The 115,343-nt window shown below is 42.0% G+C and carries 90 protein-coding genes, 1 tRNA gene and 1 pseudogene (2 of these 92 only partly in view); 66 read left to right on the top strand and 26 right to left on the bottom strand.

The annotated features are described in order from the left end of the window. The 5 genes from Q9G97_RS11645 to hisC all read left to right on the top strand — a co-directional run. Positions 1 to 201, top strand: partial view of a BolA family protein gene (locus Q9G97_RS11645; RefSeq protein WP_305898948.1) — the 3' portion only. Its footprint begins 51 nt before the window's first position; only the last 201 of its 252 coding nucleotides appear in the window; the start codon falls outside the window, past its left edge; the stop codon is at positions 199 to 201. Positions 202 to 338: 137 nt separating this feature from the next. Then, complete coding sequence (gene murA / locus Q9G97_RS11640) at positions 339 to 1,607, top strand: UDP-N-acetylglucosamine 1-carboxyvinyltransferase (protein WP_305898947.1); 1,269 nt, start codon at positions 339 to 341, stop codon at positions 1,605 to 1,607. Positions 1,608 to 1,721: 114 nt separating this feature from the next. Continuing rightward, positions 1,722 to 2,429, top strand: coding sequence for an ATP phosphoribosyltransferase (gene hisG / locus Q9G97_RS11635; protein ID WP_305898946.1), 708 nt, complete (start codon positions 1,722 to 1,724; stop codon positions 2,427 to 2,429). Positions 2,430 to 2,620: 191 nt separating this feature from the next. Next, entirely contained in the window at positions 2,621 to 3,916 is a 1,296-nt protein-coding gene (gene hisD / locus Q9G97_RS11630) for a histidinol dehydrogenase (RefSeq protein WP_305898945.1), read from the top strand. A gap of 195 nt (positions 3,917 to 4,111) precedes the next feature. After that, entirely contained in the window at positions 4,112 to 5,233 is a 1,122-nt protein-coding gene (gene hisC / locus Q9G97_RS11625) for a histidinol-phosphate transaminase (RefSeq protein WP_305898944.1), read from the top strand. Between the two features lie 142 nt (positions 5,234 to 5,375). Here the strand turns inward: hisC and Q9G97_RS11620 are convergent, their stop codons facing one another. The 3 genes from Q9G97_RS11620 to Q9G97_RS11610 form a co-directional block, all read right to left on the bottom strand. Next, positions 5,376 to 5,828, bottom strand: a complete 453-nt coding sequence (locus Q9G97_RS11620) for a hypothetical protein (protein WP_305898943.1) — start codon at positions 5,826 to 5,828, stop codon at positions 5,376 to 5,378. 166 nt (positions 5,829 to 5,994) lie between these two features. After that, positions 5,995 to 7,644, bottom strand: coding sequence for an anthranilate synthase component I family protein (locus Q9G97_RS11615; RefSeq protein ID WP_305898942.1), 1,650 nt, complete (start codon positions 7,642 to 7,644; stop codon positions 5,995 to 5,997). Positions 7,645 to 7,647: 3 nt separating this feature from the next. Beyond that, positions 7,648 to 8,907, bottom strand: coding sequence for a beta-ketoacyl-ACP synthase II (locus Q9G97_RS11610; protein WP_305898941.1), 1,260 nt, complete (start codon positions 8,905 to 8,907; stop codon positions 7,648 to 7,650). Between the two features lie 484 nt (positions 8,908 to 9,391). Here Q9G97_RS11610 and Q9G97_RS11605 point away from each other — a divergent pair, with 484 nt between their 5' ends. The 8 genes from Q9G97_RS11605 to Q9G97_RS11570 all read left to right on the top strand — a co-directional run bounded on the left by Q9G97_RS11605 (position 9,392) and on the right by Q9G97_RS11570 (position 25,333). Then, positions 9,392 to 10,600 (top strand): EcsC family protein, encoded by a 1,209-nt coding sequence (locus Q9G97_RS11605; protein WP_305898940.1) that lies wholly within the window; start codon positions 9,392 to 9,394, stop codon positions 10,598 to 10,600. 345 nt (positions 10,601 to 10,945) lie between these two features. Then, positions 10,946 to 11,320: a 30S ribosomal protein S12 gene (gene rpsL / locus Q9G97_RS11600; RefSeq protein WP_201570224.1), complete on the top strand. Its 375-nt coding sequence runs from the start codon at positions 10,946 to 10,948 to the stop codon at positions 11,318 to 11,320. A gap of 237 nt (positions 11,321 to 11,557) precedes the next feature. After that, entirely contained in the window at positions 11,558 to 12,031 is a 474-nt protein-coding gene (rpsG, locus tag Q9G97_RS11595; RefSeq protein WP_201570223.1) for a 30S ribosomal protein S7, read from the top strand. A gap of 374 nt (positions 12,032 to 12,405) precedes the next feature. Beyond that, on the top strand, positions 12,406 to 14,532 hold the full coding sequence (gene fusA / locus Q9G97_RS11590) for an elongation factor G (protein ID WP_305898939.1): 2,127 nt from the start codon (positions 12,406 to 12,408) through the stop codon (positions 14,530 to 14,532). A 246-nt stretch (positions 14,533 to 14,778) separates the two neighbouring features. Beyond that, positions 14,779 to 15,969 (top strand): elongation factor Tu, encoded by a 1,191-nt coding sequence (gene tuf, locus Q9G97_RS11585; RefSeq protein ID WP_201570221.1) that lies wholly within the window; start codon positions 14,779 to 14,781, stop codon positions 15,967 to 15,969. A gap of 338 nt (positions 15,970 to 16,307) precedes the next feature. Next, entirely contained in the window at positions 16,308 to 18,068 is a 1,761-nt protein-coding gene (locus tag Q9G97_RS11580) for a ShlB/FhaC/HecB family hemolysin secretion/activation protein (RefSeq protein WP_305898938.1), read from the top strand. A 327-nt stretch (positions 18,069 to 18,395) separates the two neighbouring features. Continuing rightward, a complete protein-coding gene (locus Q9G97_RS11575) occupies positions 18,396 to 24,830 on the top strand; it encodes a DUF637 domain-containing protein (RefSeq protein ID WP_305898937.1) in 6,435 nt (2,144 codons plus the stop codon). 35 nt (positions 24,831 to 24,865) lie between these two features. Beyond that, on the top strand, positions 24,866 to 25,333 hold the full coding sequence (locus Q9G97_RS11570) for a hypothetical protein (protein WP_305898936.1): 468 nt from the start codon (positions 24,866 to 24,868) through the stop codon (positions 25,331 to 25,333). A 113-nt stretch (positions 25,334 to 25,446) separates the two neighbouring features. Here Q9G97_RS11570 and Q9G97_RS11565 read toward each other — a convergent pair whose 3' ends face one another. Next, a complete protein-coding gene (locus Q9G97_RS11565; protein WP_305898935.1) occupies positions 25,447 to 25,941 on the bottom strand; it encodes a transposase in 495 nt (164 codons plus the stop codon). A 272-nt stretch (positions 25,942 to 26,213) separates the two neighbouring features. Between Q9G97_RS11565 and Q9G97_RS11560 the strand changes: the two genes are divergently transcribed. Beyond that, positions 26,214 to 26,672, top strand: a complete 459-nt coding sequence (locus Q9G97_RS11560; protein ID WP_305898934.1) for a hypothetical protein — start codon at positions 26,214 to 26,216, stop codon at positions 26,670 to 26,672. A gap of 226 nt (positions 26,673 to 26,898) precedes the next feature. Here the strand turns inward: Q9G97_RS11560 and Q9G97_RS11555 are convergent, their stop codons facing one another. Both Q9G97_RS11555 and Q9G97_RS11550 read right to left on the bottom strand, forming a co-directional pair. Further along, complete coding sequence (locus tag Q9G97_RS11555) at positions 26,899 to 27,876, bottom strand: IS110 family transposase (protein WP_305898307.1); 978 nt, start codon at positions 27,874 to 27,876, stop codon at positions 26,899 to 26,901. 299 nt (positions 27,877 to 28,175) lie between these two features. Further along, entirely contained in the window at positions 28,176 to 28,607 is a 432-nt protein-coding gene (locus Q9G97_RS11550; protein WP_305898932.1) for a transposase, read from the bottom strand. A 259-nt stretch (positions 28,608 to 28,866) separates the two neighbouring features. Between Q9G97_RS11550 and Q9G97_RS11545 the strand changes: the two genes are divergently transcribed. Further along, positions 28,867 to 29,844 carry an IS110 family transposase gene (locus Q9G97_RS11545; protein WP_305898307.1) on the top strand — a complete coding sequence of 326 codons (978 nt, stop codon included), beginning with the start codon at positions 28,867 to 28,869 and terminating at the stop codon, positions 29,842 to 29,844. A gap of 89 nt (positions 29,845 to 29,933) precedes the next feature. Next, positions 29,934 to 30,734, top strand: coding sequence for a hypothetical protein (locus tag Q9G97_RS11540; protein WP_305898933.1), 801 nt, complete (start codon positions 29,934 to 29,936; stop codon positions 30,732 to 30,734). Positions 30,735 to 31,445: 711 nt separating this feature from the next. Here the strand turns inward: Q9G97_RS11540 and Q9G97_RS11535 are convergent. Next, a complete protein-coding gene (locus Q9G97_RS11535) occupies positions 31,446 to 31,877 on the bottom strand; it encodes a transposase (protein ID WP_305898932.1) in 432 nt (143 codons plus the stop codon). A 259-nt stretch (positions 31,878 to 32,136) separates the two neighbouring features. On the opposite strand from Q9G97_RS11535, the gene Q9G97_RS11530 reads away from it, so the two are divergent. The 3 genes from Q9G97_RS11530 (at position 32,137) to Q9G97_RS11520 (ending at position 33,822) form a co-directional block, all read left to right on the top strand. Next, entirely contained in the window at positions 32,137 to 33,114 is a 978-nt protein-coding gene (locus Q9G97_RS11530) for an IS110 family transposase (RefSeq protein ID WP_305898307.1), read from the top strand. Between the two features lie 125 nt (positions 33,115 to 33,239). Then, complete coding sequence (locus tag Q9G97_RS11525; protein WP_305898931.1) at positions 33,240 to 33,515, top strand: hemagglutinin; 276 nt, start codon at positions 33,240 to 33,242, stop codon at positions 33,513 to 33,515. A 1-nt stretch (position 33,516) separates the two neighbouring features. Next, the gene (locus Q9G97_RS11520; RefSeq protein WP_305898930.1) at positions 33,517 to 33,822 is read left to right on the top strand and encodes a hypothetical protein; all 306 of its coding nucleotides are present in this window, start codon (positions 33,517 to 33,519) and stop codon (positions 33,820 to 33,822) included. 184 nt (positions 33,823 to 34,006) lie between these two features. Here the strand turns inward: Q9G97_RS11520 and Q9G97_RS11515 are convergent, their stop codons facing one another. Next, positions 34,007 to 34,537, bottom strand: a complete 531-nt coding sequence (locus tag Q9G97_RS11515; RefSeq protein WP_305898929.1) for a hypothetical protein — start codon at positions 34,535 to 34,537, stop codon at positions 34,007 to 34,009. Between the two features lie 446 nt (positions 34,538 to 34,983). On the opposite strand from Q9G97_RS11515, the gene Q9G97_RS11510 reads away from it, so the two are divergent. The 10 genes from Q9G97_RS11510 (at position 34,984) to Q9G97_RS11465 (ending at position 48,822) form a co-directional block, all read left to right on the top strand. Next, a tRNA-Trp gene (locus Q9G97_RS11510) sits at positions 34,984 to 35,059 on the top strand. 48 nt (positions 35,060 to 35,107) lie between these two features. Beyond that, positions 35,108 to 35,593, top strand: coding sequence for a preprotein translocase subunit SecE (secE, locus tag Q9G97_RS11505; protein WP_305898928.1), 486 nt, complete (start codon positions 35,108 to 35,110; stop codon positions 35,591 to 35,593). 76 nt (positions 35,594 to 35,669) lie between these two features. Next, a complete protein-coding gene (nusG, locus tag Q9G97_RS11500) occupies positions 35,670 to 36,200 on the top strand; it encodes a transcription termination/antitermination protein NusG (RefSeq protein ID WP_201570218.1) in 531 nt (176 codons plus the stop codon). Positions 36,201 to 36,352: 152 nt separating this feature from the next. Beyond that, positions 36,353 to 36,784: a 50S ribosomal protein L11 gene (gene rplK / locus Q9G97_RS11495; RefSeq protein WP_201570217.1), complete on the top strand. Its 432-nt coding sequence runs from the start codon at positions 36,353 to 36,355 to the stop codon at positions 36,782 to 36,784. Further along, a complete protein-coding gene (rplA, locus tag Q9G97_RS11490; RefSeq protein WP_305898927.1) occupies positions 36,785 to 37,486 on the top strand; it encodes a 50S ribosomal protein L1 in 702 nt (233 codons plus the stop codon). A gap of 424 nt (positions 37,487 to 37,910) precedes the next feature. Next, positions 37,911 to 38,438 (top strand): 50S ribosomal protein L10, encoded by a 528-nt coding sequence (rplJ, locus tag Q9G97_RS11485; RefSeq protein WP_305898926.1) that lies wholly within the window; start codon positions 37,911 to 37,913, stop codon positions 38,436 to 38,438. 123 nt (positions 38,439 to 38,561) lie between these two features. After that, positions 38,562 to 38,933 (top strand): 50S ribosomal protein L7/L12, encoded by a 372-nt coding sequence (gene rplL / locus Q9G97_RS11480; RefSeq protein ID WP_305898925.1) that lies wholly within the window; start codon positions 38,562 to 38,564, stop codon positions 38,931 to 38,933. A gap of 650 nt (positions 38,934 to 39,583) precedes the next feature. Beyond that, a complete protein-coding gene (gene rpoB / locus Q9G97_RS11475) occupies positions 39,584 to 43,702 on the top strand; it encodes a DNA-directed RNA polymerase subunit beta (RefSeq protein ID WP_305898924.1) in 4,119 nt (1,372 codons plus the stop codon). Between the two features lie 178 nt (positions 43,703 to 43,880). Continuing rightward, positions 43,881 to 48,116: a DNA-directed RNA polymerase subunit beta' gene (gene rpoC / locus Q9G97_RS11470; RefSeq protein ID WP_201570211.1), complete on the top strand. Its 4,236-nt coding sequence runs from the start codon at positions 43,881 to 43,883 to the stop codon at positions 48,114 to 48,116. A gap of 178 nt (positions 48,117 to 48,294) precedes the next feature. Next, on the top strand, positions 48,295 to 48,822 hold the full coding sequence (locus Q9G97_RS11465) for a DUF6586 family protein (RefSeq protein ID WP_201570210.1): 528 nt from the start codon (positions 48,295 to 48,297) through the stop codon (positions 48,820 to 48,822). A 104-nt stretch (positions 48,823 to 48,926) separates the two neighbouring features. Here Q9G97_RS11465 and Q9G97_RS11460 read toward each other — a convergent pair whose 3' ends face one another. Next, positions 48,927 to 51,590, bottom strand: a complete 2,664-nt coding sequence (locus tag Q9G97_RS11460; protein WP_305898923.1) for a penicillin-binding protein 1A — start codon at positions 51,588 to 51,590, stop codon at positions 48,927 to 48,929. A 192-nt stretch (positions 51,591 to 51,782) separates the two neighbouring features. Here Q9G97_RS11460 and Q9G97_RS11455 point away from each other — a divergent pair, with 192 nt between their 5' ends. From Q9G97_RS11455 to Q9G97_RS11405, 11 genes and pseudogenes are all read left to right on the top strand, one after another. Next, positions 51,783 to 52,838, top strand: a complete 1,056-nt coding sequence (locus tag Q9G97_RS11455; RefSeq protein WP_305898922.1) for a pilus assembly protein PilM — start codon at positions 51,783 to 51,785, stop codon at positions 52,836 to 52,838. After that, positions 52,838 to 53,500: a PilN domain-containing protein gene (locus tag Q9G97_RS11450; protein ID WP_201570207.1), complete on the top strand. Its 663-nt coding sequence runs from the start codon at positions 52,838 to 52,840 to the stop codon at positions 53,498 to 53,500. Before Q9G97_RS11455 ends, Q9G97_RS11450 begins: the two co-directional genes overlap by 1 nt. Next, positions 53,497 to 54,210, top strand: coding sequence for a type 4a pilus biogenesis protein PilO (locus Q9G97_RS11445; protein ID WP_305898921.1), 714 nt, complete (start codon positions 53,497 to 53,499; stop codon positions 54,208 to 54,210). The genes Q9G97_RS11450 and Q9G97_RS11445 overlap by 4 nt, the downstream gene beginning before the upstream one ends. Then, positions 54,210 to 54,779: a pilus assembly protein PilP gene (locus Q9G97_RS11440; RefSeq protein ID WP_305898920.1), complete on the top strand. Its 570-nt coding sequence runs from the start codon at positions 54,210 to 54,212 to the stop codon at positions 54,777 to 54,779. The genes Q9G97_RS11445 and Q9G97_RS11440 overlap by 1 nt, the downstream gene beginning before the upstream one ends. Before the next feature lie 27 nt (positions 54,780 to 54,806). Further along, complete coding sequence (gene pilQ, locus Q9G97_RS11435) at positions 54,807 to 57,242, top strand: type IV pilus secretin PilQ (protein WP_305898919.1); 2,436 nt, start codon at positions 54,807 to 54,809, stop codon at positions 57,240 to 57,242. A gap of 212 nt (positions 57,243 to 57,454) precedes the next feature. After that, a pseudogene (aroK, locus tag Q9G97_RS11430) lies at positions 57,455 to 57,973 on the top strand (shikimate kinase AroK); the annotation flags it as partial. Positions 57,974 to 58,141: 168 nt separating this feature from the next. After that, entirely contained in the window at positions 58,142 to 59,248 is a 1,107-nt protein-coding gene (aroB, locus tag Q9G97_RS11425) for a 3-dehydroquinate synthase (protein WP_305898918.1), read from the top strand. 64 nt (positions 59,249 to 59,312) lie between these two features. Continuing rightward, positions 59,313 to 60,356, top strand: a complete 1,044-nt coding sequence (locus Q9G97_RS11420) for a hypothetical protein (protein ID WP_305898917.1) — start codon at positions 59,313 to 59,315, stop codon at positions 60,354 to 60,356. Positions 60,357 to 61,211: 855 nt separating this feature from the next. After that, the gene (gltB, locus tag Q9G97_RS11415) at positions 61,212 to 65,675 is read left to right on the top strand and encodes a glutamate synthase large subunit (protein WP_305898916.1); all 4,464 of its coding nucleotides are present in this window, start codon (positions 61,212 to 61,214) and stop codon (positions 65,673 to 65,675) included. A 37-nt stretch (positions 65,676 to 65,712) separates the two neighbouring features. Beyond that, a complete protein-coding gene (locus tag Q9G97_RS11410) occupies positions 65,713 to 67,134 on the top strand; it encodes a glutamate synthase subunit beta (protein ID WP_305898915.1) in 1,422 nt (473 codons plus the stop codon). 172 nt (positions 67,135 to 67,306) lie between these two features. Continuing rightward, the gene (locus tag Q9G97_RS11405) at positions 67,307 to 68,518 is read left to right on the top strand and encodes an FUSC family protein (protein ID WP_305898914.1); all 1,212 of its coding nucleotides are present in this window, start codon (positions 67,307 to 67,309) and stop codon (positions 68,516 to 68,518) included. A 98-nt stretch (positions 68,519 to 68,616) separates the two neighbouring features. Here the strand turns inward: Q9G97_RS11405 and Q9G97_RS11400 are convergent, their stop codons facing one another. Further along, positions 68,617 to 69,726: a PotD/PotF family extracellular solute-binding protein gene (locus tag Q9G97_RS11400; protein ID WP_305898913.1), complete on the bottom strand. Its 1,110-nt coding sequence runs from the start codon at positions 69,724 to 69,726 to the stop codon at positions 68,617 to 68,619. A gap of 196 nt (positions 69,727 to 69,922) precedes the next feature. Between Q9G97_RS11400 and Q9G97_RS11395 the strand changes: the two genes are divergently transcribed. The 3 genes from Q9G97_RS11395 to Q9G97_RS11385 all read left to right on the top strand — a co-directional run bounded on the left by Q9G97_RS11395 (position 69,923) and on the right by Q9G97_RS11385 (position 72,938). Then, a complete protein-coding gene (locus Q9G97_RS11395) occupies positions 69,923 to 70,720 on the top strand; it encodes a 3-oxoacyl-ACP reductase (protein WP_305898912.1) in 798 nt (265 codons plus the stop codon). 48 nt (positions 70,721 to 70,768) lie between these two features. Beyond that, positions 70,769 to 70,966 carry a hypothetical protein gene (locus Q9G97_RS11390; RefSeq protein ID WP_227680268.1) on the top strand — a complete coding sequence of 66 codons (198 nt, stop codon included), beginning with the start codon at positions 70,769 to 70,771 and terminating at the stop codon, positions 70,964 to 70,966. 352 nt (positions 70,967 to 71,318) lie between these two features. Next, positions 71,319 to 72,938 (top strand): AbgT family transporter, encoded by a 1,620-nt coding sequence (locus Q9G97_RS11385; protein WP_305898911.1) that lies wholly within the window; start codon positions 71,319 to 71,321, stop codon positions 72,936 to 72,938. Between the two features lie 87 nt (positions 72,939 to 73,025). Here the strand turns inward: Q9G97_RS11385 and Q9G97_RS11380 are convergent, their stop codons facing one another. Further along, positions 73,026 to 73,874 carry a Cof-type HAD-IIB family hydrolase gene (locus Q9G97_RS11380; protein ID WP_305898910.1) on the bottom strand — a complete coding sequence of 283 codons (849 nt, stop codon included), beginning with the start codon at positions 73,872 to 73,874 and terminating at the stop codon, positions 73,026 to 73,028. A 264-nt stretch (positions 73,875 to 74,138) separates the two neighbouring features. Further along, positions 74,139 to 75,662: a cryptochrome/photolyase family protein gene (locus tag Q9G97_RS11375; RefSeq protein ID WP_305898909.1), complete on the bottom strand. Its 1,524-nt coding sequence runs from the start codon at positions 75,660 to 75,662 to the stop codon at positions 74,139 to 74,141. Between the two features lie 188 nt (positions 75,663 to 75,850). Between Q9G97_RS11375 and Q9G97_RS11370 the strand changes: the two genes are divergently transcribed. Together Q9G97_RS11370 and Q9G97_RS11365 are read left to right on the top strand one after the other, a co-directional pair. Further along, a complete protein-coding gene (locus Q9G97_RS11370) occupies positions 75,851 to 76,357 on the top strand; it encodes a hypothetical protein (RefSeq protein WP_305898908.1) in 507 nt (168 codons plus the stop codon). Positions 76,358 to 76,744: 387 nt separating this feature from the next. Beyond that, on the top strand, positions 76,745 to 77,224 hold the full coding sequence (locus tag Q9G97_RS11365; protein WP_305898907.1) for a BLUF domain-containing protein: 480 nt from the start codon (positions 76,745 to 76,747) through the stop codon (positions 77,222 to 77,224). A 292-nt stretch (positions 77,225 to 77,516) separates the two neighbouring features. Here the strand turns inward: Q9G97_RS11365 and Q9G97_RS11360 are convergent, their stop codons facing one another. Both Q9G97_RS11360 and parC read right to left on the bottom strand, forming a co-directional pair. Next, complete coding sequence (locus Q9G97_RS11360; protein WP_305898906.1) at positions 77,517 to 78,044, bottom strand: SMI1/KNR4 family protein; 528 nt, start codon at positions 78,042 to 78,044, stop codon at positions 77,517 to 77,519. An 87-nt stretch (positions 78,045 to 78,131) separates the two neighbouring features. After that, positions 78,132 to 80,411, bottom strand: a complete 2,280-nt coding sequence (parC, locus tag Q9G97_RS11355; protein ID WP_305898905.1) for a DNA topoisomerase IV subunit A — start codon at positions 80,409 to 80,411, stop codon at positions 78,132 to 78,134. 329 nt (positions 80,412 to 80,740) lie between these two features. On the opposite strand from parC, the gene Q9G97_RS11350 reads away from it, so the two are divergent. The 6 genes from Q9G97_RS11350 (at position 80,741) to Q9G97_RS11325 (ending at position 89,117) form a co-directional block, all read left to right on the top strand. After that, positions 80,741 to 82,474: a von Willebrand factor type A domain-containing protein gene (locus Q9G97_RS11350; protein ID WP_305898904.1), complete on the top strand. Its 1,734-nt coding sequence runs from the start codon at positions 80,741 to 80,743 to the stop codon at positions 82,472 to 82,474. A gap of 273 nt (positions 82,475 to 82,747) precedes the next feature. Then, positions 82,748 to 84,472 carry an AMP-binding protein gene (locus Q9G97_RS11345; RefSeq protein WP_305898903.1) on the top strand — a complete coding sequence of 575 codons (1,725 nt, stop codon included), beginning with the start codon at positions 82,748 to 82,750 and terminating at the stop codon, positions 84,470 to 84,472. Between the two features lie 372 nt (positions 84,473 to 84,844). Next, entirely contained in the window at positions 84,845 to 86,569 is a 1,725-nt protein-coding gene (locus Q9G97_RS11340) for an AMP-binding protein (RefSeq protein WP_371747885.1), read from the top strand. Positions 86,570 to 86,871: 302 nt separating this feature from the next. After that, positions 86,872 to 87,588, top strand: coding sequence for a ribonuclease PH (gene rph, locus Q9G97_RS11335; protein ID WP_201570175.1), 717 nt, complete (start codon positions 86,872 to 86,874; stop codon positions 87,586 to 87,588). Positions 87,589 to 87,678: 90 nt separating this feature from the next. Continuing rightward, the gene (locus Q9G97_RS11330; protein ID WP_305898902.1) at positions 87,679 to 88,170 is read left to right on the top strand and encodes a hypothetical protein; all 492 of its coding nucleotides are present in this window, start codon (positions 87,679 to 87,681) and stop codon (positions 88,168 to 88,170) included. A gap of 188 nt (positions 88,171 to 88,358) precedes the next feature. Further along, complete coding sequence (locus Q9G97_RS11325) at positions 88,359 to 89,117, top strand: hypothetical protein (RefSeq protein ID WP_305898901.1); 759 nt, start codon at positions 88,359 to 88,361, stop codon at positions 89,115 to 89,117. An 80-nt stretch (positions 89,118 to 89,197) separates the two neighbouring features. Here the strand turns inward: Q9G97_RS11325 and Q9G97_RS11320 are convergent, their stop codons facing one another. The 6 genes from Q9G97_RS11320 to serB form a co-directional block, all read right to left on the bottom strand. Then, on the bottom strand, positions 89,198 to 89,632 hold the full coding sequence (locus Q9G97_RS11320; protein ID WP_201570171.1) for a CopD family protein: 435 nt from the start codon (positions 89,630 to 89,632) through the stop codon (positions 89,198 to 89,200). A 122-nt stretch (positions 89,633 to 89,754) separates the two neighbouring features. After that, positions 89,755 to 90,894 (bottom strand): biotin synthase BioB, encoded by a 1,140-nt coding sequence (gene bioB / locus Q9G97_RS11315; protein ID WP_305898900.1) that lies wholly within the window; start codon positions 90,892 to 90,894, stop codon positions 89,755 to 89,757. 169 nt (positions 90,895 to 91,063) lie between these two features. Further along, positions 91,064 to 91,570, bottom strand: coding sequence for an SCP2 sterol-binding domain-containing protein (locus Q9G97_RS11310; RefSeq protein ID WP_305898899.1), 507 nt, complete (start codon positions 91,568 to 91,570; stop codon positions 91,064 to 91,066). Between the two features lie 238 nt (positions 91,571 to 91,808). Continuing rightward, a complete protein-coding gene (gene aciT, locus Q9G97_RS11305) occupies positions 91,809 to 92,216 on the bottom strand; it encodes an AciT family ciprofloxacin tolerance protein (protein ID WP_227680266.1) in 408 nt (135 codons plus the stop codon). Between the two features lie 199 nt (positions 92,217 to 92,415). After that, positions 92,416 to 93,432 (bottom strand): DUF368 domain-containing protein, encoded by a 1,017-nt coding sequence (locus tag Q9G97_RS11300; RefSeq protein WP_305898898.1) that lies wholly within the window; start codon positions 93,430 to 93,432, stop codon positions 92,416 to 92,418. Positions 93,433 to 93,567: 135 nt separating this feature from the next. Further along, a complete protein-coding gene (gene serB / locus Q9G97_RS11295; protein ID WP_201570164.1) occupies positions 93,568 to 94,854 on the bottom strand; it encodes a phosphoserine phosphatase SerB in 1,287 nt (428 codons plus the stop codon). Between the two features lie 399 nt (positions 94,855 to 95,253). On the opposite strand from serB, the gene Q9G97_RS11290 reads away from it, so the two are divergent. The 5 genes from Q9G97_RS11290 to Q9G97_RS11270 all read left to right on the top strand — a co-directional run bounded on the left by Q9G97_RS11290 (position 95,254) and on the right by Q9G97_RS11270 (position 98,867). Continuing rightward, a complete protein-coding gene (locus tag Q9G97_RS11290; RefSeq protein ID WP_305898897.1) occupies positions 95,254 to 96,714 on the top strand; it encodes a hypothetical protein in 1,461 nt (486 codons plus the stop codon). A gap of 94 nt (positions 96,715 to 96,808) precedes the next feature. Further along, the gene (locus Q9G97_RS11285; protein ID WP_305898896.1) at positions 96,809 to 97,054 is read left to right on the top strand and encodes a PA3496 family putative envelope integrity protein; all 246 of its coding nucleotides are present in this window, start codon (positions 96,809 to 96,811) and stop codon (positions 97,052 to 97,054) included. 261 nt (positions 97,055 to 97,315) lie between these two features. Continuing rightward, positions 97,316 to 97,873, top strand: coding sequence for a UPF0149 family protein (locus Q9G97_RS11280; protein WP_305898895.1), 558 nt, complete (start codon positions 97,316 to 97,318; stop codon positions 97,871 to 97,873). A 32-nt stretch (positions 97,874 to 97,905) separates the two neighbouring features. Continuing rightward, positions 97,906 to 98,361 (top strand): YbjQ family protein, encoded by a 456-nt coding sequence (locus tag Q9G97_RS11275; protein WP_201570156.1) that lies wholly within the window; start codon positions 97,906 to 97,908, stop codon positions 98,359 to 98,361. A 38-nt stretch (positions 98,362 to 98,399) separates the two neighbouring features. Then, a complete protein-coding gene (locus Q9G97_RS11270; RefSeq protein ID WP_305898894.1) occupies positions 98,400 to 98,867 on the top strand; it encodes a YbjQ family protein in 468 nt (155 codons plus the stop codon). A 237-nt stretch (positions 98,868 to 99,104) separates the two neighbouring features. On the opposite strand, the gene Q9G97_RS11265 is transcribed toward Q9G97_RS11270, so the two are convergent. Continuing rightward, positions 99,105 to 100,106 (bottom strand): formate/nitrite transporter family protein, encoded by a 1,002-nt coding sequence (locus Q9G97_RS11265; RefSeq protein ID WP_305898893.1) that lies wholly within the window; start codon positions 100,104 to 100,106, stop codon positions 99,105 to 99,107. Positions 100,107 to 100,361: 255 nt separating this feature from the next. On the opposite strand from Q9G97_RS11265, the gene Q9G97_RS11260 reads away from it, so the two are divergent. The 3 genes from Q9G97_RS11260 (at position 100,362) to Q9G97_RS11250 (ending at position 105,526) form a co-directional block, all read left to right on the top strand. Beyond that, complete coding sequence (locus Q9G97_RS11260) at positions 100,362 to 103,319, top strand: valine--tRNA ligase (RefSeq protein WP_305898892.1); 2,958 nt, start codon at positions 100,362 to 100,364, stop codon at positions 103,317 to 103,319. Between the two features lie 204 nt (positions 103,320 to 103,523). Continuing rightward, positions 103,524 to 105,308, top strand: coding sequence for a hypothetical protein (locus Q9G97_RS11255; RefSeq protein ID WP_305898891.1), 1,785 nt, complete (start codon positions 103,524 to 103,526; stop codon positions 105,306 to 105,308). Positions 105,309 to 105,316: 8 nt separating this feature from the next. Then, positions 105,317 to 105,526 (top strand): TerD family protein, encoded by a 210-nt coding sequence (locus Q9G97_RS11250; RefSeq protein ID WP_305898890.1) that lies wholly within the window; start codon positions 105,317 to 105,319, stop codon positions 105,524 to 105,526. Between the two features lie 9 nt (positions 105,527 to 105,535). Here Q9G97_RS11250 and Q9G97_RS11245 read toward each other — a convergent pair whose 3' ends face one another. Next, positions 105,536 to 106,666 (bottom strand): sterol desaturase family protein, encoded by a 1,131-nt coding sequence (locus Q9G97_RS11245; protein ID WP_305898889.1) that lies wholly within the window; start codon positions 106,664 to 106,666, stop codon positions 105,536 to 105,538. Between the two features lie 252 nt (positions 106,667 to 106,918). Here Q9G97_RS11245 and Q9G97_RS11240 point away from each other — a divergent pair, with 252 nt between their 5' ends. The 3 genes from Q9G97_RS11240 (at position 106,919) to Q9G97_RS11230 (ending at position 108,767) form a co-directional block, all read left to right on the top strand. Continuing rightward, entirely contained in the window at positions 106,919 to 107,389 is a 471-nt protein-coding gene (locus Q9G97_RS11240; RefSeq protein WP_305898888.1) for a hypothetical protein, read from the top strand. 145 nt (positions 107,390 to 107,534) lie between these two features. Next, complete coding sequence (locus Q9G97_RS11235) at positions 107,535 to 108,032, top strand: hypothetical protein (RefSeq protein WP_305898887.1); 498 nt, start codon at positions 107,535 to 107,537, stop codon at positions 108,030 to 108,032. Between the two features lie 354 nt (positions 108,033 to 108,386). Continuing rightward, positions 108,387 to 108,767, top strand: coding sequence for a hypothetical protein (locus Q9G97_RS11230; RefSeq protein WP_305898886.1), 381 nt, complete (start codon positions 108,387 to 108,389; stop codon positions 108,765 to 108,767). 103 nt (positions 108,768 to 108,870) lie between these two features. On the opposite strand, the gene Q9G97_RS11225 is transcribed toward Q9G97_RS11230, so the two are convergent. After that, complete coding sequence (locus tag Q9G97_RS11225; protein WP_305898885.1) at positions 108,871 to 109,716, bottom strand: hypothetical protein; 846 nt, start codon at positions 109,714 to 109,716, stop codon at positions 108,871 to 108,873. Positions 109,717 to 110,040: 324 nt separating this feature from the next. On the opposite strand from Q9G97_RS11225, the gene Q9G97_RS11220 reads away from it, so the two are divergent. Both Q9G97_RS11220 and Q9G97_RS11215 read left to right on the top strand, forming a co-directional pair. Next, a complete protein-coding gene (locus tag Q9G97_RS11220) occupies positions 110,041 to 110,463 on the top strand; it encodes a YbaN family protein (protein ID WP_305898884.1) in 423 nt (140 codons plus the stop codon). Between the two features lie 242 nt (positions 110,464 to 110,705). Beyond that, the gene (locus tag Q9G97_RS11215) at positions 110,706 to 110,915 is read left to right on the top strand and encodes a cold-shock protein (RefSeq protein WP_192524164.1); all 210 of its coding nucleotides are present in this window, start codon (positions 110,706 to 110,708) and stop codon (positions 110,913 to 110,915) included. A 143-nt stretch (positions 110,916 to 111,058) separates the two neighbouring features. On the opposite strand, the gene Q9G97_RS11210 is transcribed toward Q9G97_RS11215, so the two are convergent. Continuing rightward, on the bottom strand, positions 111,059 to 112,141 hold the full coding sequence (locus Q9G97_RS11210; protein ID WP_305898883.1) for a YeiH family protein: 1,083 nt from the start codon (positions 112,139 to 112,141) through the stop codon (positions 111,059 to 111,061). A gap of 215 nt (positions 112,142 to 112,356) precedes the next feature. On the opposite strand from Q9G97_RS11210, the gene Q9G97_RS11205 reads away from it, so the two are divergent. Next, positions 112,357 to 113,292 carry a LysR substrate-binding domain-containing protein gene (locus tag Q9G97_RS11205; protein ID WP_305898882.1) on the top strand — a complete coding sequence of 312 codons (936 nt, stop codon included), beginning with the start codon at positions 112,357 to 112,359 and terminating at the stop codon, positions 113,290 to 113,292. A gap of 94 nt (positions 113,293 to 113,386) precedes the next feature. Here the strand turns inward: Q9G97_RS11205 and Q9G97_RS11200 are convergent, their stop codons facing one another. Together Q9G97_RS11200 and Q9G97_RS11195 are read right to left on the bottom strand one after the other, a co-directional pair. Further along, the gene (locus tag Q9G97_RS11200; RefSeq protein WP_201570136.1) at positions 113,387 to 113,842 is read right to left on the bottom strand and encodes a universal stress protein; all 456 of its coding nucleotides are present in this window, start codon (positions 113,840 to 113,842) and stop codon (positions 113,387 to 113,389) included. Between the two features lie 116 nt (positions 113,843 to 113,958). Beyond that, on the bottom strand, positions 113,959 to 114,420 hold the full coding sequence (locus Q9G97_RS11195) for a universal stress protein (protein ID WP_305898881.1): 462 nt from the start codon (positions 114,418 to 114,420) through the stop codon (positions 113,959 to 113,961). Between the two features lie 332 nt (positions 114,421 to 114,752). Here Q9G97_RS11195 and Q9G97_RS11190 point away from each other — a divergent pair, with 332 nt between their 5' ends. Then, positions 114,753 to 115,343, top strand: the 5' portion of a protein-coding gene (locus tag Q9G97_RS11190; protein WP_305898880.1) for an insulinase family protein. 2,478 nt of this gene lie beyond the right edge of the window; only the first 591 of its 3,069 coding nucleotides appear in the window; the start codon lies at positions 114,753 to 114,755; the stop codon falls past the right edge of the window.

The raw sequence follows: 115,343 nt of genomic DNA, 5'->3' as shown, positions 1-115,343 counted from the left end.
GACGCTTTTATTCAAGCGGCCAATCAAGGCACTAAGTTCGACGTGCGCGTTGTCGATGCGAGTTTTGAGGGCAAACGTGCCGTACAACGTCAGCAAGCGGTTTATGCGCTGGTCAACGACAAAATCGCCAGTGGTGATATTCATGCGCTTAATATTCAAGCGCTGACCCCTAGCGAATGGGAAACTCAACAGCAAAGCTAATTTCAGGTAGTCGGATTAGTTTTCTAAGTAGTCGCTCATAGGACTGCTTTTAGTCTTTTTCTAGCGTAAGTTACTCTTATATTCTGTATGTTTACGCTTCTTACTCACATTAAATGTCACATTCAAGTTGGTATCTTATGGATCAGTTTTTAATCACCGGTAGTAGTCGTATCGCAGGCGAAGTCAAAATTTCAGGCGCCAAAAATGCAGCTTTGCCTTTACTTGCCGCTATGATATTGGCCGAAACCCCAACGACTCTACACAATGTGCCGTCATTACAAGATGTACGTACCTTGATTAAGCTGATTGGTGGCATGGGTATCAAGATTCAAAAGCAAGAATCTACCGTCACCTGCGATACTAAAGCTATCGATAACTTTTATGCGCCATATGATCTAGTCAAAACCATGCGTGCCTCTATCTTAGTACTGGGTCCGCTATTGGCACGTTTCGGTGAAGCGGAAGTGTCCTTGCCAGGTGGCTGTGCAATTGGCTCGCGTCCTGTTGATCAGCATCTAAAAGCTTTTGAAGCGATGGGCGCTACCATCAGTGTCGAGAACGGCTATGTAAAAGCGCAGGCTCCTAAAGGGGGCAAGCTTATCGGCTGTAACTTCTCATTCGATATGGTCACCGTTGGCGGTACTGAAAACGTCATTATGGCAGCAGCATTAGCCAAAGGTACTACAGTGCTAGGCAACTGTGCACGCGAGCCTGAAGTCGTTGATTTGGCTAATATGCTGGTGGCGATGGGCGCGAAAATAAGCGGCATTGGTACTGCAACCATGACCATTGAAGGCGTTGAGCGCTTACATGGCTGTGAGTATTCAGTCGTCCCTGATCGTATTGAGACAGGCTCATACCTTGCGGGCGCGCTAATGACTCGCGGTGATGTTCTAGCCACCAACACCTCGTCTTTATTATTGATTCCCGTGCTTGAGAAGTTTGAGTCAATGGGCGCGACGGTGACGACTGGCGATGATTGGATTCGCGCTAAGATAACTGGGCGTCCGTTACCTGTCGATATTCGTACTCAGCCGCATCCTGGATTTCCAACCGATATGCAAGCACAGCTGATGGCGATTGCTTGTCTTGCTGATGGCACGAGTACCTTTATTGAGAATATTTTTGAAAACCGTTATATGCACGTGCCAGAGCTCAATCGCTTAGGCGCATCCATTCAAGTCGATGGTCATACTGCAGTGGTCAAAGGGGTTGAGTGCTTTACAGCAGCGCCTGTTATGGCAACCGATCTGCGTGCTTCAATGTCATTAGTCATGGCAGCAGCAGCGGCTGAAGGTGAGAGCCTAATCGATCGTATCTATCATATTGATCGCGGTTATGAGGATGTCGAAAATAAACTACGTGCTTTAGGCGTCACTATCGAGCGCATTAATAGCAACGACTGATAACACGCCATAATAATTATTAAAAGAGTCTTCTTTACGCTGCTATCTGCACTATTATCTATAGCAAGATAGCAGCGCAAAAAGATGATAACTGTACATGGATATTTAGCGGCTATGACTAAAAAAACTAATACTGAGCAGACAGCTTTGCAAAACGATATTTTACTAAATGAAGTAGATAGTGAGTTTAATGGGTTAACCTTGGCTTTGTCTAAAGGGCGCATACTAGAAGAAACAATGCCTTTATTGAAAGCTGCTGGGATTGAGTTATTAGAAGATCCTGCTGCTTCGCGTAAGCTTATTTTCCCCACGACTAATCCAAATGTACGTGTACTCATATTGCGCGCAAGCGATGTACCGACCTATGTCGAACATGCTGCTGCTGACTTTGGGGTAGCAGGTAAGGACGTCTTGCTTGAGCACGGTGCCAATCATGTTTATGAGCTATTAGACTTACAGATTGCTCAATGCAAGCTGATGACAGCAGGGGTAAAAGGGGTCGTTTTACCCAAGCGTCGTTTGCGTATCGCGACCAAATACGTCAATGTCGCTCGCGCTTATTTTGCTAGTCAAGGGCAGCAGGTCGATGTCATCAAGCTTTATGGCTCGATGGAGCTAGCGCCCTTAGTTGGCTTAGGCGATTTAATTGTCGATGTAGTTGACACAGGTAATACGTTAATCGCTAATGGTCTTGAGCCGCGTGATCATATTTGTGATGTGTCCTCCCGTCTCATTGTCAATCAAGTCAGTTACAAGCGTAAATTCGAATTGCTTGAGCCTATCCTTGAGAGCTTTAAGGCTAGTATTGCGAGTAATAATTAAGCCGTACTACATTAGTAATATCAATGTTAAGAATACAAAACTTAAAACCAGTTTATCGCTATAAGATATATCTAGCATGGTAAACTGGTTTTGTTGTTTCAGTTATTTAATAATAAATTTAACTCAGCTGATTTGTAAGCTGTTTGCTTTATTGATCTGATGAATTTTTGATATTAGTATAGGATGGTTTTATGCGTCAATTGAGTACCCAAGATAGTGACTTTGAACAGCAAATAGATGCCTTGTTAGCTTTTGAAACCGTCAATGATGCGCAGTTGTTGACTACGGTTGATGATATTATCATGCAAGTTCGTCAACAGGGAGATCAAGCGGTATTGGCCTTGACCCAACAATTTGATCAGCATCCAGCGACAGCGATGAGCGAGCTGGAGTTGACCCAAGAGTCTTTAGCGACTGCCTTTGCTGAGCTTGACGCCGAGGTTAAACAGGCATTGACCACTGCTGCTACGCGAGTACAGAGCTTTCATGAGCGCCAAGTACAAGACAGCTGGGACTATACCGATGCGCTAGGTAATCGTTTGGGCCAAAAAGTCACGCCTTTGGATCGAGTAGGCATCTATGTACCAGGCGGCTTAGCTTCCTACCCTTCATCAGTACTAATGAATGCTATCCCTGCCAAAGTCGCTGGTGTCACTGAAGTGATTATGGTGGTACCTGCGCCAAAAGGCGTGCTTAACCCATTGGTACTAGCCGCCGCACATCTAGCAAAAGTCGATAGAGTATTTACTATTGGCGGTGCACAAGCCGTCGCCGCATTGGCTTATGGCACTGATACTATTCCAGGGGTGGATAAAATCACAGGGCCTGGGAATAAATACGTTGCCGCAGCCAAACGCGCAGTCTTTGGGCAAGTCGGTATCGATATGATAGCAGGGCCATCTGAGGTGCTAGTCTATGCTGAGGGCGAAGCGGCGGATCGTGCTGATTGGCTCGCGATGGATTTATTGTCGCAAGCTGAGCATGATCGCATCGCTCAAGCTATCTTTGTGACGACCAGTCGTGAGCAGTTAGCAGAAGTCGCTATAGAGATTGAGAAAGCATTGAGCGAGTTGCCAAAAGCAGATATCGCTCGTGATGCTCTGCAAAATCGTGGCGCGCTTATTTTAGTGCAGAATCGAGAAGAGGGCATGGCATTGATCAATCGTATCGCACCTGAGCACTTAGAGTTATCTGTCGATGACCCTGATGCTCTGCTAAATGATATTCGTCACGCGGGCGCGATATTTATGGGTCGTCATACGCCAGAGGCCATCGGTGACTACTGTGCAGGGCCCAATCATGTATTGCCAACTTCTGGAACAGCAAGATTCTCTTCACCACTTGGCGTGTATGACTTCCAAAAGAAATCATCGATTATCTATTGTAGCGAGTCTGGCAGTAAGCCTTTAGCCCAAACCGCAGACATTCTAGCGCAGCGTGAGGATTTGGATGCTCATGCGCGCTCAGCTCGCTACCGTTATCAATAAATAGCTCGATGATGAGACAAACGCTAGTGTTTCCCATAAGCTAGTGTTTACTATAAACATAGATGCACTAGCAGATATAAAATACATCGAACGAATAGTAACCAGTCATAATAATAAATATTGAATAAGGTTTTGTATTTAAGATCTTATAGTCATTAATCAACGCCGCGTATAGTGTGCAGAGTAGGATGGTTTATGAGTGAGCAAAAAATCGATAATAGACTTTGGTCAGCCAAAGCTCGCAATTTGTCACCTTATGTCCCTGGTGAGCAGCCACAGCATGATAATTTATGTAAATTAAACACTAATGAGAATCCGTTTCCTCCCTCGCCAGCAGTAGCTGCGGCAATCGCTAAGCTCTTAGCCGAGCAAGCTTGTGAGCTGCGTCTATATCCAGCGCCTGAGTCTGATGATCTGCGTAGCGCACTGGCAGGTTTACATAATCTTGATAGCAACCAAGTGTTTGTTGGTAACGGTTCGGATGAAGTGTTAGCCCTGATATTTGCCAGCTTTTTTATGAAAGAGCGTCCTATATTAGCACCCGATATCAGCTATAGTTTTTATCCTGTATACGCGCAGACCTTTGGTGTTGAGTTGGTCAAGATTGCCTTAGAAAATGATTTTAGTATCGATCCGGATGCTTATCGCCAACCTTGTAGCGGTATTATTATTGCTAACCCGAATGCACCGACTGGTCTGCTGTTAGGGCTTGATGATATTCGCAAATTGGCTGATGAACATTCTAATGCGGTGATTGTTATCGATGAGGCTTATATTGACTTTGCATCAACGGATGAGGGTCAGTCCGTTTCAGCGATAAGTCTTATTAACGAATTTGATAACTTACTAGTCACTCAAACCTTTTCAAAATCGCGCTCATTAGCGGGTTTAAGGGTGGGCATGGCCTTTAGTAATCCCTCTTTGATCGAAGCGTTAACGCGAATGAAAAATAGCTTTAATAGCTATCCGTTAGATAAGTTGGCGCAGGCAGGCGCAAGAGCCAGCGTATTAGATCATGATTATTTTGAGCAAACCTGCCAAAAAGTCATTGATTTACGTGAGTCATTAACCTCTAAGCTGACTGATCTTGGCTATCAAGTATTGCCATCACATGCCAACTTTGTTTTTGCCCGTCCACAAGACGGCAATGCCAGTGACGTCGCTGATGCATTACGCGAGCAGGGCATTATCGTTCGCCATTTTGACAAAGCTCGAATCAGTGAGTACTTGCGTATTACGATAGGCACGGCAGCGCAGCATGAGCGGTTGATTGAAGCCTTGACGGCGATACATGCTACTGATGCTACTGCAAATTGAGGACGAGATACAACACAATAGAGTAAAGGCGACGGGAGAACAGCTTTTGTAGGGTGACATCCATCGCACCTATAATGACGCTATCATTAATCATCGGTGCATAAAATGCACCCTACGCCTGCTTTATCTTTTATGAATGTTATTACTTAGAAGGGTTTGGATGTTTTTTAATGAATGTTTCTATAATCTCATTCTCATCTTCTCGGTTGAAATCAGCAATTGTTTCGCCATGATCTTTTAGTAGCATAGACATATAGTACAATTCATCATGAGCGTATAGCTTCTTTAAGATACCAAAATGTATAGCGTTAACTACTCTAGTATGTTTATAACCTTCGTTTGAATTTAATCGTTCTAAATCTTCTTCGATATAGCGTTTTTCTTGTATGGCATGCTCAAGCTTTATTTCAGTATTATCTCTTTCTGTTCCTAACTTCTTGTAATCAGTTTCAAGGTTATAAATCTTGTTCTTTAGAGACTGAATTGTTTCTACATATTCTTTAACTGATTTTAATGATGCGTAAATCATTAATATTGCAAAAGCAGGTAAGCCGATTACTATAAGCGCCCCACATATCCAAAAAAACATTTCCATACCTACCTCTAATTTTGTAGATAAAAAGCTACGACCGTAATACCAAAGCCCGCTTTGTAAGCTACGGCTTTAGCCCAGTAAACCGTTTTGCAAAATAATGACCTATATAATAATAGGTAGGCTATAAAAGTAACAATCAGCTAATTAGTATGAATCGATATAACCATTATTTAACGCTATTACTTTGCGCCAACACCCCAAGCAAATTGCCTACTTTATCCAAACACTCCTGATATTCGCTTACACAGTTGGATGCAATAGTAATACCACCACCTGCCCATAGGCTGACTTGTTTTTTATTATCAGCGTCCGTACCTGCCTGCAAAGTGCGAATCAACACGTTCCATTGACCACTACCATCGAAGTTCATATAGCCCATAGTGCCACAATACGCCCCTCGTGCAGCACCTTCTAGTTCGGCTATGATTTCGACCGCGCGTTTTTTGGGTGTACCCGTGATAGAGCCAGCAGGCAGACTACCGAATAATACAGCTAGGGGATGAGCCTGCTCTTTTAGCTCAGCGGTAATCGTGCTGACCATGTGATGGACATTGCTAAAACTTTCAATCGCAAATAGCTTTGGTACTTTGACGCTACCTGTCTTGGCATATCTGCCCAAATCATTACGCAATAAATCGACGATCATTACATTTTCGCTGCGGTCTTTGTCGCTAGTTATTAGCTGTTGTTTTAGAGCATTATCTTGCTCAGAGCTTTCGCCGCGTGGCATAGTGCCTTTGATAGGTTTGGTAATGATATGACGAGTATTGGTTGTTTGATCGGTAGTAAAGGTAAAGAACAGCTCAGGTGAACAGCTTAATAACTCAAAGTTTATATTTTCCAAATAGCCTGCAAATGGTGCGTTAGTATTAGCATGTAAGCTAGGGAGATAATCGAGCAGTTTCGGTGCTCTGTTATTGTTAGATTCTTTTAGATACCCTTGCCATGCTTGGGTGAGGTTAATCTGATAACAGTCGCCTTGTTGTAGATAGTCTTGAGTTTCTGCAAAAGCTTGCTCGTAATCATTTTTTTGCCATTTCGCTTTGAGCATCAGCGGGGCAAGTGGTACTTTATTTTTTAGTGCAATATTATTAGAGTTTTTGATCAACTCATCATTCAACGCATCATCTAAATGCTGTAGATAGTTTTTAAGTTCATCAATGATAGCTTGATCAGCAGCAGTATCTAAAGGGTTAGACAGTGGCGTAGTCAACTGCCAGCTGGTTTGAGTATTGTCTTTGACTGGCGATAAATAAATATCGTAATGACCCAGCACTGCACAAGGCTGCGTGGCTTGAGGAATATCTGCTACAGGACTTAGCTCATGAGCTGCCATATCATAACCAATAAAACCAATAAGACCGTGCTGATAGCTGGGTTTTTGATTGATTATATTTTTTTCATCTAGTAGAGCTGAATGAGTAGCGACTGCCTCGTAAGCCTTACTATAAGTGATTAGCTCCTCTTGCCACTCTAGATAACTGCAATAGGATGCTATTATCGATGACTTATCACGACACATCTCGACAACTTTGTAATAGCTGGTTTTATTTTTAGGGTTTTCTATTGATACGGAACAAGGCTTATTAGCATTAAAATAAACGGACCAGCTCACCTTAGGTAGCAAGCCTATAACAGGCTGACCATCATTATTGAGCCAAACCAGTTGCCAGTTTGCCGTAGGGTTTTGTGCTGTCAGATGACGCTGTAAACGCGGTAACAGATCTGCTGCTGACAAGCCAGCAAAACGCCATCGATTGAGAACCGATGGCGTATTTTTAAAGTCAGATTGTTGATTGTTGTCTGTTACTATCATAGATTAAGCAGTAAACTTTTTGATAATTAAAGTTGCGTTAGTACCACCAAAGCCAAAGCTATTGGTCATTAATGTGTCAAGCTGTACATCGCGTTTTTCGGTAACAATATCGAAGCCTTCAATAGCAGGATCTAAGTTTTCAACATTGATGCTAGGAGCAATAAATTGCTCTTGTAACATGAGTAAGCAGTAGATAAGCTCTTGTGCGCCAACTGCTCCTAAACTATGACCGGTCATAGATTTGGTTGAGCTAATAGGGGGTATAGAAGCGCGGCTCTCAGTATTAGCATCAGTACCAGAGTTGCCAAACACTTTTTCAATAGCGCCAAGCTCAGTGATATCACCAAGTGGCGTGCTAGTACCATGACTATTAATATAATCAACGGTTTTTAATCCAGCCTGATCTAGAGCTTGTTGCATACAGCGCACCGCACCTTCACCACTTGGCGCGACCATTTCAGCGCCGTCGGAGGTTGCGCCATAACCGACGATTTCGGCTAAGATATTGGCACCGCGAGCTTGGGCATGCTCTAAGCTTTCAACCACGACCATCGCGCCACCTGCGGCAATCACAAAGCCATCACGGTCTTTGTCATAAGCACGTGAGGACTGCTTTGGCGTGTCATTATATTGAGTACTCATCGCACCCATGGCATCAAACATGCAAGACTGTGTCCAGTGCTCAGCTTCGCTACCACCTGCTAATACCACGTCCGCTTTACCTAATTGAATCAGCTCCATAGCATGCCCAATGCAATGCATTGAGGTGGCGCAAGCTGAGCTGATAGAGTAGGAGGGACCATGAATTTTTAGTCCTGTGGCAAGCGCCGCTGATATCGAGCTACTCATCGTTTTAGGTACTGCCATCGCACCGACACCGCGCAAGCCTTTTTCACGCATAGCATCTACTGCAACAGAAACACCTTCTGTTGAGGCACCACCTGAGCCTGCTACGACGCCAACTCTTGGGTTTTGACTAATAGTGTCAAGAGACAACCCAGACTGTTTAATAGCATCTAAAGCACAGACATAAGCATAAAGACTGGCATCGCTAAAAAAGCGTTTAAGCTTACGATCAATAGTAGAAGTATCGAGCTGTGATTTATCGATACTACCACTGACCTGCGACTTAAAGCCATGCTCAGCATAAGACTCGTTAAAAGTAATGCCTGACTGTCCTTGCTGCAAAGATTCAGTAACGGACGCCAAATCATATCCGATGCAAGAGACAATCCCTGCTCCTGTAATAACCACTCTACGCATAGTCTGTTCCTTATGATATTGAGTGCTTATCACAGCTTAAATACATGATAAGCAATAACTTTTGTGTTTGCTTGAGCCTTAATTTTATAATAAAACCCTTAAATTTATGACGAAACATAATTTCAGTGTACAAGCATACCTTATTTGTAGCTATGATAGCGTATCAGCTCTATAAAATATCTATCTAATAGTAAATTAGTTATCAAAAGCAGAAATTATTTTGTGCTGATAAGCAATGTAAGAGACTATCGATATTTAACAAGAAGATTAAATACTATATCTATAAATAAATCATTTATATTTTTAGATACAAACTTTGCTATCCTAATAACATTGTTAACACTGACACTGAGTCGAAAGTTTAGCTACTATAAAACCCTAAATCTAATCTAGATGCCGTTGCTGTTAGCGCGCCTAGACATTATTATTAGCGAGCAATACAAAAACTAAAATATTTCATTACCATTAATTTAAGGATATAACTATGGCAAAGCGTGACATTCTCTCAAAAGGCATTAGTACTGTTGGACATTTTACCCGTGACAATCTTGAACGCGTCGGCTCACTATTAGATAGTGCCAATGCTAAGACAGGTCAGCCTCGACACTTTAAAGCTGTCAATTTAGGTGATGAGGACTATCAGCAAGATTTATTTCGTGAGCAAACCCTAAAAGCCACGCAGCAGTTATTGGGTAATCGTTTTGCAACTTATGGTAAATATGCCAAAAAGATAGTACCTGATAGTTTTTTCCAATCGACAGTCGATGGTGCATTTGCTCAAGTGGCAAAACTGGCGTCAACTTGGAGTCAGATTGATTTACCCAGTGAGCATCGCTTTGCTGATATCTCAAGCCTAGATGATGAGCAGCGTTATGCGCTTGCCACCGATATTGCCAATCAGAATAGAGCATTAGCGACTTTAGGTGGCTTAACGGGCTTAGCAGGCTTGCCAGGATTATTAGCCGACACCTTGTGGTTGTTGCTAGTATCTTTACGTACAGTATATCAGTTGGCCGCCGTTTATGATCAACCCCTGACAGGTAAGCAAGGCGTTAAGATGGCGTATGAGTTACTCGCTAACGCTGATTTAAGCAAGATGCAAGAGAAGCAAGCACTGCTAGCAGGTCTTGGAGTAGGTAAAGGCTTACTTGATAACGCTCAAGGCAATGGTCTACATAGCGAGCTAAAGAACTTGGGTCTCAAAAACAAAAACGTTAACTACTATGCAGAGCAAGTCGATAGTATCGCCAGTCAAGTAGGGATTGATTTGGATCAGATCAACCTATCTTGGATTCGTCGCTTTTTACCAGCCACTGCGGTTATCGTAGGTATGCGTTATAACAGTCGTCTGATTGAAGAGGTCATTGGAGTAGCGAGAGCGACTTTTGCCCCAGAAGCAAAACTTGCCAATCGGGCGATTACCGATGATAGCAGCAGTGAAGCTGAGGTCAAAAAAGACGCTAACACTGACGCTGATAAAAAAGAGTCTGGTAAAACAGAAGACAAATCAGATAGCAAAACTGACATCACTAAGTCTGATACTAAAAACAGTGCCAAACAAGAAAGTGCTGGTACAGATACCGATGACAACAGCAAGATAGAAAAGGGTGCTGATAAGGCTAAAAACAACAAAACTGCTGATAAAGCTGAAAGTAAAAGCGAAACTAAGCAACCAGCAGAAGCCAAAAAATAAGTGCAGCTGAGGGTTTATCCGTAAATTATGGCGACAATGTAAAATAGTTTTATGACAAGCTACTTTAAATACGGTACTTGAAAAACAGTACATTATCGCCATTTACAGATAATTCAACACATCTATTAACGTTTCACCTTTTACCCTATACCTTTCATAATTGGCTTTATACACATCTTTTGAATGTTGTAAAGGGTATCTAGTGATAAATAGTTGAAATAGTAGCAATATATCTTTATAATACATTGTCCTAAAAATGGGTAGCCTAAAAACCTTAGACAAACGTCAAATGGTTGGGCGTTGACCCATTTTTTTGTTTTATACCCAACGGGAGAAGGATGCCTTATGGCAACAACTAACCAATTAATTCGTAAGGGTCGCAAAACCATCAAGGAAAAGTCAAAAGTTCCTGCGTTGCAAGCGTGCCCACAACGTCGCGGTGTATGTACTCGTGTATATACTACTACCCCTAAAAAACCTAACTCTGCCATGCGTAAAGTATGTCGTGTTCGCTTAACTTCAGGTTATGAAGTAGCAAGCTACATCGGCGGCGAAGGTCATAACTTACAAGAGCATAGTGTTGTGCTTATCCGTGGTGGTCGTGTTAAAGATCTACCAGGTGTACGTTATCACACTGTTCGTGGTGCACTCGATTGCGCTGGTGTAAAAGACCGTAGACAAGGTCGCTCTAAATATGGTGCTAAGAAGCCTAAAGCTTAATACTTAATACTTATATATTTAAGACTAATATAACAGTATTGTTTTAGCTTGATTAGTACACCCCATTAACTGTGCATGGGTTCGATGTTGTTTTAAGTTTTATGCTAGGTCTTACTAGTATTAGAGCTTAGATGACATAACACCATGCAGTAAGGCTGACTGACAACTCGCTGCTACGTAAATTAAACAGTACGAGATTGTGAATGTTAGACACTCCTGAAGACAAGGAAATTTATTATGCCAAGACGTCGCGTCGTAGCTACCCGTGAGATCCTACCGGATCCTAAGTTTGGTAGCCAAACCATCGCAAAATTCATCAACCACGTGATGAGCCATGGTAAAAAATCTACTGCTGAGCGTATCGTTTACGGTGCTCTTGAGACTGTAGCGCAAAAGCGTAACATCGAAGATCCAGTATCGTTCTTTGAAGAAGTGCTAGAAAATGTGCGCCCAATGGTCGAAGTAAAAGCTCGCCGCGTTGGTGGTGCTACCTATCAAGTACCAATGGAAGTACGCCCCTCCCGTCGTACTGCATTGGCTATGCGTTGGATAGCTGAAGCTGCTGCAAAGCGTTCTGAAAAATCTATGGCTTTACGCCTAGCTGGTGAGTTGTCTGATGCCTCTGAAGGCAAAGGCAATGCTATGAAGAAACGTGACGAAGTTCACCGTATGGCAGATGCTAACAAAGCATTCTCTCATTATCGTTTCTAAATTTATTTAGAGATATAAGCATCTTTTATAGTCAATCATTATTAATGCTAATAATGGTCATTGATTATTTAATTGCTAAGCGTGGCTAACTGAATAATCAATTAGCCACGTTATTGTTTATTGATTCTCGCCATTCTCAATTGCAGTACTTAATGACTTTAGTATGTAATTGACAGCAATGGCGAACATCTATTATCACGATTTTGTATGTTTGTTTTGTTCCACATTCAATGCCACTTTATCCTTACTATTGAATACTTTTTTAACCGTATTAGGTTTATGAAGTTATTAATAAAAGACTAGAGCTAAATGCTTTTGCCAAGGTTAAGCGGTAGCGACACAAATATATACACTAATTTCCTTAGGAAAATATTATGGCTCGTACAACTCCCCTAAAGCGCTATCGCAATATTGGTATCTCAGCGCACATTGATGCTGGTAAAACGACTACTACTGAGCGTGTTTTGTTTTACACTGGTGTTAGCCACAAACTTGGCGAAGTACATGATGGCGCAGCCACCATGGATTGGATGGAGCAGGAACAAGAACGTGGTATTACTATCACGTCAGCTGCAACCACTTGCTTTTGGTCAGGTATGGCTAAGCAGTTTGATGAGCATCGTATCAACATCATTGACACCCCAGGTCACGTTGATTTCACGATTGAAGTTGAACGTTCTATGCGTGTTCTTGATGGCGCGTGCATGGTTTATTGTGCAGTAGGTGGCGTACAGCCACAGTCTGAAACGGTATGGCGTCAGGCTAATAAATACAAAGTACCACGTCTTGCGTTCATTAATAAAATGGATCGTGTTGGTGCTGATTTTTATCGCGTTGTTGAACAGATTAAAACTCGCTTAGGTGGTAAGCCAGTACCTCTAGTTGTTCCAATTGGTAAAGAAGACAACTTCGAAGGTGTGGTTGATCTTGTGACTATGAAAGCTATTTATTGGGATGAAGCGTCTCAAGGTATGGAATACGAAGAACGTGAAATTCCAGCAGAGCTTCAAGAAAAAGCAGAAGAGTATCGTGAGTATCTAGTAGAAAGCGCTGCTGAAGCTACTGAAGAGCTGATGAACGAGTATCTCGAAAACGGTGAATTGACTGTAGATCAAATCAATAGCGCTATTCGTCAATTGACTATTGAAAACGAAATCATTCCATTGCTTTGTGGTACTGCCTTTAAAAACAAAGGTGTTCAAAAGATGTTGGATGCGGTTATTCAGTATCTTCCAGCACCTATGGACGTCCCTGCTATTAAAGGTATCCTTGATGACAAAGAAGAGTCTGAAGGCACCCGTGAAGCGTCAGATGAAGCACCGTTCTCAGCACTTGCATTCAAAATCATGAATGACAAGTTCGTTGGTAACTTAACCTTCGTTCGTGTTTACTCAGGTGTTCTTAAGCAGGGTAGCAGCGTTTATAACCCAGTTAAGATGAAGCGTGAGCGAGTTGGCCGTATCGTACAGATGATGGCAGATGCTCAACAAGAGCTTCAAGAGATTCGTACTGGTGATATCGCAGCCTTAGTTGGTATGAAAGACGTCACTACTGGTGATACGCTTTGTGACGAGCAAAATGTTATTACGCTTGAGCGTATGGAATTCCCAGATCCAGTTATCAGTCTAGCAGTTGAGCCTAAGACTAAAGCGGATCAGGAAAGAATGTCAATTGCTCTAGGTCGTCTTGCAAAAGAAGATCCATCGTTCCGCGTACATACTGACGAAGAGTCTGGTCAGACTATCATCAGTGGTATGGGTGAGCTGCATCTTGAGATTCTAGTCGATCGCATGAAGCGTGAGTTTAGTGTTGAAGCCAACATCGGTGCGCCGCAGGTTGCTTACCGCGAAACGATTCGTGAAACAGTTGAGCAAGAAGGCAAATTCGTACGTCAGACTGGTGGTCGTGGTAAATTCGGTCATGTTTGGTTACGTCTTGAGCCACTTGATCCATCGGGCGATGTTGAATATGAATTCGCTGAAGAAGTTGTTGGTGGTACGGTACCAAAAGAGTTCCATGGTGCGGTTGATAAAGGTATCCAAGAGCGCATGAAAAATGGTGTCCTTGCTGGTTACCCAATCGTCAACGTAAAAGCGACTTTATATGATGGTTCTTACCATGATGTCGATTCTGATGAATTGTCATTCAAAATGGCAGGTTCTATGGCTTTCCGTAAAGGTTTCTTAGCGGCAAATCCTGCGCTACTTGAGCCAATCATGAAAGTTGAAGTTGAAACTCCAGAAGACTACATGGGCGATATCATGGGCGATCTTAACCGTCGTCGTGGTATGGTTCAGGGTATGGAAGATCTACCTGGTGGCACTAAGCAGATCCGCGCTGAAGTACCATTAGCAGAGATGTTCGGTTATGCAACGCAAATGCGCTCTATGTCGCAGGGTCGTGCTACTTACTCTATGGAATTCCAAAAGTACGCTGAGATTCCAAAGTCAGTATCTGCTGAAATCATCGCTAAGTTCAACTCAAAAGATGAAGACGAGTAAATATTGTTAAAGCAAGTACTGTCAATAAGTACTGCTAGATAGGGCAAAATAAAGCTTATCTTTAGTTTGTCCGCGACAATTACGCCAATAATCGGTTAAAAGACTTGTTATTGGCGCTAATTTTCTTATAATATCTGCACATCGAATGTGCATACTTTTAACACTTATCTTAATGCGGTCAGTATTGTTCTAGCTAGTGTATAAACACGGCTAAAGTACTGAGCCCCAATAAAAGAGGAAACACCCATGGCAAAGGCCAAGTTTGAACGCAAAAAGCCACACGTCAACGTAGGAACTATCGGACACGTTGATCACGGCAAAACCACATTGACAGCAGCTATCGCAACAGTTGCTGCTATTACCTCAGGTGGCGAAGCCAAAGACTACGCGTCTATTGACTCAGCCCCAGAAGAAAAAGCACGTGGCATCACCATCAACACCTCACACGTAGAGTATGACACTGACGCTCGTCATTACGCTCATGTTGATTGCCCAGGTCACGCCGATTATGTCAAAAACATGATCACCGGTGCTGCACAGATGGATGGCGCTATCTTAGTCGTATCAGCGACTGATGGCCCAATGCCACAGACTCGTGAACACATCTTGTTATCACGTCAGGTTGGCGTACCGTACATCGTCGTATTCATGAACAAATGTGACGTAGTAGATGACGAAGAACTACTTGAGCTAGTCGAAATGGAAGTACGTGAATTACTTTCTGATTACGACTTCCCAGGTGATGACACCCCAATCATCCATGGTTCTGCGACTGAAGCCCTAAAAGGCTCACAAGAAAAATATGGCCAACCAGCCGTAGTTGAACTACTAAACATTCTTGACACCTACATCCCAGAGCCTGAGCGTGACATCGACAAAGCATTCCTAATGCCAATCGAAGACGTCTTCTCAATCTCAGGTCGTGGTACCGTAGTAACCGGCCGTGTTGAATCTGGTATCGTAAAAGTTGGTGACGAGATCGAAATCGTCGGTATCCGTGACACTCAAAAAACCACCTGTACCGGTGTTGAGATGTTCCGTAAACTGCTTGACGAAGGTCGTGCAGGCGAAAACTGTGGCGTACTACTACGTGGTACTAAGCGTGAAGACGTTCAACGTGGCCAAGTACTAGCTAAGCCAGGTTCAATCACTCCTCACACCAAGTTTGACGCTGAAGTATACGTACTATCAAAAGAAGAGGGTGGTCGTCACACACCATTCCTAAACGGCTATCGTCCACAGTTCTACTTCCGTACTACTGACGTCACTGGCGCAATCCAATTACAAGACGGTACTGAAATGGTTATGCCTGGTGATAACGTTGAGATGGGCGTAGAGCTTATCCACCCAATCGCTATGGACAAAGGTCTTCGCTTCGCTATTCGTGAAGGTGGCCGTACTGTAGGCGCTGGTGTTGTTGCTAACGTTAACGTTTAAGTTCTAGCCATTAGGTTAAACTTACTCAGTTAGTCAAAAGCCGCTCTCTTAGTTGAGGGTGGCTTTTTTGTGGGTGAGGGTTTTGTTTATAGATAATGATAGAATTTGAGGTGGACTTAGGGTGTATTTCATACACCGATGGTTGGTAGCAGTGTCATTATCAGTGCGCTGGAAATCACCCTGCACAATATAAACTAGTTAGGTACTATCAATCATACTTTTTTGGTTTGGTATTACTACATTAATCTTAAAAACAGCTTTAAAAATAATATGAATAAAATAGTAAAGTTTATATTTTAATGATATACAATTATTCCATTTTGCTCGTAGGTAAAAATATGTTGATAGTTAATCGCCTGAAATTCTTACTTATTCCAACTGTCCAATTGTGTGTCTTAGGCATCATTAGCTTTAGCGTATACGCTGAGACTGATATCAACCAAATTGAGCAACAGCAGTTTAACCAGTATCAGCAGCGTATTGAGAATATAGAAGATAGAATTGCTCAACCTTTTGTCAGCTTAGACAAATCCACGCAAACTGATGATTTACTACGTGTGCCTCTGAACGAAACCCCTTGCTTTAACATCTATAAAGTTGAATTAGTGCTGCCTGATAAATCTTCTCTCAAGCGGCAGTTTGCTACTATATTAGGGCCGATCAAGTATGGGCGTGGATCCATCTTAGGCAAATGTATCGGTCAGCAAGGCTTAAACTACGCCGTACGTAATGTCCAAAATGAGCTAATCAAACAAGGTTTTATCACTAGTCAAGCGAGTCTATTAGCTCAAGATTTAACCACTGGGACATTAGAGATTACCATCATTCCTGGTCGACTTGATAAAGTATGGCGAGGTAAAGACGGTCATCCCAATGTCAATGTTAGCAACGCCCTCGTTTTAGATAAAGGCGACATTATCAATTTAAGAGATATTGAAACCAGTTTAGAGAACTTTAGGTTGCCGCAGTCGCATCTCACTACGATTGATATCGTCCCTAGTATCAATGCTACAGACAATGAGCAATACGGTAGTAGTGATCTAGTTGTGACTCAAAAACGCGCTAATCGCATACAGTGGCAGCTCGGTATTGATGATTCTGGAAACAAAGATACCGGTCAGTATCAAGGCACTATTAGCGCTACCATTGATAGACCACTAGCATCGAATGATGTTCTAAACCTCTCTTATACGCATACTATTGATCCTTGGAACAATGTAGACAGCTCCTCTAATAACGAAAGCATCTATGCTAACTATCGTTATCCTTATAAGAACTGGCAATTGCAATTGACTTATAGTGACTACGGTTTCGATCAAACCTTAGCAGGACTTAATGACGATATTATCTACAGAGGCAGATCTGATAACAGCGCTGTTGATTTGCAAAGAATCATACATAGAGATAGTGAGTCCAAAACAATTGCTACTGTAGGCGGTTATCATGGCAATTCAAAGAACTTCTTTGATGACATAGAGATTGAAGTACAACGTCGTCGCTTTGCTGGTTGGAAAGCTGGTATTAATCATCAGCGTCAGACAGCTCTAGGAGAGTTTAACGCCAGCTTACAATATCAGAGAGGCACAGGCGCTTTTTCAGCGATTCAAGCTCCAGAGAGTTTTATCAGCGAAGCGGAATCACAGCCAAGTGTTTGGGAGGCGCAATTTAATCTTAGAAGTCCATTCTATATTTCTAACGCCTCTTATCAGTATAATTTGCAATGGCGCGGTCAATATAGTCCAGATATTTTGATTCCTCAAGATAGATTCAGTATTGGTGGACGCTATACGCTCAAAGGTTCAAGTGAAGAACAAAGTCTGTCAGGAGAAAAGGGAATGTTACTGCAGCAAGAGATTGCTCGCATACTACCTCTACCTAATCAAATGACTCTTATGCCTTATTTCACTTTAGATCAAGGCTGGGTCGATGGCGATAGTACCCAATTCTTAGCAGGTAAATATCTAGTGAGTACAAGTTTTGGCGCTAGGCTCTATTCGAGCAACATCAGCATAGATGGTTTTATCGGTAAAAGTCTGCAAGCGCCTAGCTCATTTGATAAGGATACTGTTGGTGGATTTAGAGTGACGGTTTATAACTAGAGATGACATATATTAACCTAGTAAGATATTATCTCAATTTTGCTAGTTCAGTCTTAATACTCTCAAGTATCACGCCTTGACTGTGTAGAATAAAAATTAATTGTATAAAAATAGCCTACAGCCATGTGGGCTTTTTTTATAACTTTAAAGTAGGTTACAGTACCCATAAGTCTTTGAAATGCCTGTTTATATAGGGTTGTCCACCCCGCTACAAAATAAATAGAAATAGACGAAAATAAAGCTAGTATTTACAATAGTTCAGGATTACAATCTGAAAAAATTAGTAACATTTACTAACATCATTAACATACCAGAGTGATTATAAACATGAATAAACACTGTTACCGAGTAGTATTTAACAAAGCCCGTGGCATGATGATGGTTGTTAGTGAGGCTGCCAAAAGTAACAGTAAAACGGCTGGAGATGGTAGTCGTAATAATGTGTCAAACACAAAGATAGCTACTAGTAATTCAAGTTCTTTATCTCGTTTAGTGGTCGCTATATTGTGCTGTCAAAGTATGGTATATACCCAAGTACAAGCCGCTACTAGTCAGATCCAAAATACTGCTAGTAACATCCCTACTAGTCAGCGTGCTGCTCTGCTCAAAGCAGCTAATGGCACGCCCATTGTCAATATCCGTACCCCTAACAGTAATGGCTTATCACACAACACTTATAACCAGTTCGATATCGGCTCCAATGGTGCCATTCTTAATAACAGTATGGGTGGTGCGAATACGCAGCTAGCAGGCACTATCGCAGGTAATCAGTACCTAGGTAAAAACGTCGCCAATACCATCTTAAATGAAGTCCGCAGTAATGCGCCTGCCAAATTCCAAGGTAACTTGGAAGTGGCAGGCCAACGAGCTGATATTGTCATTGCTAGTCCATCGGGCTTGCAGATACAAGGTGGCGGTTTTATTAATGCCAATCGCGCCACCTTGACTACAGGGACGCCAAAGATTGACAGCGCAGGCAATTTAACCGGCTTCGATGTAAAGCAAGGTACAGTTCAGTTTGATAATGCGGCAACTGGTAGCGCACTTGGTGGCGTCCTTTATGACGGCAAAAACAAAAACCAAGCTAATTACGTCGACGTATTAGCTAGAGCCGTCGTTATCAATGGTCAGATCCATGCTACTCAAGATGTTGATATAGTCGTCGGTAGCAACACCGTAGATTACGACACGGGCGCAGCGACTAAAACGACAGGTACAGGCATTGCTCCAACCTTAGCGGTAGATGTCAGTACGCTTGGTGGTATCTATGCCAATTCTATCAACCTAATCGGAAACGAGAGCGGCTTAGGTGTCAGAAACGCGGGTAATATAAAAGCGACTCAGCAAGTGGTATTGACCGCCTCAGGTAAGATTGAGAACACAGGCGCTATAGAGACCACTAAAGCGCAAACCAGTTTAGTCAGTGTCAATGCGACAGGCACCACAGGTAGTATTGAGCATAGCGGTATTATTAGTAGCTATGGCATGATCGACGTGCAGGCCGATAAAGACATTACTCTCAATAAAGGCATTATCAAAAAGAATAATGCAGGCACAGCAGTACAACTGATGCCTGACATCATACGTATCGATGCAGGTGGCAGTCTCAAAGTATCTAATAGCTCCGATGTGCGTAACTTAACGGTTGATGATCAAACTAATATCTATACCCATTCAACTTTAGATACGACGGTCGATAGTAAAAGCGCTATCGCATCAAACGGCGGTATCTCAATAGAGGCAGACCGCTATGCGCAACTCAAAGATACTAGTAGCATTTCTGCTGGAAGTGCGGCATTGAGCATTAGCTCAAAGAGTGGCACGACGGTTGACAATGCAACAGTTACTGGGCGCGGTGATGTCTATATCGCCTCTGCCACTGCTGATACGACTATCAGTAATAATAGTCAGCTTAGCGCACAAAAATCATTAGCTATCAGTGGTGGTCGTGATGCTATTATTAAGTCAGGTAGCCGCGTAGTTAATGCAAATGAGCTCAAAGTACAGGCTATTCGTGATGCACTAATTGAAAATACGGGTGGTATAAAGGTCACTGCTAATGCCACTCTACAAGCAGGAGAGCATGCGCAGCTAAATAATAATAGCAAACCGATCACAGCAGGCAAGCAGCTCACCGTTGAAGGCAAACGAGCAACGGTCTCAAACAGTATCGCTAACGCTACTGACGGTATTTATATCATAAGCCAAGGACAACATATTACAGTTGGTAATAGTACTTTGGACAGTGAAAAAGGCGCGGTTACTGCTATAGCAAACCAGTCTGCGCTATATGTCTATGGTCTTAAAGCCAATGCTAACAGCACTATATTAGCTGCTACAAACAACATTAATATTTTTAATAGTACGCTTAATGCAGACAACATTGTTATTGAGTCAGGAGATGATACGAATATTGATCAGTTGACCACGACAGCTAAAAATATTAATCAAACAGGAGGTACAAGTGTAACTTCTAAATCAAACACAAACATCGTAGATACTAGTTTGAGTAGCGCAGGTAATATTACTGTGCGTAGTGACTTAAGTTTGAGGCTGAACAATAATGATATTCAAGCCCAAGGCATTGTGCTAAAAACAAGTAATGATAAAACGCCTAAAGATGCTGGAGGCCTCAATAATCGTAATGGTGACATCAGTCTCAGAAACACTAAGCTGACAGCGACTAACAGTGCAGATATTGGACTAATTGTTGATGCTGCTAATTATCTTGAAGTATTAAATAGTAATGTTACTTCTACAACCAATAGTACTTTAAAGTCTGGCAATGTGCTGATGCTTAATAACAGTCAAATTAGTGCAGGCAAGAATCTTGCGATAGATAGTAGCGATCGACTAACAACCAACGGTGATCTTCTTTCTGGATATACTGATTCAAAGACTAATAATATATTTCATGGATTTAATCAAGGCATTACAACTTTGCAGGCAGATGAAATATTATCCATTAATAGTAACTCAACACAAAGCTATCGTAATGCGAATATTACAGGCGGCGCTGTTTTGATTAATTCAGATGCTAACATAAATTTTGACGACAGCATGTATGTTCAAAATAAGATGCGCATTAATGCTACGGGTAATACAAAACTTGCTGCTAGTAAAGAGAAACTTATAGATGGTAAGGCCGTCAATACGCTGGACGGTGACTTAGCGATCACTAGTAGTACAGGTAATCTAACTATTGATCCAAAGAACATTACTTTAAACGCAACAGGAGATCTAAGCTTAGCGGCTCGTGGAGGTCAGTTATATCTAAAAGGTTATAAAGGAACGCAAGGATTGGGTTCTGAGCAAGTAGTCAAATTAAACACTGCTGGTAATATCAATCTAAGTGGTAAAAGTGTATTGATTGAAGGCAGTGATCTAATATCTGGTAACATAGTTCCAATACGCGTAGTATCAAGTGGTCCGACAGTAACTCATCAAAATGGTACGGTTTCTTCTAGTGTTACAATAGGTTATCAAGATAAAATAACACCTACGGGCGGTATCAATATCACTGCTACTGATGGCAGCGTGGAGTTAAAAGGGGTTAAAAATAGTTTTAGTAATTATGTTTCACCTTATAAAATTAGTACTATAAATTCTGAGATAGCCAACGCTCAGGCAGAGCTAAATCAACCTTTTTCCGATACTAAATGGGTTGAAGAATTTAATAAACAAAAAGCAGACTGGACACAATTTGTGTATGTTGATTGCATAAAATCACCTTTTCGTAGTTCTAGTGAATGTAGACAAAAACGTATTAATGACATGGGAATTGCAGAAAGAAGTCGACCAAACTATTTTAAAATGACTAAAAGTGCTAATTATGAAGAGTATACATCATATTTATCAAGGCAAGAGACGTTAAGAGGTACATTAAGCGATCTTAATCAAGTACTTGCAACCTCACAAAAAGCATCGACAGGCTATGAGCACAAAGCTTCGTCTATTGTAGCGGGTAAAGATATTAATATCACAGCTAAACAGGGCGTGTTGATTGAAGGCGCCGATATATCTAGCAGTTTAGGTGGTATTAATATCTTAGCAGAGGGTAATCTTGCTCCTATAGAAGTCAAGGATGCTGATGATAAGACAGTCGGTCTCAATTATGACAGCATTCGCATCACAGGCTTGGCTGATATTTATCAACAAGGTAATATAAATAGTAAAGGCGAGGTCACCGGAAACAATTACTCGTATCATCAATTGATCAATCAGCCTAAACTCACCGCAGATAAAAATATTATAATATCGGCTAAAGGCGCGCGTCCTGTCAATCAAGCTTCCATAGTTTTTATTGATAACAATGCCGTCGTGTTAAACAGTGCCGATATCAAATCGTATAATGGCGATGTTCGTATTGACGCCGCGCTTGGTGATATCAATCTTGAAGCCTCACAAGTGGCATTTATGGATGGCTCGCAAACAACGACGACAAAACGTAAATGGTATGGTAAAAAGAAAACCACAACGACCACTAAAACCTCTTTTAACACCAATGCGGTAACTACAGATATTGCAGCAAAGAATATCAAGCTGACTGCAGAGAGCGATATCAATATCTATGGCTCTGAGCTGACAGCTGATCCTAAAGGTACTATTGGAATAACCGCAGGTAGGCTGAACAATCTATATAAGGTCGAAGACCGAAGTGTAAGCGAAACGGATATTAAGTCAAAGTCTAGCTTTTTAGGCATACGCTATAACAAAAATCACACTAATGACACCAGACAAGAGCTGTCTCAACTGCCTGCTGTATTAGCTGCTAATAGCGCTGCGCTTAAATCAGGTGGAGATACCCTGATACAAGGTTCTATATTCAATACTGAAAACGCTAATACGATTCAGGTTGGTTATGGAAAATATGCAGATGCAAATGCCAATGTGATATTACAAGCTATTACCAATCAAATTAAAACCACGCATACTCAAGATAAAGAAAGCACGCTGTGGATGAAGACGGTAAAAGAAAGCGATACGGTAACTGCTGCTCAGTTGCCTAAGTTTAATCAGGCACCGACGATAACACTACCAGACGGTGGAAGTATTATAGTAGACATCCCTGTTGAGATCACTATTGATAGGAACAAAAAAGCTAAGGAGGCTATTAGTAAAAGCTCAGAAGAGCTTGGCAGAATTGCGCTTGAGCTGTCTAAGCAACCAGGTTACGAGTATCTAGCAGAGCTGGATAAAAATAACGATATCGACTGGCAACAAGTGAATCTAATTCAAGAGCACTTCGCCTTTGAACAAGAAGGACTGACGCCTGCTGCTGCTGCATTAATTGCTATTGCAGTGACCATAGCTCTACAAGGAATGGATGGCGGTGGTATAGCAACCTCTCTATTAGGTCAACAGTCAGCTGTAGCGGCAACAGCAGCAACAGCAACTTCTGCTGCTACGGTTGGTACAGCATCAACGGTTACTACTTTGGGTCTTGCAGGGAATGCCGCTATGGCTACCTTAGCCTCTCAAGCTGCGGTGACATTAATCAATAATAAGGGTGACATCAGTAAGACGCTTAAGCAATTAGCCAGTAGTGCAACTATACGAAGTATGGCGACTGCTGCGTTGACAGCTGGTATAGGCGCTCAGTTAGGACTAGGTAGCGCTGCTACCGATCCCTTTAATCAAAAGCTGGTCAATGCTGTTGGTTCAGGGATGACAGATGCGTTCGTCAATGCGGCTATTAACGGGGTCAGCTTAGAAGATGCACTTAAGAATAGCTTACGCAATGCGTTAGTTGATGTATTTGCTGCTGAAACATTCAGTAGTTTCGTGAAAGGTATTGATACTAATGAGTTTGCTGACAATCTTGCACATAAGTTAGTAGCTGCTGGGGTAGGATGTATATCTGCAAGTGCTAAGAAACAAAGCTGTGATGCTGGCGCACTTGGTGCAGCTATTGGTGAGATGTTAGGTGACTATCTAGTCGATGACCCATCAAAACTCACAGCCAAACAGAAAGCAGATATAATTAATGCTTCTAAATTGCTTGCTGGTTCTGTGGCGCTATTAACTAACGTTGATGTAAATACAGCAGCTAATAGCGCTGGTATGGCAGTTGAGAATAATGCTGTATTGGCAATTCCAGTAGTGGCATTGGTAGCTGTAATTGGTGGCATAGCCTATGTTGTTAGTGTTCCTGCGAATAAGCAGCATGAAGTAGCTCGAGCTCTTTATAAATTAGGAAGTAATACAATTGCTTTAGGAAAAGACTTCACAAATAATACAAGACTTATTAATACTTATATGATCGGTCAAATAGGCTCTGGTATTAATATACATATAAGTCCTGCAGGTAGAATAGACCCTAAAAGTGGTATTCTAATTAACCCTCAACAAAAGAACCCGTTTGCAGGTATACCAGGACTTGAAATTCAAGATTTCAATAGCGTTTTAAATGGCTTAGGGAAGCCTATAAGTAATAACGGTGTGACAATCCTAGTTAAACCATCGCATGCGAAAAATCCGAGCGATTATGTTATATATAACTTGTCCGATACATGGTCAAGAGGTACTCATCCAAGTTCAGAAGCTTCTCTAGAAAAACATTTTAAAGATCATGGAGCTGAAGTTGGAGCGACAGATAAGGAGCAATACCTAAGGAAAGCTGAAGGATTTAAGCAGAATCTTAGGGGTGCGACTAAATCACCTGTTCCTGGTGGCACAGAAGGTGTAATTAGGCATAAAAAACTTGATAAATATATAGATTTAGCTCCAGACGGAACTATAATTTCATTTGGCAAATCTTAAAATTATATGCTTAAATATTAATTAATGAGGTGCTTATGATAGATTTTAGTATCAGGAACGATAGTAAAAGAGCAGGTAGGCTGAACTTTCAAATAGGTCATGTTTTTGAAGAGTATGATTCTTATAATAATGAGGTAGATGAAAGTCACATTGACCTTAAAGATTCAATTGTTATAAAAGAAGAAGCTTTTTCTTTGGTAGAGTCATGTTTTGCTTCAGAATTTCCAGTAAAGGATAGACATTACATATACTATCATCATGGAGAAAACTTGCATGATATTCAGAGTATTAAGAGTATTATTAATAAGCTAAATGAGAAGAAGAGTAAGCTTGAGCAGCATGGAGTCAATATAGAGGAATACTATTGGTTCGAAAAAGAGGTCATTCAATATTTAAATAATAATAAAACTATGATTTATAAATTTATTGACAATATTATTAATTTTCTACAACTTTCGATTGGGGAAATTGAGTGTAAAGCGATATATGTTATTGGTATATGAATATGAGCAAACATAACGATGATATATAGGCTCACATTAGAAAAATAGATAGCACGTAGCACGTAGGTTGGGTGGAGCATGCGACACCCAACACTTATAAGTCACAAAGCTCTTCAATCTGCCCAATCTACAGGTAATAAACCATCCGCCACAAATCGATGGAATGATGAATACTGCCAATCCTGAACTCGTTCTACATATCCATGCCTAACAGGATTCATGTGAATATAATCTATGTGCATGCGATAATCTGCTTCATTACGAATACAATGCTCCCAAAACCTGCGTTGCCAAATACCACGCTCGCCCTTTTTCTGACGACTCTTTGATATACGCTCAGTTTTGGCAATACTATGAGAGAAATAATATTTAATCAGCTTAATGCGCTTTGAAAAGTCAGCATCATCACTTGGCATAGTACACAACATATGCAAGTGATCTGGCAAGATGACAATAGCATCGATATGAAAAGGATGTTTTTGTTTGACGATTTTAAAAGCGTTCCGTAAAACATTGACATGTTGAATTAGCAAGTCGCCTGATCTATCTGCAAGGTTGACGGTCAAGAAATAGCTAGCGCCTTTATGATAATGTCTGCGATATTGCATGGTATTCTACGAGTGATAAGGTAGAGTTAATCTTAATCTATCGTGTTGGGTGTCGCAAGCTCCACCCAACCTACGGGCTAATCATATAGATCTATTTAAGAGTAGTAGAGAATATAGAGGAGCGAGATATGCCAAAGATGCCAACAATAATATACATCAATTTCAGGATACTCCTGGGGATGGAACTGGTTATCATTGGGCTGGTTCTGATAACGGTAAAACACTAAGTGGAAAGATAGTTCCACTCAATATTCCTAGTGAGGTTAGAACCAATGGTTTTTGGAAATAAAACAGAAATTGCTTTTGATATACAAAAGAAGAACGGAAACTTCATTGTAATGGATATTATAGTTAATTCAGTAAATATTAGTTGTCGAGACAATTCTTATTACATACTACCATTGATTAAAAATATAAAAAAAGAAATTAAATTCATTGGTACTAATGAATTATTTTTGAAAAAAAGTATGCATTGCACAAATCTATTAGAACTTCATGATTTATTTTATGATCATAGAGTAAAAGTTTATGAGAGCAATATAGAAGAGTTAGATGTTCTTTTTTATGACCTATCAACTCAGAATGCGCTTTTTTATGTGTATCAAGAAGAAGACATGCTAGTATTTTTAGGTAAATTTATTGAAGGTGATGAGCTTATAAGTACAAAGGTCAGTAAAAGCGATTTCTTAAATACACTATCCAATTTACTAACTAAAATTGAGTCTATGTAATAAGAATATCATTTACATATTAGCTCGTAGATACTATGAGAAAAAGTAAGATTAAAAGCTTGATTTTTCTATAACTTTAAAATAAAAATAACTCTGGTCATGTACCAGAGTTATTTTTATGGATATCTCAATTATCTATTATTAATAATAATAGGGTAAGAAATAGTCTGAGGCTCAGGTGGTGGCGTAGCACGTAGATACCATGAGAAAAAGCAAGCTTAAAAGCTCAATTTTTATGTAAAGCAGCATTAAAAGGCTGTTGGTTTTTGAGAACCGCTTGAGCGATGGATAGAATCTTTCGCATCAAAGCGACGATCACCACCATCTTAGGTTTGCCATGACTGTTTAAGCGAGTGACAAAGCTTTGATAAGCACCATTTTTATACTTGCCAAATGCGAACCCCATAGCAGGCATATACAGCACCTTTCTAATTTCGGAATGACCAATCTTAGAGATACGAGGCTTCTTTTCAACAGAGGTTCCTGACTGATGAATCATAGGAGTGAGACCTGCAAAGCTTGTCGCTTGTTTTGCCTTTTTGAACTTAGACCCATCGCCTAGATAGGCAAGTAGCCAAGGCACAGTGAGCCTGCCAACAGCGGGTATAGAGGCTAGAAGCTTGGCATTACGTTTGAGCGTCTCATCAGAGGCAATAAGCTCATCTATAGTCGCTTGAATCAAAGTGATTTCAGATGCTAGAAAGTCAAGTGTTCGCTGACAGGATGCTATAGCATCACAGTCTCTAAGCATAGTTTTACGCACCTGTTCAGATTGATGCTGGCACTTTAAATGCTCAAGCTGACGTAGCTTTAGCAGCAAGCCTCGCTCTGCTTCTTTAGGGGGTAGCCACGCTTGTGGCTGCTCTTTGGCACAATAGCGAGCAATAAGCTTAGCATCAACGATGTCACTCTTGCTACGAATGTTAAGACTGCTCGCATAGCCTTTAATGCATTTAGGGTTGATCACACTAACGGTAATACCTTTAGCGTTTAGGTAATATGCCAGTGGTTCCCAATAAACGTTAGTCGCTTCCATCAGAAAGCGCAAATCTGAGGGCGCTTTGTCGAGCCACGATAGTAGCGAATCAAAGCCTTGGGCAGTGTTATCAAAGCTTAAATGTTGATAGTGGGTGTTGTCGATGTATAAAGCGGCATCAAAGCTCTTGCATGAGATGTCAATGCCAATATAATAAGTATGATCCATAGTACTCTTAAACCTTGTAGATTCGGGCTACACGACTGTGTGCCTAGGATACCATTCGAGATGTGTGTTATGGATTGTCGGCATAGGCTTTATCTACGTTACAGGTTTTAAACCTAAGGCTGGGTTCAACTCTATGCCGACAGTGCCTCCATTAGTGTACGCTAATAGTGGCACTTTTTATCATACAAGGTTGGGTGAAGCTTGCGACACCCAACAATGACATATCAGAAAGCTATTCAGTTACCCCGATCTATATCAAGCAAACCATCCGCCACAAATCGATGGAATGATGAATATTGCTAATCCTGAACCCGTTCAACATAGCCATGCTTGACAGGGTTCATGTGGGTATAGTCGATATGAGTGCGATAATCCATCTCGTCACGAATACAATGCTCCCAAAATCGGCGTTGCCAAATACCACGCTCGCCCTTTTTCTGACGACTCTTTGATATACGCTCAGTTTTGGCAATACTATGAGAGAAATAATATTTAATCAGCTTAATGCGCTTTGAAAAGTCAGCATCATCACTTGGCATAGTACACAACATATGCAAGTGATCTGGCAAGATGACAATAGCATCGATATGAAAAGGATGTTTTTGTTTGACGATTTTAAAAGCGTTCCGTAAAACATTGACATGTTTAATTAGCAAGTCGCCTGATCTATCTGCAAGGTTAACGGTTAAGAAATAACTAGCGCCTTGATGATAGTGTCTGCGATATTGCATGGTATTCTACGAATAATAAGGTAGAGTTAATCTTAATCTATCGTGTTGGGTGTCGCAAGCTCCACCCAACCTTGTATGATAAAAAGTGCCACTATTAGCGTACACTAATGGAGGCACTGTCGGCATAGAGTTGAACCCAGCCTTAGGTTTAAAACCTGTAACGTAGATAAAGCCTATGCCGACAATCCATAACACACATCTCGAATGGTATCCTAGGCACACAGTCGTGTAGCCCGAATCTACAAGGTTTAAGAGTACTATGGATCATACTTATTATATTGGCATTGACATCTCATGCAAGAGCTTTGATGCCGCTTTATACATCGACAACACCCACTATCAACATTTAAGCTTTGATAACACTGCCCAAGGCTTTGATTCGCTACTATCGTGGCTCGACAAAGCGCCCTCAGATTTGCGCTTTCTGATGGAAGCGACTAACGTTTATTGGGAACCACTGGCATATTACCTAAACGCTAAAGGTATTACCGTTAGTGTGATCAACCCTAAATGCATTAAAGGCTATGCGAGCAGTCTTAACATTCGTAGCAAGAGTGACATCGTTGATGCTAAGCTTATTGCTCGCTATTGTGCCAAAGAGCAGCCACAAGCGTGGCTACCCCCTAAAGAAGCAGAGCGAGGCTTGCTGCTAAAGCTACGTCAGCTTGAGCATTTAAAGTGCCAGCATCAATCTGAACAGGTGCGTAAAACTATGCTTAGAGACTGTGATGCTATAGCATCCTGTCAGCGAACACTTGACTTTCTAGCATCTGAAATCACTTTGATTCAAGCGACTATAGATGAGCTTATTGCCTCTGATGAGACGCTCAAACGTAATGCCAAGCTTCTAGCCTCTATACCCGCTGTTGGCAGGCTCACTGTGCCTTGGCTACTTGCCTATCTAGGCGATGGGTCTAAGTTCAAAAAGGCAAAACAAGCGACAAGCTTTGCAGGTCTCACTCCTATGATTCATCAGTCAGGAACCTCTGTTGAAAAGAAGCCTCGTATCTCTAAGATTGGTCATTCCGAAATTAGAAAGGTGCTGTATATGCCTGCTATGGGGTTCGCATTTGGCAAGTATAAAAATGGTGCTTATCAAAGCTTTGTCACTCGCTTAAACAGTCATGGCAAACCTAAGATGGTGGTGATCGTCGCTTTGATGCGAAAGATTCTATCCATCGCTCAAGCGGTTCTCAAAAACCAACAGCCTTTTAATGCTGCTTTACATAAAAATTGAGCTTTTAAGCTTGCTTTTTCTCATGGTATCTACGGGCTGCGGCAGGCTGTGCTGCAGCAGAACTTAAAGGATCAGAATGTGCAGCAGGATTGATTGGTGCAGGCGCTGGAGAAATAGCTGCTGAAATTTTGTTAAAAGGTAGGAATCCGACTTTTGTAAGTGCACAAGAACTAGAAGATATACTTGCTCTAAGTAAATTTGTTGCAGGTGTTAGTGCAGCTGTCGGAGGTTATGATGTAAATATCGCTATTGGAATAGCTAATACAACAGTTCTCAACAACGGGTTGAAAGATAAAGCGTTATTAAAATTAGAAAAATCAAGGAAATACCTTGACACTAAATCTCAACAGGCCTTAGATGGATTAATTTCAGCTTATAAGAAAGGAGATATCAATCTTGCAAAGCAGTATAAAAGTCAGTTAGATGATTCTATAGAAGCTTGGGCAACCTCAGGCGGAGGATACACAGTATTAGGCATTGACGGAAAAGCCGCAGTAGGCGCTGCTATATTTGCAGTTAGTGAACTTGTAATACCTACTAATGTGACTGAAATTATTCCTATTGGTAAATTAGGTAAGGCTACTAAGGCAGTTGGTAGTATCTCGCCTGAGATTAGAATTATGGATAAAATTCGGACAATTAGACCTACAAGGTATAAAAATTTAACCGACCAACAGTTTTATACAAAAATTCAGAATGTAATGGAAGGTCAAAAAGTCTCTGTTACAAGTGGGAAGACTTTATATTTATCTCCTGATAAAAAAGATATAATTATAGTTGACCCAAATAACCCGTTAGGCGGCACAATTTTTCCAAATGATAGAAATATTAAAAATACGAATACATACATAAGAGACTTTATTAGTGAAAATGGGGGTATAAAATACTAATGGACAATTTGATAGTAAAAATCCTAATTGATTACGGCGCCGAGGAGTATATTTGGTATAGCTCGTTTACTAATATAACAGATCTTATTGAATGGTGGGAGAATGTCCCTTCTATAGATATTTTAGATTATGACCCACATCAACTCATTAATGATGATACAGTGAAATTTATACCTGCAAATTCAGAAATTGATTTTGGAGTACATTACTCCTCAGAAAACGGGCCAAGAATCATGATGGATAATGATTATTCTTCATATCTTTATTATGGTGGAAAACAGTATAAGCATAAGGGCCATAAAGTTTATAAGAACGGTTTATAGTAATCATTTATTTGTAATTTAAGTTCTTGATAGAGGTGGTAGTATAGTTTTTACCATCTCTATCATGAGCCGTAATGTTGTTTCCTTAGCACAGTTTCATTTGAAAGAGACAATTACTTTTTAATTCCAATCAATTATTGATGATAATAGGATAAGAGATAACCCGTGGCTCAGTGGGTGGCGCAGTTCGAACTACCTCTGTCACGGACTTTTCTGTCGTTTTTTTCTTTAATCCAAAAATCAACATAGCTGTCTTTACTAAACCATGCAGCACGTAGGTTGGGTGAAGCTTGCGACACCCAACAATGACATATCAGAAAGCTATTCAGTTACCCCGATCTATATCAAGCAAACCATCCGCCACAAATCGATGGAATGATGAATATTGCTAATCCTGAACCCGTTCAACATAGCCATGCTTGACAGGGTTCATGTGGGTATAGTCGATATGAGTGCGATAATCCATCTCGTCACGAATACAATGCTCCCAAAATCGGCGTTGCCAAATACCACGCTCGCCCTTTTTCTGACGACTCTTTGAGATACGCTCAGTTTTGGCAATACTATGAGAGAAATAATATTTAATCAGCTTAATGCGCTTTGAAAAGTCAGCATCATCACTTGGCATAGTACACAACATATGCAAGTGATCTGGCAAGATGACAATAGCATCGATATGAAAAGGATGTTTTTGTTTGACGATTTTAAAAGCGTTCCGTAAAACATTGACATGTTTAATTAGCAAGTCGCCTGATCTATCTGCAAGGTTAACGGTTAAGAAATAACTAGCGCCTTGATGATAGTGTCTGCGATATTGCATGGTATTCTACGAATAATAAGGTAGAGTTAATCTTAATCTATCGTGTTGGGTGTCGCAAGCTCCACCCAACCTTGTATGATAAAAAGTGCCACTATTAGCGTACACTAATGGAGGCACTGTCGGCATAGAGTTGAACCCAGCCTTAGGTTTAAAACCTGTAACGTAGATAAAGCCTATGCCGACAATCCATAACACACATCTCGAATGGTATCCTAGGCACACAGTCGTGTAGCCCGAATCTACAAGGTTTAAGAGTACTATGGATCATACTTATTATATTGGCATTGACATCTCATGCAAGAGCTTTGATGCCGCTTTATACATCGACAACACCCACTATCAACATTTAAGCTTTGATAACACTGCCCAAGGCTTTGATTCGCTACTATCGTGGCTCGACAAAGCGCCCTCAGATTTGCGCTTTCTGATGGAAGCGACTAACGTTTATTGGGAACCACTGGCATATTACCTAAACGCTAAAGGTATTACCGTTAGTGTGATCAACCCTAAATGCATTAAAGGCTATGCGAGCAGTCTTAACATTCGTAGCAAGAGTGACATCGTTGATGCTAAGCTTATTGCTCGCTATTGTGCCAAAGAGCAGCCACAAGCGTGGCTACCCCCTAAAGAAGCAGAGCGAGGCTTGCTGCTAAAGCTACGTCAGCTTGAGCATTTAAAGTGCCAGCATCAATCTGAACAGGTGCGTAAAACTATGCTTAGAGACTGTGATGCTATAGCATCCTGTCAGCGAACACTTGACTTTCTAGCATCTGAAATCACTTTGATTCAAGCGACTATAGATGAGCTTATTGCCTCTGATGAGACGCTCAAACGTAATGCCAAGCTTCTAGCCTCTATACCCGCTGTTGGCAGGCTCACTGTGCCTTGGCTACTTGCCTATCTAGGCGATGGGTCTAAGTTCAAAAAGGCAAAACAAGCGACAAGCTTTGCAGGTCTCACTCCTATGATTCATCAGTCAGGAACCTCTGTTGAAAAGAAGCCTCGTATCTCTAAGATTGGTCATTCCGAAATTAGAAAGGTGCTGTATATGCCTGCTATGGGGTTCGCATTTGGCAAGTATAAAAATGGTGCTTATCAAAGCTTTGTCACTCGCTTAAACAGTCATGGCAAACCTAAGATGGTGGTGATCGTCGCTTTGATGCGAAAGATTCTATCCATCGCTCAAGCGGTTCTCAAAAACCAACAGCCTTTTAATGCTGCTTTACATAAAAATTGAGCTTTTAAGCTTGCTTTTTCTCATGGTATCTACGGGCTGTTAATAATGATAATACTTACTTTGTCACTGGTAGTGATAGTACGTACGGTGTTTGGGTTCACAACACGTGTGTTACAGTCTCTAGTTTGGTAAAAAATGACACCTTATTACTTCGTGAAGCTAAAAAATTATCTCAACAAGAAAGTCAGGGTATTAATCAAATGTTAGAGCAGGTTCGTAAAGGTAATAATAATCCTGGAGTAGGCACTAAAGTATTCAATGGTATTACTGAGTTTAGACATGCCAATGGAGGAAGACTTTATGCTAGAAAAAGTGGTTCAAGTTGGGAGATTTTAGGATATTCTGGAAAAGGCAATCAATCAACAGTTATTAATAGATTAATAACTTTATATGGTAAATAATATGATGTATCAAACAGACTTATTCCATATCGAAACTTCAGATTTTGAACTTACTAGTGATCATTTTTGTGAAATGGTCGATTTTAATCTGCATTACGATAATAAGAAATACTTTGGGAGCGGGTTTACAACCAAGCATATAGACTTTTATTTGAATTCAGTTGAGCCAGTTTTTAATAACTATTTTTGGTGTACTAGTTCAATAGTTATTAAAGATTTTACTGTTGATTCATTGATTAGTGCATTAGAAGATATATTCGAAAATCCTACAGTAAGCTTAGAAGATATTTTTACAAGAATAGAATAAAAAGTATTATTAGAGATTTTTTAAGTCGAATAGATCTGTTTGTATATAACGGATTGATATTTTAAAGTCTTTCGTGATTAATAGGTCTATTGCAAGACAACATTTCACTGATTAATATTAACAAAGTGCCAAGTACTAGCAATAAATTATACAAAAACTCTAATATAGTTATTTATCAAAGTGTTTACTTATTACTAATAATAACCGGATAAGAAATAGTCCTCGGCGCAGGCGGTGGCGTAGTCCGCACCACCTCCGTCACGGGCTGCCCCGTTGCTTTATCCTTGATCCAAATATCAGCGTAGCTGTCTCCACTGAACCATGCCGTACCGATATCAGTGACGAAATCTAGCTGATAGTTTTTATTGGTCTCAGCAGTGAAGCTAATCCTAGTTGGCTTGGTATAGTGTCCAGCCATACGATAGCTGACGGTCATCGTATGCTCGCCTGTTGTAAGCGGATAGACAGTATCCCACGTCTCGCTATATTCCTGCTTACGCTCTTTGGGTACGCGCTTACCATCAATATCGATGATATAAACGATACGATCACCGACTAAGCGTGTATAACGCGGTTCCATCTTACCCATGATGGTCGCGGTCTGTCCTGACACTGGCGCTTGGTATATTAATTCTGCTGGTAAGTCCTTAGTATTCTTCATACTCATACAAGCGGTGAATAATGGTAGCGCTGCTAACAGTATAACTATTTTCATGTTTTATCCTTAGTTGAGTCCATTCGTATTATTATTGCCAGTATTCACAGCTATTTTATAATGGTTTCAACTTTTATTAACTACTTATTTAGTTGTTTTTCTGACTTTTTAGAGAAGCAAGTTTTAGAAATAGGGTGAATAAGTGTAGGGTAATTTAGATTACTCACCAAATTCATGATTCAAAATCAGGTGGCAAGTCGTGTTTACTATGCATAAGATTGAAAAAACTAATGCACTCTGAGCAATTATAGTACGTGTTATTAACGAGATTGTGCTCAACCATCGGTGCGATGGAGCTCACCCTACGCCAAGTTTTATAGCAAAGCCAATCTTAGCAAGTGAAGTATATTATCCAGTCAATATCTTTCACCCAACCAACAAATAAAAATAGCATAAAACTTGCATTCTAAATAAAGATAGGTATAATAATCAGCCTTAACACCCATAGGCGATTGGCTCAATTGGTAGAGCATCGGTCTCCAAAACCGAGGGTTGTAGGTTCGAGTCCTACATCGCCTGCCATCTATTTTATCCTATCTTTGTTATAGCTATCTCCCAAGCGAGTCCTTTATGAGCAATGAGCAAGATAACCTCGATACAAAGTTATCTGACGCCAAGGCCGTTGCGGGCGGAATGCTATCTAAAGGAAAGCACATCTCAGCATCGAATACCTCAGCTGTAGAAGTGGCCAAAACTGGCTCAGTAAAAGATATTATATTATGGCTACTGGCTATTGTTGCACTGATTTGTGCCACCTTTGCTAATCAGTATTTACCTGGCGTTTGGCAACCTGCCAATGATGTTTGGGTACGTATTGGTATTATTGTAGCCCTAGCAGTATTTGCACTTATTTGTTTGGCAATGACCCATCAAGGTAGTGCGTTTAAAACGTTATTGACAGATGCTGGCGTAGAGTTACGCCGCGTCACTTGGCCGACCAAAGATGAGACCTTTCAATACACATGGCAAACGATTGTCGTGATCGCGATTGTTGGGTTTTTCATATGGCTATTAGATAACTTTTTTAACTGGTTTGTTGGTTTGTTTATTGGTTAAAGCAAGCGTATTAGCTATTTTAACTACCGTTATCAGTATAACGGTTTATTTTTAACTTAAAGATCAGGAGCGTGATATGCGTTGGTATATTGTCCAAGCGTTTTCAGGATATGAAAAACAAGTACAACGTTCATTAACTGATCGTATTAATCGTAGCGACTTTGCGGATTCTTTTGGTGATGTCTTAGTACCTACCGAAGAAGTCGTCGAGATGCGTGATGGTAAAAAGCGCAAGAGTGAGCGTAAGTTCTTTCCAGGATACGTATTGATCCAGATGGAAATGAACGATAGCACTTGGCACATCGTTAATGAATGTCCGCGTATTATGGGCTTTATTGGTGGTACGGCTGAGACACCTGCACCTATTACTCAAGTAGAAGCTGACCGCATTTTAAACCGTCTGAATCAAGCTGAGACCAATCCGCGTCCTAAGACTCTATTTGAGCCAGGCGAAGAGCTATTGGTCATCGATGGTCCCTTTACTGACTTTAAAGGGATGGTCGAAAAAGTCGATTATGAGAAGTCTAAGTTGCAATTGACGGTAAACGTCTTTAATCGTCCGACTCAGGTTGAGCTTGAATTTAGCAAAGTTGAAAAAATAGATTAAATAGTTAAAAAACAAGTTTCAAGAAGTAAGCTTTTAAGTAATAGAATTTAAGTAGTTCTAGCAGTTACATCAACAGGGGAGCTGTTGTTTTTCATTATCTAGTTACTAGAAACAGTGAAAAACTGGCGCTATCACCCATATAGGAGAAAATCATGGCTAAGAAGATTGATGGTTACATCAAACTGCAAGTCCCAGCAGGTAAAGCGAATCCTTCACCACCTATTGGTCCAGCTTTGGGTCAAAAAGGCGTGAACATCATGGCGTTCTGTAAAGAATTTAACGCTGCGACCGCAAGCCAAGAGCCAGGTTTGCCGATCCCGACTGAAATCACGGTTTATAGTGATAAGTCTTTTACCTTTATCATGAAGTCGCCACCAGCAGCGTTTTTACTGCGTAAAGCGGCAGGCATCGCTAAAGGTTCTGGTACGCCAAATACCGCTAAAGTCGGTAAAGTGACGCGTGCTCAGTTAGAAGAAATTGTAAAAACTAAAGATGCAGATTTAACCGCTGCTGATTTAGATGCTGCTGTTCGTACCGTTGCTGGTACTGCCCGTTCGATGGGTATTACCGTGGAGGGTGTGTAAATGAGTAAGCTAACCAAACGTCAAAAAGAAATCAATAGCCGTGTTGATAACGATAAGCAATACACTATTGAAGAAGCCGTACAGATCTTAAATGATTTGCCAACGCTTAAGTTCAAAGAGTCTATCGATATTGCGATTAACTTGGGTGTTGATCCACGTAAATCTGACCAAGTCGTTCGTGGCGCTACCAACTTACCTGCCGGTACTGGTAAAACCAAACGCGTTGCTGTATTTGCTCAAGGCGCTGCTGCTGAAGCCGCTAAAGAAGCTGGTGCTGACATCGTCGGTATGGATGATCTTGCAGACCAAATCAAAGCGGGTAACATGGACTTTGATGTTGTGATTGCAGCTCCTGATGCTATGCGTGTCGTTGGTCAGTTAGGTACTATCCTAGGTCCACGTGGTCTAATGCCTAACCCTAAAGTCGGTACCGTAACGCCAAACGTTGCAGAAGCTGTGACTAACGCTAAAGCCGGTCAAGCTCAGTACCGTGTCGATAAAGGTGGTATCATCCACGCGACTATCGGTCAAGTTGGCTTTACAGAAGATCAAATCATGCAAAACGCTCAAGCGCTACTTGCTGATCTTAAACGTGCTAAGCCTGCGACTTCAAAGGGTACTTTTATCAAAAAGATCTCTTTATCTAGCACGATGGGCCCAGGTATCTCAATTGATCCTGTACCTTACCGTATGGCTAAATAAGCTCGCTTTTATTAGCAGATGCTTTAACAAATAATTAAATTTATTCAAATTAGGTCAGCGTAGCTTTTGCTACGCTGTCTAAGACCGTAGGTAGAGAGCGGTTTTGAGTTATTATTAATGATTTTTGAATTATTATTGATAACTACGAGCTGCTTTTGTTAATCGATGACAGATGAAAATCTCAATTGTCCTACGCAGACGGTGACCCACCCAGTTTAAGACTAGAGCCGATAGGGTCGTGTTTTTCATTGATACTAATATCAATACTATTCTATCATTCGACGTCATTCTGATAACGGTGCCGTAATCAGTCGTTACGAGTAGATGCTATTTCGATAGTATTTATAAATAACGTATCGTATCAAGTCAATCATAGCTTGTGACTTAGGTTACAAAATGATTGGTAAGATTAAGGAGTCAACTTATGGCATTAACGCTAGAGCAAAAACAACAAGTTGTGGCTGAAGTGTCTGAAGTTGCTGCTAATGCTTACTCAGCAGTAGCTGCCGAATATCATGGTATTGGTGTTGCAAAGCTTACTAAGCTGCGCGAACAAGCCCGTGATAAAGGTGTGGTTTTGAAAGTGGTAAAAAATACCCTAGCAAAACGCGCATTTGAAGGCACTAAGTTTGAGTGCATGTCCGACAGCATGACTGGTCCACTACTTTTAGCTTTTTCAATGGAAGATTTGGGATCTGCTGCTAGAGTCGTTTTCGATTTTAGCAAAGACAACAAAGCTTTAGAAGCTAAATTAGTATCAGTCGGCGGTGTGGTTTATGGTCCAGAAGAGCTAGAGCGCGTATCGAAGCTACCAACTCGCGACGAAGCAATCTCTATCTTGATGGCTACTATGAATGCACCTGTGACTAAGCTTGTCCAAACTATGAACGCTGTTCCTAGTAAGCTGGTTCGCACTGTAGCAGCAATCAAAGACGCACAAGAAGCTGCTTAATTGCTTGTTTTAACGTAAATTTTACAGCGCTGATTGTAGTAAGCCACGCCTTTTCTAAATTGTGGCACGCAATCAAAACGCTATTAAGATCAATTAATTTTTATCAGATAACGGAGAGTTCTCATGGCACTATCTAAAGATGATGTGTTAAACGCAATCGCTGAAATGTCAGTAATGGATATCGTTGAATTAATCAGCGCTATGGAAGAAAAATTCGGCGTAACTGCTGCTGTTGCCGCTGCTGCTCCTGCTGCCGGTCCTGCTGCTGCTGCTGCTGAAGAAAAAGACGAGTTTGACGTAGTTCTTGCTAGCTTCGGCGAAAAGAAAGTTGCGGTCATTAAAGCTGTACGTGAAGCTACTGGCCTTGGCTTGAAAGAAGCGAAAGATTTGGTTGAAAGTGCTCCAGCACCAATCAAAGAAGGCGCAAACAAAGTTGAAGCTGAAGAGTTGAAAAAGAAACTTGAAGAAGCTGGCGCTACTGTTGAACTAAAATAAGCTGAGCTTATTTTGGATTACAGTTAAGTAATTACTATTAAGTAGCTACTTTATGTGATACATAAAAAAGCTGATAATGCCTTGCATTATCGGCTTTTTTTTATTATAATTGCCAGCTTGACCTTTTGTGTCTGCCAATAGTCGTATTATCAGCGGTGGATACCCATCAAAAGGACACACGATAGCTATGCAAGTAAACGCAGTGCAAGCAAGCACAGTAGTTTTATTTTATATATTAAATTAGGCTAAACGTCGTTGGATGTTTGGCATTTTTCCGTGCCCGCATACTTTTCTAATAGCCTTACTTATTCCAATAAACTTATTTATCCTAGAGCGTCTTTGAGCTGTTAAGTCTAGATAATGATGAATGAGTTGTTACTATTTAGCACTTTAGCATGGTTCCACTGTCAGTATTGAGTCGTGAATATTGATGGACATATAGCTGACTGTAACTGTTATTGATGAAATTTTTAGAGTAAAAGTTTCAAGTTGTATTAAAAGACTATTTGATTCAACCAATGAATATTTATTTTAGCTTTTTAGCACGAGTTAAATAGCAACAAGTATTATCGTTTACGTGGCCTATGCATAGTATTTATGCATATCGGTCACGCTTTTAATTTGTTTCCACGTTACTGTAAGGACTCTCGATGGCATATTCTTATACTGAAAAAAAGCGTATTCGCAAAAGCTTTGCTGAATTGCCTACTGTGATGGACATTCCCTATTTATTGTCTATCCAAGTAGATTCTTATGAGCACTTTTTGCAAGAGCACAAAAAGCCAAAAGCTCGTGAGAATACTGGTTTGCAAGCGGCATACTCCTCTATTTTCCCAATTGAGAGTCACTCTGGTAATGCAGAGCTGCAATTTGTTGAGTACTATTTAGGCACGCCTGAATTTGATGAGCGTGAGTGTATTCTACGTGGCTCAACTTTTGCCGCACCTATGCGCGTCAAGATTCGTCTGATTATTAAAGACAAAGACAGCAAAGATAAAGACAGTAAAGCTGCGGTAAAAGATATCCGTGAGCAAAGTGTTTATATGGGCGAGATGCCATTGATGACCGCTAACGGTACCTTTATTATTAATGGTACTGAGCGTGTTATCGTGTCGCAGCTGCATCGTTCACCTGGTGTATTCTTTGATCACGATAAAGGCAAGTCACATTCAAGTGGTAAGGTGCTTTATAACGCGCGTATTATTCCTTACCGCGGTTCATGGTTAGATTTCGAATTTGATGCAAAAGATTTAGTCTTTGCTCGTATTGACCGTCGCCGTAAATTGCTGGCATCTATTATTTTACGCGCGCTAGGTCTTAGCACAGGTGAGATTTTAGATCTTTTCTTTGACAAAGTCGCCGTATACAAAGGTGAAGAGCAGTTCGAGATTGATCTAGTTGCTGATCGCTTACGTGGTGAGATGGCTCAGTTCGATATCGTATCTGCCGACGGTGATGTTATCGTTGAGCAGGGCAAGCGTATTAATGCTCGCCGTATTCGTCAGCTTGAAGAAGCCGGTATGACGCGTATTGCTGTACCTGATGAGTACCTCTACGAGCGTATTCTAGCTGAAGATATTATCGTGAACGATGAAGTGATTGCGCGCGCTAATACGCCAATCGACCATGAATTATTGGTCAAATTAAACTCATTTGAAGCCAGCGATTCTATCAAAGAGTTTAGCATATTGTTCACTAACGATATCGATCAAGGTAGTTATATTGCTGATACGCTACGTGCTGATAGTACTTCTAGCCGTGAAGAAGCGTTGATTGAAATCTATAAAGTCATGCGTCCAGGTGAGCCACCAACCGTTGAGACTGCTGAGAAGCTATTTGACAGCATGTTCTTCAATGCCGATCGTTATGACTTATCAAACGTCGGTCGTATGAAGTTCAACCGTCGTTTAGGTCTTGAGTTTGACAATACTAATGATCCAGAAATTCAGCGCGAGCGCAGCGTTTTGACCAATGATGATATCGTCAATGTGCTCAAAGAGCTGATTGAGATTCGTAATGGTCGTGGCGAAGTTGACGATATTGATCACTTAGGTAACCGCCGTATTCGTTCAGTAGGCGAGATGGCAGAAAACCAATTCCGTGTGGGTCTAGTCCGTGTTGAGCGTGCGGTAAAAGAGCGTTTAAGCTCAGCGGAATCTGATAACTTATCACCACAAGACTTGATCAACTCAAAGCCTGTAGCAGCTGCAGTTAAAGAATTCTTTGGTTCAAGCCAGTTGTCACAGTTTATGGATCAGAACAACCCATTGTCTGAAGTTACCCATAAACGTCGTGTATCAGCACTAGGACCAGGTGGTCTAACTCGTGAGCGTGCTGGTTTTGAAGTGCGTGACGTACATGATACGCATTATGGTCGTGTTTGCCCGATTGAGACTCCTGAAGGTCCAAACATTGGCTTGATTAACTCATTAGCAACCTTTGCTAAGACCAATAGCTTTGGTTTCTTAGAGACGCCGTACCGCCGTGTGGTAGATGGTAAAGTCACTGACGTTATTGAATATTTATCAGCGATTGAAGAAGTTGGTACGGTGATTGCACAAGCTGACTCACCAATGACTGAAGATGGTGCGCTATCTGATGAGATGGTCAGTGTGCGTAGCTATGGTGAATTCGTGCGCATGCCGCCTGAAAAAGTGACGCATATGGATGTGTCGCCAAGTCAGGTAGTTTCGGTAGCAGCAGGTCTTATCCCGTTCCTAGAGCATGATGATGCTAACCGTGCCTTGATGGGCTCGAACATGCAGCGTCAAGCAGTGCCTACATTACGTGCTGATAAGCCGTTAGTCGGTACGGGTATGGAGCGTTATGTGGCGCGCGATTCAGGTGTTTGTGTGATTGCTAAGCGTGGCGGCGTGATCGAAGACGTTGATGCTTCACGTATTGTCGTTCGTGTTAACGAAGAAGAGATGATCGCTGGTGAAGCCGGTATTGATATCTATAACTTAGTTAAATACACGCGCTCTAATCAAAACACTTGTATCAACCAGCGCATTATCGTTAACCAAGGCGATGAAATTGCGTTAGGCGATATCTTAGCCGATGGTCCGTCAACGGATCTTGGTGAGTTGGCATTGGGTCAGAACATCCGCATTGCATTTATGCCGTGGAATGGTTACAACTTTGAGGATTCAATTCTGTTATCAGAAAAGGTCGTCAAAGAAGATCGCTTTACCACTATTCATATTCAAGAGCTCACTTGTGTGGCTCGTGATACCAAATTAGGTACTGAAGAAATCACTAGTGACATTCCAAACGTCGGTGAAGCTGCATTATCTAGTTTAGATGAAGCCGGTATCGTTTATATCGGTGCAGAGGTTGATGCGGGTGACATCTTAGTTGGTAAAGTCACGCCAAAAGGTGAGACCCAATTGACGCCGGAAGAGAAGCTACTGCGGGCCATCTTTGGTGAAAAAGCAGCTGATGTTAAAGACACCTCTTTACGTGTCCCAACATCGAGCAAAGGTACGGTCATTGACGTACAAGTCTTTACCCGTGATGGCGTTGAAAAAGATGCACGTGCGCGTGCCATCGAAAAGTCTCAGCTCGATAGCTATCGCAAAGATTTAAAAGAAGAGCTACGTATCTTTGAGGCAGCAGCGCGTGGTCGTATCGCAAGCTTGCTTGACGGTCAAAAAGTTAGCGGTGGTTCTGGCCTAAAAGCTGGAACTATCATGCAAGCTGACGACATGAAAGATATGAATTTGGAGACCTTGCTTGATATCCAGCCAGTAGAAGAGGATATCTCAGAGCGTCTTACCCAAATCGCTGAGTTCTTAGTCGATAAGCAAAAAGATATCGATAGTAAGTTTGCTGAGAAAAAACGCAAATTAACCGCTGGTGATGATCTGCAACACGGCGTACAAAAAATCGTTAAGGTGTATCTAGCGGTCAAACGTCGTATTCAGCCAGGTGATAAAATGGCGGGTCGTCATGGTAACAAAGGTGTGGTATCACGTATCATGCCCGTTGAAGATATGCCTTATGATGAGCACGGCAACACCGTTGATATCGTACTGAACCCATTGGGTGTACCGTCGCGTATGAACATCGGACAGGTACTAGAGACCCATTTAGGTATGGCGGCTAAAGGCTTAGGCGAGAAGATAGATGGTATGCTTAAAGCCCAAGCTGCGATTAAAGATTTGCGCGATTTCTTAGACCAAATCTATAACAAAGTCGGTGGCGAGCAAGTTGATCTTGATAGCCTAACTGATGACGATATCATGGCGTTAGCTGACAACTTACGCGCAGGTGTGCCTATGGGTACCGCAGTGTTTGATGGTGCTCATGAGCATCAAGTCAAAGACTTGCTTGAGCTTGCTGGTATGGATCGTGATGGTCAGCAAACCTTGTATGATGGTCGTACTGGTCAGAAGTTCGATCGTAAAGTGACAGTTGGCTACATGTATATGCTCAAACTTAACCATTTGGTTGATGACAAAATGCATGCACGTTCAACAGGATCTTATTCACTAGTCACTCAGCAGCCACTCGGCGGTAAAGCACAGTTCGGTGGTCAGCGCTTTGGTGAGATGGAAGTATGGGCACTAGAGGCTTACGGTGCAACTTACACCTTGCAAGAGATGCTAACGGTGAAATCAGATGACGTTGAAGGTCGTACACGCATGTACAAAAACATCGTTGATGGTGAGCAGTACATGGATCCAGGTATGCCTGAATCGTTTAACGTACTGACCAAAGAGATCAAATCTTTGGGTATCAATATAGAGCTAAAACAGACCAACTAATTGATTTTATATAATTGATTAGTTAACTAAGAGCAGTACGCCGCAGTATTATATTGTGCTGCTGCTTTTAGATATTTATCTCAACCCTATTCATTGCCTTCAGTCATTTATATAGCAATGCCATTATAATAATAGTGACAACGCTAACAGATGATTATAGAGATAACGGAGAAGCAACTTGAAAGATTTACTCGATATCATGCAAAGCCCTACCAGCAATGGTAACCATGAGTTTGACAGTATCCAAATTACTTTAGCCTCGCCTGATGTGATCAAGTCATGGTCGCATGGTGAAGTCAAAAAACCTGAGACGATTAACTATCGTACCTTCAAGCCTGAGCGTGATGGTCTATTCTGTGCCAAAATTTTTGGCCCTGTAAAAGACTTTGAATGTCTCTGTGGCAAGTACAAGCGCCGTAAATTCCAAGGCGTTATCTGTGAAAAATGTGGCGTCGAAGTCACTACTGCAAAAGTGCGTCGTGACCGCATGGGTCATATTGACCTAGCCAGTCCTGTTGCGCATATTTGGTTCTTAAAATCATTACCAAGCCGCATCGGTCTATTGCTAGACATGACGCTTCGCGATATCGAGCGTGTGCTTTATTTTGAAAGCTATATCGTCACTGAACCTGGTTTAACTTCTTTAGAGAAATACCAGCTACTTGACGATGAAGATTATTATCGTGCCCTTGAAGAGTTTGGCGATGAGTTTGTCGCTAAGATGGGTGCAGAAGCGGTTCAAGACTTGCTCAAAGATATCGATCTTGACATCGAGATTGATGAGCTGCGTGAAGTGATTCCGCAAACAGGTTCTGAGACTAAGCTTAAAAAGATGTCTAAGCGTCTCAAGCTATTAGAAGCATTCCGTGATTCTAATAATAAGCCTGAGTGGATGGTAATGAACATCTTACCAGTACTACCACCAGATTTGCGTCCTCTAGTACCACTAGAAGGGGGTCGTTTTGCAACATCAGATCTAAACGACTTGTATCGCCGCGTGATCAACCGTAACAACCGTCTAAAGCGTCTGCTTGAGCTAAGCGCTCCTGATATCATTGTACGTAACGAAAAACGTATGTTGCAAGAATCAGTAGATGCATTGCTTGATAACGGTCGTCGCGGTCGTGCCATTACTGGTAGTAATAAGCGTCCATTGAAATCTTTGGCAGATATGATCAAAGGTAAGCAAGGTCGTTTCCGTCAAAACTTATTGGGTAAGCGTGTCGATTACTCTGGCCGTTCGGTTATCGTTGTAGGTCCAACACTACGTCTACATCAGTGTGGTCTACCGAAGAAAATGGCACTTGAACTATTCAAGCCATTTACTTATAACAAGCTATTGTCTCATGGTTTGGCAACGACGATTAAAGCTGCCAAAAAGATGGTAGAGCGTGAAGAGCCACAAGTGTGGGATATGCTGGCCATGGTTATCCGTGAGCATCCAGTACTTCTTAACCGTGCACCAACACTTCACCGTTTGGGTCTACAGGCATTTGAGCCAGTACTAATCGAAGGTAAAGCAATTCAGTTGCATCCATTGGTTTGTACCGCGTTTAACGCCGATTTTGATGGTGACCAAATGGCCGTTCATGTGCCATTGACGCTAGAGGCGCAGCTTGAATCACGTGCCCTTATGATGTCGACCAATAATATCTTGTCACCTGCTAACGGTGATCCGATTATTGTACCGTCACAAGATGTGGTATTGGGTCTTTACTATATCAGCCGCTCATCAGTCAACGTCAAAGGCGAGGGCATGATATTCTCGACGGTTAACGAGGCTCTGCGCGCTATTGGCTCTAATGACTTACATGTCAATGCAAAAATTAAAGTACGCGTAAAAGAAACTGTTTTTGATGCTGATGGTAATGCGACTTATACCGTATCTTTAAAAGATACTGTTGCAGGCCGTTTGCTTATCTGGAACATCATGCCTGAAGGTATGGCGTTTGAAGAGTGTAATCAAGAGATGACTAAGAAAAACATCTCAAAATTGATCAACTCTTGCTATCGTAACCTAGGTGTTAAAGACAGCGTTATGTTCGCTGACCAATTAATGTACTTAGGTTTTGCGCAAGCAACGTTGTCTGGTGTGTCTATTTGCCTAGATGATATGGTTATTCCGCCAAGTAAAAAACAAATCATCGGTGTCGCAGAAGCAGAAGTTCGCGAAATCGAAGATCAGTTTGAGCAAGGTTTTGTGACTGCTGGTGAGCGCTATAACAAAGTGGTCGATATCTGGTCACGTACCAATGATAAAGTCGCCAAAGCGATGATGGATAACTTAGCCACTGATAAAGTCATGAACTCAAAAGGTGAAGAGGAAGAGCAAAAATCTTTCAACTCAATCTTTATCATGTCAGACTCTGGTGCTCGTGGTAGTGCCGCGCAGATTCGTCAGTTGGCTGGTATGCGTGGTTTGATGGCAAAACCAGATGGCTCTATTATTGAGACGCCTATTAAAGCTAACTTCCGTGAAGGCTTGACCGTACTTCAGTACTTTATCTCGACTCACGGTGCGCGTAAAGGTCTAGCCGATACCGCATTGAAAACAGCTAACTCAGGTTATCTGACTCGTCGTTTAGTCGATGTGGCACAAGATTTGGTTATCACTAGTGATGATTGTGGTACTGAAGTTGGCTTGCTAATGACCCCGCACATTCAAGGTGGTGAGATCATTGAAAAGCTTGGTGACTTAGTACTAGGTCGTGTCACTTCACGTGATGTCACCTATAACGACGATGCTGATAAAATCCTCATTCCAGCGGGTACTTTAATCGATGAGCATTGGGTCGACGTGCTTGATGATAACGCTATCGATGATATCTGGGTTCGTTCAGTGATTACTTGTGATATCGCACATGGTGTGTGTGCCCAGTGTTATGGCCGTGACCTTGCTCGTGGTCATAAAGTCAACATCGGTGAGTCAGTTGGTGTCATGGCAGCGCAGTCTATCGGTGAGCCAGGTACTCAGCTAACCATGCGTACGTTCCACGTAGGCGGGGCAGCAAGCTCAGCTTCTGTGGACAATAGCATCTCTGTACGTAATGGTGGTCAAGTACATTTTGAGAATATGAAAACGGTTGAGCACGTTGATGGTCACTTAGTTATCGTCTCTCGTTCAGCTGAAATTGCTTTAACTGATGAGTTAGGTCGTGAGCGTGAGCGCTATAAAGTACCTTATGGTTCAAGCGTACTTGTCAAAAACGAAGATCAAGTCGAAGGCGGTCAGACTATCGCTAAGTGGGATCCGCATACGCATCCTATTATCACAGAATTTGCTGGTAAAGCGCGTTTTAGCGATATCACTGATGGTATGACAGCGACGGTGAAAGTTGATGATGCCACTGGTATGAGCTCGTTTGAAATTCTAGCGACTCGTGATCGTTCAAGTAATGCCAAAGACTTGCGTCCTGCTATTATTCTGAATACTGATGCTGGCAAAGAAGTTGTTTACTTCCTACCTGCTGAGACGATTATTCGAGTTAGCGATGGCGAAAAAGTAGCAGCAGGTTCTATCCTAGGTCGTGTACCACAAGCGTCTTCAGGTACTAAAGATATCACAGGTGGTTTGCCACGAGTTGCTGATCTATTCGAAGCACGCCGTCCAAAAGATCATGCCATTATGGCAGAGATGACAGGTGTGGTGAGTTTTGGTAAAGAAACTAAAGGCAAAAACCGCTTCATTATCACTAATGAAGATGGTGAAGTGCATGAAGAGCTGATCCCAAAATGGCGTCAAATCAACGTCTTTGAGAACGAGACGGTAGCACGTGGTGAAGTGATCGCTGATGGTCCACAAAACCCGCATGACATCTTACGTCTAAAAGGTCAAACGGCGCTTGCTGATTATATCGTTAACGAAGTGCAAGATGTTTACCGCCTGCAAGGTGTGAAAATCAACGATAAGCATATCGAAGTCATCATTCGTCAGATGTTGCGTAAAGTTGAGATTACCGATGCTGGTGACTCTAGTCACTTTAAAGGCGATCAGGTTGAGTATGTTGATATCAGAGCGCTTAATGCTAAGCTCGAGGCGGAAGATAAGTTCCCAGTACAATACGAGCGTCAATTGCTAGGTATCACCAAAGCGAGTTTGGCTACTGAAAGCTTTATCTCAGCAGCTTCCTTCCAAGAAACCACACGCGTGCTAACAGCCGCTGCGGTAACAGGTAAGGTTGATGAGCTACGCGGTTTGAAAGAAAACGTGGTAGTCGGTCGTTTGATCCCAGCAGGTACAGGTTTGGCTTATCATAAAGCTCGTAAAGATAAAGCCGATCAAAAACTGCAAGATAAAGACTTAAACGCCTCTTTTGATAGTGCTGCGTTCGATATGAATACTGCGACAGGTGATAATAAAGACTTTGCCAGCTTTGATGAAGCCTTTGCTCAAGAGCTTAATCAAGATAATTAATATTTTGCTTTAGCTACAATATTCCAATAATAAAAAAGCCAGCTACATAGCTGGCTTTTTTACCTTTCAAAATCGAGGTATTTTGCGAGAAACGTAGAGTAAAAAATAGTACACTAAGATTTGTAATCGATTTTATAACCAAGAAGAATAGCTAATCACTTATAAGGATAATAAACCCATGGCAGGCAAAACTCGTGTTGCTAAATATCAAGCAGATCGTACCAATCAAAAGCTATATTTTTGTAGGCTGGCCTGTCAAGCCGCAGGTGATAGTGTTGATAAGCAGCTTTATCAAGCGCATTGTGAGACGGCTATTTTTCACTTATACGGGACTTATTTAGCTTTTTTACAAGAATTGGGTCACTTTTATGGCCTAACTATTGCTCAGCCAGCTTTAATAGATATTGAACAAGCACTGAGTGTGCGCACACAAGTCTCACCAGAGATACAACGTCTACAACAATTGCAGCAGCAAGGATTTTTGGCTAATGTTGAACGTGCTTATCAGCGCTGCCTATATGCAGTGCAGCCTGATGAGCTCGCTACGCAACCTGTCGCTAATACAGAGAATGAACCACGAGATCTGATTGTAAACGTAGTGACATTATCAAATCAATGGCTGCCTGATGATGCCACTATTCGTGAATGGCGTCAGCAGTTTTTAGTGCTTATTGATCAGCTGCGAGCAGGGATGGTAGAGTTTTAATAGGTTATTTATATATCAATAGTAGGCTATATGGGCTTTATCTGAAATAAAAAAGGGTGCATTCATTAAATGAGTGCACCCTTTTTTATTAGCAACACGCCCTATTATTCAGGCATAGGAGGCAATTGTGATACTGGTGTTGCTGCTAGACGATTTGGCGTTGATCTATCAGAGCGCTGAGTAGGTAGGCCGCTATTTTCTATGACCACCTCACTATCCTCAGGATTTATCTCAGGCTCTGTCGGCTTGCGCTGTTGGGTTTTAGGTTTGATTGGTTTGGTAGAGGTACTAGCCGTGCCTTCTTCTTCATCACCACTGGTGGTTGTTACGCCATCATCAGTCATCTCAATAACACGCTGTTTTTGCTTTTTAGACTTTGACTTATTGCTGGTAGATACCCATTGACGAGGGGTGTCTTTCAGTTGCGCGCGCATAAAGTCCACCCAAACGGGCAGGGCTGCTACACCGCCATATTCGCGTCGACCTAGCGTTGAGGGCTGATCGAAACCCATCCATACAATGGTAGCGTTGGTCGGATGAAAGCCTGCAAACCAAGCATCTTTAGCTTCATTGGTAGTACCTGTTTTACCACCGATATCATCACGGCCAAGAGAGCGAGCTCGAACCGCAGTACCGCGCTGTACCACATCACGTAAGATATTCGCCATCTCAAAAGCAACCCTTGGTTGTAGAATACGTGGTGCTTGAGTCGCTGTAACATACTGTATTACTGGTGCTTTGAGACGATCAGCATCAGGAGTCGCATTATAAATACTTAAATCGATAGGTTTGACTGTTGTAGGCTCCGTCGCTGCATCTGTTGTGACTTCTAAATTATTTTCGTCTGTTGCGCTATCATCATTGGCAGCTATTTCTTCATCTGTTTTATTATAGTTCTCTACGAGTTCAAGGTTTGCTTCTTCAAGCTGCTCATTAAAGCATAAGGCACAAGCTCGTTGTGGGTTGGCTTGAAACAGTAGCTTATTATCGTAATTATATATCTGCTCAATAAAGTAGGGCTGAACACGATGTCCACCGTTAGCAAAGGTGGCGTAGGCAGTAGCCATCTGCAAAGTAGTGGCTTGACCTGCACCAAGCGCGAGCGACAAAGTAGTCGGTAGTTTTTCTTTGTCTAAACCGAATTGATCTAGCAGATTACGGGCATCTGAGATACCTATAGCTTGCAATAGACGAATGGAAACTAAGTTACGTGATAAATAAAGCCCACGGCGTAAAGTGATATCGCCCAAAAAGCGCCCATCTGAGTTTTTGGGTTTCCAATCGCCCACTTGGATAGGTTGATCAGAGACTATACTGTCAGGACGGTAGCCTTTTTCTAAAGCTGCGGTATAGACTAAAGGCTTAATAGTCGAGCCAGGCTGACGCCAACCTTGTACCGCACGGTTGAACTTACTGTGATTAAAATCAAATCCACCCACTAGAGCGTTGACCGCACCTGTTTCAGGATCTAAGGAGACTAAGCTGCCTTGTACGTCAGGTATTTGCGCCAATTGCCAATTACCGCTATCGGTTGGAACCAGACGAATAATATCGTCTTCATTAACGATTTGCACCGCGTTGCTTGGCGAATTACCAAAGCGATCGGCAGAGATGTATTTACGTGCCCAGCGCATACCTGACCAGTTAACGGTGACAGTCTCGCCAGACAACATGAGCGCATCGAAGCTTCGAGAACTGACCTTAGTAACTTTAGCAGGCGACATATTGCTGTAACGACTGAAGTTCTCTAATGGTTCATCGTTCGCTTCGGCTCCACGCCAGCCATGACGATGATCATAATCAATTAAACCTTTTAACACTGCTTTTTCTGCATCTATTTGTGCTTGACTATCAACCGTAAGACGCACCCGCCACCCGCCATTAACAACCTGTTCACCATAGCGACTAACCAAAGCATACCGTGTCATCTCTGCCAAATAAGGCATATTGACATCGAGCTTTTCTTGATAAAGATTGAGGTTAATAGGCGAGCTTACGGCTTCATCACGTTGAGCTTTATTAATATAGTTCAGCTCATACATCCGACCAATAATCCAGTTGCGTCGAGTAAGTGCTCGACTTGGGTTCGCTACTGGATTATACTTCGATGGCGCTTTTGGCAGGCCTGCTAGCATTGCCATTTCAGCGATATTAAGATTATCTAGGGATTTACTATAGTATTTTCTAGCGGCTGCACGAATGCCGTAAGCGCCCTCACCTAAATAAATTTTGTTGACATATAAGGTTAGAATCTCATCCTTACTGAGCTCATCCTCCATTTTTCGTGCCAAAAACAGCTCAGTCAATTTTCGGTTTAAAGTACGCTCAGAGCTTAAAAAGTAGTTTTTTGCAACTTGCATAGTGATAGTAGAACCACCTGTTTGACCTTCATCATCAGTGACCACTTCGGTGACGGCTCGTCCAAGACCTTTTATACTGATACCACTATGTTGAAAAAACGAAGCGTCTTCGGCTGCTAGAAAAGCATTAGTCAGATTTTCTGGAATTTCATCATATTTAACAGGTAAAGATAAACGATTGCCGTACTGGCCGATTAATTTATTATCGCTACTATAGATCTGTAACGGCATCTCTAGGCTGGCTGTCTTAATCTCTTGCAAGCTTGGCAGGGTAGGCGATAGGTACATTGCCATACCATAAAAACCGATAGGTACAGCCAGTGTCAAGATGACCGCTAACGCAAGACAGGCAATAAAAAGCCCTACGAAAAAGCGGAGAAGACGAGCAGAGGCATTTTTTGTGGTCATAAGAAGACTTATCGGTTAAATTTTGCTATAAATACTTTATTATACCTTGAACAAAATGTCTAAGGCATAATAAATGTGTAAATTACTTTCCGCCCATCTATATTCGCTTGATAGTAAGAGTTAAGTAAAGTATTGTAGTCGAATGTCACGAACAACTGTCAGAACGTAAATTTTATATAAGGTGTAGAATTTGTGAGGCTATTCTCTTCTAAGAGTCGACATCTAATAGGACTGGACATTAGTTCTACTTCTGTAAAGATGGTAAATATCCAACGTCAGCAAGGCCTTTTTCACCTGAAGTCTTATGCAGTAGAAGCATTACCTGTGGGCGCAGTCGTTGATAAAATAATTGTTGATACTGAAATTGTAGGTGAGTCGGTTGCTAGAGTAGTCAAGCGTGGGCAAGTAGCAGGTAGTCAAGCAGCAACCTCTGTTGCAGGCTCAGCAGTTATTACTAAGATTATTGATATGGATGTCGCGCTTACCGATGTTGAGCGTGAAGCACAAATACGGCTAGATGCTGATCAGTATATTCCTTACCCCTTGGAAGAGGTGAATCTAGATTTTGAAGTGCTTGGTTCCTCAATAGTTGATGACAAATTAGTACAAGTGCTGCTTGCCGCCTCACGCTCAGAAAACGTTGATCAACGTGTTGATGCACTAGCTTTTGGTGGTCTTGAAACCAAAATTATGGATATTGAGTCGCATGCCATAGAGCGGGCTTTTGGTCTCATGGTAGACAGCTTACCAGGTATACCTGAATTGGTGGCTCTGATCGATATTGGCCATAATCAGACGACTTTATATATTGCCAAAAATGGCGAGTTTGTCTATAGCCGTGAGCAGTTATTTGGTGGTATGCAGCTGACGGAGGCTATTCAAAATCGCTACGGCTTATCGTTTGAAGAGGCAACTATTAATAAGCGTGAGCACACTTTACCAGATGATTATTACCTAGAGATTCTAACGCCATTTATGGAAAACGTTATCCAACAGATAAACCGTTCGCTACAGTTTTACTTCTCTTCTAGTCAATATAATAATGTAGATCACGTCGTGCTTGCAGGGGGTAGTAGCTCTATTCCTGGGTTATATGGCATGGTACAACAAAGACTTGGTGTACCCGTGAGTGTTGCCAATCCTTTTATTAATATGACCATAGATCCCTTTATAGACAGCGAGCAGCTGGCTGTTGATGCTCCAAGTTTGATGGCAGCATGTGGTCTGTCTTTAAGGAGCTTTGACTGATGCCAACTATTAATCTATTGCCATGGCGTGCTGAGGAGCGCCTGCGTCGCAACAAAGAGTTCATTACTTTAGTGGCGGCAGTCACGCTATTAGCTTTAATAGCAGCACTGGCAACTTGGAGCTATTTCAATAATGAGCTTGAAGAGCAGCGCGATGCTAATGCGCTAATCACCCAAGAGAATAATCGCTTAGATGCCGCTCTAGTTGAGATCGACAGTTTGGAGCAACGCCGCGCGGATATTATTTCGCGTATGTCGGTTATTCAGGATTTGCAGGGTCGTCGTCCAGTGCCTGTACGCCTATGGGATGATATCGCTAAGGCTATTCCACCCGCACTGTATCTGAATAATTTAAAACGCGAAGGCGATTTGATTACCTTAACAGGGTTGGCTGATAATCCTAACGTAGTATCAAGCTTGATTCGTAATTTGGATAGTAGCAGTTGGATGGGCAACTCAGCGGTACGTAATATTCAGCAAAACATCACCGCTTATCAACCCACACCTGAGCTTAATACTACGGTGACTACCGGCGAGGCGCCTCGACCTGTCTATCCTGAAGACAGTTATGTGCAGTTTGTGATCACCACTCAAGCACAGTCTGTAAGCTCTGCACCAGTCTCAACTGCAACCGTTACCGCTGAAACTGGAGGTAACCCATGAAGCTTACCCGCAAAAAGTTACGATTAAAAAAACAAAATAGTAGTGGCGCAAAGCCTGTAAGCCCCGGCTTTAATTTTACAGATTTCCGTCGTAGCTTTGAGTCCTTAGATACTGAAAACTACGGTAGCTGGCCTGTTGCTGTCAAAGTCACAGTGTTAGTGTTTATTGTGGCTTTTATTGCAGCCTTAGCTTGGGCATTACCTATTAGTAATAAAATAGATGAGATTAAAGCGTCGGAGAGTGAACAGCAAGTATTACTGGATAGTTATCGAAAAAAAGAATCACGCGCACGCCACCTGCAAGCCTATAAAATTCAAGTGGCTCAAATGGAGATTGAGTTCAAAACCCTATTAGATCAACTGCCTAAAGAAACTCGGGTATCAGAGCTAGTAGAGGGCATTAATATGACGGGTGTCGGGAGTAATATTCGCTTTCAGGATATCTCTGTTGAGCCTGAAATTGAAAATGAGTTCTTTATTGAACAGCCGATTCGAATTGCCGCTTTAGGTGAGTATCATCAGTTTGGTAGTTTTTTGAGTGGACTTGCCGCTTTGCCCCGTATTATTACGATGCACGATTTTGAGGTTAGTAATCCGCAGCCGACTTTAGAGGCTATTCCTGAGCTAAACTTAGTACTACAAACCAAAACTTATCGCTCAAAAGAAATAGTAGAAAAAGACCCAGCTGATGTGGCTGAGGAGAGCAACTAATGAAACTTAAGCAACTAGATATTAGGCAATGCTGTACTAGTATAAAGCAAGCACCTATGTTGACCGCGCTAAGCATTATAGTGTTAGGGATGACAGGTTGTAGTGACCGTGTCGGTATGGCTGCACAAGCGATGGATAATATCCGTAACGAGGTGTCTCAGCCTATTGAATCGCCACCACCACCGCAGTTGGTTGAGGATTTTGTCTACGGCGCTAACTTGCTACGTAGCCCATTTCTACCCCCAAGCCTAGTTAATGTACAGGGTGCTACTACGGCTATTGATGGTATACGTCCTGATGTCACTCGTGTCAAAGAGCCTTTGGAGCAGTATGAGCTGGCGCAAATGACCTTTCGTGGAGTACTGGTATCTCCTGAGGGTCAGCAGTATGCGCTCATACAGCGTCCTGATGGCTCTATTGCCAACGTTAAAGTTGGGGATTATATTGGCTTGAACGATGGTCGCATTGTTGAGATTACGCCAACCCAGATTAATTTGATTGAAATTGTGCCTGATAGCCGTGCTGGATTTGTTGAAAAACCACAGTCGCTGGTTTCTCCTATAAACTAAGTAGGCGTTTTTTTTGAGGAATGAATAATGACATCACGCAATACTAAGGTAAAGAGCATGAGTAACCGCGTATCCACGAGCTTTGCGATCTCTACCTGTAGCTTTGTCATGCCAGTACTGGCAGTCAGCATGATGGCGATCAGCAGTAATATTTATGCTGAGCCGCGTATTAACAGCGTATCAGTGGTACAAACAGCGCCTACAGTGACTCAGTTACGTCTAGGCTTTGGCGAAGCGCCTGTTTTGCCAGCTGCTTATCAGTTGGATGATCCTAGTCGTTTAGTATTAGACTTTGAGCAAGTACAAAACGGTCTTGCCAGCCGCTTTACCGATTATAATATTGGCATGGTTAACGAGATTACAACGCTTAATAATGACAGTACCACAAGGATGATTGTGGGCCTAAAGCAAACCGGTAACTATACAACTGTCGTAAGTGGTAATGATTTATTGTTAACTATTACCGAGCCTAATCAAGCCGTAGCGATTGTAGATCCTATTAGGACTGTAATACCTGTGAATACGGTAACACCTGTCCGCGGAGTTGATACTCTAGTAACCAATCCTGTTGTCACCCCTATTATTGAGACTAGCGTTGAGGTCGTGCCTAGTACGCCTATTATTGCTGGCACTACTGCTAACAACACTCAAGTACGAGTCAATGCTAATACCGTACCCGCTGATACGATGATCGTGCGAGTCAACCCGTTACTAGACCCTAGGCTTGCCGCTACTCAAGTTGCCCAGCAGTACAGCTATGATGGTTTAAGCGCACTGAATTTTGCAGCAGGCGGTGATGGTGGTGGTAATATTAGTATTGCTTTAGTCAATGAAGCCATTCCTATCGATGTACAGCGTCAAGGTAATAAGCTGATCGTACGTATGACTGGTAGTACTGTCCCAAGAAATTTGCTACGACGTCTTAATGTCAATAGCGGTCTAGTGGCGGGTATTGATACCAAAAACCAAGGTCAAAATGGTGTTATCACTATTAATATGAATGGTGATTATGAGTATCAAGCTTATCAATCAGGTAACCAGCTTAATATAACAATTAGCAAACCTGAATTATTGACTGAGCCTACGCTTGAGGAGAGAGTCTATACTGGTGAAGCGCTATCTATGGAATTCCAAGATGTTGAGATTCGTAGTGTGCTCGATATCTTAGCGCAGTTTACGGAGTTGAACGTTGTCGCAAGTGACTCAGTCGCTGGCAATATTACTTTGCGTCTGATTAACGTACCTTGGGATCAGGCATTAGACATTATCCTCAAAAGTAAAAATTTAGGCAAGCGTGAAAACGGTAATGTGATCTTAGTCGCTCCTGCGACTGAGCTTGCAGAACAAGAAGCACAGGAGCTTGCAGCGCAACAAGCTGTCGAAGCCTTTTCACCACTGAGAACGGAATACATTCGTCTAAGCTATGCCCGCGCTGAGGATGTGCTAACGTTGATCTCTGATGGTAGTGGTCCCTCTGGTAATGGTGGCTTAGGTAGCACTAACAACAATTCAAATAGTCAGGATAATAATACGTTATTATCTAATCGTGGTACGGTAACGATTGATAAGCGTACCAATACTTTGATTATTCAAGATGTCGCCGATAGTATCGAAAACATTCGTAAACTCATAGGCAAGATCGACATTCCAGTACGTCAGGTGATGATTGAAGCCCGTATCGTTAGCGCTACAGACACCTTTAGTAAAGAGATTGGCGTAAGCTGGGGCATATTATCAAATGGTGCGGCTAATAACCGTAACTTGCTAGTTGGTGGCAGTCAGCAGACGCTTGCCGATCTTAAAGATTTCGATATTGAGACGACCACAGTTAATGGTCAAACGGTCTCTTATCCCTCTTATAACATCAGTCGTCCTGACAACTTAAACGTTGATCTAGGCGTCAGTAACCCTGCTGGTAGTATTGCTTTTGGTTTACTTGGTATCTCAGACTTGATGTTAGATCTTGAGCTCTCAGCCCTGCAAGCCGATAATCGCGGTGAAGTCATCTCAACACCGAAGATTTTGACTGCCGATAAACAAACGGCAAAAGTCTCATCAGGTACGCAGATACCTTATCAAGAGGCGGCCGCCAGTGGGGCAACGACGACTAGCTTTAGAGAGGCTGCTTTAAGTCTTGAGGCCACACCAAATATCACCCCTGACGGCAAAATTGGTCTGCAACTCTTGATTACTAACGGCACGCCGACCATTATTAATAATCAGGTTGCTATCTCTGAGGACTCCATCTCAACCAATGTCATTGTTGAAGATGGACAAACTATTGTATTGGGCGGTGTATTCAAAAACCGTACTAATAATGAGGTAACCAAAGTCCCGTTCTTAGGCGATTTACCTTATATTGGTCGTGCTTTCCGCCGTGATGTACGCAGCAACAATAAAGAAGAGCTACTGATCTTTATTACCACTAGATTAGTCAACGATGGCATAAGCCGTTTAGAATAAACTAGCTATAAAGTGACATAACGAAGCAAGCTTAACGGCTTGTTTTTTTATGGGAAATTTTTATAAAATATAGATGGGCTTGAGGTGTAATAGCGATTTTTATCGTGAGTAAGCTTTTATCACGTACAGGTTTTTATCGTGAATAGTGAATTACATTACTAGCCAGAATATTACTGACGTTGTATCATAGCTAATTTAGCTGAGTGAGTATTATGTTGAAGGAGTTACCTTCGGTATTCTTAGTAGGGCCGATGGGATCGGGGAAAACGACGATAGGTCGACTGCTTGCCAAACAGCTGAGTCGCGAGTTTGTAGATAGTGACTGGTATATCGAATCGCAGACAGGTGCTGATATTGCTTGGATATTTGCTAAAGAAGGGGAAGCTGGGTTTAGAGTACGCGAAACTCGAGCTATCGATGAGCTAACTCGGCACAGTCAAATCGTCCTTGCAACGGGCGGCGGCGCCGTTATATCTGCTGAAAATAGAAAGTTTTTGCATGAGCGCGGCGTCGTCGTGTATTTAAATGCCTCAGTCGACGTGCAGATGATACGTACTGCAAAAGATAAGTCGCGACCGCTATTGCAACAGCCCAATCCTCGCCAAATATTACAAAATCTCTACCTAATACGTGATCCCTTATACCGGCAAATCGCGCATATTATTATGCCTACAGGTCATACTTATCCACGGTATATGGTCAATCAATTATTGCGACAGCTGGAGATTTTTTTTAGTGAAAATGGGGCGGAAGTTTTAGCCTCTATTGCCGATGCTAAGGCTGGTATAAATACAGATATAGATACCAATATTGACAATAGTATCAATATTGGTTTTGTGTCAAAAAAACAGTAAGGTAAATATTTACCTTTGCAGACAATAGAATACTAGGAGTATAACATGAGCCCCAATTTGGTTGATGATAGCTTAAGTGTACATACTCAAAGTCATGATTACCCGATAGTCATCACTGCGCAAAACGCTACGGCTATAAGCGACATGGCAGCGCAAATCACTCCTTTTATTAGCGCTAGGCAAGTATTGATCGTCACTAATGATACGGTAGCGCCACTATATCTAGCCAGACTGCAAGCACAGCTAGAGACTCAGTTTACAGTTGCAGTCTGTATTTTGCCTGATGGTGAGCAGTATAAGAATCAGTCCAGCATCAATAAAATATATGACGTGCTTATGGCGCAGCACTTCAATCGTGATGTAACCTTGATCGCACTCGGTGGTGGAGTGATCGGCGATATGACGGGTTTTGCAGCCGCCAGCTTTATGCGCGGGGTCAATTTTATCCAAATACCAACGACGCTGTTATCACAAGTAGATTCAAGCGTCGGTGGTAAAACAGGTATCAATCACCGCCAAGGCAAAAACATGATTGGTGCATTTTGGCAGCCGCAGATGGTGCTGGCAGATATGAATACTTTGCAAACTTTGCCAGCCCGCGAGCTCTCGGCAGGGCTAGCTGAGGTGATTAAGTACGCGCTTATTATGGATATTGAGTTTTTGAGCTGGCTTGAGGATAATCTGCCAGCGATGATGGCGCTAGATTTGGAAGTATTAGCTATAGCGGTAAAGCGCTGCTGCCAGTATAAAGCCGACATCGTGGCGCAAGATGAGCGCGAATCGGGGATAAGAGCCATATTGAACTTTGGTCATACCTTTGGTCATGTCATTGAGACCCATGAGGGCTATGGCAAGTGGTTACATGGTGAGGCGGTGGCAGCAGGTATGGTGCAAGCTGCTCAACTATCACATAGGCTTGGCTGGATAAGCGATGCAGATGTAGCACGCGTAAAGCGAGTATTGATCTTGGCCAATCTACCGATTACACCACCGCCTATAGCACTAGAGACTGCGCTTAGCCTGATGGGGCATGATAAAAAAGTCAAACAAGGACAAATCCGTCTTATTTTGTTAAAATCACTAGGTAAAGCGGTATTGACTACTGACTTCGATAATCAACTGCTTACTGACGTATTGTCGCAACAGCATTAATGAATGCTGGCTTATAATGAAGCTATTTTAAAGTTGCCTTTTATACCTTTTCAAGGAAATTCTCATGGCGCACTCGAGCTCAACGACTCGCTCTAATAGTAAGTCATATCGTCGCCAAGCATTAATTTGGTTGATGGTGACATTACTACTAGGAGTGGTAACTGCTTTGGTTTGGATGGCCAGCCAAACGCCTGCAATTGGTGCCAAGATTGAAAACGCGCCTATCGCCACGCCGCAAGTCACCGCCAGCGAGCTTGAGCAACCGCTATCTATTGAGTCATTACACGAGCTTGATGCTGATGTACAACCGATTAACTTCGAAGATACCGTACGTGATCTACGCAATTATCCTGATGAGTTCAAAGACAAAGGCTACTTGCTTGCCAATAAAGGTAAATGGACCGTGCAAGTGATGAATGTGGCTGAGAACGATGTCATCGTCAGCTATTTAGAAGGGCGCAAAGATCGCAAGAAATTTGCCTATTTTCGCTATCGTGATGAGGACAATAAGATACGTTATATGCTCACGTATGGTCTCATGAGTAGTCCACAAGAGGCGGTAGGTGGCGCAAAGCTGATAGATTTTGGCCTGCCTGCTGATGTACGGGTATTACCTGAAGAGGTCAATCGTTACGTCAGTATCATAGACAATTATGAGCGTCCGCAGCCTATCAAGGATCTGAGCACTAAACGCACCCGATCCGTCAAGCTCAAGCCTACAAAGCGTGAAGTGCCCGTTCGTCAAAGAGCGCCCGTCATTGTTAAGGACAACAGCGATGACAGTGCTACTACTGCCAGCCAAACATCTACTAATAATAGTAATAACAACAATAATAATGCGGAAAGTATTCGCCAGTCAAACGACAATTCGGAGACTTTAACCGTCAATGAAGAGCGCATCTTATCATCTGAAAACGATGTGCCGCCTGCTAAGCAAGAGGTGAAAAAACCGCCAGTAGTTGCCACACCCAAACCGCCAAGCTCAGCGACTAACCCGAGTAAACCGCAAGAGAGTAGTCCTAAAAAGCCAGTAGCAAATACGGATAAAGCCGGTAGCAAAAACAATACTGATAGCATGAAAGAGCTAATAGAGGAGAAAAGTGAGTAATTCTCTTAATTAGCTGCTATTTATTTATTTTTTATTTATCAATCTTTATTAAAGCTATGGTTAATAGTGATTTTCCATAGCCAAAAATCTCAATCGCTAACTGGTGATTGAGATTTTTTTATACAGCCCCTATCCATCTAATTTTATTTTATAACTAATAGCAAACCCAAGAATACGATTGACACAGCTAAACTCGCTAAACCTATTAAATATAGTACTTGCACAAGTTTGCCATGTTACCCTAATCTTGGGACAGAGTATAAAATCAGCACAGTTTATAGAAAAGACTGGATTTTTTTGCTCTCATTCACTAATATAACTTTAGGCGACGCTCTGTATAGTTATCGTAAATTACGGTTAATGTAGCTGTTTTATAATATTTCGCTATACCCTAACGTTTTTAAGCGCTGTCATTTGCAAACTTGAGTAAAGCTTTTGCATAAGACATCTCTTTTCTTCTCATACCCTTCATTTGGGCTATTGAGACGCTCAAATATGGAGCGTCTAATATCTATATTTAGCGATTGGCAAATAACTGAGTTTTGAGAGTTGACTGCCCATAATCGCCTAGCTTTTGCTGCAATAAGTTCTTACGGCAACAAGCGATTTGTTATATATAAAGGCATAAAATAAGCTATTAGTTCTCAAGCCATTGTTGCAAGGTGGTTTATCTCTTAATCAGATGAATAGTTGACAAGTATTTTTGTCAATATAGTAAAATAGCATATCACTGCTCATCTCACCATCTATTAATCCGCTTATTGGAATATTAAGTATTAGCCCGTTCTGCCTGCGTAATAGAGCGTACGATCTGCATTGGATCGTACGCTACTTGCTCATTAAAAAGGATTAGCCATGTCAATGATTTCCTCGCACACTCATCTGGCCACTCCAGATGACTTTTCTGATAACTGTGGTTTTGGTTTAATCGCTCATATTGAGGGACAAGCCAGCCATGACTTAGTCAAAACTGCTATTCACAGCTTGAGCTGTATGACGCATCGTGGCGGTGTCGCCGCTGATGGTAAGACGGGTGACGGCTGTGGTTTACTGCTAGCGACGCCTAAGAGCTTTTTTGCAGCTATCGCAAGTGAGCAGCACCTCGCCATTACTGATAACTTCGCCGTTGGCATGGTATTTGTTAACTTAGATAAAGACCAAGCTGAGCATAGCGAGCAAATCTTAAGCGAGGAAATCATCGCGCAAGATTTGACGGTTGCAGGCTGGCGTGATGTGCCTGTTAATCTTGATATAGTTGGTGAGATCGGGCGTGAGACTTTACCTGGCTTTAAGCAAATATTTGTCAACGCACCAGATGACTTAAATGCTGATGACTTTAACCGTAAGCTATTTATCGCACGCAAAAAAGCCGAGCAACGTCTGACGAATGATGAACTATTTTATGTTTGCTCATTGAGCTGTCAGACCATCATCTACAAAGGTCTGGTGATGCCGTCAGACTTGCCAGCGTTCTTTACGGATTTAAAAGATGAGCGTTTGGCCTCACATATTGTGGTATTTCATCAGCGCTTCTCGACTAACACTTTACCGCGTTGGCCATTAGCTCAGCCATTTCGCTATCTGGCGCATAATGGTGAGTTGAACACGATTACCGGTAACCGCAATTGGGCTGAGGCGCGTACGCCGAAGCTTAAATCCGCTAAACTGCCGAATCTAAGTGAGCTGACACCTCTGGTCAATAGCACCGGTTCAGACTCATCAAGCTTAGATAACATGCTTGAGGTACTGATGTCGGGCGGTATGAGCCTGTTTCATTCGATGTCAATTCTAGTGCCGCCAGCATGGCAAAATGTCGATAGTATGGACATGGATCTGCGCGCGTTTTATGAGTTTTACTCGCAGCATATGGAGGCGTGGGATGGTCCAGCAGGTCTGGTCATTCAAGATGGTCGCTATGCCGTCTGTATGCTCGATCGTAATGGTTTGCGCCCCTCGCGTTGGGTCACCACTAAGAACGGTTATATCACGGTAGCCTCTGAAATTGGTGTGTGGGACTATGCGCCAAAAGATGTGCTGGCAAAAGGTCGAGTTGGACCGGGTCAGATGCTAGTGATTGATACTTTGACAGGGCAAGTTATGGATAATAAAACCATAGCAACGCTACTCAAAAAAGCGCATCCGTATCGTAAATGGTTACGTGAGCAGGCTACACGTATTCGTGATGATGAACGCATTGAAGAGCAAATCGCCGCACAGGCGTGTCGTGGAATACCTCTTAAAACATTACAAAAGATGTATCACGTCACTAACGAAGAGCGTACCGAAATCATTCGCCCCAATGCCGAAAACGGTCAAGAGCCCGTCGGCTCGATGGGTGATGATACGCCGATGGCGGTCTTGTCACAGCAAATACGTCATGTTGGTGACTTTTTCCGTCAGCAGTTTGCGCAGGTGACCAATCCACCGATTGATCCGCTACGTGAATCTATCGTCATGTCGCTACAGACTTGTCTTGGTGCGCAGACTAATATATTTGCGCCTACGGCCATGGACGCGCATCGTATTATTTTATCCTCGCCTGTACTATCAGCTAGCAAAATGCAGCAGATTGAGAACCTTGATGATCCTGCCTTTGGGATCGCTCGTATTAACCTAAATTATGATTTAAATTTAGAGTTATCAGAAGCTATTACTACTATTTGCGAGCAAGTGGCTAGCGCTATTCGTGCAGGTCAAACGCTGATCGTACTCTCTGATAAAGACATCAGCGCTGATAAAGTACCTGCCAACGCTATTATGGTTACAGGTGCAGTGCATCATTATCTAATCGCACAGGGCATTCGTACCGATGCTAACTTAATTATTGAGACAGGTCTGGCGCGTGATTCTCATCAAGTAGCGGTGCTAATCGGCTTTGGCGCAACTTGCGTCTATCCTTATTTAGCTTATGACGTTATTGATGACTTAGTCGCTACTGGTGAGCTACTGGGCGATCCGATTCAAGCACGGGTTAACTTCCGTAAGGGCTTGGATAAGGGATTATTAAAAATTCTATCAAAGATGGGCATCTCAACGATCGTCTCTTATCGCGGTGCACAGTTGTTTGAAGCGGTTGGCTTGTCTGAGGAAGTGGTCAATCTTTGCTTTAAGGGTGTGCAAAGTCGGATTAAAGGCGCAACCTTTGCTGATTTAGCAGCAGACCAAGCGCAGCTAGCTGCCAATGCCTATAAACGCCGTATGCCCCTCGATCAAGGTGGATTATTGAAATTTGTCTTTAATAAAGAATATCATGCCTTTAATCCAGACGTGATTAACAGCTTGCATACCGCCGTACGTACAGGCGACTACGAGAACTATCGTAACTATGCCAATATCGTCAATAGTCGTCCGATTGCAACTTTACGTGATTTGTTAGCGCTTAAGACCGATAATCCTATCGCTGTCGATGACGTCGAAGATATGACCAAGATACTCAAACGCTTTGACTCTGCTGGCATGTCGCTTGGCGCTTTATCTCCTGAAGCGCACGAATCAATCGCTATGGCGATGAATACCATTGGCGGGCGCTCAAACTCAGGTGAGGGCGGGGAAGACCCTGTACGTTACGGCACGCTACGTAACTCTAAAATTAAGCAAGTCGCTTCTGGTCGCTTTGGAGTGACACCTGCTTATCTTCGTTCAGCAGAAGTCATGCAGATTAAAGTTGCACAAGGGGCAAAACCAGGTGAGGGTGGTCAATTGCCAGGTGGTAAGGTCAATGCGTTGATTGCCCGTTTGCGTTACTCAGTACCAGGGGTAACTCTGATTTCACCGCCGCCGCATCATGATATTTACTCTATCGAAGATTTAGCGCAGCTGATTTTTGATCTTAAACAAGTCAATCCTGATGCCCTAGTGTCAGTCAAGCTAGTTTCGCGTCCAGGGGTTGGCACTATCGCTACGGGAGTGGCAAAAGCTTATGCTGATCTGATCACTATTTCAGGCTATGATGGTGGTACAGCAGCATCGCCGTTATCTTCGATTCATCATGCCGGCTCGCCATGGGAGCTTGGACTGGCTGAGACTCATCAGTCGCTACGAGTCAATGGCCTGCGCGATAAAGTACGCGTGCAGACCGATGGTGGTCTCAAAACTGGCCTTGATGTGGTAAAAGCGGCGATCTTAGGAGCTGAGAGCTTCGGCTTCGGTACGACACCGATGATCGCGGTTGGCTGTAAATATTTGCGTATCTGTCATCTCAATAACTGTCCAACAGGGGTTGCCACTCAAAAAGCTGAATTACGCGATGAGCACTATATCGGTGAAGCTGAAATGCTTATTAACTTCTTTAAGTTTGTGGCGACCGAAACTCGTGAATGGCTTGCCGCTTTAGGGGTGCGTAGTATGGAGGAGCTGGTTGGTCGTACTGACCTGCTTGAAGTATTAGAGGGCACTACAGCTAAACAGCAGCATTTGGATTTGTCGCCGCTATTATTTAGTCATCCTGCCGCTAGCGGTAAGCCGCAAACTTGTCAAGTAGAGCGTAATGAGCCGTTCGATAAAGGTCTACTCGCTGAGCAAATGATCAACGATATGGGTCTTAGCATTCGTAAAGGTCAGGGCGGCGACTATAGCTATTCGATTGGCAACTGCGATCGCTCTATCGGTGCACGTATCTCAGGTGAGATTGCCCAGTTATGGGGTAATCTGGGCATGAGCGATATGCCGATTAATTTGCATTTGACAGGTACTGCAGGTCAAAGTCTAGGCGTTTGGAACGCAGGTGGGCTAAACATTGAGCTTGAGGGCGATGCCAATGACTACGTTGGTAAAGGCATGGCAGGTGGCGAGATTGTCATCTATCCACCAAAGGATTCAAGCTTTGTCGCTCATGAGACCGCTATTATAGGTAATACTTGTCTATACGGCGCTACTGGCGGTAAGCTCTATGCAGCGGGTACCGCAGGTGAGCGTTTCGGGGTAAGAAACTCAGGCGCCCAAGTCGTTGTTGAAGGTACAGGCGATCACTGCTGTGAGTATATGACAGGTGGTATTGTCACTATCCTTGGACGTACAGGCCTTAACTTTGGCGCGGGCATGACGGGCGGCTTCGCTTATGTACTAGATATGGATGGTGACTTCTTTGATCGCTGTAATCATGAGCTGATCGATCTTAATCGTATCTCTAGTGAGCAGACCGAAGAGCATCGTATCTACTTACAGCAGGTGATACAGAACCATGTCGATAAGACTAATAGCGCATGGGGTCAGACCATATTGGCTGATTTTGAGCATTATGTGCGCAAGTTTTATTTGGTTAAACCAAAAGCGGCAAGCATCGTAAATCTATTGAAAACAACGATGGCAGATCCGCAGTAATTTGACCTTTAAAACTGACTATATAAGAGATGACATCATGGCAAAACGCTTAGAGAATAACTATCAGTTTTTAGAAGTACCCAGACTTGAACCGATGAAAAAAGACGTCGTCACTCGTGCTACTGAGTTTGTGGAGATTTATACTCCGCTTGAGAGCGAAGCAGTGGCTAGTCAGTCACATCGCTGCCTTGAGTGCGGTAATCCATATTGTGAATGGAAATGTCCTGTACATAATTACATTCCTAACTGGCTTAAGCTTGCGAGTGAAGGGCAAATATTTCAGGCAGCTGAACTGTGCCACCGTACGAATACTCTGCCTGAGGTTTGCGGACGTGTCTGTCCACAAGATCGTCTATGTGAAGGCGCTTGTACACTGAACGACGGTTTTGGTGCGGTGACTATCGGTAATGTCGAAAAATACATTAACGATACCGCCTTTGCTCTTGGCTGGCGTCCCGATATGTCAGAGGTAGTTTGGACTGATAAAAAAGTCGCGATCATCGGTGCAGGACCCGCAGGTTTAGGCTGCGCCGATATCTTAGTTAGAAATGGTGTCAAGCCAGTACTATTTGATAAGAGACCTGAGATTGGTGGTCTGCTCACCTTTGGTATTCCTGAATTCAAGATGGAAAAAGACGTCATGCGCAATCGCCGTATCATCTTTGAAGGCATGGGCATGGAGTTCCGTCTTGAGACTGAGATTGGGGTTGACGTGAGTATCGATGAGCTCATGCGCGATTATGATGCGGTATTTATGGGTATGGGCGCTTATACTTATATGCGTGGCGGCTTTGCTGGTGAAGAGCTTGAAGGAGTCCATGACGCGCTAGACTTCCTAATTGCAAACGTCAATCGCTGCAATGACTGGGAAAAAGATCCGACAGAATACGTTGATTTTAAGGGTAAAAAAGTAGTGGTGCTCGGCGGCGGTGATACAGCGATGGACTGTAATCGTACCAGTATTCGCCAAGGTGCTGAGCAAGTGGTTTGTGCTTATCGTCGTGATGAAGAAAATATGCCAGGCTCGCGCCGTGAAGTGGTCAATGCTCGTGAAGAAGGGGTTGAGTTTTTATTCAATCGCCAGCCCATAGAAATCGTTGGCTTAAACGGTAAGGTCAATGCGGTAAAAGTGGTTACTACTCAATTAGGCGCTCCTGATAATCGTGGCCGCAGCCGCCCTGAACCGATCCCTAACTCTGAGGAGATCATTCCGTGCGATGCGGTTATTATGGCTTTTGGTTTCCGTCCTAGTCCTGCCGATTGGTTCGATAGTCAGCAAGTAGCGATGAATAGCTCAGGCTTAGTGATCGCACCTGAAGTGCAAACCTTTAAATTCCAGACCAAAAACCCAAAGATATTTGCAGGTGGCGACATGGTACGTGGTTCAGATTTAGTAGTGACCGCTATTTGGGAAGGGCGCGAAGCCGCTGAGGGTATTTTGGATTATTTAGAAGTTTAAGTTTCTAGGGTATTGATTTACCTTTATAATTGATCTAGCTTTTATTTAGACAGGTAACGTCTTTTATCTTTTAATAGGTAAAAGGCGTTATTTTTTGGTTAAGTGACAACTAAAAAGTAGTTGTATACCCTAATATTTTTATTTATCTTAATGACAAAAAGAGTACTTTTACGTGAAAACGACTGCTTGGAAACAATTGACGGCACCGCTTTTTGAGCCTTATGCGCGTTATCAGCACGCCGATATATTACATGCAATACGTTTGGGTATTGCCATTATACTGGCTCTCTTAGTCAATATTATTAGTGGCTTTCCTCATGGCGAGTGGACGACGATTACCGTTTTTATTATCTTGGGGTTGTTGCAATTTCAAGGTGCCATTTATACTAAGGCTAAAGAGCGAGTTTTAGGAACGCTGTTAGGCATCGTTGCTGCGATCGGCATTATAGGGTTCAGTCGCAGCGTGGGTACGTGGCTATGGATAGACTTTGCTATTATAGGGATATTTAGTGGTATTATCGGTTATATGGCTATTAGAAATCTCGGTTATACGGGTTTATTGACTGGTATTACCATGCTGATGATTGTCTCGGAATTGGGTCATAGTAGTATCGGGCAAGATGGTATGTACCGCGCTTTAAATATTCTATTAGGTACTGGGGTTGCGGTAGCAGCGACTTTGATTTTGCCACTGAAATCAACATTGATGTGGCGGTTCTTATTGGCGAGTAATCTTGAGTCTTGTAGTCATCTCTATGCTGGAGTAGGCGATCATATTGATAGTGCTGATGAAGAGGTTGATGACTCGGTACAGAACATGAATCCAGTTGCTTTTACGGTCAGTGGTATACCTGTCGATAAAACGTTGGTCACGGAGCTGCAGCAGATCAACAAGCGACTCTTAGCCGTACGTCCACATATTGCGGCAACTGCGAGTGAATCTGGCATAAAAAAAGAGAAGCTTGAGACCATTCAGCGCATGCATCGCAATATTATTGGCACGATCGACTTGCTACTAACTGCGGCACCACGTTTGGCTAATATTAGCATTGATGATGACAATCATGTATTGCTTATACATTATCAACACGAGCTAACGCAAGCGATGCAACATATCGCTGCTGTATTACGTAGCCCAAATGACGAAGTATTTCGTCCTATTACACGTATTGCCGTCTCAGAATACCCTAGCGTGCAACAATTAGCTTTTGAGTGGCAAGGTTACTTTTGGTTGACTCAAACGTTGCAAACACAGCTACAACAGCTGAGTGACTTATTACAGATGACTAAACCCAAGTGGTTTGCATCGTCTGGTATTAGCTATCAGCGCCGTGAGCAGCGCCGTATTAAAGAGCAAGGCCATGAGACAGATTTGCATCTATAAGGCTCTTCTACTGATAACGGATTAAGCATAAAAAACGCCAACCATAAACGGTTAGCGTTTTTTGATATTTACTTTCTATTGATTGCCAATATTAAAGCTTAGCGTCCCGTTTTTAGCATATCCCAATACTGTTGATACACTTGCAACGCTTCGTCGCCAACATCTTCTTGGAACTCGGCTTTGGCTAAAGTCTCTTTACTGGGATAAATAGTAGCGTTGTTACGCACTTCATCGGTCATCAGCTCACGTGCCGCTATATTCGGTGATGCATAGCCAATCTCTTCACTAACGATTTTGGCGTTCTCAGGCTGCAACAGATAGTTGATAAACTGATGTGCCGCATCGACGTTTTTGGCGTTCTTAGGAATTACAAAGTTGTCCATCCACAGTATCGCGCCCTCGCTAGGGTATTTATAAACTAAGCTGGTTAAGCCCTCATCATTTGCCATGACTGCCTCGCCATTCCATGTCATACCGACATTGGTTTCGCCTTCGATATAGGGAATACGCGTGGCATCTGAGTTAAAGGTTTTGACATTCGGCATTAAGGTAGTGAGCTTGTCATAAGCGGCTTTGATCTCGTCAGGGTTAGTGCTGTTACCTGAGTAGCCAAGGGTTAAGAGCGCCATGCCGAATACTTCACGCATATCATTCATCAGCATGACCTGATTTTTATATTCAGGCCGCCACAGATCATTCCAACTATTCACGGTAGCAGGATCAACTTCATCCCCATTAATAGCTAAGCCCGTACTGCCCCACATATAGGGGATAGAGTATTTATTTTCAGGATCGACTTTAGTATTGGTAAATGAGGTGTCTAGATTCTTAAAATTACTCAGTTTAGATTTATCTAATTCTTGTAAAAGATCCTCTTTCGCCATCTTTTCGACATAATAAGTCGAGGGAATAGCAAGATCATACTGGCTCGAATCATCCAATAATTTGAGCTTGGCATACATCGCTTCGTTAGAATCAAAGGTCGTGTAATTAACCGATATTCCTGTCTTATCCTCAAAGCCATCAAGGATCTCTTGTGGCATATATTCAGACCAGTTATACAGATTGAGCGTGATATTACTATCCGCTGCGCCATCTGTCGCTGGATCACTAGAGTTGCTACAGCTAGCTAAACTTAAGCCAATAGCTGCACATATTAAGGCCTTGGGTAGCCTACGAGTCGTGGTGTCAGTAGAAAATAAGGTCAAAAAAGTTCTCCAAAATAAGACAAATCAATAAACTTATATCTTTATGGTCATTATCTAGCAACATTTAAAGGGTAAGAATCTTTATCTATGTATCGTCGATTTATTTCGAAACTATCAATCATGCTATGATTGGCGCTGTTTTATATTATAAATTATAAGCATAAGCTATTCACAACTATAATTAAGGACAATTATAATGAGTAAGACTCAAGCTACTATTCCAGCATTATTAACCGATAAAGTCGTCATCGTGACAGGCGCAAGCCGTGGCCTCGGCGCCCAAATCGCTACGCAAATGGCGGCAGCAGGTGCAAGTGTTTGCGTCAATTATCTCAATAGTGAAGCTGCTGCGAACAAGATAGTCGCTGATATAGAGAAAGCTGGCGGGCAAGCTTTTGCTTATTGTGGTGATGTGTCTGATTTAACTCAAATGCAGGCGATGGCAGCGGAAGTGATCAAGCGTTTTGGACGCATTGATGTGTTAGTGAATAATGCCTTGCCAAGTTATCAGTTCGATCCAAGCGCAGACTACACTAGCATTGAAACCGTTCAATGGACGCACTTCTCGCAGCAGATTGACGGCATTGTCAAAGGCGCAGTAAATACCGTTCAAGCGGTATTGCCGCAAATGAAAACCCAGAAAATGGGCAAGATTATCAATATCTCAACCAATCTCGTTTATAACCCAGTGGTCACTTATTACGACTATACCACCGCCAAATCTGCACTGATTGGTCTAACCCGTAATTTGGCGAGCGAGCTTGGGCAATACGGTATTCGTGTGAATCTGTTAGCAGGTGGACTTCTAAAAACGACCGATGCCAGTAGCTTGACGACAGAGGAAGTATTTGACTATATCGCAACGACCACGCCACTACGTCAAGCTACCTCAGTTACCGATTTTGCTAATTCCGTATTACTGATGGCATCAGATTTAAGTGCGGCCATTACGGGTCAGTCTATCGCGGTTGACGGTGGTTTGACCATGCCGTAGCAGCTATATAAGAAGATAGTTTTAGAAAAAAAATATTAAAGAGAAGATATGAGTAATCGTAAAATCGCGGGCATTATTACAGCTGCCATAGGGCTATGCGCTATCATGGTGTTTTTTAACACAGGCATGGATACCTCACTATTAAGCTGGCCGCTGGAGACCTATCTTGGTGTGGCGTTTACCATGGGCTGGCTGACCAATATGCCAGCGTGGCTTACTTGCTGGCCGCTTTGCTATTTATTTTGATTGCTGTAGGTCTGTATAAACTTGGCAGTTGGATCTATGATTTGGTAACGGAGCGCAGGTAAAGCGTCTTAACCTTTCAGTATTATTATCAATAGTGTAAAGCTACTATCCATTAGATAAACCTCAGTGACGCGCTTATTTTAAAGACCTATATTTATATAGGTCTTTACTTTTATAGCTTAGTTGCCTTCGCATCGGTTAGACCAATATTGTTTATTACTAATTGTTTCTATATTCCATAAAAATAGTTTGTTTTTATTTAAAAATTATGATTAAATTCGAAATTTTGTTCAGAGCTTAGAATTCTACTAAGTTCTGATAATAGTCAAACATCGGATAGGGATTATGATTTATGCAAGGAAATGGCTCACCAAATGGTAGTTCGCCCAATAATAATTTTGAAGTAGAAGCTAAAAGCTCACGTATGCAGCGTTTTTTGAAGGGCGTTGAGTGGCTAGGTAATTTATTGCCACATCCTGTGATTTTATTCGTATGGATGTCGGTGCTTTTATTGGTGTTATCAGCCTTATTCTCATACTTGGGTGTCTCAGTCATTGATCCACGACCCGAGGGTACAAAAGGACGTAGCGAAGATGGTGTTATTCAGGTTGTCAATCTACTAAACGGCGAGGGGCTGGCACGCATCGTTGAAAACTTAGTGACCAACTTCACAGGATTTGTGCCTTTAGGTACGGTGCTAGTGGCGTTACTAGGGGTCGGTATTGCAGAATACTCAGGCATGATTTCAGCCGCATTGCGCGGGCTAGTGTTAAACGCACCCAAAAAGATGGTGACGTTTACCATTGTCTTTGCCGGTATCATGTCGAATACCGCAGCGGAGCTTGGTTATGTGGTATTGATACCACTGGCGGGAGTTATATTTCATTCGCTTGGTAGACATCCACTAGCAGGTATCGCAGCAGCATTCGCTGGAGTATCGGGTGGCTATAGCGCTAATCTATTGCTAGGTACGGTCGATCCCTTATTATCAGGAATCACCCAAGAGGCGGCACGTATTATCGATCCTGCCTATACCGTTGGTGCAGAAGCCAACTGGTACTTTATGGTCGTAAGTACGGTGCTAATCAGTGCTCTGGGTTATTTGGTGACTGAGAAAATCGTTGAGCCAAGCTTAGGGGAATACAACCCAAATGACGCTGACGATCCTTCTATACTAGAGACGAAAGCTGAACATGTCAGTGCGATTGAGAAAAAAGGTCTAGTATGGGCAGGCGTCAGTATGCTGGTGTTCTGCTTATTGCTCGCGTGGACAGTTGTACCCGCTGATGGGGTACTGCGTAATGCCGAAACAGGACTGGTCTCAGGGTCACCTTTCTTGAATGGTATAGTTGTCTTTATCTTTGTATTTTTTGCGATACCAGGTTATATCTACGGCAAAATCACTGGCAGCATAAAAAGTAATCAAGACGTTGTTGATGCGATGAGCAATGCAATGAGCTCACTCAGTATCTATATTGTCTTAGTGTTCTTTGCCGCGCAGTTTACTGCATTTTTCAACTGGTCAAACCTTGGCTCAGTGATGGCCGTAGCAGGCGCAACTTTCCTCAATGATATTGGTCTGACAGGACCATTCTTATTAGTTGGATTTATCTTAATCTGTGCAATGGTCAACTTAATGCTCGGCTCAGCCTCTGCTCAGTGGGCTATTACTGCGCCGATATTCGTCCCTATGCTGATGCTCACAGGCTATGCCCCTGAAATGATCCAAGCGGCATATCGTATCGGTGATTCGACCACTAACATCATTACGCCTATGATGAGCTATTTTGGTCTGATTATGGCAGTAGCTATTCGCTACAAAAAGAACACGGGTGTCGGCACACTGATGGCGATGATGTTGCCGTATTCTATTGCGTTTTTGATTGGTTGGGTTATATTATTCTGCGTTTGGGTATTTGTATTTGGTCTGCCTGTCGGGCCAGGTTCTGAGACCTTTTATCCTGCAAGATAACTTCTAAAATTATCTTGATAAACAATAGCCCTTGCCGAATATTAGCAAGGGCTATTGTTTATAGATTGGCGTTTAAAAGACTCAAAATTAAACCTTCTGCCCCACAGACAACTGATCAAGTACCGCCTGAATACCATACTCTTCGATTGTCCCTGTGACCAAGTCGGCACGTTCTTTCAGGGCAGGTTGCGCGTCACCCATCGCCACTGCAAATCCTACTAAGTCAAACATCTCAAGATCATTCATGCCGTCACCAAATGCCATACAGTCATTAGCGTCTACATCATAATATTTGCAAACATCCGATATTCCACGTGCTTTTGAGGCATCTACTGGCAAGATATCTGCGCCTACCGTATGCCAATGCACGAGCTTTAACTCGTCTTGCGCAAAGTTAACGTCCTGCATTTTATCGATTTGATTATTAAAGAATACCGAGCACTGATAGACAGTATTGGTTTTATAATAATCAGGGTCAAGAATTGAGTTAGGCGTGATTGAATTGTACTCACGTAAGCGCTCATTTTCAGCAGACCAAGCAATATGAGTTGCAGAGTCAAATTTATGAATGAGTTTGCTAGTCTGGCACAGCTGCACAATTTTGGAGGTTTGTGTGTCTGAAAGCGGATAGTGACTGATAATACCGTCTTTATTAAAGCTGTATTGCCCATTCATACAGATAATAGCGTCGAGTACGTCAGCATCAAGCAAAGCCAAAATATCAGGCGGCAGGATCGCTCTTGAACGTCCTGTAGAGATGATTAGCTTAATGTCACTGCTGGCTAATGCCTCTAGTGTCGCTTTATTATGCTCGGCAATAACGCCCTTACGACTTAAGGTATCATCAATATCAAAGAAGATAATTTTTGGCGTTGGTATTGGCGTTGATATCGCAGTATTTGTCGGCGCTCCACTGGACTTAAATTCGGTAAACATAATAATCCTATTATTTTTTATTAATACAAATACTACTATAGTTAGTCTCTATAGATAAGTGCATATAAGGTAATGTTTGCGGTTTAGCTTTATGCAGCACTTATTAACAGACAGTTGTATAGGGTGGGTTAGCGAAGCGTCATCTGACAAATAGTCTAGATAACAGTTAACATTGGCGGGTTACGTTTTATCTTCATTCTCTGCGAGAATATACTAAAACTAACCCACCCTACGAGAGTAAAATGATCGCTTTAGAAGCGCTTGCTAATCCTCTTTATCAAGCTTCGCCAAAAACTGCTCGGCATTATCTAAGTGCTCTTGCTGTTGCTCTTTATCCATTTTATCCCACATAGCGAGTAGCATACCGATGCGTGGATTTTTACTAAAGAACTCACGATGCACCTGCATAAATCGCCAAAACAACCCATCCCAAATCGCTGCCCACTCTAACAACTCACTTTTAGATTTGACCTGATAGTTACTCATTTTATTAATATAGTTACTACCACTGATATAGGGTTTGGTCGCGACCATCCCGCCATCGGCAAACTGACTCATGCCGTAAACGTTGGGCACCATCACCCAATCATAAGCATCGATAAACAGCTCCATGAACCATTGATAGACTTCATCAGGGTCAAATTCACACAGCAGCATAAAGTTGCCAAATATCATCAGCCGCTCGATATGATGCGCGTAACCTGTTTTAAGCACTTTTTTAATGGTGTCATCGATAGGCACGATGCCCGTATCACCGGTATAAAAGCTCTTGGGTATCTTGCGAGTAAAGCCCCAAAAGTTAGTACTACGCTGCTTGCGACCGACGGACTCATACAGCCCATACATAAACTCACGCCAACCGATAATCTGACGAATAAAACCTTCTAACGAGTTGATAGGGATATCGTACTCTTCGCTACACTCAAGCGTGCGCTCAATGACCTGTCGCGGGGTTAACAGGCCAGTGTTAAGCATTGGCGTCAGCAGACTATGATGCAAGATATGCTCGTCATCGACTATCGCATCTTCGTATTTACCAAAGTCTTTAAAGCGCTTTGATAGAAAGTTCTCTAGCCACTGTTCTGCCTCATCATGAGTGGTCGGATAACGAAAATCTGAATTTATCTCACCATAGTGCTTGCTAAAATTATCCTCAACATAATCTATTGCCTCTTCATAATGCTCACTTAATTCAGGAAAAGTTACATCGGGTGGCGTCTGTTTACGGGGGTACTTTTTACGATTATCCTCATCGAATGACCATTTTCCACCGATAGGTTCATCTTCGTCATCAACCAGTATCTTTTCACGCTTGCGTTGCTCGATATAAAAGTCATGATGGAACAAACGGTTATCGCGAAAGAAGTCGCAATAGACGGGTAGAGGATTGAGAAACATCGGTGTAGGAGAGACATCAAAGTCGATATCCGCGTCTAATATGGTTTGTTGAATATGCATCCGTAGCCAGTCATCGACCACATCAATACAGTATATTTTTTCAATAGCTTCATCATTGTCAGGCTCATTTTTATGACTTATAAAGCTAGCAATTAGCTGACGGCAGTCGCTATGCTCATGAGTGGAGTCTATATAAGTGACGCTTTTACCTGCATCAATCAGCGTCTGCTCATAAACTTTCATACTGGCACGATGTAGCACTAGCTTTTGTTTATGAAAAGGAAATTGGGTGAAGTATAAATCTTCTTCAATCAGGTAGCAGTTATCTTGCCAAAGTGAGGTATCAGCAAACAGCTGGTGCGGGAATATTAGGCTGATTTTTTTACTCATAAGATACCCCTAATGTATTCGACACATTCTAGTATAAGTGAGGTTATGAGACCTATCTTAATAATTTACAAAAAGCTATGAATATCTTAAAGATTACTCTTTATTATAAAGCTATTGTTGATTATCGACATCAATTAGCCAAACGAAATTTATGCTTGTATTTTTATTAATCTGTTAAGGGAACAAACATGAAAATCTTCACTTTCAAAAAGCTGATGACGTTGACAGCGCTGGCATTATCTACGAGCACCTTTGCCATGGATGTCGAGTTCAACGATGAGATGTGGAACGCTGAGGCTATACCTGAAGGCCAACAGTGTCTCAACTTTGGTGGTAAGAATCCGGCCACACCGAGTATGACAGTGTCCAACATTCCAGCAGGCGCAGACAGTCTAGTATTCGTCTATAACGATGTGAGTAATAAGCGTATGCAACAAGGTGGGCATGGCATTGTCAGCTACGCGCTATCAGAGGGCATGGGTCGTGCTGATATACCGCGCGTATTCGGACATACTTATGAAGTGCCGGTCGGGATTGAGATGATAGCAGAGTACCGTAGCCGTGCAGGCGAGACAGCAGGCGCATATAAGCCACCCTGTTCAGGTGGCAAAAATCATCTGTATACAGTAGATGTACAAGCATGGCAGGGCGATACGATACTTGCTGAAACTAGTGTTGAAATGGGTCGATATTGATCGTTTAGATATTTTGATTTTCGTATAAAAACCGTCTATGCAGTATGTATAAATGGCTTTTTAGTAAAAGTAAGTGAGGTTTGCGACATCTGATCTACGAGTAAACATGGGTCAGTCGCATGTTAGAGCTGAGACAGTATTATAGGAAAATACAGATTAGACCTGTCAATTATTAGAATAATGATATCGAAGTAACTGTATCGACTTTTATAGTACAATTGTACTCCGAGAAGTATCGGTATCCTATCTCATCAAAATTTTAATCTGTATTTCTAGAAACAATAATGCTAGCTGACAAAAAATTATTAAGAAACGAAATGTTATTGATTATACTTCATCTCAAAGTATATTCTAAATCAGATCAGATTTTTATAAATAAGGTTTCTTATGAATACAACAACGAGCCAACCTGCATACAATAGAAAAACGCATGGCGAGCATATTCTTATCAACATGACATACATTGCCAAAAATGTCGATTTAGATTCGGGAATCGAGCTAACACGTGCACTCGAGTATTGGCGAAAATATTTTGAAGAAAACGATATAGTTTCAATTTTAGTCATTAGTGAAAGTTATTTTGTTCAAAGTTTTCAAGGAACAAGACCTGCTATCAATACTGCATTAGAAAAAATACTTGACGAACATTCAACCATTTTTCCTAATATTGTCAATATAGAGGAAATAGAATCCCGTCAATGGAATGGATTTTTAATCAAACATCTAACGTCAAGCGCTGAGGATGAAGAATACGCGCTAAAAAGCTTCTCAGCAGGTCTTGACTATAACCCCTATCTGATGAAAAGTACTCAGATTACAAGCTTTCTAAAAGCAATCTTTGAGGATAGGATATCTACCAAATTTTAACGCTATTATCTGTTTACTATAAGGGTAAGCTCTTTCAAAGTTGACATATGAATTAGCGCCACATAAATTATATCCATCGCAACGCGGTCAAACATGGTTGCGTGACAAGTCCGATAGAGTGGTCTTATTCAACCTTTAAAAAATGCGTAGATGAAGGGTTCTATTCGTCTGATTGGGGTGAAGCGGGAATTGATGGGTTTGAGTTAGATTATGATTGATGTTCAATTTAAGGGTTAGCTTTTCAGCATGGTTTTGCTGGGCTAAAAGCCCAGCCTACGTTTGCTTGCTATGACTACTCCCAATATTTGTAGCCCTCAGCTTTTATAAATTCCATTAAAAAATCTGTAAAATCTTTTTTCAAATAAAACCAGTCTTCGCGTTCGTAAAGTGGTAAAGATATTATTATAGTACCAAAATCATCAGCATCTTTATCACATCTAAGTATTATAAAGTCACTATCTCCAAGAAATTCACCAACGATTAAATCACCTACTATTAAACTACTTGCTCTATAGCTTGATAGCCAAAAATTTATCTTATTTGTAAAATCTTTCAAGCTATAAATATTTAATCCAGCTTGACCGTAGTGTTCATCCAAAAATAACAAAGCACCGTTACTAATTAATAAAAACTGCTTATATTCAATGGGTAAATCTTCTATCTCTAATAAACTAAAGGTTTTAATGATTTCAGACTCTGAAGCCCCATCATTTATTATACAAGACAATTCAAATGAGTAATCCTCATTATCATAACTAGCTTTTTTTGGTTGATTCCAATTTTCTTTAAGAAATTTTATTTTTGCCTTTATATCCATCATTCTGTGCCTGTTTAAAAAACTTTTATTTGGCAACTATTAGCAAGCGTAGGCTGGGCTTTTAGCCCAGCTCTCTAAAATTCAAAAACCCTAATACACAACCTCAACCCCAGTCACATTCTGAAAGCCCCTAGGCAGTTGTCCACCGCGATTACCGCGCGTTCCTGTGTAATTGGCTAAATCCATCGGCTTCAACGTCACATGACGCTTGCCAGCAGTAATGATCAGACTATCTTGCTTACTTAATGGCGTGATTGCTAATACCTCTTCATCACCTTTTAGGGTTATCATTTTATTACCTTTACCACGGGCTTGTTCAGGCAAATCATCGAGCGCAAAAATTAATAAATAACCTGCATTGGTCACGACAGCAAGATGATCAGGTGTGGCTGTTATAGAGCTGCCATCGCCGCTATTAGCATCAATACGAGCGACGGGTAACAGACGACTGTCAGCCGCTAGGTTGATGATATTTTTACCTGCTTTTTGATTGCTATCGAGATTACCAATAGTATTGATAAAGCCATAACCTTGTGAGCTGGCGAGAATAATACGCTGATCGTTATCACCGGTTAATAGCTGCTCAAAGTGCGCGCCAGCTGGTGGCTTAAGTACGCTAGTGAGTGGATCGCCTTGACCGCGCGCCGAGGCTAAATTATGCGCGTCGATACTATAGCTACGACCTGTACTATCGAGGACGTAGATTTTTTCGTTAGATTTACCGCGCACGTAGGCTTGATAGCCATCCCCTGAGCGATAACTCATGGTGGTCGCATCGACTTCATGGCCTTTTGCAGCGCGTATCCAACCTGCTTTTGACAATACCGCCGTAATCGGCTCGCTCGGTACTAGATCGGACTCTTTGAGCGCTTGTGCTTCTTCGCGCTCGGCTAATGGCGACATCCGATTATCACCATGAGCTTTCATATCTTCGGTCAGCTCATCAATGATTAGACCCGTTAGGCTCTCAGGATTATCGAGGTATTCCTGCAATGTGGCGCGCTCTGCTGCCAGATCATCTTGCTCACGACGTAGCTCAAACTCTTCTAATTTTGCTAATTGACGCAGACGAATATCCAAAATCGCGTTGGCTTGGATCTCGCTGAGATCATAGCCTGTCATTAATGCTAATTTGGGGTCGTCCTCTTCACGAATGATACGAATCACTTCATCGATATTTAGATAAGCGATTAATAGTCCTGCGAGAATATGCAAGCGCTTATCTATTTTATCAAGGCGATACTCTAGGCGACGCGTGACCACTGAGCGGCGACTGACTAACCATTCGGCTAAGATTTCTTTTAGGTTTTTAACTTGTGGCTTACCGTTTAGGCCAATCACATTCATATTGACACGGTAATTGCTCTCAAGCTCAGTACTAGCAAACAGATGGCTCATGACCCGTGCCACATCAACGCGGGTTGATTTTAGCTCTAAGACAATACGGCAAGGGTTTTCGTGGTCGGACTCATCATGAATATCAACGACCCAAGGCAGTTTTTTATCCGTCATGAGTTTGGCGATTTGCTCTTGAATCTTATTACCTGAGACTTGATAGGGTAGCGCATCGATGATGACAAGATTTTTTTCTTTAGGATCAATATGGAAAGTCGCGCGCATTTTATAGCTACCGCGTCCACTCTCGTATAGTGCTTGTAGATCTTTCTTGCTAGTGATGATCTCAGCCGAAGTTGGTAGATCAGGCGCTGGTATCGATTGAGTTAATTGCTTAACCGATAGCTCAGGGTTTTTGAGCAAACGAATAGCGGCGCGTACCACTTCATTAAGATTATGCGGTGGAATATCGGTTGCCATCCCAACCGCGATACCTGTCGTACCGTTCAATAAAATATTAGGCAGACGCGCAGGCAAGGTCGTTGGCTCTTGCATAGTGCCGTCAAAGTTATCTTGCCAATCGACCGTGCCTTGACCGAGTTCCGCTAGTAAAGTATTGGCATAAGCCGACATTTTGGCTTCGGTATAGCGCATCGCGGCAAAGGATTTAGGATCATCAGGGCTACCCCAATTCCCTTGGCCAAATATCAGTGGATACCGATAGCTGAACGGCTGTGCCATGAGTACCATCGCCTCATAGCAAGCGCTGTCACCATGTGGGTGATATTTACCCAACACGTCACCGACCGTACGCGCGGACTTTTTGGGCTTACTTGATGACTTAAGACCCAGCTCGCTCATCGCATAAATAATGCGCCGCTGTACAGGTTTTAGACCATCGGCAATGTTAGGCAGTGCACGATCCATGATCACGTACATGGCATAGTTGAGGTAGGCTTGCTCAGTAAATTCGGCGACCGAGCGCGTATCTAGCGCATCGTTGTCTGGAATCACGTTATCGATAATATCAGGCATAAAATAGGTTTCGCTTTTATAGTTTTGATTTTGATAAGAGATTTTAATTTGCTATATATTATAAGGGCGGTTTGCAGATAAGCACCTTATAAGAGGCTTCTAAGTAATAATAAAGTAGTCCTATCTTAAAGCAAATGACAATAAGTAAAAAGGCAACTGAGATAATAGACGACAAGCTATGACGTGGTGTTTATAATTTTAGCCATAATTTTATAGATAGCTTTTAAACAATGAGTTAAGTAGTATTAATAAAAGATTTTACTTATTTTAGTCAAAATAAATCATTACTCATTACTCATTACTTATTATAATTTATAAGGATATTACCTATGTCAGTATCTACATTGCGCCTCCGTAAATATAAATTAGCAAAAAACGCACTGTTAGTAAGTGCGATAGCGTTTAGCTTGACAGCTTGTGGTACACAACAAAGGAGTGAGCCACTAAGAGCTGAGCCGTCCAGCAGTACAGTAAATCAAAACTCGCCAGTAGTAGTGAGCCCTATGTCACAAGCAGATATGGCGTCATCAGCAAAGATGGCCAGCGCTGGTAATGCTATTAGGATGTCACCCGGCGTCGTGCAGCCCAAAGATCGTGACAATTACCAAGATAATAAGCCAAATCCTGTCAATAAAACCAGCGAGATGGCAGTAGCAACGCTATCTATCGATACTGATACGGGCAGCTATGCCAATGTGCGACGCTATCTCAATGAAGGTCAGCTGCCGCCAGTCGATGCAGTACGCGTTGAGGAGATGCTAAACTACTTTAATTATCAATTCGACGATGGCAAACGTCTAGGTAATGCGCCTTTTATAGTAGCAACCGAAGTCGTCGACTCGCCATGGGATAGAGCCGATCAGGATAATAAAATCGTTAAAGTGGCGATAAAAGCAGTCGATCCAAAACAATATATAGCCGCTCCCCAGCTACCGCCAGCGAACTTGGTATTCTTGATTGATGTATCAGGCTCGATGTCCTCGCGCGATAAGCTGCCATTAGCACAGTCCTCGCTAAAGCTACTCACTCAGCAATTGCGAGCGCAAGATAGCGTCAGTATTGTGACTTATTCAGGTCGTACGAGTGTGGCTTTGCCTATGACTGGCGGCGATGAAAAGGCTAAAATTATAGCGGCTATCGATAGCTTGAATGCGGCAGGCTCTACCAATGGCGAAGATGCGCTAAAGCTGGCTTATAATCAAGCGGCGCAGTCGATGCAAAAGAACGGCATTAATCGTATTGTGATGCTGACTGATGGTGACTTCAATGTCGGTATTAGCGATGTCGATGAGATGCTTGATCTGGTCAAAGCCAATCGCGATCGCGGCATCTCATTATCGACGGTAGGCTTTGGTCGTGGCAATCTGAATGATTATATGATGGAGCAAATGGCAAATAATGGTAATGGTAATTATAGCTATATTGATAGTCTTACCGAATCCAAAAAAGTCTTTAACGATGAGCTGGCGTCCACTTTTAATACGGTTGCGAAAGACGTCAAAATCCAGCTTGAGTTCAATCCTGAAGTGATAAGTGAATGGCGCTTGATCGGCTATGAGAACCGTGTTTTGAGTGAGCAAGACTTCAATAATGATAAAGTCGATGCGGGTGAGCTTGGGGAAGGTAAAGCGGTGGTTGCGCTATTTGAAGTCACGCCAGTAGGGCAGGTAGGCCTATATAGCGAGCGCCGTTATGACAGTAACAAAGATAAAGCAAATAATAAAAACAATAACAAAGCCAACAGCAAAACTAATGAGCTCGGTTTCTTAAAATTACGCTATAAAGAACCTACAGGTGCTAGCTCTAAGCTTGTTAGCCAAGCTATTATTAATAGTAGCCGAGATTTGAGCAAAGCCAACAGTGACACTCAGTTTGCAGTCGCAGTTGCAGGGTTCGGTCAACGTTTATCTCAAAGTCAATATATCAATGACTGGAACTACACTGATAGCGGTAAGCTGGCCAATACCAGTATCGCTCGCCAGCCAAGTAGCGATAAAGAAGGCTTGCGACGTAATTTTGTTAGCTTAACTGAACTGGCAAAAGCACTTGATAATAAAAATTAAACTATAACCAGATACAACCTATCTAAAATCGGTTTACTACGGTGCTATTACGATAAATATAAGCATAATAATCAAATAGTTAGTATACTTGGCGTTATTTAGTACGTAGTATTAAGTAATGCCCTACCGCTTTGATTCTATTTAAAGTATTGACCGCCAAGTCACCTTACAAACCCAAGTTGCCATCTTTTATATTGAGTAGTTTGTATAAAGTGTGTATGTTAAGCAACAAAGGGTTATTCAGCGTATATTATCACTAGGAGAAACAAGATTATGGACAATCAAACCACTGCAACTCGTAATAACGACCCCGTCTGGTTGAAGACTTACGAAGAATTAGGTATAACTTATAACATCGACATGCCAGCTAATAATACCTCGCTTATTGATATCTTCGAAAAAAGCTTTGCAGAACATGGTGACAAAACAGCGTTTATCTGCATGGACGCGAAAATTACCTTTCGTGAAGTGGACATTTATAGTCGTCAAATTGCTGCATACCTTCAGTCTTTGGGATTATCAAAGGGTGATAAAGTCGCCGTAATGATGCCAAATATTTTGCAATTGCCAGTGACGGTCATTGCTGTGTTGCGTGCAGGCTATACGCTAGTCAACGTCAATCCTTTGTATACCACTCACGAGCTTGAGCATCAATTAACGGATTCTGAAGCTAAAGTACTCATTATGGTTGAGAACTTTGCCAAAACTTATCAGGATATCGGGCGCAAAGTTGTCGATAAAGTCGTCATCACTGGCATGGGCGATATGATGGGTATGCTCAAAGGCTTTATGGTCAACGCAGTGGTTCGTCATGTCAAAAAAATGGTACCCGCCTATAATATTGATGGTAGTGCTACTTTTAAGTCGATGCTTAAGCACAGCGCTAGCAAATACAAGCGCCCAGATAACATTACTTTAAATGATATTGCTGTATTACAGTATACTGGCGGTACCACTGGTGTTGCCAAAGGCGCGATGCTCACGCACAAAAACTTAGTGGCTAATCTTATTCAATGTAATACCTTTTTGGGTAAAGCGTTTGATTCATTTGATCAAAAAGGTGAGCAGGCAGTCATCATTACAGCACTGCCTTTGTATCATATCTTCTCATTTACTATCTGTGGCATGTTCGGTCTATACCGTGGCTGTGTTGGTCTACTGATACCTAATCCACGTGATATGGATAGTTTGTTAAAAGCTTATAAAACGTATCCACCTGCCTTCTTCCCAGCCGTAAATACATTGTTCAATGCCTTGGCTATCAATGAAGAATTTATCGGCATGGATCATAGTAAGCTAAAGGTCTCTATGGGCGGCGGTATGGCCGTTATGAGTACAACGGCTGAAAAATGGCGTCAAATTACAGGTAATGTCATCCTACAAGGTTATGGTTTATCTGAGACCTCGCCAGTTGCTACCGCTAATCCTATGAATACAACGACATTTAGTGGCACCATCGGTGTTCCTATGCCGCAAACAGATATCGCTATTTTAGATGATGATGGCAACGAAGTCGCTATCGGTGAGCGCGGTGAGATTAGTGTTCGTGGTCCACAGGTTATGAAAGGCTACTGGAAGCGTGCTGAGGCAACCGCTGAGGTCATGACTGATGATGGTTTCTTCAAAACAGGTGATATCGGTATCATGGCTGATGATGGTTATTTAACGATCGTCGACCGTAAGAAAAATATGATCTTAGTCTCAGGTTTTAACGTTTATCCTACTGAGGTTGAAGAGGTCATGTCAGCGCATCCAAAGATCATCGAATGTGGTGTTATCGGTTTACCAGATGACAAGAGTGGCGAGATTCCAAAGATATTTGTCGTTCGTCAAGACAGCAGCCTGACTGAGCAAGATGTTCTGAACTACAGTAAAGAGCACCTCACAGGCTACAAGCGTCCGCGTTATGTGGAGTTCATTGACGAGCTGCCTAAATCTAATGTCGGTAAAATCTTACACAAAGACCTGCGAGCTATGGAAGAAAAAAACAACGCTTAGTTTGTTATTGTTAACAGTAAGAAAATAAATGATAAGGTGGCTTAAGTGCTACTTTATCATTTTTTTATGCTGTGGTTTTAGGTCATAGCATCTTAGTAAGATGGATATCACCGCTATAGTTGTGAATAATCAAGCAGCCACTAATCAACAGAGTTGGAGCTAGAGAAATAATGTCAAAACTGCTATAGTGCCAGCAAATACCGACATGACACAGCGCTTAAAAGCATACATAATTCTAAAATTTTAGTAGTAAATGCCCGACAATATATCGGCTCATTGCCAAACTGTAAGCCTAGTATTTTCAAGCCTAATACTTTCAAGCTCACCATATGAAGCGTAGCGCTTTAAGCTTAATTAAAGGATAACCTGCTGATGACTAATACCAATGAGTTTCCAACGATGCCAACTATTGCAAGTGATAGACCTTGGCTAAATGCTTATGAGCGTTACGGTATCGATGCCACTATCGATATGCCAGATGACGAAACCTCATTACTTGATGTCTTTGAGCGCAACTTTCGCCGTTACGGCAAAAAGCCTGCTTATATCTGCATGGGCGCTTCTATTAGCTTTAAAGAATTGGATTTATACAGTCGACAAATAGCCAGTTATCTGCAATCTTTAGGATTGAATAAAGGTGATAAAGTTGCCGTTATGATGCCGAATATTTTGCAGTATCCTATCGTTGCACTTGGTATCATCCGCGCAGGCATGGTGCTCGTCAATGTCAATCCGATGTATACCAGTCGCGAGCTGTCACATCAGCTGCATGATAGCGGCGCCAAAGCATTATTTATCGTTGAGAATTTTGCCAAGACCTACGAAGAGGCCGAAGATAAAGGTCAAGTTAAGCACGTAGTCGTCTGCAAGATTGGTGATATGTTAGGGACGATCAAGGGAACCGTTGTCAATTTAGCCGCGCGTTATATTAAGAAGATGATTCCTGCGTATAATTTACCTAAGAGCACTAGCTTTAAAGAGGCGCTCAATACGGTATCGGCTAGCAAATATCAGCGTCCTTATCTGAATCTGAGCGATGTGGCACTACTACAATACACAGGCGGCACTACGGGCGTTGCCAAGGGCGCTATGCTATCCCATGGCAATTTGGTCGCTAATATGCTCCAGATCAGTGCGCTGATGAATAGCGCTTTTGATGATGATGCCAGCAGCGATGACGTTATATTGACGGCGCTACCGCTGTATCATGTGTTCTCGTTCATGGTTTGTGGAATGTACGGTATGTATCAAGGCTATGCTGGACTCTTGATTCCGAACCCGCGCGATTTGGATGGTTTAATCAAAGAGATGGGTAAATATAAGCCGGCCTTTATACCAGCGGTTAATACGTTATTCAATGGTCTAGTGCAAAAAAAGGCGTTTGCTGATTTGGACTTCTCCAACCTAAAAGCCGCTATCGGTGGCGGTATGTCAGTACTACCAAGCGTGGCAAAAGAATGGCATCAGATCACAGGCTTGCCTATCGTTGAGGGCTATGGTCTATCTGAGACCTCGCCCGTTGTAGCGTTTAACCCGATGACCATCGCTAAGTTCACAGGTAAGATCGGTATACCCGCCTCTAGCACTGATGTGGTACTGCTCGATGACGATGAGAATGAGGTCGAAATAGGCGAACGAGGTGAGATAGCGGTCAAAGGCCCACAAGTGATGATCGGCTATCAGAATCGTCCTGATGAAACCAAAAACACCTTTACTGCTAATGGCTATTTGAAAACGGGTGATATTGGTATTATGGACGAAAAAGGCTTTATCAAAATCGTTGATCGCAAAAAAGATATGATTATTGTCTCAGGTTTTAATGTCTATCCTAATGAGATTGAAGAGGTTATGACGGAGCATCCTAATGTATTAGAGTGCGGCGCTATCGGCATACCTAATGATGATCGCGGTGAAGATCCAAAGCTGTTTGTGGTCAAAAAAGGTGAGGTCACAGAACAAGAGCTGCTTGATTTTGGTAAAAAGCATTTAACAGGCTATAAGCGTCCGCGTCATATTGAGTTCGTTGATGAGCTGCCTAAATCTAATGTCGGTAAAATACTGCGTAAAGAGCTACGTAAAATGGAAGGCTTAGAGTAATCTAGCTGCCTATTCTAATAAGCTCCATAATCAGGTTTCTAAACTAAATTTCTAAACTAGGTTCTTAAACTAAGCTACTTTAAGAAAAACAAAGATACTTTAAGAAAGACAAAGATACTTTATCTTTGTTTTTCTGCATTTTAAACGCACAATGACGTTAGGCTTTTCTAGCGTAAATCTTGCTATTACGCGACTGTCACGTTAGGATATCTCATCAATTTTACGGTTTATTTTATTCACTGTTTATCCGTTTAGCTATTTATGATTCACAACACCGTACTCATTTTATACTAGGACACTTTATGCGTAATGATAACCGCCAGCTTAATCAACTTCGTTCGATCAGCTTTGAGCGCCATTATACCAAGCACGCTGAAGGCTCAGTATTGGTCAGCTTTGGCGATACCAAAGTATTATGTACTGCTAGTGTCGAGTCGGGTGTACCGCGTTGGCTTAAAGGCAAAGGCAAAGGATGGATTACCGCTGAATATGGCATGCTACCGCGCGCGACTAATACTCGTAACCAGCGCGAAGCCGCTCGTGGCAAGCAGTCAGGACGTACTCAAGAGATTCAGCGTCTGATCGGTCGTAGTCTGCGTGCGATGATAGATTTGAGTAAGCTTGGTGAAAACACGATTTATCTCGACTGTGATGTCCTGCAAGCTGATGGAGGCACACGTACCGCTAGTGTCACAGGCGCGGCTATTGCCTTGATTGATGCGATAGAGAGATTGCAGCGAACCAAAAAACTCAAAGCCGATCCATTAATCGGCTTGGTGGCAGCCGTTTCTGTCGGCATGAAGGATGGTGAGGCGTATCTAGATCTAAACTATGAAGAAGATGCCAGCTGTGATACTGATCTCAACGTTGTAATGACGCAAAAGGGTGAGTTTATTGAACTCCAAGGCACCGCTGAAGAAAAGCCGTTTACTCGTAAGCAAGCGGACGATATGTTGGCGCTAGCTGAACAGGGCATCGCTGAGCTTATTACTATGCAAAAGACGGCTTTGGGCTGGTAGAGTCATCGTTCAGTTTAGTCAATTCTTCGCTATTGATAACTTTTGATACCGCCTTCACCTATTAAGCCATTAACTATTGAGGTCTAATATATGCTTAAGCTCACTGATGAGGGCGCCAAAATTACTTTGCAGGAGCAGCCACCAGCGAGCGATAATGGGCTATTTTGGTTTGGGTCGGCGTTATTGATTGGCGCAATCGCAGTGGCAATGGCGATGAGCTTATTATCTGAGCGCTTATCTATTGCCGCGCTAGCACTATTAATTATAGGAAGTTTCTTTTTTAATAGGCAGCGCCAACAGCGTAAGAAAGCAATGGCTGGCGTGATTAATAGCGGCGTATTGTTGATCAGTGCGGGGTCCTTGATTCATGAGAATCAAGGCAAACGTAACACGATTACTATAGCCGACGGGGACAAAATCACGTTATACGGTGAGCAGCTACAGATCGTCGATCCCACAAACGTACGTAAATATCATATTAGCGGCTTTGATAATAGCCAAGAAGCCCAAGCGACTAAAGCTATCTTGCAAGGTCAAACACTTAATAAACGCCATGTTAATATTAAGATGAAAAGTGACTAGCTGTTTATTACTAAAATCTTGCACCTACCTTGCACTTATTCTTCAAAACCTCTTTTTGTCCAAAAATGAGTAATAATGCTTGCAGCTCGCTTTCAAAATGGTTTATAACTAGATCTTATACTTTCATAGCGACTGAATCAGACGCTATGCTAACTGAGTTATTTTTGCTGTTTTGTGAGGAGTTAATCATGCCACAAGCATCGATCAGCGCGTTAAATAATAGTTTATCTTGTGTGACTAAAATAATACCGATAACCGCTTTATTACTATCAATGCTAAGTGTCACCAGCCAAGCTCAGGCCGATAATATGAGCGCTCTCATCGCGCAAAAGTCTGCGCAACCTGAGCTGGCAGCCCCTTCTGCTAGAGTCAGTACCCGCTCCACTATCAAGCGTGCGGCATCTACATCAGCACCTACTTATAACTATAATGAGAGTGCTACTACTAACACTTATCGCTATCCTGAAATAGAGCCGACGCCCTCTGTGCTACCGGCCTTTCTTTCAGGTAGCTATGACAATGTCGATAGCGAATATTTGTCGCTGCTAAGTCAAGCTGAAATGCAAAGTAGCCCTGCTGCTCGCGAGGTTGTTAGCACCGCTCGTAAAATGGCACTTAATGAGCGCACTATTATTCAAGGGGGTTGCTGGGACTATCTCAATGCCGTGTTCAATCGTGCTGGCGTGACGCGTGATACCCTGCATAAAGGATCTTATAGACAAGGCCCTTATGCCAATAGCAGTGAGATTGAGATTGGCGATTGGCTATATTATATCAATCATGGCTATAACGGCGTTGAGCACAGCGGCATGTTTGTCGGTTGGGTCGATGAGTCAGCCAAGCAAGCGCTAATACTGAGCTATGCAGGTGAGAGTCGTCGTGAGCCTGCACGCTATCGGGTTTATGACTTAAGTAATGTCTATCAAATCATGCGACCTGTTATTTAGAATAACAAAAAGCTACTCGCCATAAAAAAGCGTCCGTAACTAAGTATTACGGACGCTTTTATTTTATAGATAATGTGGTTTTAAAAGGGTTTTACGATTACCAAAATTACGATAAATATCAGCGCAAAAACAGGCACTTCATTGAACCAGCGCCAAAACACGTGTGACTTATATTGAGGGTTGTCTATTAGCTTTTTACGATAAAATCCGCAGGCGCCATTATAAGCAGATAATAGAATTACTAAGACTATTTTTAGGTGTAACCAGCCCTGAGTTTTATAGACCTCCCAGCCCAGATATACCATCCACAAGCCAAGCGCCCACGTCGCTATCATTGATGGGATCATAATACCGCGATACAGCTTGCGCTCCATAATCACAAAGCGATCCTGACTTATTCTATCCTCGCTCATGGCATGATAGACAAACAGGCGCGGCAAGTAGAAAATCGCTGCAAACCAAGTTACCATTGAGATAACGTGAGCCGCTTTAATCCAGTTTATATACTCTATCATGCTTATATTCCTAATGCTCTAGCTGTGTTTAGCCATGTTTAAATGCGGGCAAGCTTAACGTATATTGACTTGCTTTAACAGCTATCAGACTCACTATGACCGCAACTTATCTAAGCAAAAACTTATTCGGCTAATAAAACTTGCATCTGATGACCACTCATAGCGTCAGTGACAGGCAACAGCTTGGGCGCTCTGGGTGCTGCAATATGCTTAGTCAAGCCCAGCTCACGCATGAGTCTATCATCACTAGCCTGACTGGCATTACCAGTAGTCAGTAGCTTATCACCATAAAAGAACGAGTTTGCTCCTGCCATAAAGGCCAGCGCTTGCTCACTATCAGATAAGCTCTCACGACCCGCCGATAGGCGCACATAACTGGTCGGACAGCAAATGCGAGTCACGGCAATAGTACGTATCCACTCGAGTACTGACAGCTCACCCTCGCTTAGCACTTTATCACCCAGCGGCGTGCCCGCTATCGGCACTAATAGATTAACAGGTATCGACTCTGGCGCTTTGGGCATTTTGATCAGCTCGCACAGCCAGTCAATCCGATCATCACGGCTCTCACCCATGCCAACGATATTACCGCTACAGACATTGATGCCCGAAGCGCGTACATTACTTAGCGTATCTAGACGATCGTCATAGCTACGAGTGCTGACCACTTGATCATAATAGTTTCTAGAGGTATCAAGGTTATGGTTATAGTAGTCGAGTCCAGCATCGGCTAATTGGCCTGCTTGCTCGGGGTTGAGCATGCCTAGAGTCATACAGGTCTCAAGCCCTAAGTCTTTGACTTCTTTGATTAATTCGACCACATAAGGCATGTCTTTGGCGCTAGGATGCTTCCACGCCGCGCCCATGCAAAAACGCGATGAGCCGGTCGCTTTGGCACGCCGTGCCGCTGCTATAACTTTATCAACTTCTAAGCGTTTTTCAGCTTGCAACTTGGTCTTATCACGGTGGTGACCAGATTGTGAGCAGTAGCCACAGTCCTCAGGACAGTTGCCCGTTTTGATTGACAACAAAGTACTGATTTGTACTTCGTTAGCGGTAAAGTGCTGACGGTGAATGGCCTGTGCTTGTGATAACAAGTCTAATAATGGCAATTCAAATAGCGCTTTAACCTGCTGGCGACTGGGTTTATTGGCCAGTGAAGTCGTATTTGTTTTTGATGTATTATCAGCAAAATTATTTTCAGTTAGAGTGTCAGTGTCAGTAGATAAGGTAGGTTCAGTGATACTTAGCAGGCCTGCCATGATAAGTCCTTTTATAAAAATAGAGTAAAACCAAAATTTGAATCATAAAAAAGGTTGCCGTATTAGTATACCGCAACCTTAGTATCTTAGCAGAACCTAGTACTAGCAGAGCCATAAATTATCAGAACTGAGCTTTAGCGTTACTATGTCCTATGTCAAGCTGGCTAAACTATTTACCTAGTTTATGTTTAGCCACACCGACCCAATGCTCTGCAAACTGTTGCGCTTTATAGACATAAGGTTTAGCTCTTTGAATATGTGGCTGTAGCTCTTCTGGAATCTCAGGGACGATATGTTTGGCAAGCTTATTGAACCACATAAGGAGGCTATAATCGCCCTCAATGCTTAGGTTGCCTTCTTGCACTGCCGTCATAAAGCCAGGCAAGCTGCCTTTAGTCAATAGCTTAACCCCTGTCATAGAGTCTTTAAACTTAATAGTCAAATCAGCATTATCGGCATGACCACTGTGCTGCGTGAACTGACCGTTGTCAAAGCTAAAGTAACGCGCTATATCAGAGGCTTCACTAATGAATTCAATAGTAACTTTGCGATCCGCTAACTTGGCCTTAAAGTCTTCGTTATCGCTATCAGCGAGCATCGATAAGCGATAGCCTACGATAGCTAGTAGAGCATCTAATGGATCAGATTTTATATCTAACACAGGAATAGTAAACATGATGGATCTCCTAAATAGAGGATAAAGAGGTGAATAAAAATTAAAGGTACTCTATAGTAATTGTTAGCAAAATTATAGTGCTAAATTATAACTCAATTGTCATTATTTATTCATCAGTTTTGAGATATAACGCTTGCAAAACAATATATTAAGTGAATAAAAAAGCGCCCTGATAAGGCGCATAATTTGTGATGCATAGTTTGATTTTGGATATTAAAGCAATACTTTTATTATTGAACTACTCAAAGCGTGGCGTATAATCATCATCATAAATAGGGCTATGCTCAACATAACGCGCAGCCTCAAGCTCGCGCTGTTGCTGCAAAGTAGGGCTAACATCCTCATAACGCACGGCGCGATAGAGCACCCAAGCAAATAATGGCAGCCAACTAATACCCATAGCCACGACATACGTATGCCATTGGGACAATGTCGTCCAGCTTATCAATAGGCTCTGAATAATCTCAACAGCTAGCCAGTAGAGGACGCCGCCGAGTACATACCAAAGTAGCCAGCGCTGAGAGGATAGGGCGATGGCAAAAATCAAACTGGCTAATAAGCCATAGCCTAGTATAGCCGCGCCGCTTAGAGAGCCTACAGAAATACTGGCTAGAGTGCTACTCGATAATAGTGTCAAAAGCATCATTCATCTCGCTATGCAAAAGGTGAATTTCAATACCCTATTATGAGAGTTTTGCCTGTATATCGAAAGACCAAAACGCGACTTTGCGACAACCGTTGACGTCTATTTTTAGGAGAAAGAATTACCTTTTCGACATTGCTTTTTGATGATGCAAGATATCTATATCTACCAAAGATTTTATTTACTATCGTGATCATTCGTTTTATTCGTCAATAAGCTTTGAATGATTAGTCCGATGTCCCCACCAAGACAGTAATGATACCAATACTGCGCCTAATAACATAAGACTTAGCGTGGTGAGCCAATGAGCGCCAGTAGGGTACGCCCAAGGTGCAACATTAGTGATAGCCTCAGCGTTTAGACTGCCCAAAGCATCTACTTTCCAAGGCCAAACCTTTACTAATGAGCCTGCAATAAAGCCAGTAAGCAGCGCCAGCGTGGCCTGATAATAGCGCGATAGTAGCCATTTTAGTATGCGGGTAAATAGCAATAGCCCTGTGAGCATACCCGCCATTAAAGTAATGATAGTCGTCAAATCAAAGGTATGTACCGCCTCCAAAACCGTATCATAAGCGCCTAACAGCAATAAGATAAAGGATCCAGATACTCCCGGTAGGATCATCGCACAAATAGCAATAGCGCCTGCAAAAAACAGATAGGGTAAGCTTGGACTGCCTGCCAGTAGCGGCAAACTACTAATGACAACTGCGACTACTAAGCCTGTGATAAATAATCCTGCGCGCGCAGCATTCCAGCGTTTTATTTCAGTTAGCAAGAGTAGTACTGTCGCTACCACTAGACCAAAAAAGAACGACCAAATCAGTAGTGGTTGATTGTCGAGCAAGCCTTTGATAATACCTGCTAAAGTGACGATGCTAGTGCCAATACCTAATAGCAGAAATAATAAAAAAGTAGCATCAACTTGTCGCCATACTTCCATAAAGCCCTTGATGCTACCTTGTCTGCGAAATACTGACCACAGATTAGGGCCAATACTACCTAGCGCATTAATCAGGCGCTGATAGATACCTGCAATCAGCGCAATGGTGCCGCCAGAGACACCTGGGACAATGTCAGCAGCGCCCATCGCCATACCTTTAATATAAACAGCAAAAAACTGCTTGGCGCTATCGTGAGTCGGCGCTACGCTATCAAGTGTTTGGTTCGACGAAGTTGACGTTGATTCTGATAAAGCTTCATCAGGCTTTGATGCCGTCATGGACGACTCCTTTTGCGGAATATAAGTTGAAAGTATGAGTCGTAACTAGCACGGAAAATAAGCTGAGTGAACGAAATAGTCGTAAGCCCAGCTTATAAAATAATAATCTATCAATGCTTATGCTTGCGCTTGTACTTATGCATTAGCGACTAGCGCAGGATAACCTAAAGCATATAGAACACCCTCAAGTCCTGTGACATTGACAGCTGCGTCAGCACGCGCTTGGACGATAGACTTGGCTCGATAGGCGACGCCTAAATCGGCAATTGCCATCATGGGCAAGTCATTAGCACCATCACCGACACAGACTACTTGCGACATAGCAATCCCTAAACGCTCTGCGGTGTGCGCGACGATAGCTGCCTTTTTTTCACCATTGATGATAGGCAGCTGGATATGACCGCTCACCTCATCTTCATCGATATCTAGATTATTGGCATGCACTTCATCTATCCCTAGTTGTTCAGCAATATAACGAGCAAAATAGGTAAAGCCACCAGAGACTAGTATTGTATGATAGCCTAAGGCTTTGAGGGCGCTAATAGTCGTACGTGCTCCTGTCGATAGTGTAAGCCGCGCGCAGATCTCATCAAGCACGTGAGTTGGAACCCCTTTGAGTAACGCTACGCGCTGAGCAAAGGAGTCATCAAAATCAATCTCACCTCGCATTGCAGCCTCGGTAATGGCTTCGACTTGCATGCCGACCCCAGCAGTCTTGGCAAGCTCAACAATAACCTCTTGCTCAATAAGAGTGGAATCCATGTCAAAGCAAGCTAGCTTATGGGTACGCAGCATATGACCTACTGATAAAATATGACAATCGACTAAGTCTGCGCTATTAAAAGCTGTCGCCATTGCCGCATCGCTGCCTATTGCACTTTGCGTTTGATGATGCGTTGCCAAGTCGTGACGCAGGCGTGAGGTCAACTGCTCATCAATCATATGCGCAGCAGCAGTCTTCTTGGCAGGATGCATTAGGGTATCGCTGACAGGTACGAGTAAGTAGCGAAATACCTGTGCTTTAATAATTGGGAGCAACGCAGGATTCTGATTTGAATTTACTACGATACTCACATTTGAACTATCATGAGCGTCTGCATCACTAGTAGTCACATACGCAGGATTGGGCGTATTAACGCTAGAGTCTACAGAGATATCTATATAATTGGCTTCAGTATCTTCTGCTACGGTCACAAGATGCCAATTGGGCTGCTCATCGACCCAAGACTGGATATACTGATGAATATCTAACGCTGATACTTGTACGGGTAGCACGACAATGACTGCAAATAAGGGCAGGGATTGTAGCGCATCAAAATCACGCAGACCAATATCATCAGGTAATAGCTCAGCAATAGAATCAACGGCTTGTTGCCATGCTTTGCTGTCTTTTGGTAACGAATACGATATTTTTTTTGGCATGGCTCAATTGTCCCTTGTATGCGCAGATAAGATTAGGAATAATAACAGCTTTACAAGGTAGCGCCTATAGGGGCTATTAAACATTCGGCGATAGTACTGGCAGCACCTCTATTTTAGCTAGGCTCTGTTTGATCTTTCATAAATGAGCACTGCTAATAGCTAAAATAGCCGCTTATACAGTAGCCGTTACTTATTAAAGCTACTATATCTGCCATAAAAGATAAAACAGTCGACTAAAAAGCGCTATGATAACCAAAGGCATTTAGGCAAATATTATTGCTAAGCGAATTATTGCTAGGTAAATAAAATCGTTAAGTGTCCTATAATCGCACGTCTTTTTCATGAAAATGAGCAATAGCCTCGTTTTCGATTTTCTCCTTTAAATAAGTTCACTCTATCATGATGTATTTAGCGCCTAGGCAAGGGTTGTTTGCCATTATTGTTTTGGTTAGTTTTTGTCTGCAAACCTTATTACTTATTATCAGTACTGACCAACAGCTGAGCAATAGCCGCGCATTAAAAGGCGAGCAAATGGTCGCGCAGCTGATTGATGAGGCGCGTCTGTCTTTAGAGAATAAGGATAGAGTCAGTCTCAGTGTCATCGCCAATCGCTATACTAGCGAGCAGGACGTTGCGCGGTTGGTAATAAAAGATAATGACGATACTATCTTAGTACCCGTGGGCAATGCGCCTATGCAGCAAGGCGATACTATCGAGCAGATAGCGACCAAAGGTGATGCGGTCATCGGTAGCGTGGCGCTGACCTTAAAAGATATCAGCAAAGGCGAAATTATCACTATGCAGTGGCCCTTTGTGATCGGTTCGCTGTTTTTGCATTTATTATTGTGGGTCGCATACGGTTATATTGCCCGTCCTACCAAAGCGCAAATCAATGCTTTGAGTCATAAAATCGATGATATACATCGGCAAAAATACGTTAATGACACGGTAAGACGTACTCGTCAGCCTTCAGATGATTTCAATGATCATGACCCTAGGAGTGAGAAGATAGATTCAACTGATAAAAGCATGATACCCAGCCATAGTGCAGTGACTAAGGCTGAAAGTACGGGTGCGGCTATCAATACCGCTGTGATTCATAATGAGCTTAATGCTTATCTAAAGTCGCAGCAAAGTGGCGGCGGCTTAGAGGAGTCAGTAGCCAGTAGTGATAAGGATCAAGTACCAGATGCAGCAACAGCGGATCCGTTAGCGTCTATAGGCTCGGCTACGCAAAAAGCCAATAGTAATAAGTTGTCAGCAGCGCGCAGCTTTGACAGTGTCAGCGTGCAAATCAAGTTCCATGATGAATACAAGATGATGGAGCGCCTAGCGCCTGAGATGCGCATGCCGTATTTGGCGTTATGCACTCAGCTATTAGATCAAGCACTGAGTGAGTTATTACAACAGCCTTTGCTGCTAGGCGTCAGCGCTACGAATAAGCCTTACTTTGATGAAAACGGTGCGCAAGTTATCCTTAAAGCGGATAATAGCCATGCCAAAGTAGCACTGGCAGGAGTGATGCTAGGCAAGCTGTATTTGATGCTTAATAAAATTATTCACGATAAGCATATTGAGCTGGCACGTTTTGCTCTACCTGCAAAAGCTGGGGTCAGTGATAGCGCGCAGAGCGATGCTATGACTCAATTGCTCAAAAGCGTCGGCAAAAAGGAGCAAATGCTCATCTTATTACCTAGTGCAGCGCTTAGACAGATTGCAAATCATGTTCAAGTGCATAACCTTAGTCGTCCGACTACTGTTTATGAGCGCGAGTGCGCGGTGTTTGAAGGCGCTAATGATGCGATGATTCAGCGCTTGGCGGATGTTCGTAATGCAGTACTTATGACAGGCAATGAATAGCGATAAATACAAAAAAGATTGACAAAGCCCCTAAGAGACTTTATAAGGCATAAGTAACAATGTGAACTATCTTTTTTAATGACAGGAGACCGCTATGAGCGATGCTGATATCGACGACGATTTTGATGATGATTTTAGTGACGATGATGATGCAAAGATGGTCGAAGAGGCTGAGACTAGTGTCCGTACGCGCTTGAGCAGCCTTGAGAAGCGTCGTCTAATAGATAACTTATTAGAAGAAAAGCGTCTGGCAAAAGAGCTCAAAGATGAGCTTGATGATTTAGATAGCCTAGACGATAGCTGGGATGAAGATGATGACTGGGATGATGAAGACGATTGATAGCTGCTTGATAACTGCTTGATAATTATTTGACAACTATTTGATAGTTGTTGTACTGCCCAAGTCGTCATAAAAGTTGCCAGATAACGCTTTATCATATCTTAACTATGCTAAGCTAATTGCTTTATAAAATTTGCTATTGTGTCTATTGGCACGCTTTACCTTTCTACCTATTATATTTGTACTGTAATGAATGATAATACTGGGTAGATATAATTGAATTTCGTTTTTGTGATGCTATTGATTTGAGGCTATTATACTATGAGCAATCCAATGAGCTTTGATGCTTTACTAGATTATTTAGACAATCAAGAGAGTCAATATGTGCTCGATAGCGTGGCTATGCACGGGTTTTTGACGGCTACCGTTATTGGTCCAAATCTACCAAATTGGCTAGAGGCGCTATTTGAAGGCCAAACCAGCAAGATTCCAGAAAACGTCGTTGACGGGATCAAGCGCTGGCGCAAATCTATTATGGATGAGCTCAAAAACGAGACGCCTATCGCGCTGCCCTTCAATGAAGATGCGGGCAATGAAGAGGTCAAAGTAGACTTCTCTGATGAGTCGGATTTGGTCGCTTGGTCTATTGGTTTCGTCGATGCGATGTATGCTGATGAGGCTACTGATTGGTTAGAAAACGAAGAAAATGCTGACGATGTAGCAGTACTAACGCTACCTATGATCGTCCTCAGTGGTATCGATGACGAAGACCCTGAGCTTGTGCAAATGCGTGGCGACGATGACAAGATGGCACAAATGGCCAACAGCATCGAAGGTAACTTAACTGAGCTATTCTTGTTGTTTCATACTAATGACTGATAGCAGTCTATCGTTTTAAAATAAGGCTTATTATGACCGTGCAACTCTCCAATCTTGAGCACCTGCCGAACTATCAGATTACTGAGCGCTTAGATGTGGTTTATGGTAGTACGGTACGCTCAAAACACGTTGGCAAAGATCTTTTTGCGGGTCTCAAAAACATCGTCGGTGGTGAGTTGACTGCTTACACTGAGCTATTAGAAGAGTCGCGCCAAGAGGCGATAGATCGTATGATCGTCAAAGCCGAGGCGCTAGGCGCTGACGCGGTAGTAGGTTTAAGATTTTCGACCTCTAGCATCGCTCAAGGTGCTTCTGAATTGTTTGTCTATGGCACGGCAGTCAAGGCTGTTCCTATGCAGCAGCAACCTAGCTATCAGCCATCAAGCGGCCCACATGACTCATCTGGACACTATTCATCAAATTCAACCAGTCCGCAGCAACCCGACACCGCTGTTGAAGATCTGCCTCGTTTTAACCCTTTTGGCTAAGCTATCTATGACAAGCGACCTAAGAAAAGAGATCGGTGATGAATAACTCTTTTACCCAAATGCTGCTTAACTATGCGCCACTGCTAGTACTGTTCGTAGTGGGCTGGTTTTTTGGCGCGCGTCATGAGCGTCAGCATTTAGTCCGCCTGAAGGTAGCTGAGCTTGAGCTACGCTATATTATCGTATCGACTGAGCGCTTTTATCAGCCCAAAATGAATCCTGATACTCAAGGCGAGCTGGTACTAGGTAGCGTGGTCATTGCACAGGATTACTTCAAGATGATCATCGCCCGTGTGCTCAGTCTCTTCGGCAAAAACCTAACGACTTATGAGACGCTACTTGATCGTGCCCGTCGTGAGGCTATTGTACGTATGCGGATACAAGCACAAGCTGCAGGCTATAACCATATCTACGGCTTACGCCTAGAGGTCAGTAATATCAATCAATTGGGCAGTATGGTTGAAGCCATTGCTTATGGTACGGCGGTAGTTAGTATTGAGCACTAAAATTTCACTCTACTTACTCAGAACAACTCTTTTAGTTGAAACTCCTCTTTATTTGCAGCAACCTTCCTTATAAATACTCTCTTTAAACTATCACTGTTTTTTTGATTCATTTGATGGCTATCTTAGTATGCGTAGGGTACGCTCCACGCACCGATTACAAAGTTATAATCGAATATCGGTGCGCGAAGCGCACCCTACAAAAGCTCTACGAAAACTAAATATTATTTCATTAAATTATTAACGCATTCGTGAATTCATGCTCTCTTTTTTATCATCCTCAGCTTGCTCTTTTACTTTGGCAACATCAAACAAAAACGTTCGGTTTTTGAGTATCGCGACAAATACCACGCCGCCGATAGTATTACCGACTAATACTATGATTAAAAATAGTAAATAGCTGGGTAAGCTCACCGTATCACCATACATTAAGGCTGAAAACACCTCGATATTACCGACAATACTGTGGTGCAAACCTAAAAACCCAATACTTCCCGTAATTAAAGTGACTAGCACGATACGACTAATGGTATCGCGTGCAGAGGTCACTAGCCACGCAGCCACGCCCATCATCCAACCTGCTAGAATTGAACTACCAAATATCACCCACCACTTAAAGTCTAAGACGTGCTGGGCGTAAGCATCAATGTCAGCCACGCTAAACAAATCCATGTTAATACCAAGGCCAATCATCAGTGCAGCAAACAGACAGCCACCGACAATATTACCTGCGATGACAATGCCCCAAAGTCGTAATAGCTTGTGCAAAGGCTCGATACCATTGAGTACAGGTAGGCTCAACAATGAGGTTTGCTCAGTGAATAACAACGACTGACCGATGACGACGATGATAAAGCCCAATGGATAGAGCAGGGAGGATAAAACCATCGCGTAGTGGCTGGGCACTACTTCGCTCAATAGTGCAAAGGCGGATAGAATGACAAATAAGCTAAAGCCAATCTCTAGCCCTGCAGTAAAAGCGCTAGTAAACAAGGAGCCTAAAGAGCGATTAAAGGTTTCTTTGGCATCAATGACTTGCTCAACTAAGATGCTAGCATAGCTTTTAGGCTTGCTTAGGTTGTCATCGTTGGCGACTTTTTTGATGGTATCAACGTCTTCTTCACTAATAGTTTCGGAGAAATCGTGATCTTCTAGGTTTTCGGTAGCAGCCGTTTTACTACTGTTATCATCTTTGCTCATTTTGCTAGAATCAGGGCTGGTTGACTTAGGGGTTTTGGGCACAAGTAGCTCACTGTTTATCAGATTATAGCTTTGGATTAAAAAGATTTATTGTAGACTATAATCAGCTTATATGATGTTGATGGATAAACGGTTTGATGTTGTTAATTGTTTACTACTCTTTAAAGAGCTATACGTCTAATTCACCTTAACGCTAACAAAATACTGCTATCTGCGTTAAAATCACGCTATTACTTATTTTCTCTAAATTTACCACATTCATTTTAATAAACATTATCAATAAAAGACATATTCACTATGACTATTCCTAATTCTAAAACCAACCTCACTCACTCTATTCAAGCCGCCCTCAGCCAGTTAGAAAACGCCTATAATCCCAGCGATGTCGAAGCAGGAATGTACCAAAACTGGGAAGAGAGCGGTTATTTTCAACCGACCTTTGATAAAGACGAATCGTTCTCTATTGCCTTGCCACCGCCAAACGTGACAGGCTCGCTACATATGGGACACGGCTTTAACAATGCCATTATGGATGCGTTGACCCGTTTCCACCGTATGGATGGCGATAATACTTTATGGCAGCCAGGCACCGATCACGCGGGTATCGCCACCCAAATGGTCGTTGAGCGTCGTCTCAACGCCGAAGGTATCAAGCGTCATGATTTAGGTCGTGAAGAGTTTATTAATAAGGTTTGGGAGTGGAAAGAGGAGTCGGGCGATAATATTACTACGCAGATTCGTCGTTTAGGTAGCTCAGTCGATTGGTCACGTGAGCGCTTTACCATGGATGATGGCCTATCCAACGCGGTAAAAGAAGTATTCGTACGTCTGTTCGATGATGGCTTAATTTATCGCGGTAAGCGTCTAGTCAATTGGGATCCTAAGTTTCAAACGGCATTATCAGATTTAGAAGTTGAGAACCATGATGAAAAAGGCTCACTTTGGCATTTCCGCTATCACTTTACCGATAGCGATACCACTACCCAAGATGGCAAAAACTATCTAGTAGTTGCGACAACACGTCCTGAAACTTTATTGGGTGATACGGCAGTCGCGGTCAATCCAAGTGATGAGCGTTATGCACACTTGATTGGCAAAACTATTACCTTGCCGATTACTGGACGAGTGGTGCCTATCGTCGCTGATGATTATGTCGATATCGAGTTTGGTACAGGTTGTGTCAAAATAACCCCAGCTCATGATTTTAATGACTACGATCTAGGTCGTCGTCATGAGTTGCCATTGATTAATATGCTTGATGGACATGCTAATATTTTAGCAAATATGGAAGTGTACCCTGATCTACAAACCCGTGATCCTATGTTAGAGGCCACACCAAGCGATCATAATGGCGTGACTTATGCTGGCGTTGAGCGTTTTGCTGCTCGCAAACAAATCGTAGAACAAGCAAAAGCGCAAGACTGGTTAGAGGATATCGAAGACTACGCGCTAAAAGCGCCACGCGGTGATCGTAGTGGTGTCATCGTTGAGCCATGGTTGACAGATCAGTGGTATGTCGCGGTTGAAAAGCTCGCTAAACCTGCTATCGATGCGGTAGAGAACGGCGATATTGAGTTTGTGCCTGCGCAATACAAAAATATGTATATGGCGTGGATGACCGACTTGCAGGACTGGTGTATCAGCCGTCAGCTTTGGTGGGGACATCGTATTCCTGCTTGGTATGATGAGGAAGGCACTATTTATGTTGCCCGGGATGAGGCCGAAGTACGCAGCAAATACAATCTAAGCGACGATATAAAATTGCGCCAAGATGATGACGTGCTCGATACGTGGTTTAGCTCTGGTCTATGGACGTTTAGCACGCTCGGTTGGGCTGATCCGTCAGCTGATAGAAAGGTATTAGAGACCTTCCACCCGACTAGCGTACTGGTCACAGGTTTTGACATTATCTTCTTTTGGGTGGCGCGCATGATCATGATGACCATGCACTTTGTGAAAAACGAAGACGGCACGCCGCAAGTACCATTTAAAACCGTCTATGTGCATGGTCTTGTACGTGATGGTAATGGCCAGAAGATGTCCAAGTCTAAAGGTAACGTCCTCGATCCTATCGATATTATCGACGGTATCGATTTAGAGACGCTAGTCGAAAAACGTACTAGCAATATGATGAACCCAAAAGACGCCGCCAAAATTGAGAAGCAAACGCGCAAGGAGTTCCCAGAGGGTATCGCAGCTTATGGTACGGATGCGCTACGTTTTACTTTCACCTCCTTAGCGAGTACAGGACGTGATATCAATTTTGATCTTAAACGCGTCGAGGGCTATCGCAACTTCTGTAATAAAATCTGGAACGCTAGCCGTTTCGTCTTAATGAATTGTGTCGATAAAGAGGGTAGTGCCAAGCCTATCGACCAAACGGCTAACGTGGAAGTTTGGGAGCTACCCGAAAAGTGGATCATGAGCCGTCTCAATTCCAGTATCAAAAATATTCATCAGCATTTCAATCAGTATCGCCTTGATATGGTCAGCCATGATATTTATGACTTTATCTGGAATGAATACTGTGATTGGTATGTTGAGCTTGCCAAAGCCAGCTTGAATGATGACTCGGTATCGGATGAGCGTAAAGCACAAATCCGCTATGTACTCTTGCATGTGCTAGAGACCGCATTACGCTTTACCCATCCGATTATGCCGTATTTGACTGAGCAAATTTGGCAAACTATCGCGCCACTATTAGATCGTAAAGATACTGATAGTATAGTGATCGCTGCTTTCCCTAAAACGGATAACGCGCAAATCAGCGAGCAAGTCGAGGCTGATATGGAGTGGCTACAACAGCTCATTGCCAGCGTGCGTAATATCCGTGGTGAGATGAAGCTGGGTAATGCGGTACGTTTGCCAGTGCTGCTACAAAATATCTCAGCGGATGAAGATGCGCGTTTATCACGTATTGCCAATCAGTTTAAAGCGCTTGCCAAAGTTGAAAGCTTAGCAATAGTAAAAGCAGGTGATGATGTTCCTTTGTCATCATCCAGTATGATTGGGCAGCTGCGTGTGCTGGTGCCAATGAAAGGGCTAATTGATCCAACCGCTGAGCTAGCTCGTTTGGGTAAGTCATATGATAAGTTGAAAGGTCAAGCCGAAGGTATCGCGCGTAAGCTAGGTAATGAAGGCTTTGTCAGTAAAGCACCTGTGGAAGTGGTCGATGCGGAAAAGGCAAAACTGGCTGAGTTAGAAGGGCAGTTGACCGCGATGACGGCGCAGATGGAGCAGTTGAAAGCGTTGTAAATAAAGTGTAAGTATCTATAGTAATAAAAAATGTTGTCACATTTGTGATGGCGTTTTTTATTGCCTACTGGTTAGTTCTACATCTTAATTTTAAGATATAACTGAATATTTGTGTGCTATTGTATGAACTAAAATCCAAGATATGAATGAAAATATTCAGGATAAATAAAATATAAGTATTTGATATTATTAGGAAGTAACAAAATGGCATGTGAACTATCCAGTGGTTGCGAAAACGATATTTACGGAAACCTTAAGTACTGTGTTCTTCATTGTTCACATGAAGATATTGAAAGTAAAGATATGGATGATTACTTGAAGAAGTTTTCTGAAATATTTATGAAATATCTATATGAAAGCATTTTGCATGATAAATTTTATATAGTAGGAAAAGATAAAAACGTTACACCTGTTTATGGAATCGATGAGTTTAAGTATAAAAATATTATAGATAATAAGCTTTTAATAGAAAAGCTAAACACAATGGATATTATAATTAAAAATATAGTTTTTCCAGAAAGTAGTGACTTAGAAAATTACATGTTAGATGCTAGAACAATTATAAATTACTTGGGAAAAGTTGTTTTTAAGAATTGTAGATTTGGCTATATGTATTTTAATGGAATTAAAAATTATTACCATAAATATTGCACTTTTAGTGAAGATATAAAAATATATCCATATCCACAAGTGAGAGCTAAAGATAATAAGGCAAGTATTGAGTATAGGTATGTATACTGCATATTTGAGGGAAATATTGCTTTAACCCCATCTATCTTTAATGATGAAATACACTGTAACATGTTCTACCATTGTCTTTTTAAGAAAGACATATCAATAAGCAACTTAAAATTCAAAAAAACACTGTTTAAATTCCCTGACATTTTACAAGCTATAAAAAATAAGGAGATTATTGATGTCAATTTTGATAATAAGAAAGAGTTTGATAGAATCGAGTCTTGTTATAAAATAGAAAATTTATCTATTATTGATTGTAGTTTTGAATCTGATTTCAAATTAAATGGAATTAGTAAAGAATACTGTAAAGAAATTCAGGATGCAGAATATACAATGAATAGCGATGTTATAAATAATATAAATATTATAGACACCAAATTCAAAGCTAAAGTTGAAATTAAATATAGAAATATTGGTAATTTAAAATTTAATAATTCTAACGTAGATAAAGTCTTTGATATATTTCAAAGTAAGATTATACAAGCAAAATTCAGTAAGAGTATTTTTAATAATTTTGCTGGTTTTGAAGAGGTTGATTTTGGTGCAATAGATAACGAAAATAGTAATAAATTTCTAACTATATTTGAGCATGTAACATTTCTAGACTTTTCAAGTTTTAGAGGAGCTAATTTTAAATCAGGTTTGGATTTCTCAAAAACTAATTTAAAAGATAAGCCAAATTTTCTAGGTGTAAAAGTTAGTTCGCTTAATACCAATCGTGAAACATTTAGAATTATTAAAAATTCTTTTGATGATAATGATAATAAGATTGAGGCAAATAATTTTTTTATTGAAGAGATGAAGTGTTATAGGAATGAGATAAATGGTGAAGTAAAAAATAATGATTTCCTTATTTATATGAAAAAAATAATTATTATTATCATGAGTAAATTTAAAATTATTACTAATGAATTGTTTTACAAAAAAATAATAATTAATGCTAATTACTATATATCTGGATTTGGCGAAAGCTATATAAAGCCTGTTTTGTGGCTGATATTATCATTAATTTTTTATACTATTGTCTTATATTTACACAATTGGTATTTCGATAATTTTGATTATTTTATTTGGGGAAAGCTGGAATGGATTTGGATATTCTTGAATGATATAGCAGAAAACCTCCTACCTTTTAGTAAGTTTTTAGAGAAAAAGAGTGGTATTGAGTTTGTCAGCTTATTGTTTTACATTTGGTTTGGCATACTAATTTGGCAAATTGTCGTAGCTGTTAAACGACACACTCAACGTTAAGGAACACCATGAACCATCCCACCGTCGGACAACGCGCGCCTTTAAGTAGCCTTGCTATTGACGATACCACACCAATAACGCTTAAGTTCACTCGCCAAAGCCCAATAGAGATGGACGTCAGCTGCTTTGCCTTAGATGCCGCGGGCAAACTGATCCATGATGATTACATGGTGTTTTATAATCAGCCAACTTCGCCTTGCAAGCAAATAAGAGCCTAAACGATCAGATCAACTTTTCTTACGTTGTTTACGTTGCAGCGGATATATCAACTGCGCCACGAAGCCCTCTGGTATTTTTGTATTGGCTGTCGTACCATATTTTTTGGGTAAATGCTCTGGCAGATGAGCGGTTTTAAATAGCACATCATAAATGGGTAAAAAGGCGGCAAAGTTTTTGTCCCACGCTTCTTTTTCTGAGGAATGATGCCAATGATGAAACTCTGGCGTTGCAAGCAGCCAGCGAAAATACGGAAAGCGGAAACGTACATTGGCATGAATAAAGATGGCGTGAAAAGAGATAAATACTAAATAAGCATAAGTTGCCGCTGGAGAGAAGCCCATAAACAATAAGGGAATATAACCGACAAAACGATTCACAATCAGCTCAAATACATGCACCCGACTTGCCGCCAGCCAGTCCATGTGATGCGAAGAATGATGCACGGCATGTATGCGCCATAGCGACGGGACTTTGTGCATCGTGCGATGAATCCAGTAACTAAAAAAATCCACCACAATCAAAATCTCTATAAATTGCAGCACTAAAGGCTGACCGCTTACCAGCTGATGCCATGAGGGATTGAGCCATTGATTAAATAAAATCTGTGCAGGAATGATAGTAAAAAAACTGAGTAACTGAATACCCAAATGGCTAAACATAAAGTATTTAATGTCGGTTACCCAGCCCGATCGCAACAACTTTTGTTCTTTATATTTGGCATAAAACCGCTCCATAGGAATAAACACCAGCGCCGAAATCAACAGCGTTAAAATAAAATAGTCCAAGCCTGCATACATACTACGGTCATAGTAATTGGGCTCGATCTGTCCTGATGCGAGCAGCGCTGCAAAGGCATTGAGTAACATACCCGCCATGCCCCAGCGCTTAGACGGATTGCGTAGTAGACTAATAACACCCGACACAAAGCCAATAACCACACTGGCAAACAATAGGCCTCGTAAAATATTGGCATCATATAAGGGTCTAAAATCTGGTGTGGTAAGCAGATTGGGGAATAAAAAACACAGAGCGCCAAGCGTGGCAAGTATGCCCAAAGACACCGCAACGAAGGCAGACACTTGCCCTGAGCCTTTTTTTATTTCACGGTCTTCAAAGTGCTTTCGGAGTAGTTTGCTCATAAGTTCAATTCGTTAAGGCAATTTGAGTTTAATTTAGCATTGTTTGACTCAAATAAATATCTTATTTACTGAACATTATTAGATAAATACTATGGATTTTCATAATTGAGGCAGCTATAGTGTGATTCACAACTCACCCTTATTGTCTACCAGCCGTTATCTCGGACTATTGGAATAGTTATGCTAAGTAGCTATACTGAATAACTGTACTAGCTATTACACCCTTACACCTTATTGATAAAAGGAATCATTATGAGTCATGCCTTCAAAATATCAGCAGCACTATTCGTTAGTAGCTCTTTACTAGTTGCAGGTTGCGCTACTATGGGTCAAACAGCCAACACCCCTGCGAATAATGAATACGTATTGCCTGAGCAGATTAATGAAGGCTATTGGGCTGCAACTTCTTTGATTAGTGATGAAGCAGTAGTCGTTAACTTTAGATCAGGCATTGCCAATAACTATAGTTTTAAGTGTAATGCTGATGGTAGCTATAGACAGATCGGTGCTGAAAGTTACAAAATGGTGCCTAGTAGTACAGGCATAGGATTACAGACTGAAGGTGAGCCTGTGTTTTCTGAGATAAGTGTAACGAGCTTTGTCCCAAAAAACTCTATGAGTATAAACCAACAGCCTACCAATCCTGAGATTAGAAAAGCGCTGCCTAATGGCTTGAACTATAATTATAAATATATGCCAACTTTGACACCTATCTGTCCTTGATAGGGCGCGATTTTTATAATAGGTAAACGCTCGTATTTGTGACGGCTAAGTACACCTAAAGTAAAGCCAAAGCATTGAACTTGGCCTCCAGACAGAGCAAATAACATAGACAGTATATTTAATTCATTTTTCTATTATCTTTGGAGTGACTATTATCTTAAATATATATGCTTTATTGTGGATTGCCCTGACATTTCTTGCTTTCCTTATTACCGTAAGTAAAATAAATGCTTATAGAGCAATGGTTAATAGAGGCATTAGCGCAGAAAAAGCTAGTGCTACTGATTTTAAAATAGAAAATAGTTTTTATAGAATTAATGATGCTATCTCACATGATATTATATTTTTTCATGCCTCTGCATCAGGTTTGGCTACGATTTTATTGGTTTTAGTCATTAAGGGTAAGATACTATTTCCAGAAACAGTTACCTTTTTTGGGGTGATATCTCCCGTTGTCATCTTTATGATTAGCATAGTATTGCTGTTACTCGCTTTTTACTTTTTTAGTATTTCAATAATCAAACTAGGGACAACTTTAACTAGACTGCAGATCAGAGATAAAGCGATCAAGACTAGATACGCTATCGGTGGTGCATTTGCCTATTTCCTACTCTTTGTGCTTATTGTGCTTTTATTAGTATAGAGCACATTAGGGCATGCCCTCATAAACGCTATTTAACAGAACGTTAAAACCGCTATAGCTCCACGCTACAGCGGTTTTTTTATGCCTACCTATCTAATACTTTACGATTAGTGCTTAGTAAGCTCAAAGTAAGCACAGCATGGCAAAGTAATCCATCATAAGATCCCTCGTTAGTCTTATTCATACATAAAGCTGTTGAGATAAATGGTATATTTAAAGCATCACTCAACGGATTCTGAGGTAGTTATGAGCCTAAATCTTTACGTTTTTCTCTGGGTTGCCTTTACATTCTTTATCTTCTTAATCACCGTAACCAATATAAAAAGACATAAATCACTTGAAGTTGGTGGCTCTATGTCAGAAGCACTAAAAAACGACAGACTCGATATCGAGACCAGTTTTTATAGAGTAGATGCTACCTTGCATGATATTGTATTTTTCCATGCTTCTGCCTCAGGAGTGGCGATAATTTTATTATTTCTCATTCTCAAAGGTCAAACCTTATTCCCTGGAACCGTGGCGTTTTTTGGTGCGTTATCCTCTTTTGTTATAGTGATCATTAGTACCGTTCTGCTGATATTAGCGTTTTATTTTTATACCATATCTATCTTTAAACTGGGCAACACCTTAGTGAAAACTCGTATTAATGGTGAACAAATTAAGACCATGCACGCCATTTTGTGCGTCTTCGGCTATTTCCTATTCTTTCCAATCATCGCCTTGATACTGGTTTAAGGGATATCGCTATAACACACCTTGTATAGCAAATAAAAACCGCTCACAGTCTAAACTCTGAGCGGTTTTTAGGATTTAAACGGGTTAAGTACTGTCTGAATGGTTATTCAGCATATAAAGGAGCAAACATTTTTGGTACTGTATAGCTACTATCGACAGGCATTTTAAATAGGTTAGCCTTAATTTCTCCTGCTTTGACCCACTCAACTTGATTGGTTTCAAGATTTATAAGATAAATAGAATAATACTGTCCTTTTTGTGCTATATAGCCAGTAGATCCTCCAGCGAATGCGACCGCTACAGTAAGTGCACCTGTTGCCATGCGTGTACCCATTGATGGCTGAGAACCTGAAGCGGTTACTAAAAATACTTTATTAGTGCCTTCGCTTTTTTTAATAGTATTTAAGCTGGTAATGTCCAAACCTAAGTCTTTATAAGCACTAGGATTATCACTCACTACTTTATTCGTTCTTCGTATAGCTGAGTGTAGATTCAGATAGGCTTGATTGACTGCTGAATCAAAGTCATTAGTCGAGCTTAACAAAGGATAAGTTGTATTTAATTGATCTTTTGCATCATGAGTGACTAAAATATCCATCTTCGTTAACTCATCTTTAGTCAAAGAACCACAAACGAACGGTGAGGAAACCTTATTGATTTTAACCCCTTTCTCAGTCAAACGTGTTTTGACCGTCTGTGCCAATGCTTGGGAAGCTAAATCAGATCTTTGGTACATAATGTCATTTTTGCCACCTTCGACTCTAATCAGGCAGCCATCACTAATGATATTAACAGACTGAGCTTTTAGTGTTTGCTGAGTATTATCATATGCTGAGCGCGTATCAGGTTTCATAGTCGTAGTCGCACAGCCACTAAAGATAGTGATGGCAGCAAGTGCTATGGGTAGGCTAAGTGCTTTGACTGATGGATGAGTGAACCGTGTAACCATAGATATCCTTGTAAACAACATAGAAGTTAAGAAGTAAAAGTAGGTAGAGTAAGGGCTACTAATAAGGAGCTACACGCAGCATAATAGTTTAGTAACTGGCGAATTGTGCATGATTTATTATGTTTCTCCTACTATTATTTAGGCAAAAAGCGCATTATTTTTGTGCAGTGGTTATCGCCTCTAAACTGATGTTAATACTCAAGATATAACATAAAACTATAAATCTAATCTTGTGCTGATTCGCACTTTATTGCATGATTGATGACTCAGTCATTGTCTTATATAAATAGCCTCTTAAATCCAATCATCTCTGAAACCGCCTCCATGACCGACAACAAAAAGTCCTTTTATTATCGTCCTAAAACCAACCAATCGGCTAACCCTACGGTACGCTGGACGTTTTTGATCATGGGTTGGATATTCTTCGTACTTGGCATCGTTGGTGTACTACTACCCGTAATGCCGACGGCGCCCTTTATACTATTAGCGGCGGGCTGCTGGGCGCGTAGCTCACGGCGTTTTCACTTTTGGCTGATTAATCATCGATTCTTTGGTAAGTTCGTTCGTGACTGGGAGAACAATCATGCCGTACCGCGCTATGCTAAATTCTTAGCGACTATCATGATGGCGGCTTCTACTATTATGCTTTTTTATAAACTGCCTGATCAGATAGCCTGGATGGCTTGGGTCGTGGCGGCAGTTTGTACCGGGGTGGCTATTTATCTGTTTAGATTACCAAATGCTTGATAAAACAAGGTTTTAGTACAAAAAAGCGTTTATTTGTAACCTGTTACACAAAATGTCAGATAGGGCTTGCGATAGTAGATTATCAGCATTATAATACACCCAAGCTTAAGAGCAGTTCTGCACCAAATCATTACCACGTAGTATTAGTTATAATTCTTCGTTTTAATATTTACCGTTCAGTAGCTATTTGCAAGCATTATCGGTCATTTGACCATCAATAGATTTAAATTAGGATTAGAATTATGTCAGATACTCAAAAAGGTACTGTTAAGTGGTTTAACGAAGCTAAAGGCTTTGGTTTCATCGCTCCAGAAAACGGCGCAGACGTTTTTGCTCATTACAGCGAAATCACTGGTTCAGGCTTCAAAACTTTAGCTGAAGGCCAAGAAGTTGAGTTCACTGTAACTCAAGGTCAAAAAGGTCCACAAGCTCATAACATCGTTGCTATCTAATCTCTGATTAGAAAGTAAAATGTTAAGAAAAGCGAACCTAAGGGTTCGTTTTTTTATGCCTACGATTTGGTGTTGATCAAAAAAGCCTACGCTATATCAATAGTTTAGGCTTTTTTGGGTTTTAACAGATTTGGCTTTGCTCATCAAATAAAGCTAATACCCACATTGATCAGGCCACCACCTATTATCAACCAGCCAAACATTATAGCGCCTAAGATAAGCGGCTTAGCACCAGCTTGCTTGATAGCGCTTAGATGCGTGGTCAAGCCGAGCGCAAACATCGCCATCGTCAGTAAGATATCGTCCAATCTCACCATCGTATTTTCAAAACTCTTAGACATCGGTAACCAAGTGTGTAGCAGTACGATTAAGATAAAGATAAAAGCAAACCAAGGCACTTTGACTTGTTTAACACGGTGCATGATCGATAGCTTTTCACCATCACTACCACCGCTTTTGGTAAGAGCAAATGAGAGTATCAAAAGAAAAGGCGCGAGCATCATTACGCGAATCATTTTGGTCACGACCGCCGTATCACCGACCTCAAGGCTGATTGCATTACCAGCGACCACCACTTGCGCGACCTCATGAATAGTAGATCCCGTATAGACGCCGTAATCTTGCGGACTAAGCCAAACTTGTAGCCAGCCTAAATGATAAAGAAAAGGGTAGAGTAGCATTGCGATAGTACCAAATACGACTACCGTTGCCACTGCGATAGTGACTTTATGCGCCTCTGCTTTGACCACAGGTTCAGCTGCGATAACGGCAGCCGCCCCGCAGATACTAGCGCCAGCACCGATGAGCAAAGTAGTTTCTTTATCAACTTTTAACAACTTAGTGCCGAGCCAATAAGTGATCAGAAAGGTTGAAGTCAGTACTAAAGCATCACTCATGACCGCAGGCATACCGACGCTGGCGACTTCGGTCAAAGTTAATTTAAAACCGTAAAATATAATCGCCAAGCGCAGTATTTGACCTTTAGCGAAACACACGCCATCGGCTAGCTTCGCGGCGCATTTAGGATAGATAGTATTGCCTAACACCATACCGATCAAGATAGCTAAAGTTAGTGAAGATAAGCCGACGATGCGCCCGTTACTCCATATATCCAAGCTAGTGTTGAGCCATAAGCAAAACAAGCTCCCAGTTAGCACAACCATAAGTCCCATGAACTGGCGATACTTAGGAATATAGTGACTAATTGCTTGGGTAAAGGCGGTCATGACTTTTCTACTTATAATAGGTTTATTATTTTTAAAACTTTAGGGCGTATAAAGCTATTATAAGTAAAGTTAATCTATAATAAAAACAGATTAATAAGATATAAACTATCGATTTTTTAGATAGATTTTTTTAAAACTGACATGGGCGTAGGATGCCTCCCGCGTACCTTAAAAAAACTAAATGCACCTACAATCATAAATGAATAGAGAACACCATGCAGACTCTAGCGCAGACCTTACCAAAGATTACCCTCAGACAATTGGCCATATTTGTGAGTATTTATAAAACAGGGAGCACCAGTAGCGCCAGCTTACAGCTGCATTTATCACAATCAGCGGTAAGTCATGCATTAAGTGAACTTGAAGCACGGTTGCAAATGCCATTGTTTGAGCGGGTAGGACGCAGGCTCAATCCACATGCAAATGCGAAGCCTGTCTATGTGCAAGCGCAAGCTATATTGGAACAATCCTTAGTGCTTGAGCACTATCATAAGCATCAAGCAGGGCAGATTCATATTGGCGCCAGTACTACTATTGGCAATTATGTACTACCGCCATTGCTGGCAAAGCTATATGAGAAGCTACCTAATGCTCACATTGAGATGACTATTGCCAATACTCAGGAAGTGGTAAGCGAAGTTGAACAACTTAATATAGATCTTGCGCTAGTTGAGGGAATGCCGCGTCCAGCTGATAGTAAAGTGATAGAGCAGCAAGCTTGGCGCACTGATACTTTGATATTGTTTGCCAAGCGAGATAGCAAGTGGTTAACGGATTTAGCTAATTATGATACGAATGAAGCTTGTTACCGACTAAACACTGATCAATTAGCACAGCTACCCTTGTTAGTGAGAGAAGCGGGTTCAGGTACACGGCAGATTATCGATGAGCAACTGCTGCAACATCTACCAAACGTTGAGGTAGTCATGGCGATTCAGCAATCGGAGGCGATCAAGAATATGGTCAGTGCAGATATCGGCATTGGCTGTCTGTCTCAATATGTCATAGAGCCGGAGCTGGCAGATGGTAAGCTGGTGCAAATAAAGGTAGATAATATCGATTTGGCACGGACATGGTGGCTAGTCTGGCATAAAGCTCGGCATCAAAGCCCAATTTGGCAGAGCTTTATTGATATTATCAGTGAGGGTTGAGTCGCTTACTAGACAGGCAATTGCACAATAAAATAGCGCTATAGAAATAAATCTAAAGCGCTATTTTTGATTCATAAGTAACTTTAGCTATCTTTTATACAGGTTTATCCAGTCTAACCACTAAGCTATCACACGGTACATTTGGTAAGATATTATCAGCCGTTGCGCCACTGAGCCAAGCGGCGATACCGTGACGCTCATGACGACCGATGACTAATAAATCAACATCGTTTTTTTCGCAATAATTAACGATGCCTTCACTATTGGAGATGGCCGTTGTCACCTCAGAGTTCACCACTGTCAGCTCATTACGCAGCAAAAACTCAGCCAGCTTTGCGCGGGCTTCTTGGCAGCGCTCATCATCGATCTCATCATATAGACTAGACGCAGGCACCAGCTCATAGCCGAAGCCAACCATAGTATCTTTGACAATATGCAGCACCGACAGCTTAGATCCGGGGCGATTGACCACGATATGCTTAGCCTTTTGTGCCACTATATCAGCGTCAGAGAGTAGATCGGTCACCAGTAAGATATGTTGATAAGTCATAATTACAACCCTCGCTCTAAGTTATTCAAATTAGATATTACCTTTATAATATCACTACTAGGGCCTGCTGTCTTAAGTAGTATTGCCTAGTTAATAACATAATCAACACGCCCTAGTTATGCCGATACTGGCATATCGAGTTTAACTACTAAGCTATCGCAAGGCACATTAGGTAAGATATTATCCGCCGTGGCACCAACTAGCCAAGCGGCGATTCCGCGACGTTCATGGCGTCCAATAATGAGCAGGTCAACATCTTGTTTATGGCAATAGTTAACAATACCTTTATCATTCGAGATAGCAGCAGTTACCTCTGACTTGACCGCATTTAGCTGGTTACGTTCTAGGAACTGCGCCAGCTTGGCTCGTGCCTGTTGCCAATGCTCGCCATCGGTTTCACCTGAGAGACTAGAAGCAGGGACTAATTCATAACCAAAGCGCACCATATCATCTTCAACGATATGCAGGATAGACAGCTTAATTTCGGGACGATTGGCAATGACATACTTGGCCTTTTGGGCGACTATATCGGCATCGGATAATAAATCAGTAACCAATAAAACATGTTTATAACTCATAAGTTGACCTTTATTTGCGATACAATTTTTTAGTAGGTTTTTTAGCAGGCAACTCCATAATAGCACTGCGGATATGCTTTGTTAAGTATTTAAGGATTCTACTTTTCAGCTATACTTTTGACTATTCTTGAGGGTATAACTTGAGCCAGTCACCTTGACTTCTATATAAGCAAGCCCCATCTATCAGCGTTAGGCAAATGCTATTTAGTGATGCTTTTATCAAATTCATCATTACATCTAGATGCTATTCAATTCTAATACCTTGATAATAATTTTTGTGAGCCGTTATTTACTCAATTAACAAGAGCAAAAAGGCAATAATAAGGATAACTATGACCGATATTTTTAACGCTGACTTAACACTGCATTCCGAATTTGAGCTGCTTGAACACCGCCATATCGAGGCACTATCGATGGATGTGTTGATCAGTCAGCATGTTAAGACAGGAGCGATGCATTATCATTTGGCGCATCCAAGCGATGAGAATGCTTTTTTGGTCGGTTTTCGTACTCAGCCAATGGACTCAAAAGGTGAGGCGCATGTGCTTGAGCACGTGGCGCTCTGTGGCTCTGAGAAGTTCCCCGTACGTGATCCGTTTTTTTCGATGATTAAGCGCTCACTCAATACTTTTATGAATGCTATGACCGCTGCCGATTGGACGGCTTATCCGTATGCCACACAAAATAAGAACGACTACTTTAACTTATTAGCTATTTATCTTGATGCCTCATTTTTCCCTAATATTCATCCGCTTGATTTTGCTCAAGAGGGTATCCGTGTCGAATTAGATGCTGATGATAAGCCTGAGTTTAAGGGCATTGTCTTTAACGAGATGAAAGGCGCGATGAGTGATGAGATTGATCAGCTTTATCATACCGTCGCCCATCACTTATTCCCGACGACGACTTATCATTATAATTCT

This window comes from Psychrobacter sp. M13 (genome assembly GCF_030718935.1).
Classification (GTDB): Bacteria; Pseudomonadota; Gammaproteobacteria; order Pseudomonadales; family Moraxellaceae; genus Psychrobacter; species Psychrobacter immobilis_G.
Note: the sequence above shows the minus strand (reverse complement) of the source record. Positions and strands in the feature narration are given on the sequence as shown.

What these genes read in the sequence shown, in the direction of transcription:
- serB (WP_201570164.1), bottom strand. Translation starts at nt 94,854, where the DNA reads ATGCCAAAAAAAATATCGTATTCGTTACCAAAAGACAGCAAAGCATGG.
- Q9G97_RS11260 (WP_305898892.1), top strand. Translation starts at nt 100,362, where the DNA reads ATGACTATTCCTAATTCTAAAACCAACCTCACTCACTCTATTCAAGCC.
- Q9G97_RS11620 (WP_305898943.1), bottom strand. Translation starts at nt 5,828, where the DNA reads ATGGAAATGTTTTTTTGGATATGTGGGGCGCTTATAGTAATCGGCTTA.
- Q9G97_RS11370 (WP_305898908.1), top strand. Translation starts at nt 75,851, where the DNA reads ATGAAAATCTTCACTTTCAAAAAGCTGATGACGTTGACAGCGCTGGCA.
- rplJ (WP_305898926.1), top strand. Translation starts at nt 37,911, where the DNA reads ATGGCATTAACGCTAGAGCAAAAACAACAAGTTGTGGCTGAAGTGTCT.
- Q9G97_RS11420 (WP_305898917.1), top strand. Translation starts at nt 59,313, where the DNA reads ATGGCGCACTCGAGCTCAACGACTCGCTCTAATAGTAAGTCATATCGT.
- Q9G97_RS11570 (WP_305898936.1), top strand. Translation starts at nt 24,866, where the DNA reads ATGATAGATTTTAGTATCAGGAACGATAGTAAAAGAGCAGGTAGGCTG.
- Q9G97_RS11380 (WP_305898910.1), bottom strand. Translation starts at nt 73,874, where the DNA reads ATGTTTACCGAATTTAAGTCCAGTGGAGCGCCGACAAATACTGCGATA.
- Q9G97_RS11555 (WP_305898307.1), bottom strand. Translation starts at nt 27,876, where the DNA reads ATGGATCATACTTATTATATTGGCATTGACATCTCATGCAAGAGCTTT.
- Q9G97_RS11605 (WP_305898940.1), top strand. Translation starts at nt 9,392, where the DNA reads ATGGCAAAGCGTGACATTCTCTCAAAAGGCATTAGTACTGTTGGACAT.
- Q9G97_RS11220 (WP_305898884.1), top strand. Translation starts at nt 110,041, where the DNA reads ATGACCGACAACAAAAAGTCCTTTTATTATCGTCCTAAAACCAACCAA.
- Q9G97_RS11445 (WP_305898921.1), top strand. Translation starts at nt 53,497, where the DNA reads ATGAAGCTTACCCGCAAAAAGTTACGATTAAAAAAACAAAATAGTAGT.
- Q9G97_RS11530 (WP_305898307.1), top strand. Translation starts at nt 32,137, where the DNA reads ATGGATCATACTTATTATATTGGCATTGACATCTCATGCAAGAGCTTT.
- Q9G97_RS11520 (WP_305898930.1), top strand. Translation starts at nt 33,517, where the DNA reads ATGATGTATCAAACAGACTTATTCCATATCGAAACTTCAGATTTTGAA.
- Q9G97_RS11460 (WP_305898923.1), bottom strand. Translation starts at nt 51,590, where the DNA reads ATGACCACAAAAAATGCCTCTGCTCGTCTTCTCCGCTTTTTCGTAGGG.
- Q9G97_RS11280 (WP_305898895.1), top strand. Translation starts at nt 97,316, where the DNA reads ATGAGCAATCCAATGAGCTTTGATGCTTTACTAGATTATTTAGACAAT.
- Q9G97_RS11195 (WP_305898881.1), bottom strand. Translation starts at nt 114,420, where the DNA reads ATGAGTTATAAACATGTTTTATTGGTTACTGATTTATTATCCGATGCC.
- Q9G97_RS11560 (WP_305898934.1), top strand. Translation starts at nt 26,214, where the DNA reads ATGGTTTTTGGAAATAAAACAGAAATTGCTTTTGATATACAAAAGAAG.
- Q9G97_RS11545 (WP_305898307.1), top strand. Translation starts at nt 28,867, where the DNA reads ATGGATCATACTTATTATATTGGCATTGACATCTCATGCAAGAGCTTT.
- aciT (WP_227680266.1), bottom strand. Translation starts at nt 92,216, where the DNA reads ATGATGCTTTTGACACTATTATCGAGTAGCACTCTAGCCAGTATTTCT.
- rpsL (WP_201570224.1), top strand. Translation starts at nt 10,946, where the DNA reads ATGGCAACAACTAACCAATTAATTCGTAAGGGTCGCAAAACCATCAAG.
- hisG (WP_305898946.1), top strand. Translation starts at nt 1,722, where the DNA reads ATGACTAAAAAAACTAATACTGAGCAGACAGCTTTGCAAAACGATATT.
- Q9G97_RS11450 (WP_201570207.1), top strand. Translation starts at nt 52,838, where the DNA reads ATGCCAACTATTAATCTATTGCCATGGCGTGCTGAGGAGCGCCTGCGT.
- tuf (WP_201570221.1), top strand. Translation starts at nt 14,779, where the DNA reads ATGGCAAAGGCCAAGTTTGAACGCAAAAAGCCACACGTCAACGTAGGA.
- Q9G97_RS11365 (WP_305898907.1), top strand. Translation starts at nt 76,745, where the DNA reads ATGAATACAACAACGAGCCAACCTGCATACAATAGAAAAACGCATGGC.
- Q9G97_RS11550 (WP_305898932.1), bottom strand. Translation starts at nt 28,607, where the DNA reads ATGCAATATCGCAGACACTATCATCAAGGCGCTAGTTATTTCTTAACC.
- Q9G97_RS11340 (WP_371747885.1), top strand. Translation starts at nt 84,845, where the DNA reads ATGACTAATACCAATGAGTTTCCAACGATGCCAACTATTGCAAGTGAT.
- Q9G97_RS11375 (WP_305898909.1), bottom strand. Translation starts at nt 75,662, where the DNA reads ATGAGTAAAAAAATCAGCCTAATATTCCCGCACCAGCTGTTTGCTGAT.
- Q9G97_RS11535 (WP_305898932.1), bottom strand. Translation starts at nt 31,877, where the DNA reads ATGCAATATCGCAGACACTATCATCAAGGCGCTAGTTATTTCTTAACC.
- Q9G97_RS11230 (WP_305898886.1), top strand. Translation starts at nt 108,387, where the DNA reads ATGTCAGAAGCACTAAAAAACGACAGACTCGATATCGAGACCAGTTTT.
- rph (WP_201570175.1), top strand. Translation starts at nt 86,872, where the DNA reads ATGCGTAATGATAACCGCCAGCTTAATCAACTTCGTTCGATCAGCTTT.
- secE (WP_305898928.1), top strand. Translation starts at nt 35,108, where the DNA reads ATGAGCAATGAGCAAGATAACCTCGATACAAAGTTATCTGACGCCAAG.
- Q9G97_RS11245 (WP_305898889.1), bottom strand. Translation starts at nt 106,666, where the DNA reads ATGAGCAAACTACTCCGAAAGCACTTTGAAGACCGTGAAATAAAAAAA.
- Q9G97_RS11300 (WP_305898898.1), bottom strand. Translation starts at nt 93,432, where the DNA reads ATGACGGCATCAAAGCCTGATGAAGCTTTATCAGAATCAACGTCAACT.
- rpoB (WP_305898924.1), top strand. Translation starts at nt 39,584, where the DNA reads ATGGCATATTCTTATACTGAAAAAAAGCGTATTCGCAAAAGCTTTGCT.
- aroB (WP_305898918.1), top strand. Translation starts at nt 58,142, where the DNA reads ATGAGCCCCAATTTGGTTGATGATAGCTTAAGTGTACATACTCAAAGT.
- nusG (WP_201570218.1), top strand. Translation starts at nt 35,670, where the DNA reads ATGCGTTGGTATATTGTCCAAGCGTTTTCAGGATATGAAAAACAAGTA.
- Q9G97_RS11350 (WP_305898904.1), top strand. Translation starts at nt 80,741, where the DNA reads ATGTCAGTATCTACATTGCGCCTCCGTAAATATAAATTAGCAAAAAAC.
- Q9G97_RS11225 (WP_305898885.1), bottom strand. Translation starts at nt 109,716, where the DNA reads ATGGTTACACGGTTCACTCATCCATCAGTCAAAGCACTTAGCCTACCC.
- Q9G97_RS11575 (WP_305898937.1), top strand. Translation starts at nt 18,396, where the DNA reads ATGAATAAACACTGTTACCGAGTAGTATTTAACAAAGCCCGTGGCATG.
- rplA (WP_305898927.1), top strand. Translation starts at nt 36,785, where the DNA reads ATGAGTAAGCTAACCAAACGTCAAAAAGAAATCAATAGCCGTGTTGAT.
- Q9G97_RS11270 (WP_305898894.1), top strand. Translation starts at nt 98,400, where the DNA reads ATGAATAACTCTTTTACCCAAATGCTGCTTAACTATGCGCCACTGCTA.
- Q9G97_RS11410 (WP_305898915.1), top strand. Translation starts at nt 65,713, where the DNA reads ATGGCAAAACGCTTAGAGAATAACTATCAGTTTTTAGAAGTACCCAGA.
- Q9G97_RS11360 (WP_305898906.1), bottom strand. Translation starts at nt 78,044, where the DNA reads ATGATGGATATAAAGGCAAAAATAAAATTTCTTAAAGAAAATTGGAAT.
- Q9G97_RS11610 (WP_305898941.1), bottom strand. Translation starts at nt 8,907, where the DNA reads ATGCGTAGAGTGGTTATTACAGGAGCAGGGATTGTCTCTTGCATCGGA.
- Q9G97_RS11320 (WP_201570171.1), bottom strand. Translation starts at nt 89,632, where the DNA reads ATGATAGAGTATATAAACTGGATTAAAGCGGCTCACGTTATCTCAATG.
- Q9G97_RS11210 (WP_305898883.1), bottom strand. Translation starts at nt 112,141, where the DNA reads ATGACCGCCTTTACCCAAGCAATTAGTCACTATATTCCTAAGTATCGC.
- Q9G97_RS11285 (WP_305898896.1), top strand. Translation starts at nt 96,809, where the DNA reads ATGAGCGATGCTGATATCGACGACGATTTTGATGATGATTTTAGTGAC.
- hisD (WP_305898945.1), top strand. Translation starts at nt 2,621, where the DNA reads ATGCGTCAATTGAGTACCCAAGATAGTGACTTTGAACAGCAAATAGAT.
- parC (WP_305898905.1), bottom strand. Translation starts at nt 80,411, where the DNA reads ATGCCTGATATTATCGATAACGTGATTCCAGACAACGATGCGCTAGAT.
- Q9G97_RS11240 (WP_305898888.1), top strand. Translation starts at nt 106,919, where the DNA reads ATGAGTCATGCCTTCAAAATATCAGCAGCACTATTCGTTAGTAGCTCT.
- Q9G97_RS11205 (WP_305898882.1), top strand. Translation starts at nt 112,357, where the DNA reads ATGCAGACTCTAGCGCAGACCTTACCAAAGATTACCCTCAGACAATTG.
- Q9G97_RS11255 (WP_305898891.1), top strand. Translation starts at nt 103,524, where the DNA reads ATGGCATGTGAACTATCCAGTGGTTGCGAAAACGATATTTACGGAAAC.
- Q9G97_RS11215 (WP_192524164.1), top strand. Translation starts at nt 110,706, where the DNA reads ATGTCAGATACTCAAAAAGGTACTGTTAAGTGGTTTAACGAAGCTAAA.
- Q9G97_RS11580 (WP_305898938.1), top strand. Translation starts at nt 16,308, where the DNA reads ATGTTGATAGTTAATCGCCTGAAATTCTTACTTATTCCAACTGTCCAA.
- Q9G97_RS11395 (WP_305898912.1), top strand. Translation starts at nt 69,923, where the DNA reads ATGAGTAAGACTCAAGCTACTATTCCAGCATTATTAACCGATAAAGTC.
- Q9G97_RS11290 (WP_305898897.1), top strand. Translation starts at nt 95,254, where the DNA reads ATGATGTATTTAGCGCCTAGGCAAGGGTTGTTTGCCATTATTGTTTTG.
- Q9G97_RS11250 (WP_305898890.1), top strand. Translation starts at nt 105,317, where the DNA reads ATGAACCATCCCACCGTCGGACAACGCGCGCCTTTAAGTAGCCTTGCT.
- fusA (WP_305898939.1), top strand. Translation starts at nt 12,406, where the DNA reads ATGGCTCGTACAACTCCCCTAAAGCGCTATCGCAATATTGGTATCTCA.
- Q9G97_RS11330 (WP_305898902.1), top strand. Translation starts at nt 87,679, where the DNA reads ATGCTTAAGCTCACTGATGAGGGCGCCAAAATTACTTTGCAGGAGCAG.
- Q9G97_RS11345 (WP_305898903.1), top strand. Translation starts at nt 82,748, where the DNA reads ATGGACAATCAAACCACTGCAACTCGTAATAACGACCCCGTCTGGTTG.
- Q9G97_RS11275 (WP_201570156.1), top strand. Translation starts at nt 97,906, where the DNA reads ATGACCGTGCAACTCTCCAATCTTGAGCACCTGCCGAACTATCAGATT.
- rpsG (WP_201570223.1), top strand. Translation starts at nt 11,558, where the DNA reads ATGCCAAGACGTCGCGTCGTAGCTACCCGTGAGATCCTACCGGATCCT.
- Q9G97_RS11565 (WP_305898935.1), bottom strand. Translation starts at nt 25,941, where the DNA reads ATGCAATATCGCAGACATTATCATAAAGGCGCTAGCTATTTCTTGACC.
- Q9G97_RS11200 (WP_201570136.1), bottom strand. Translation starts at nt 113,842, where the DNA reads ATGACTTATCAACATATCTTACTGGTGACCGATCTACTCTCTGACGCT.
- rplK (WP_201570217.1), top strand. Translation starts at nt 36,353, where the DNA reads ATGGCTAAGAAGATTGATGGTTACATCAAACTGCAAGTCCCAGCAGGT.
- Q9G97_RS11325 (WP_305898901.1), top strand. Translation starts at nt 88,359, where the DNA reads ATGCCACAAGCATCGATCAGCGCGTTAAATAATAGTTTATCTTGTGTG.
- Q9G97_RS11310 (WP_305898899.1), bottom strand. Translation starts at nt 91,570, where the DNA reads ATGTTTACTATTCCTGTGTTAGATATAAAATCTGATCCATTAGATGCT.
- Q9G97_RS11390 (WP_227680268.1), top strand. Translation starts at nt 70,769, where the DNA reads ATGAGTAATCGTAAAATCGCGGGCATTATTACAGCTGCCATAGGGCTA.
- Q9G97_RS11440 (WP_305898920.1), top strand. Translation starts at nt 54,210, where the DNA reads ATGAAACTTAAGCAACTAGATATTAGGCAATGCTGTACTAGTATAAAG.
- pilQ (WP_305898919.1), top strand. Translation starts at nt 54,807, where the DNA reads ATGACATCACGCAATACTAAGGTAAAGAGCATGAGTAACCGCGTATCC.
- bioB (WP_305898900.1), bottom strand. Translation starts at nt 90,894, where the DNA reads ATGGCAGGCCTGCTAAGTATCACTGAACCTACCTTATCTACTGACACT.
- Q9G97_RS11615 (WP_305898942.1), bottom strand. Translation starts at nt 7,644, where the DNA reads ATGATAGTAACAGACAACAATCAACAATCTGACTTTAAAAATACGCCA.
- hisC (WP_305898944.1), top strand. Translation starts at nt 4,112, where the DNA reads ATGAGTGAGCAAAAAATCGATAATAGACTTTGGTCAGCCAAAGCTCGC.
- rplL (WP_305898925.1), top strand. Translation starts at nt 38,562, where the DNA reads ATGGCACTATCTAAAGATGATGTGTTAAACGCAATCGCTGAAATGTCA.
- gltB (WP_305898916.1), top strand. Translation starts at nt 61,212, where the DNA reads ATGTCAATGATTTCCTCGCACACTCATCTGGCCACTCCAGATGACTTT.
- Q9G97_RS11385 (WP_305898911.1), top strand. Translation starts at nt 71,319, where the DNA reads ATGCAAGGAAATGGCTCACCAAATGGTAGTTCGCCCAATAATAATTTT.
- murA (WP_305898947.1), top strand. Translation starts at nt 339, where the DNA reads ATGGATCAGTTTTTAATCACCGGTAGTAGTCGTATCGCAGGCGAAGTC.
- Q9G97_RS11465 (WP_201570210.1), top strand. Translation starts at nt 48,295, where the DNA reads ATGGCAGGCAAAACTCGTGTTGCTAAATATCAAGCAGATCGTACCAAT.
- Q9G97_RS11515 (WP_305898929.1), bottom strand. Translation starts at nt 34,537, where the DNA reads ATGAAAATAGTTATACTGTTAGCAGCGCTACCATTATTCACCGCTTGT.